At 61.9% G+C, this 107,554-nt stretch carries 116 protein-coding genes, 4 tRNA genes, 2 pseudogenes and 1 riboswitch; of the genes and pseudogenes, 67 read left to right on the top strand and 55 right to left on the bottom strand.

Annotation, left to right across the window (positions count from 1 at the left end; translation table 11 throughout):
* The first annotated feature begins 272 nt into the window (after window positions 1-272).
* From HMPREF9695_RS12935 to HMPREF9695_RS12920, 4 genes are all read left to right on the top strand, one after another.
* Window positions 273-1,385, top strand: a complete 1,113-nt coding sequence (locus tag HMPREF9695_RS12935) for a glycosyltransferase (protein WP_006021289.1) — start codon at window positions 273-275, stop codon at window positions 1,383-1,385.
* Window positions 1,382-2,884, top strand: a complete 1,503-nt coding sequence (locus HMPREF9695_RS12930; protein WP_006021288.1) for a glycosyltransferase family 39 protein — start codon at window positions 1,382-1,384, stop codon at window positions 2,882-2,884. The genes HMPREF9695_RS12935 and HMPREF9695_RS12930 overlap by 4 nt, the downstream gene beginning before the upstream one ends.
* Window positions 2,885-3,021: 137 nt before the next feature.
* Complete coding sequence (locus HMPREF9695_RS12925) at window positions 3,022-3,315, top strand: hypothetical protein (RefSeq protein WP_006021287.1); 294 nt, start codon at window positions 3,022-3,024, stop codon at window positions 3,313-3,315.
* A 225-nt stretch (window positions 3,316-3,540) separates the two neighbouring features.
* On the top strand, window positions 3,541-4,659 hold the full coding sequence (locus HMPREF9695_RS12920) for a DUF2778 domain-containing protein (RefSeq protein WP_006021286.1): 1,119 nt from the start codon (window positions 3,541-3,543) through the stop codon (window positions 4,657-4,659).
* Between the two features lie 18 nt (window positions 4,660-4,677).
* Here the strand turns inward: HMPREF9695_RS12920 and HMPREF9695_RS12915 are convergent, their stop codons facing one another.
* The 5 genes and pseudogenes from HMPREF9695_RS12915 to HMPREF9695_RS12890 form a co-directional block, all read right to left on the bottom strand.
* Entirely contained in the window at window positions 4,678-5,856 is a 1,179-nt protein-coding gene (locus HMPREF9695_RS12915; protein ID WP_006021285.1) for an acyltransferase family protein, read from the bottom strand.
* A 956-nt stretch (window positions 5,857-6,812) separates the two neighbouring features.
* Window positions 6,813-8,078 carry a hypothetical protein gene (locus tag HMPREF9695_RS12905; protein WP_157223966.1) on the bottom strand — a complete coding sequence of 422 codons (1,266 nt, stop codon included), beginning with the start codon at window positions 8,076-8,078 and terminating at the stop codon, window positions 6,813-6,815.
* Window positions 8,079-8,098: 20 nt separating this feature from the next.
* A protein-coding gene (locus HMPREF9695_RS25795; protein ID WP_085947356.1) for an IS3 family transposase occupies window positions 8,099-9,240 on the bottom strand; the annotation gives its coding sequence in 2 pieces (ribosomal slippage) (window positions 8,099-8,976 and window positions 8,976-9,240; 1,143 coding nt in all).
* Window positions 9,241-9,285: 45 nt separating this feature from the next.
* Entirely contained in the window at window positions 9,286-9,705 is a 420-nt protein-coding gene (locus HMPREF9695_RS25790) for a caspase family protein (protein ID WP_083875192.1), read from the bottom strand.
* A 238-nt stretch (window positions 9,706-9,943) separates the two neighbouring features.
* Window positions 9,944-10,223 (bottom strand): annotated as a pseudogene (locus HMPREF9695_RS12890) (SDR family oxidoreductase); the annotation flags it as partial.
* Window positions 10,224-10,422: 199 nt separating this feature from the next.
* On the opposite strand from HMPREF9695_RS12890, the gene HMPREF9695_RS12885 reads away from it, so the two are divergent.
* A complete protein-coding gene (locus tag HMPREF9695_RS12885; RefSeq protein WP_006021282.1) occupies window positions 10,423-12,513 on the top strand; it encodes a putative bifunctional diguanylate cyclase/phosphodiesterase in 2,091 nt (696 codons plus the stop codon).
* Window positions 12,514-12,623: 110 nt separating this feature from the next.
* Here HMPREF9695_RS12885 and HMPREF9695_RS12880 read toward each other — a convergent pair whose 3' ends face one another.
* On the bottom strand, window positions 12,624-13,376 hold the full coding sequence (locus HMPREF9695_RS12880) for an SDR family NAD(P)-dependent oxidoreductase (protein WP_006021281.1): 753 nt from the start codon (window positions 13,374-13,376) through the stop codon (window positions 12,624-12,626).
* A gap of 134 nt (window positions 13,377-13,510) precedes the next feature.
* On the opposite strand from HMPREF9695_RS12880, the gene HMPREF9695_RS12875 reads away from it, so the two are divergent.
* Window positions 13,511-13,825 (top strand): ArsR/SmtB family transcription factor, encoded by a 315-nt coding sequence (locus HMPREF9695_RS12875; RefSeq protein WP_006021280.1) that lies wholly within the window; start codon window positions 13,511-13,513, stop codon window positions 13,823-13,825.
* A gap of 35 nt (window positions 13,826-13,860) precedes the next feature.
* Here HMPREF9695_RS12875 and HMPREF9695_RS26385 read toward each other — a convergent pair whose 3' ends face one another.
* Window positions 13,861-14,730: an outer membrane protein gene (locus HMPREF9695_RS26385; RefSeq protein ID WP_006021279.1), complete on the bottom strand. Its 870-nt coding sequence runs from the start codon at window positions 14,728-14,730 to the stop codon at window positions 13,861-13,863.
* Window positions 14,731-15,039: 309 nt separating this feature from the next.
* Between HMPREF9695_RS26385 and HMPREF9695_RS25285 the strand changes: the two genes are divergently transcribed.
* The gene (locus tag HMPREF9695_RS25285) at window positions 15,040-16,008 is read left to right on the top strand and encodes an AraC family transcriptional regulator (protein WP_006021278.1); all 969 of its coding nucleotides are present in this window, start codon (window positions 15,040-15,042) and stop codon (window positions 16,006-16,008) included.
* Window positions 16,009-16,143: 135 nt separating this feature from the next.
* Here HMPREF9695_RS25285 and groL read toward each other — a convergent pair whose 3' ends face one another.
* The 3 genes from groL to HMPREF9695_RS12850 all read right to left on the bottom strand — a co-directional run bounded on the left by groL (window position 16,144) and on the right by HMPREF9695_RS12850 (window position 18,872).
* Window positions 16,144-17,784 carry a chaperonin GroEL gene (gene groL, locus HMPREF9695_RS12860; RefSeq protein WP_006021277.1) on the bottom strand — a complete coding sequence of 547 codons (1,641 nt, stop codon included), beginning with the start codon at window positions 17,782-17,784 and terminating at the stop codon, window positions 16,144-16,146.
* Window positions 17,785-17,840: 56 nt separating this feature from the next.
* On the bottom strand, window positions 17,841-18,155 hold the full coding sequence (locus HMPREF9695_RS12855; protein ID WP_006021276.1) for a co-chaperone GroES: 315 nt from the start codon (window positions 18,153-18,155) through the stop codon (window positions 17,841-17,843).
* Between the two features lie 171 nt (window positions 18,156-18,326).
* The gene (locus tag HMPREF9695_RS12850) at window positions 18,327-18,872 is read right to left on the bottom strand and encodes a DUF1353 domain-containing protein (protein ID WP_006021275.1); all 546 of its coding nucleotides are present in this window, start codon (window positions 18,870-18,872) and stop codon (window positions 18,327-18,329) included.
* A gap of 291 nt (window positions 18,873-19,163) precedes the next feature.
* Between HMPREF9695_RS12850 and HMPREF9695_RS12845 the strand changes: the two genes are divergently transcribed.
* The gene (locus HMPREF9695_RS12845; RefSeq protein WP_024919035.1) at window positions 19,164-19,463 is read left to right on the top strand and encodes an usg protein; all 300 of its coding nucleotides are present in this window, start codon (window positions 19,164-19,166) and stop codon (window positions 19,461-19,463) included.
* 165 nt (window positions 19,464-19,628) lie between these two features.
* On the opposite strand, the gene HMPREF9695_RS12840 is transcribed toward HMPREF9695_RS12845, so the two are convergent.
* The 5 genes from HMPREF9695_RS12840 to HMPREF9695_RS12820 all read right to left on the bottom strand — a co-directional run bounded on the left by HMPREF9695_RS12840 (window position 19,629) and on the right by HMPREF9695_RS12820 (window position 24,670).
* On the bottom strand, window positions 19,629-20,372 hold the full coding sequence (locus tag HMPREF9695_RS12840) for an SDR family oxidoreductase (RefSeq protein WP_006021273.1): 744 nt from the start codon (window positions 20,370-20,372) through the stop codon (window positions 19,629-19,631).
* Between the two features lie 59 nt (window positions 20,373-20,431).
* Window positions 20,432-21,178 (bottom strand): proteasome-type protease, encoded by a 747-nt coding sequence (locus tag HMPREF9695_RS12835; RefSeq protein WP_006021272.1) that lies wholly within the window; start codon window positions 21,176-21,178, stop codon window positions 20,432-20,434.
* 196 nt (window positions 21,179-21,374) lie between these two features.
* Window positions 21,375-22,199 carry a transglutaminase family protein gene (locus HMPREF9695_RS12830; RefSeq protein ID WP_006021271.1) on the bottom strand — a complete coding sequence of 275 codons (825 nt, stop codon included), beginning with the start codon at window positions 22,197-22,199 and terminating at the stop codon, window positions 21,375-21,377.
* 107 nt (window positions 22,200-22,306) lie between these two features.
* Window positions 22,307-23,251 carry an alpha-E domain-containing protein gene (locus HMPREF9695_RS12825; RefSeq protein WP_006021270.1) on the bottom strand — a complete coding sequence of 315 codons (945 nt, stop codon included), beginning with the start codon at window positions 23,249-23,251 and terminating at the stop codon, window positions 22,307-22,309.
* Window positions 23,252-23,254: 3 nt separating this feature from the next.
* The gene (locus HMPREF9695_RS12820; protein WP_006021269.1) at window positions 23,255-24,670 is read right to left on the bottom strand and encodes a circularly permuted type 2 ATP-grasp protein; all 1,416 of its coding nucleotides are present in this window, start codon (window positions 24,668-24,670) and stop codon (window positions 23,255-23,257) included.
* Window positions 24,671-24,927: 257 nt separating this feature from the next.
* Here HMPREF9695_RS12820 and HMPREF9695_RS12815 point away from each other — a divergent pair, with 257 nt between their 5' ends.
* The 4 genes from HMPREF9695_RS12815 to HMPREF9695_RS12800 all read left to right on the top strand — a co-directional run bounded on the left by HMPREF9695_RS12815 (window position 24,928) and on the right by HMPREF9695_RS12800 (window position 27,597).
* Window positions 24,928-25,665 carry a competence/damage-inducible protein A gene (locus tag HMPREF9695_RS12815; protein WP_006021268.1) on the top strand — a complete coding sequence of 246 codons (738 nt, stop codon included), beginning with the start codon at window positions 24,928-24,930 and terminating at the stop codon, window positions 25,663-25,665.
* Window positions 25,662-26,084, top strand: a complete 423-nt coding sequence (locus tag HMPREF9695_RS12810; RefSeq protein WP_006021267.1) for a PaaI family thioesterase — start codon at window positions 25,662-25,664, stop codon at window positions 26,082-26,084. The genes HMPREF9695_RS12815 and HMPREF9695_RS12810 overlap by 4 nt, the downstream gene beginning before the upstream one ends.
* A 156-nt stretch (window positions 26,085-26,240) precedes the next feature.
* A complete protein-coding gene (gene gpt, locus HMPREF9695_RS12805; protein WP_006021266.1) occupies window positions 26,241-26,747 on the top strand; it encodes a xanthine phosphoribosyltransferase in 507 nt (168 codons plus the stop codon).
* 148 nt (window positions 26,748-26,895) lie between these two features.
* The gene (locus tag HMPREF9695_RS12800; protein WP_006021265.1) at window positions 26,896-27,597 is read left to right on the top strand and encodes a DUF2270 domain-containing protein; all 702 of its coding nucleotides are present in this window, start codon (window positions 26,896-26,898) and stop codon (window positions 27,595-27,597) included.
* On the opposite strand, the gene HMPREF9695_RS12795 is transcribed toward HMPREF9695_RS12800, so the two are convergent.
* Both HMPREF9695_RS12795 and HMPREF9695_RS12790 read right to left on the bottom strand, forming a co-directional pair.
* On the bottom strand, window positions 27,598-28,500 hold the full coding sequence (locus HMPREF9695_RS12795) for a GNAT family N-acetyltransferase (RefSeq protein ID WP_006021264.1): 903 nt from the start codon (window positions 28,498-28,500) through the stop codon (window positions 27,598-27,600). It lies immediately after the preceding gene.
* A gap of 37 nt (window positions 28,501-28,537) precedes the next feature.
* A complete protein-coding gene (locus HMPREF9695_RS12790) occupies window positions 28,538-29,560 on the bottom strand; it encodes a methionine synthase (RefSeq protein WP_006021263.1) in 1,023 nt (340 codons plus the stop codon).
* A gap of 307 nt (window positions 29,561-29,867) precedes the next feature.
* Between HMPREF9695_RS12790 and HMPREF9695_RS12785 the strand changes: the two genes are divergently transcribed.
* The 3 genes from HMPREF9695_RS12785 (at window position 29,868) to HMPREF9695_RS12775 (ending at window position 32,536) form a co-directional block, all read left to right on the top strand.
* The gene (locus tag HMPREF9695_RS12785; RefSeq protein WP_006021262.1) at window positions 29,868-30,563 is read left to right on the top strand and encodes a glutathione binding-like protein; all 696 of its coding nucleotides are present in this window, start codon (window positions 29,868-29,870) and stop codon (window positions 30,561-30,563) included.
* Between the two features lie 173 nt (window positions 30,564-30,736).
* Window positions 30,737-31,354: a 2-hydroxychromene-2-carboxylate isomerase gene (locus HMPREF9695_RS12780; RefSeq protein ID WP_006021261.1), complete on the top strand. Its 618-nt coding sequence runs from the start codon at window positions 30,737-30,739 to the stop codon at window positions 31,352-31,354.
* Between the two features lie 207 nt (window positions 31,355-31,561).
* Complete coding sequence (locus HMPREF9695_RS12775; RefSeq protein ID WP_006021260.1) at window positions 31,562-32,536, top strand: NADPH:quinone oxidoreductase family protein; 975 nt, start codon at window positions 31,562-31,564, stop codon at window positions 32,534-32,536.
* 4 nt (window positions 32,537-32,540) lie between these two features.
* Here the strand turns inward: HMPREF9695_RS12775 and HMPREF9695_RS12770 are convergent, their stop codons facing one another.
* Complete coding sequence (locus tag HMPREF9695_RS12770) at window positions 32,541-33,437, bottom strand: crotonase/enoyl-CoA hydratase family protein (RefSeq protein WP_006021259.1); 897 nt, start codon at window positions 33,435-33,437, stop codon at window positions 32,541-32,543.
* 163 nt (window positions 33,438-33,600) lie between these two features.
* Here HMPREF9695_RS12770 and HMPREF9695_RS12765 point away from each other — a divergent pair, with 163 nt between their 5' ends.
* The gene (locus tag HMPREF9695_RS12765; RefSeq protein ID WP_006021258.1) at window positions 33,601-34,098 is read left to right on the top strand and encodes a cyclic nucleotide-binding domain-containing protein; all 498 of its coding nucleotides are present in this window, start codon (window positions 33,601-33,603) and stop codon (window positions 34,096-34,098) included.
* Here HMPREF9695_RS12765 and HMPREF9695_RS12760 read toward each other — a convergent pair.
* Window positions 34,025-34,864, bottom strand: coding sequence for a metallophosphoesterase family protein (locus HMPREF9695_RS12760; RefSeq protein WP_006021257.1), 840 nt, complete (start codon window positions 34,862-34,864; stop codon window positions 34,025-34,027). The genes HMPREF9695_RS12765 and HMPREF9695_RS12760 overlap by 74 nt on opposite strands.
* Window positions 34,865-35,202: 338 nt before the next feature.
* Here HMPREF9695_RS12760 and HMPREF9695_RS12755 point away from each other — a divergent pair.
* The 3 genes from HMPREF9695_RS12755 (at window position 35,203) to HMPREF9695_RS12745 (ending at window position 36,007) form a co-directional block, all read left to right on the top strand.
* A tRNA-Leu gene (locus HMPREF9695_RS12755) sits at window positions 35,203-35,289 on the top strand.
* A 47-nt stretch (window positions 35,290-35,336) separates the two neighbouring features.
* Window positions 35,337-35,744 carry a hypothetical protein gene (locus HMPREF9695_RS12750; protein ID WP_006021256.1) on the top strand — a complete coding sequence of 136 codons (408 nt, stop codon included), beginning with the start codon at window positions 35,337-35,339 and terminating at the stop codon, window positions 35,742-35,744.
* Window positions 35,745-35,797: 53 nt separating this feature from the next.
* The gene (locus HMPREF9695_RS12745; protein WP_006021255.1) at window positions 35,798-36,007 is read left to right on the top strand and encodes a hypothetical protein; all 210 of its coding nucleotides are present in this window, start codon (window positions 35,798-35,800) and stop codon (window positions 36,005-36,007) included.
* A gap of 26 nt (window positions 36,008-36,033) precedes the next feature.
* Here HMPREF9695_RS12745 and HMPREF9695_RS12740 read toward each other — a convergent pair whose 3' ends face one another.
* Window positions 36,034-37,629 (bottom strand): glycosyltransferase family 39 protein, encoded by a 1,596-nt coding sequence (locus HMPREF9695_RS12740; RefSeq protein ID WP_245258776.1) that lies wholly within the window; start codon window positions 37,627-37,629, stop codon window positions 36,034-36,036.
* A gap of 239 nt (window positions 37,630-37,868) precedes the next feature.
* Between HMPREF9695_RS12740 and HMPREF9695_RS12735 the strand changes: the two genes are divergently transcribed.
* The gene (locus HMPREF9695_RS12735) at window positions 37,869-38,270 is read left to right on the top strand and encodes a hypothetical protein (RefSeq protein WP_245258775.1); all 402 of its coding nucleotides are present in this window, start codon (window positions 37,869-37,871) and stop codon (window positions 38,268-38,270) included.
* A 22-nt stretch (window positions 38,271-38,292) separates the two neighbouring features.
* Here HMPREF9695_RS12735 and HMPREF9695_RS12730 read toward each other — a convergent pair whose 3' ends face one another.
* Both HMPREF9695_RS12730 and HMPREF9695_RS12725 read right to left on the bottom strand, forming a co-directional pair.
* On the bottom strand, window positions 38,293-39,486 hold the full coding sequence (locus HMPREF9695_RS12730) for an FAD-dependent monooxygenase (protein ID WP_006021252.1): 1,194 nt from the start codon (window positions 39,484-39,486) through the stop codon (window positions 38,293-38,295).
* A 7-nt stretch (window positions 39,487-39,493) separates the two neighbouring features.
* Complete coding sequence (locus HMPREF9695_RS12725) at window positions 39,494-39,739, bottom strand: zinc-finger domain-containing protein (protein ID WP_006021251.1); 246 nt, start codon at window positions 39,737-39,739, stop codon at window positions 39,494-39,496.
* Window positions 39,740-40,027: 288 nt separating this feature from the next.
* On the opposite strand from HMPREF9695_RS12725, the gene HMPREF9695_RS12720 reads away from it, so the two are divergent.
* The 4 genes from HMPREF9695_RS12720 (at window position 40,028) to HMPREF9695_RS12705 (ending at window position 43,383) form a co-directional block, all read left to right on the top strand.
* On the top strand, window positions 40,028-41,140 hold the full coding sequence (locus tag HMPREF9695_RS12720) for a hypothetical protein (RefSeq protein WP_006021250.1): 1,113 nt from the start codon (window positions 40,028-40,030) through the stop codon (window positions 41,138-41,140).
* A 198-nt stretch (window positions 41,141-41,338) separates the two neighbouring features.
* Window positions 41,339-42,091 carry an alpha/beta fold hydrolase gene (locus tag HMPREF9695_RS12715; RefSeq protein WP_006021249.1) on the top strand — a complete coding sequence of 251 codons (753 nt, stop codon included), beginning with the start codon at window positions 41,339-41,341 and terminating at the stop codon, window positions 42,089-42,091.
* A gap of 148 nt (window positions 42,092-42,239) precedes the next feature.
* Window positions 42,240-43,064, top strand: coding sequence for a serine O-acetyltransferase (gene cysE, locus HMPREF9695_RS12710; protein WP_006021248.1), 825 nt, complete (start codon window positions 42,240-42,242; stop codon window positions 43,062-43,064).
* 100 nt (window positions 43,065-43,164) lie between these two features.
* The gene (locus HMPREF9695_RS12705; protein WP_006021247.1) at window positions 43,165-43,383 is read left to right on the top strand and encodes a DUF3126 family protein; all 219 of its coding nucleotides are present in this window, start codon (window positions 43,165-43,167) and stop codon (window positions 43,381-43,383) included.
* Between the two features lie 7 nt (window positions 43,384-43,390).
* On the opposite strand, the gene HMPREF9695_RS12700 is transcribed toward HMPREF9695_RS12705, so the two are convergent.
* Entirely contained in the window at window positions 43,391-44,104 is a 714-nt protein-coding gene (locus tag HMPREF9695_RS12700) for a hypothetical protein (protein ID WP_041712317.1), read from the bottom strand.
* 283 nt (window positions 44,105-44,387) lie between these two features.
* Here HMPREF9695_RS12700 and HMPREF9695_RS12695 point away from each other — a divergent pair, with 283 nt between their 5' ends.
* The 3 genes from HMPREF9695_RS12695 to HMPREF9695_RS12685 all read left to right on the top strand — a co-directional run bounded on the left by HMPREF9695_RS12695 (window position 44,388) and on the right by HMPREF9695_RS12685 (window position 46,359).
* Window positions 44,388-44,717 carry a DUF6949 family protein gene (locus tag HMPREF9695_RS12695; protein WP_006021245.1) on the top strand — a complete coding sequence of 110 codons (330 nt, stop codon included), beginning with the start codon at window positions 44,388-44,390 and terminating at the stop codon, window positions 44,715-44,717.
* Window positions 44,718-44,820: 103 nt separating this feature from the next.
* Entirely contained in the window at window positions 44,821-45,351 is a 531-nt protein-coding gene (locus tag HMPREF9695_RS12690) for a gamma carbonic anhydrase family protein (protein WP_006021244.1), read from the top strand.
* Between the two features lie 195 nt (window positions 45,352-45,546).
* Window positions 45,547-46,359, top strand: coding sequence for a class I SAM-dependent methyltransferase (locus HMPREF9695_RS12685; protein ID WP_006021243.1), 813 nt, complete (start codon window positions 45,547-45,549; stop codon window positions 46,357-46,359).
* A gap of 625 nt (window positions 46,360-46,984) precedes the next feature.
* Here the strand turns inward: HMPREF9695_RS12685 and HMPREF9695_RS12675 are convergent.
* The 4 genes from HMPREF9695_RS12675 to HMPREF9695_RS12660 form a co-directional block, all read right to left on the bottom strand.
* Complete coding sequence (locus HMPREF9695_RS12675) at window positions 46,985-47,209, bottom strand: hypothetical protein (RefSeq protein WP_006021242.1); 225 nt, start codon at window positions 47,207-47,209, stop codon at window positions 46,985-46,987.
* Window positions 47,210-47,435: 226 nt separating this feature from the next.
* The gene (locus HMPREF9695_RS12670; protein WP_006021241.1) at window positions 47,436-48,056 is read right to left on the bottom strand and encodes a transglutaminase-like cysteine peptidase; all 621 of its coding nucleotides are present in this window, start codon (window positions 48,054-48,056) and stop codon (window positions 47,436-47,438) included.
* 331 nt (window positions 48,057-48,387) lie between these two features.
* Entirely contained in the window at window positions 48,388-49,002 is a 615-nt protein-coding gene (locus HMPREF9695_RS12665) for a PilZ domain-containing protein (protein WP_024919058.1), read from the bottom strand.
* Between the two features lie 88 nt (window positions 49,003-49,090).
* Window positions 49,091-49,657 carry a PAS domain-containing protein gene (locus HMPREF9695_RS12660; protein WP_006021238.1) on the bottom strand — a complete coding sequence of 189 codons (567 nt, stop codon included), beginning with the start codon at window positions 49,655-49,657 and terminating at the stop codon, window positions 49,091-49,093.
* Between the two features lie 532 nt (window positions 49,658-50,189).
* On the opposite strand from HMPREF9695_RS12660, the gene HMPREF9695_RS12655 reads away from it, so the two are divergent.
* Window positions 50,190-50,909, top strand: coding sequence for a rhomboid family intramembrane serine protease (locus HMPREF9695_RS12655; RefSeq protein ID WP_041712767.1), 720 nt, complete (start codon window positions 50,190-50,192; stop codon window positions 50,907-50,909).
* A gap of 204 nt (window positions 50,910-51,113) precedes the next feature.
* Window positions 51,114-51,542: a CBS domain-containing protein gene (locus HMPREF9695_RS12650; RefSeq protein WP_006021236.1), complete on the top strand. Its 429-nt coding sequence runs from the start codon at window positions 51,114-51,116 to the stop codon at window positions 51,540-51,542.
* 122 nt (window positions 51,543-51,664) lie between these two features.
* On the opposite strand, the gene HMPREF9695_RS12645 is transcribed toward HMPREF9695_RS12650, so the two are convergent.
* On the bottom strand, window positions 51,665-52,705 hold the full coding sequence (locus tag HMPREF9695_RS12645) for a patatin-like phospholipase family protein (protein ID WP_024919061.1): 1,041 nt from the start codon (window positions 52,703-52,705) through the stop codon (window positions 51,665-51,667).
* Window positions 52,706-52,944: 239 nt separating this feature from the next.
* Here HMPREF9695_RS12645 and HMPREF9695_RS12640 point away from each other — a divergent pair, with 239 nt between their 5' ends.
* Both HMPREF9695_RS12640 and HMPREF9695_RS12635 read left to right on the top strand, forming a co-directional pair.
* Window positions 52,945-54,030: a hypothetical protein gene (locus HMPREF9695_RS12640; protein WP_244434386.1), complete on the top strand. Its 1,086-nt coding sequence runs from the start codon at window positions 52,945-52,947 to the stop codon at window positions 54,028-54,030.
* Window positions 54,031-54,210: 180 nt separating this feature from the next.
* Window positions 54,211-56,682 (top strand): putative bifunctional diguanylate cyclase/phosphodiesterase, encoded by a 2,472-nt coding sequence (locus HMPREF9695_RS12635; RefSeq protein ID WP_006021233.1) that lies wholly within the window; start codon window positions 54,211-54,213, stop codon window positions 56,680-56,682.
* 97 nt (window positions 56,683-56,779) lie between these two features.
* Here the strand turns inward: HMPREF9695_RS12635 and HMPREF9695_RS12630 are convergent, their stop codons facing one another.
* A complete protein-coding gene (locus HMPREF9695_RS12630; RefSeq protein WP_006021232.1) occupies window positions 56,780-57,343 on the bottom strand; it encodes a nitroreductase family protein in 564 nt (187 codons plus the stop codon).
* A 120-nt stretch (window positions 57,344-57,463) separates the two neighbouring features.
* A complete protein-coding gene (gene thrS / locus HMPREF9695_RS12625; protein ID WP_006021231.1) occupies window positions 57,464-59,500 on the bottom strand; it encodes a threonine--tRNA ligase in 2,037 nt (678 codons plus the stop codon).
* Window positions 59,501-59,791: 291 nt separating this feature from the next.
* Here thrS and HMPREF9695_RS12620 point away from each other — a divergent pair, with 291 nt between their 5' ends.
* Entirely contained in the window at window positions 59,792-60,895 is a 1,104-nt protein-coding gene (locus HMPREF9695_RS12620) for an MFS transporter (RefSeq protein WP_006021230.1), read from the top strand.
* Here HMPREF9695_RS12620 and yidD read toward each other — a convergent pair.
* The gene (gene yidD, locus HMPREF9695_RS12615) at window positions 60,884-61,237 is read right to left on the bottom strand and encodes a membrane protein insertion efficiency factor YidD (RefSeq protein ID WP_006021229.1); all 354 of its coding nucleotides are present in this window, start codon (window positions 61,235-61,237) and stop codon (window positions 60,884-60,886) included. The genes HMPREF9695_RS12620 and yidD overlap by 12 nt on opposite strands.
* Between yidD and HMPREF9695_RS12610 the strand changes: the two genes are divergently transcribed.
* Together HMPREF9695_RS12610 and HMPREF9695_RS12605 are read left to right on the top strand one after the other, a co-directional pair.
* Window positions 61,229-61,465, top strand: coding sequence for a hypothetical protein (locus HMPREF9695_RS12610; RefSeq protein ID WP_041712304.1), 237 nt, complete (start codon window positions 61,229-61,231; stop codon window positions 61,463-61,465). The two genes, yidD and HMPREF9695_RS12610, sit on opposite strands and share 9 nt — an antisense overlap.
* A gap of 23 nt (window positions 61,466-61,488) precedes the next feature.
* Window positions 61,489-62,496, top strand: coding sequence for a COG3904 family protein (locus HMPREF9695_RS12605; protein WP_006021228.1), 1,008 nt, complete (start codon window positions 61,489-61,491; stop codon window positions 62,494-62,496).
* 5 nt (window positions 62,497-62,501) lie between these two features.
* Here HMPREF9695_RS12605 and HMPREF9695_RS12600 read toward each other — a convergent pair whose 3' ends face one another.
* The gene (locus tag HMPREF9695_RS12600; protein ID WP_041712301.1) at window positions 62,502-62,954 is read right to left on the bottom strand and encodes an iron-sulfur cluster assembly scaffold protein; all 453 of its coding nucleotides are present in this window, start codon (window positions 62,952-62,954) and stop codon (window positions 62,502-62,504) included.
* Window positions 62,955-63,221: 267 nt separating this feature from the next.
* On the opposite strand from HMPREF9695_RS12600, the gene folE reads away from it, so the two are divergent.
* Both folE and hisI read left to right on the top strand, forming a co-directional pair.
* Window positions 63,222-63,890: a GTP cyclohydrolase I FolE gene (gene folE / locus HMPREF9695_RS12595; protein ID WP_024919068.1), complete on the top strand. Its 669-nt coding sequence runs from the start codon at window positions 63,222-63,224 to the stop codon at window positions 63,888-63,890.
* 46 nt (window positions 63,891-63,936) lie between these two features.
* Window positions 63,937-64,365, top strand: coding sequence for a phosphoribosyl-AMP cyclohydrolase (gene hisI, locus HMPREF9695_RS12590; protein WP_006021225.1), 429 nt, complete (start codon window positions 63,937-63,939; stop codon window positions 64,363-64,365).
* A gap of 3 nt (window positions 64,366-64,368) precedes the next feature.
* Here the strand turns inward: hisI and HMPREF9695_RS27100 are convergent, their stop codons facing one another.
* Window positions 64,369-64,503: a hypothetical protein gene (locus HMPREF9695_RS27100; RefSeq protein WP_275450896.1), complete on the bottom strand. Its 135-nt coding sequence runs from the start codon at window positions 64,501-64,503 to the stop codon at window positions 64,369-64,371.
* A gap of 153 nt (window positions 64,504-64,656) precedes the next feature.
* Here HMPREF9695_RS27100 and HMPREF9695_RS12580 point away from each other — a divergent pair, with 153 nt between their 5' ends.
* Both HMPREF9695_RS12580 and HMPREF9695_RS12575 read left to right on the top strand, forming a co-directional pair.
* Window positions 64,657-65,643 (top strand): lysozyme family protein, encoded by a 987-nt coding sequence (locus tag HMPREF9695_RS12580; RefSeq protein WP_041712758.1) that lies wholly within the window; start codon window positions 64,657-64,659, stop codon window positions 65,641-65,643.
* Between the two features lie 101 nt (window positions 65,644-65,744).
* Window positions 65,745-66,470, top strand: a complete 726-nt coding sequence (locus HMPREF9695_RS12575; protein ID WP_006021223.1) for a sulfite exporter TauE/SafE family protein — start codon at window positions 65,745-65,747, stop codon at window positions 66,468-66,470.
* A gap of 40 nt (window positions 66,471-66,510) precedes the next feature.
* Here the strand turns inward: HMPREF9695_RS12575 and HMPREF9695_RS12570 are convergent, their stop codons facing one another.
* Window positions 66,511-66,936, bottom strand: a complete 426-nt coding sequence (locus HMPREF9695_RS12570) for a VOC family protein (protein ID WP_006021222.1) — start codon at window positions 66,934-66,936, stop codon at window positions 66,511-66,513.
* A gap of 68 nt (window positions 66,937-67,004) precedes the next feature.
* Between HMPREF9695_RS12570 and HMPREF9695_RS12565 the strand changes: the two genes are divergently transcribed.
* On the top strand, window positions 67,005-67,598 hold the full coding sequence (locus HMPREF9695_RS12565; protein WP_006021221.1) for a TetR/AcrR family transcriptional regulator: 594 nt from the start codon (window positions 67,005-67,007) through the stop codon (window positions 67,596-67,598).
* Window positions 67,599-67,741: 143 nt separating this feature from the next.
* A complete protein-coding gene (locus tag HMPREF9695_RS12560; RefSeq protein WP_006021220.1) occupies window positions 67,742-69,292 on the top strand; it encodes a DUF2336 domain-containing protein in 1,551 nt (516 codons plus the stop codon).
* 190 nt (window positions 69,293-69,482) lie between these two features.
* Here HMPREF9695_RS12560 and HMPREF9695_RS12555 read toward each other — a convergent pair whose 3' ends face one another.
* The 4 genes from HMPREF9695_RS12555 to HMPREF9695_RS12540 all read right to left on the bottom strand — a co-directional run bounded on the left by HMPREF9695_RS12555 (window position 69,483) and on the right by HMPREF9695_RS12540 (window position 72,241).
* On the bottom strand, window positions 69,483-70,061 hold the full coding sequence (locus HMPREF9695_RS12555) for an Hpt domain-containing protein (RefSeq protein ID WP_006021219.1): 579 nt from the start codon (window positions 70,059-70,061) through the stop codon (window positions 69,483-69,485).
* 8 nt (window positions 70,062-70,069) lie between these two features.
* Window positions 70,070-70,615: a response regulator gene (locus tag HMPREF9695_RS12550; RefSeq protein ID WP_006021218.1), complete on the bottom strand. Its 546-nt coding sequence runs from the start codon at window positions 70,613-70,615 to the stop codon at window positions 70,070-70,072.
* Between the two features lie 101 nt (window positions 70,616-70,716).
* On the bottom strand, window positions 70,717-71,496 hold the full coding sequence (locus HMPREF9695_RS12545; RefSeq protein WP_006021217.1) for an NAD kinase: 780 nt from the start codon (window positions 71,494-71,496) through the stop codon (window positions 70,717-70,719).
* A gap of 199 nt (window positions 71,497-71,695) precedes the next feature.
* Window positions 71,696-72,241, bottom strand: a complete 546-nt coding sequence (locus HMPREF9695_RS12540) for a tetratricopeptide repeat protein (RefSeq protein WP_006021216.1) — start codon at window positions 72,239-72,241, stop codon at window positions 71,696-71,698.
* 276 nt (window positions 72,242-72,517) lie between these two features.
* Between HMPREF9695_RS12540 and HMPREF9695_RS12535 the strand changes: the two genes are divergently transcribed.
* Complete coding sequence (locus HMPREF9695_RS12535) at window positions 72,518-72,781, top strand: His-rich protein BRANT (protein WP_006021215.1); 264 nt, start codon at window positions 72,518-72,520, stop codon at window positions 72,779-72,781.
* A 154-nt stretch (window positions 72,782-72,935) separates the two neighbouring features.
* On the opposite strand, the gene HMPREF9695_RS12530 is transcribed toward HMPREF9695_RS12535, so the two are convergent.
* Window positions 72,936-75,101: a TonB-dependent receptor gene (locus HMPREF9695_RS12530; protein WP_245258788.1), complete on the bottom strand. Its 2,166-nt coding sequence runs from the start codon at window positions 75,099-75,101 to the stop codon at window positions 72,936-72,938.
* A 168-nt stretch (window positions 75,102-75,269) separates the two neighbouring features.
* Window positions 75,270-75,503, bottom strand: a riboswitch (cobalamin riboswitch).
* 80 nt (window positions 75,504-75,583) lie between these two features.
* Here HMPREF9695_RS12530 and HMPREF9695_RS12525 point away from each other — a divergent pair.
* Both HMPREF9695_RS12525 and HMPREF9695_RS12520 read left to right on the top strand, forming a co-directional pair.
* Entirely contained in the window at window positions 75,584-76,015 is a 432-nt protein-coding gene (locus HMPREF9695_RS12525) for a hypothetical protein (RefSeq protein WP_157223981.1), read from the top strand.
* Between the two features lie 19 nt (window positions 76,016-76,034).
* Window positions 76,035-76,511: a TspO/MBR family protein gene (locus HMPREF9695_RS12520; protein WP_006021212.1), complete on the top strand. Its 477-nt coding sequence runs from the start codon at window positions 76,035-76,037 to the stop codon at window positions 76,509-76,511.
* Window positions 76,512-76,519: 8 nt separating this feature from the next.
* Here the strand turns inward: HMPREF9695_RS12520 and HMPREF9695_RS12515 are convergent, their stop codons facing one another.
* From HMPREF9695_RS12515 to HMPREF9695_RS12500, 5 genes are all read right to left on the bottom strand, one after another.
* Window positions 76,520-77,734, bottom strand: a complete 1,215-nt coding sequence (locus HMPREF9695_RS12515; RefSeq protein ID WP_006021211.1) for a serine hydrolase domain-containing protein — start codon at window positions 77,732-77,734, stop codon at window positions 76,520-76,522.
* Window positions 77,735-78,120: 386 nt separating this feature from the next.
* Window positions 78,121-78,663, bottom strand: coding sequence for a PRC-barrel domain-containing protein (locus HMPREF9695_RS12510; protein ID WP_006021210.1), 543 nt, complete (start codon window positions 78,661-78,663; stop codon window positions 78,121-78,123).
* An 85-nt stretch (window positions 78,664-78,748) separates the two neighbouring features.
* A complete protein-coding gene (locus HMPREF9695_RS12505; RefSeq protein WP_343299467.1) occupies window positions 78,749-79,045 on the bottom strand; it encodes a hypothetical protein in 297 nt (98 codons plus the stop codon).
* Between the two features lie 57 nt (window positions 79,046-79,102).
* Window positions 79,103-79,234 (bottom strand): hypothetical protein, encoded by a 132-nt coding sequence (locus HMPREF9695_RS27095; RefSeq protein WP_006021208.1) that lies wholly within the window; start codon window positions 79,232-79,234, stop codon window positions 79,103-79,105.
* An 85-nt stretch (window positions 79,235-79,319) separates the two neighbouring features.
* Entirely contained in the window at window positions 79,320-79,523 is a 204-nt protein-coding gene (locus HMPREF9695_RS12500) for a hypothetical protein (protein WP_006021207.1), read from the bottom strand.
* A 279-nt stretch (window positions 79,524-79,802) separates the two neighbouring features.
* On the opposite strand from HMPREF9695_RS12500, the gene HMPREF9695_RS12495 reads away from it, so the two are divergent.
* Window positions 79,803-79,877, top strand: a tRNA-Thr gene (locus HMPREF9695_RS12495).
* Between the two features lie 26 nt (window positions 79,878-79,903).
* Here the strand turns inward: HMPREF9695_RS12495 and HMPREF9695_RS26665 are convergent.
* The gene (locus HMPREF9695_RS26665) at window positions 79,904-80,053 is read right to left on the bottom strand and encodes a hypothetical protein (RefSeq protein ID WP_006021206.1); all 150 of its coding nucleotides are present in this window, start codon (window positions 80,051-80,053) and stop codon (window positions 79,904-79,906) included.
* Between the two features lie 300 nt (window positions 80,054-80,353).
* Between HMPREF9695_RS26665 and HMPREF9695_RS12490 the strand changes: the two genes are divergently transcribed.
* Together HMPREF9695_RS12490 and HMPREF9695_RS12485 are read left to right on the top strand one after the other, a co-directional pair.
* Window positions 80,354-80,845, top strand: coding sequence for a hypothetical protein (locus HMPREF9695_RS12490; protein WP_006021205.1), 492 nt, complete (start codon window positions 80,354-80,356; stop codon window positions 80,843-80,845).
* A 37-nt stretch (window positions 80,846-80,882) separates the two neighbouring features.
* The gene (locus tag HMPREF9695_RS12485; RefSeq protein ID WP_006021204.1) at window positions 80,883-81,455 is read left to right on the top strand and encodes a hypothetical protein; all 573 of its coding nucleotides are present in this window, start codon (window positions 80,883-80,885) and stop codon (window positions 81,453-81,455) included.
* A 60-nt stretch (window positions 81,456-81,515) separates the two neighbouring features.
* Here HMPREF9695_RS12485 and rlmB read toward each other — a convergent pair whose 3' ends face one another.
* Window positions 81,516-82,397: a 23S rRNA (guanosine(2251)-2'-O)-methyltransferase RlmB gene (rlmB, locus tag HMPREF9695_RS12480; RefSeq protein ID WP_006021203.1), complete on the bottom strand. Its 882-nt coding sequence runs from the start codon at window positions 82,395-82,397 to the stop codon at window positions 81,516-81,518.
* A gap of 217 nt (window positions 82,398-82,614) precedes the next feature.
* On the opposite strand from rlmB, the gene HMPREF9695_RS12475 reads away from it, so the two are divergent.
* Window positions 82,615-82,700, top strand: a tRNA-Tyr gene (locus HMPREF9695_RS12475).
* A 98-nt stretch (window positions 82,701-82,798) separates the two neighbouring features.
* The gene (locus HMPREF9695_RS12470) at window positions 82,799-83,125 is read left to right on the top strand and encodes a potassium channel family protein (protein WP_006021202.1); all 327 of its coding nucleotides are present in this window, start codon (window positions 82,799-82,801) and stop codon (window positions 83,123-83,125) included.
* A 70-nt stretch (window positions 83,126-83,195) separates the two neighbouring features.
* Here HMPREF9695_RS12470 and HMPREF9695_RS12465 read toward each other — a convergent pair whose 3' ends face one another.
* The gene (locus HMPREF9695_RS12465; RefSeq protein WP_006021201.1) at window positions 83,196-83,486 is read right to left on the bottom strand and encodes a DUF3551 domain-containing protein; all 291 of its coding nucleotides are present in this window, start codon (window positions 83,484-83,486) and stop codon (window positions 83,196-83,198) included.
* Window positions 83,487-83,613: 127 nt separating this feature from the next.
* Between HMPREF9695_RS12465 and HMPREF9695_RS12460 the strand changes: the two genes are divergently transcribed.
* A tRNA-Gly gene (locus HMPREF9695_RS12460) sits at window positions 83,614-83,687 on the top strand.
* A gap of 71 nt (window positions 83,688-83,758) precedes the next feature.
* Here HMPREF9695_RS12460 and HMPREF9695_RS12455 read toward each other — a convergent pair.
* Together HMPREF9695_RS12455 and HMPREF9695_RS12450 are read right to left on the bottom strand one after the other, a co-directional pair.
* Window positions 83,759-85,009 (bottom strand): site-specific integrase, encoded by a 1,251-nt coding sequence (locus HMPREF9695_RS12455; protein ID WP_006021200.1) that lies wholly within the window; start codon window positions 85,007-85,009, stop codon window positions 83,759-83,761.
* The gene (locus HMPREF9695_RS12450; RefSeq protein WP_041712293.1) at window positions 85,006-85,191 is read right to left on the bottom strand and encodes a hypothetical protein; all 186 of its coding nucleotides are present in this window, start codon (window positions 85,189-85,191) and stop codon (window positions 85,006-85,008) included. The genes HMPREF9695_RS12455 and HMPREF9695_RS12450 overlap by 4 nt, the downstream gene beginning before the upstream one ends.
* A gap of 478 nt (window positions 85,192-85,669) precedes the next feature.
* Between HMPREF9695_RS12450 and HMPREF9695_RS12445 the strand changes: the two genes are divergently transcribed.
* From HMPREF9695_RS12445 to HMPREF9695_RS12425, 5 genes are read left to right on the top strand one after another with little or no spacing between them, the layout of a single operon-like run.
* A complete protein-coding gene (locus HMPREF9695_RS12445) occupies window positions 85,670-86,245 on the top strand; it encodes a hypothetical protein (protein ID WP_006021199.1) in 576 nt (191 codons plus the stop codon).
* Window positions 86,232-86,933, top strand: a complete 702-nt coding sequence (locus HMPREF9695_RS12440; protein ID WP_006021198.1) for a hypothetical protein — start codon at window positions 86,232-86,234, stop codon at window positions 86,931-86,933. The genes HMPREF9695_RS12445 and HMPREF9695_RS12440 overlap by 14 nt, the downstream gene beginning before the upstream one ends.
* A 1-nt stretch (window position 86,934) precedes the next feature.
* A complete protein-coding gene (locus HMPREF9695_RS12435) occupies window positions 86,935-87,696 on the top strand; it encodes a protein phosphatase 2C domain-containing protein (protein ID WP_006021197.1) in 762 nt (253 codons plus the stop codon).
* A 48-nt stretch (window positions 87,697-87,744) separates the two neighbouring features.
* Window positions 87,745-88,284, top strand: a complete 540-nt coding sequence (locus tag HMPREF9695_RS12430) for a hypothetical protein (protein ID WP_006021196.1) — start codon at window positions 87,745-87,747, stop codon at window positions 88,282-88,284.
* A gap of 39 nt (window positions 88,285-88,323) precedes the next feature.
* Window positions 88,324-89,007 (top strand): abortive infection system antitoxin AbiGi family protein, encoded by a 684-nt coding sequence (locus HMPREF9695_RS12425; protein WP_006021195.1) that lies wholly within the window; start codon window positions 88,324-88,326, stop codon window positions 89,005-89,007.
* On the opposite strand, the gene HMPREF9695_RS12420 is transcribed toward HMPREF9695_RS12425, so the two are convergent.
* The 5 genes from HMPREF9695_RS12420 to HMPREF9695_RS26380 form a co-directional block, all read right to left on the bottom strand.
* Window positions 89,004-89,585 carry a hypothetical protein gene (locus tag HMPREF9695_RS12420; protein WP_006021194.1) on the bottom strand — a complete coding sequence of 194 codons (582 nt, stop codon included), beginning with the start codon at window positions 89,583-89,585 and terminating at the stop codon, window positions 89,004-89,006. The genes HMPREF9695_RS12425 and HMPREF9695_RS12420 overlap by 4 nt on opposite strands.
* 53 nt (window positions 89,586-89,638) lie before the next feature.
* Window positions 89,639-90,526, bottom strand: a complete 888-nt coding sequence (locus tag HMPREF9695_RS12415) for an anti-phage nucleotidyltransferase (protein ID WP_006021193.1) — start codon at window positions 90,524-90,526, stop codon at window positions 89,639-89,641.
* Between the two features lie 10 nt (window positions 90,527-90,536).
* The gene (locus tag HMPREF9695_RS12410; RefSeq protein ID WP_006021192.1) at window positions 90,537-91,472 is read right to left on the bottom strand and encodes an anti-phage phospholipase; all 936 of its coding nucleotides are present in this window, start codon (window positions 91,470-91,472) and stop codon (window positions 90,537-90,539) included.
* Between the two features lie 263 nt (window positions 91,473-91,735).
* Window positions 91,736-92,596, bottom strand: coding sequence for an ImmA/IrrE family metallo-endopeptidase (locus HMPREF9695_RS12405; RefSeq protein WP_006021191.1), 861 nt, complete (start codon window positions 92,594-92,596; stop codon window positions 91,736-91,738).
* A complete protein-coding gene (locus HMPREF9695_RS26380) occupies window positions 92,589-92,960 on the bottom strand; it encodes a helix-turn-helix domain-containing protein (protein WP_051055006.1) in 372 nt (123 codons plus the stop codon). The genes HMPREF9695_RS12405 and HMPREF9695_RS26380 overlap by 8 nt, the downstream gene beginning before the upstream one ends.
* Window positions 92,961-93,155: 195 nt before the next feature.
* Here HMPREF9695_RS26380 and HMPREF9695_RS25280 point away from each other — a divergent pair, with 195 nt between their 5' ends.
* From HMPREF9695_RS25280 to HMPREF9695_RS12355, 9 genes and pseudogenes are all read left to right on the top strand, one after another.
* Entirely contained in the window at window positions 93,156-93,608 is a 453-nt protein-coding gene (locus HMPREF9695_RS25280; protein ID WP_006021189.1) for a multiubiquitin domain-containing protein, read from the top strand.
* The gene (locus tag HMPREF9695_RS12390; RefSeq protein ID WP_167540058.1) at window positions 93,598-94,752 is read left to right on the top strand and encodes a ThiF family adenylyltransferase; all 1,155 of its coding nucleotides are present in this window, start codon (window positions 93,598-93,600) and stop codon (window positions 94,750-94,752) included. The genes HMPREF9695_RS25280 and HMPREF9695_RS12390 overlap by 11 nt, the downstream gene beginning before the upstream one ends.
* A gap of 14 nt (window positions 94,753-94,766) precedes the next feature.
* Complete coding sequence (locus tag HMPREF9695_RS25275) at window positions 94,767-95,174, top strand: ubiquitination-like system serine protease family protein (protein ID WP_006021187.1); 408 nt, start codon at window positions 94,767-94,769, stop codon at window positions 95,172-95,174.
* A 438-nt stretch (window positions 95,175-95,612) separates the two neighbouring features.
* Window positions 95,613-96,350, top strand: a pseudogene (locus HMPREF9695_RS12380) (ArdC family protein); the annotation flags it as partial.
* A 329-nt stretch (window positions 96,351-96,679) separates the two neighbouring features.
* Window positions 96,680-98,035 carry a tyrosine-type recombinase/integrase gene (locus HMPREF9695_RS12375; RefSeq protein ID WP_245258688.1) on the top strand — a complete coding sequence of 452 codons (1,356 nt, stop codon included), beginning with the start codon at window positions 96,680-96,682 and terminating at the stop codon, window positions 98,033-98,035.
* On the top strand, window positions 98,032-99,873 hold the full coding sequence (locus tag HMPREF9695_RS12370; protein ID WP_006018699.1) for a hypothetical protein: 1,842 nt from the start codon (window positions 98,032-98,034) through the stop codon (window positions 99,871-99,873). Before HMPREF9695_RS12375 ends, HMPREF9695_RS12370 begins: the two co-directional genes overlap by 4 nt.
* Complete coding sequence (locus HMPREF9695_RS12365; RefSeq protein ID WP_006018700.1) at window positions 99,873-102,035, top strand: hypothetical protein; 2,163 nt, start codon at window positions 99,873-99,875, stop codon at window positions 102,033-102,035. Before HMPREF9695_RS12370 ends, HMPREF9695_RS12365 begins: the two co-directional genes overlap by 1 nt.
* Window positions 102,032-102,472 (top strand): hypothetical protein, encoded by a 441-nt coding sequence (locus HMPREF9695_RS12360; protein ID WP_006018701.1) that lies wholly within the window; start codon window positions 102,032-102,034, stop codon window positions 102,470-102,472. The genes HMPREF9695_RS12365 and HMPREF9695_RS12360 overlap by 4 nt, the downstream gene beginning before the upstream one ends.
* 223 nt (window positions 102,473-102,695) lie before the next feature.
* Window positions 102,696-103,628: an ArdC family protein gene (locus HMPREF9695_RS12355; RefSeq protein WP_006018702.1), complete on the top strand. Its 933-nt coding sequence runs from the start codon at window positions 102,696-102,698 to the stop codon at window positions 103,626-103,628.
* A gap of 43 nt (window positions 103,629-103,671) precedes the next feature.
* Here HMPREF9695_RS12355 and HMPREF9695_RS12350 read toward each other — a convergent pair whose 3' ends face one another.
* Window positions 103,672-104,100, bottom strand: coding sequence for a MerR family transcriptional regulator (locus HMPREF9695_RS12350; protein WP_006018703.1), 429 nt, complete (start codon window positions 104,098-104,100; stop codon window positions 103,672-103,674).
* Between the two features lie 85 nt (window positions 104,101-104,185).
* Between HMPREF9695_RS12350 and HMPREF9695_RS12345 the strand changes: the two genes are divergently transcribed.
* From HMPREF9695_RS12345 to merBA, 4 genes are read left to right on the top strand one after another with little or no spacing between them, the layout of a single operon-like run.
* The gene (locus HMPREF9695_RS12345; RefSeq protein WP_006018704.1) at window positions 104,186-104,611 is read left to right on the top strand and encodes a mercuric transporter MerT family protein; all 426 of its coding nucleotides are present in this window, start codon (window positions 104,186-104,188) and stop codon (window positions 104,609-104,611) included.
* 21 nt (window positions 104,612-104,632) lie between these two features.
* The gene (locus HMPREF9695_RS12340) at window positions 104,633-104,926 is read left to right on the top strand and encodes a heavy-metal-associated domain-containing protein (protein ID WP_006018705.1); all 294 of its coding nucleotides are present in this window, start codon (window positions 104,633-104,635) and stop codon (window positions 104,924-104,926) included.
* A gap of 1 nt (window position 104,927) precedes the next feature.
* Window positions 104,928-105,176, top strand: a complete 249-nt coding sequence (locus HMPREF9695_RS12335) for a hypothetical protein (protein WP_006018706.1) — start codon at window positions 104,928-104,930, stop codon at window positions 105,174-105,176.
* Complete coding sequence (gene merBA / locus HMPREF9695_RS12330) at window positions 105,173-107,437, top strand: bifunctional organomercurial lyase/mercury(II) reductase MerBA (RefSeq protein ID WP_006018707.1); 2,265 nt, start codon at window positions 105,173-105,175, stop codon at window positions 107,435-107,437. Before HMPREF9695_RS12335 ends, merBA begins: the two co-directional genes overlap by 4 nt.
* The last annotated feature ends 117 nt before the right edge of the window (window positions 107,438-107,554 follow it).

Here is a 107,554-nt window from a genome sequence, read left to right as displayed (position 1 = left end):
CGGAACGCCGGTTGCGTACCTATCTCGTTTCTATCGGCAATGTTGCAGCTTCCGCTCCATTGCCGGGACGACCACGAGAAGAACCGTGAGAAGTTGAGCGCGCCGGATGTACGCGCAGACTTGATTCTCTCACTGGTTTCCCTCCGTGGTCGTTGGCATTTCTGGACCCCTGAATGCCCGCGGCCACCCGATTTCCAGCCATTATCGCACCGAAATCGCGTCCCGGCAGGGCGTCTTGGCATCGTCCGGTCCCCCGGATATACGCTGGCTCCATGACTGAGGCCATCTCACCCGGGGCAGCACCTGCACGTCAATTGTGTGTCGTGGTGCCGACTTTCAAAGAGCGCGACAACGTTCCCAAGCTTTTTGCAAAGCTGGACGCCGCGCTGTCCGGCATCGCGTGGGAGGTCATATTCGTCGACGACAACTCGCCGGACGGGACCTGGGAGGTTGCGCGTCAACTGGCCCAGACCGACTCCCGGGTTCGGTGCATTCGCCGGATCGGCCGTCGCGGGCTGTCCGGCGCCTGTATCGAAGGCATCCTGGCCTCAAGCGCGCCCTATGTCGCGGTGATGGACGCCGACCTTCAGCATGACGAAACCCAATTGCCCAAGATGCTCGGGCTGCTGCAATCGGGGCAAGCCGAACTCGTGGTCGGCAGCCGTTATGTCAGCGGCGGCGACACCGGCAGTTTCGGGAGTGCGCGCCTTGGCGGCAGCGTGCTTGCGACCAACATCGCAAAGAAGCTGCTGCATGTCGAAATCGCCGACCCGATGAGCGGGTTTTTCATGATCCGCCGCGAACGGTTCGAGCAGCTTGCGCCGTCCCTGTCGGTGCAGGGCTTCAAGATCCTGCTGGATATCGTGGCGACTGCCGGCGGAAAGCTCCGCGTGGTCGAGGTGCCGTTTTCGTTCGGCGCGCGCCAGCACGGCGAGAGCAAACTGGATTCACTGGTCGTGCTGGACTTCCTCGGTCTCGTGCTGGCCAAGCTGACCGGCGATCTGGTGTCGCTGCGCTTCCTGCTGTTCGCGCTGGTCGGTGCAATCGGTCTCTTCGTTCACTTCGCCACGCTGTACACGTCGCTTGCGCTCAACGTCCCGTTCGCCGAAGCGCAAGGCGTAGCTGCGTTTGTCGCGATGACCGGAAACTTTCTGCTCAACAACCAGCTCACCTATCGCGACCAGCGCCTGAAGGGCGGTGCTCTCATTCGCGGTCTCCTGCTGTTCTATCTCGTTTGCAGCGTCGGGCTTCTCGCCAATGTCGGCGTTGCGGCGACCGTGTTCGATCAGGAGCCGATCTGGTGGCTCGCCGGTGCAGCCGGTGCCCTGATGGGCGTGGTCTGGAACTACGGCGTGTCCAGCCTCTTCGTCTGGCGCGCAAAATGATCTCCGAGACGAAACTGGCGCGCGGTGCGGCTTTCACCGTAGCCGCGCTGGTGCTGCTTCGTCTGGTCGCGGCGGCGTACACGCCGCTGACCTTTGACGAGGCCTACTACTGGACGTGGTCGAAGCATCTGGCCGGCGGGTACTACGATCATCCGTCGATGGTCGCGGTGGTGATCCGGCTCGGCACGATGATCGCGGGCGACACGGAATTCGGTGTTCGCTTGGTATCGATCCTGCTCGCGCTGCCGATGAGCTGGGCGGTCTATCGCGCCGCGCGGATTCTGTTCGATGATGCGCGGATCGCCGCGACGGCGACGATCCTGCTCAACGCTACCCTGATGGCGTCGGTAGGCACCACCATCGTGACGCCGGATGCGCCGTTGATGGTGGCAGCGGCCTTTGTCCTGTACTTTCTCGCCAAAATTCTGGAGACCGGCCGCGGTATCTGGTGGCTTGGCGTCGGCGCAGCGGCAGGCTTCGGACTGCTCTCGAAATACACCGCGCTGTTTTTCGGCGCGCAGATCCTGCTGTGGCTGGTGCTGATGAAGGAGCAGCGGCGGTGGCTGGCATCGCCGTGGCTTTACGCCGGCGGCATCGTCGCCGTTGCGATCTTCTCACCGGTGATTCTGTGGAATGCCGATCATCAATGGGTGTCGTTCATCAAGCAGCTTGGCCGCGCGCGCGTCGCGGATATGACGCTCAAGTATCTCGGCGAAATGATTCCGACGCAGTTCGCATTCGCAACGCCGTCCGTATTCATTCTTGGTATGCTCGGCCTCTACGCTCTGGCTCGGGGCAGGGCGGCGAACGCTGCGAGCGCCACGCTGATCAACATCAGCGTCTGGATGATCTTTCTCTACTTCGTCTGGCACTCGCTGCACGCCCGTGTGGAGGCCAATTGGCTCGGACCGATCTATCCGGCATTCGCGATTGCAGCCGCATTCGCCGTGTGGGGCACGACATGGAATGCGCGCGAGCAGCGTACGGTGAACTGGTCGCGCCGTCTCGCGCTGCCGATCGGCGTAATTTTGTTCGTGGTTTTGATCGTCCAGACCAACACCGGGCTACTCACCGGCTTCCGCCGCGATGCCACCGTGCGCAGCGTCGGGGTCGGCTGGCCTGAACTGGCCAAGGAGATCGAAGCGCTCCGCATCAAACAAAATGCAAGCTGTGTGCTGGCGGCGGACTACGGCACCACGTCATGGATGATGTTCTACCTGCCGAAGGGGACATGTGTCGCGCAGTTTCAGCAGCGCTATCGCTGGACTTTCATGCAGGAGCCGGACGCGAATCTGCTGACGGGCAAAGCGCTGCTGATTGGTCCGGTGGATTCCAGTCCGTATTACCGTGCGAGGTATGCCCGCTCCGAGAAACTGGCCGAACTCACCCGCAAGCGCAGCGGCGTCGGCTTCGAGACCTACCAGGTCGACCTGCTCGACGGCGTGAAAGGCGAGACGCTCGACCGCTCGCCCGCGCCCGAGCTTGGCGGGCCTCAATAAAATCCGCGTTCCGTTGCTTCCCAAACGTTGCCGCCGCGCGCTCATTATTTGCGCGCGATGCGGAGAAATGATGCGGGAACGGCTTTGACGGCCGATGCGTTGGCTCACTACCATCGAACTATCCAGGGAGGCGGTCCATGGGGAAGGTTGCCGGTTTGGTTGCGTTGGCCGTCGTTGTCTGCGTGCAGCCGTGCTTCGCGCAGGGAACCGAACAGGAGCGCGAGGCCTGCACGCCGGATGCCATGCGCCTGTGCGGACAGTTCATCCCCGACGGCGGCCGTGTCGAGACTTGTCTGCGGAACGCGGGCCCGCGGCTCAGCCCGGCCTGTTATGCGGTGTTCAATCCGCCGCGCGCGGCGAACCAGCCGCGGTCCGCGCAACAGCCGTCCCGGAAAGCGCCTCCGCCGCCGCCCGATGACGACGAGGATTGATGGAACCCGGCTGGTCTGAGGGTCTGCCTTACATCTGCCCTCACTTAATCCGCATTTAACTAAATGCCGCCTTAATGCCGCTCCGCACCTTTGCGAGATGTCGCGTGGGGAACTCCAAGCTCCGCAAGGCAACTGACGCTGGCTCGCTTTCGCATGCGCTGTTCGCGCGTGAACTGCCGAATGCAGCCAGCGGAACAAGGTGGGATTGTTCTGGATGCAAGGCGTATGAGTACCAGTTCTGTCGCGCGTACCGGCTTCACAGCCCATCACCACGGACGTTCCAAGAGAACCTCCAGCCCTTTGAATATTGCAGGCGGCGCAGCGATTGCGTTCGTGACTCTTGCCTGTGGCTGGACGCTCTACAGCAATGTGTTCGGCAGCAATCCATTCGGCACCGGCTATGAACTGGCGTCGCGTGACGCGCGTGTCGTGTTCGTCCCCGCAGGCCCCGGCCTCGACCAGCAGGCCTTCACAGATCGTTTCGCTGCGCTCACCGACGTTGCCGCCGACGAGGCGCCCGCACTCACCGTCGAGCAGAAGAACTACGCCGCGCTGATGGACGTGACCCATTCGCTCGGCGCGCCGCCGGTGACGTTCAAGCCGACCGTCGTTGCTGCGCCCGACACGCCGAAGCCCGGCCCGTCGCGGGCTGAGATCGCCAAGGCGCCCGATGTCGCGCTGCCGCCGACGACACCTGCGCGCGTCGCCAGCATTCCGCTTCCGGCTTCGCGCCCGGGCGACTTCAAGTTCGCGCAGCAGCCTCGCGTCAAGCCCGGCCACTCCGAGATGGTGGAGCGGGCGAAGAACGCCGCGCTCGCGGCGATGGCCTCCAAGACGCCGAGCCTGTTCGACAAACTGTTCGGCAAGACACCCGCGCCGGGTCCCGTGCTGGCCTATGCCGGCTCCGATGGCGGCGTGATGAACGATGGCACCTCGGCAACCCCGGCGGGTTCGAGCGAAGACGACAAGCTCACCGCGATCTACGACATCACCGCGCGCACCGTGTACATGCCCGACGGCTCGAAGCTGGAGGCGCATTCCGGCCTCGGATCGAAGCTGGACGATCCGCGCTACGTCAATGTCCGCATGCACGGCGCGACGCCGCCGCACATCTACACCCTCAAGCCGCGCGAATCGCTGTTTCACGGCGTGGCGGCGCTGCGGCTGACGCCGGTGGGCGGCGAGGGCGCGATCCACGGCCGCACCGGACTGCTTGCGCACACCTACATGCTCGGGCCGAACGGCGATTCCAACGGCTGCGTGTCGTTCAAGGACTACAACGCATTCCTGAAAGCCTATCAGCGCGGCGAAGTGCGCCGCCTGGTCGTCGTCGCGAGCATGTAACCGCGCGCAAAACCTGCATCATTGCGACAGCGCGGGCTTCGCCGCTGCGCTGTCCGGCGCACGGGACGCGGCGGCGGGCGCGGTGCCCATGCCGAGCAGCCAGCGCATCGGCCGCCACGGCCGGATCAGCCAGTGATACATCGCCAGCGAAACCGCGACAGTCGCGAGCAGGATCACCGTAACCTTGCTCCAGACCGGCAGCGGCAGGTTCATCACCTCGACGCCGATCAGCAGCAGCACCGCATGGTGGATGATGTAGACCGGCAGCGTGGCCGCGGCGAGGTATGTCAGAGCCGGCGTGGCGACGGCAGGCTTGAAGCGAATGGCGAAGCCGAGCGCGGCGCAGACGCAGAACCACGCCGTCAGTCCGACAAACACCCGTCCCGGCGTGGAGACGCCAAAATACGCCACGCCGGCGAAGGCCAGCACCATCAGGACGGCGAAGCGCGGCGCCTGCGCGCGCAACTGCACGTCGATCCCCGGCCATGCCGCGATCATGGCGCCGAACGTCATGTACATCGCGAAGTAAAAGAAGTTGGTCCAGTCGCCGATCAGGTTCGGCAGGAAGGGCCAGTAGCCGTTAAACGCCGCGAGGTAGAGGCCGAGCGGCAGCGCGGGCAGAAACAGCACCGCGGCATTCAGCTTCGACGGGTCCGGCGCGCGGCGCGCCAGCAGCACCAGCAGCGGCAGAAGCATCAGCGAGATGATGAGAAGGTAGCCGAGGAACCAGAGGTGCGACCATGTCAGCAGGTTCAGGATGCCGAGATTGCGCGGGAAGAAATCGAAAAAGCCGAGCGGGACGCTGGGGTCGACATCGAGCATCTGCTGCAAGGTGCGGGCCTTGCGCAGGCCGTGAAAGCCGAAATCGCGGCCCTGCATCATCTCGATATATTTGATGATGGTGCCGGAGGTCACGACCCCGAAGAGCAGCGGAACGAACAGCCGCACCACGCGGGTCCTGGCGAATTCCAGCGGCCCGCGCGCGCGCAGCGAGGCCACCGCGGTATAGCCCGCGATGGTGAAGAACGTCGCCATCGCCGAGATGCGGATGAACTCGGTCGCGAGGGTGGCGAACTGCGACGGCTCCGCGCTCTTGATGTGATAGTTGGGGTCCGCCGAGAAAATGATGAGCGCGTGCGCGAGGATGACAGCCGCACACAATGCGATACGCAACACCTCAAGGTCAGTCCGGCGCATGGTGCTCAACGTTTCCGAAAATCCGCGAAATACAGGGTTTGTGAAAAGCCGCGCATCTTATCCGGCGGGCTCACGGGAGGGCAAGGCGCGGGGGCTTCATTCCCGCGTGAGGGGTGATCTGTCTCTCTCTCTCTCTCTCTCTCTCTCCGGTCGTCCCCGCGAAGGCGGGGACCCATACTTCCTGAACCATCGTCGTTCTCGCGAGTGCGGACCAACGCTTTCCTTTGTCACCAGAAAACCCGGTGGTTATGGGTCCCCGCCTTCGCGGGGACGACACTGAAGGCGTCATGCGCATCGTGCTTCATCTCCCTGTTTAGATGTGCGCCATCGCCCCTGTTGTTGTGACGGCGTCGCGCGCGGGGCTTGCCCCGTTCGCGCAAAAGACAACCCGCGCCACCAGCGGCCACGCGCCATCGCCCCTGTTGTTATGACGGCGCGGGGGCGCCCGAAGTTCTTTCATCGCTTCGCCCTTCAATGAGGGCGCGCGGAACGCCGGATGCGCGAGCGCATCCGCAGCCCCGTGTGCAAAAGTGAAAAGCACACGAGCATAGTCACCACGAACACGCCGAAATCATCCGGCGTTCCGCACGCAATGGTTGGAACGGCCTGTTTCGCGCTCTCCCCGGTGGACGGGCTCTTTCGCCACCGTTCTGGAAACTACGATCTTCCGCCTTCTTCGCGAACGAAGCGACGGCTCGATGTCTCCGTTCGACGCCAGCATCGCGGCGCCAGGACCACACGACTTCAACCGTCCGCGAGCTGCGCTGTCGTCATCCGGCGCACTTTTCATGTGCCGGATCTGACGCCGCACGCGGCCACCGCATCCCGCCCCGCGTATCGTGACGATCGCGAAACGCCCCTCATGACGGGGCGGGATGAATAGGAATATAAGCCTATGATGGGGAATGTCAAGTTATGATGCAAGGAGGCCGAAAATTTCCGATCTGCTTTGTCGGTCACCACCAGTTTATCTTCTTCAAGAGTGCCCCATAGGCATCCGCGACATCGGAGAACCGTTTTTCAGATTGAGAAAAGAAACCCGCTTTAAGCAAATCCCAATTTGGCCCTTTCTTTTTGGCGTTGCTGACGAATCGGCCATAAGGTGCGTTTGCACGACCGCTTGACTCCTTCCACGCAAAACGTCCCGGTGGTCCCCAGACGTGCTGCGATGGGTCTTTATCTCTGAGGTCAGCATAAGAGAGAGCAACCAGAATCTCAAAATCATCAAATAGCTGGTCGTAGCTTCGTCCCAAAAATAACTGGTCCTCGAGAATAGGTTGAAGTCGCTTATAAAGATGCTCGCTGCGGGGCACATACATTCGTTCATGGCCGGGCAAACGTTTGAATTGCTCCACGACCTCAGTCATGTAGCTGACTGCAGCTAGCACCGCAGGCGGGTTGGTTTGGTCCAAGATTGGCTGCTCAGAGTAAACAGGAGCGAAGAGCGAGGTTTTGAGAGCGGCGGATCTATTTGCTGAAAGCGCAGAGATTCCCCCGGCGTACATCAAAAACAAGATTGGGTACCAAAAGAGTCTAATCCAAGCGACTATGCCAGATTGAGGGTGCTCAATTTCCGAAATACGTGAGTAGATGTTTTGGAGGATATGGAGCTGATCCGTTTCGGCCCAGCGAGCAAGCAAAATGACCACAATAGCAAGATCATCTATCGCATCCTCGTAAAGTTGAATTCTTGCCGAGAACTCCTCGTTTGTCAGTGGGGCGTTGGCTGGAAATTTGTCTTGCGAAAGTGCAGCGCTAGTCTTTCGTAGGACTTCATTTATGAAGTCATTGAGTTTGATCTTCTGCGTCGGATCGGTGAGAAGTCGTTTAAGGGTTTCGGCCACAGTTTCGGCTGCGGGCGCCACCGGTGCGGGAATCGACGGAGCTTTGATAAAAATATCCAAATCGGGCTGTAGTTTTGTAGAGTCTTTGATTTCGAGATTTTCTAATTCCGAAATATCAAAAATGAAATCGCCGTCCCCATCCAAGAAGCCAAAGTGTGGTGTTTGGTGGGATTGGGGGTCTGCTCCCACTCTATCATAAACATAGGCCATTAGAGCGTAACCTGTAAGTATTCCCTTGCCCGCAGCAGCTCCATTCATTCCATCGAGAAGATGTGATGTGAAAATTGAATGTCCAGGACGGGTGCCCCCGCCATCAGATACGACTTCATCGGCTTTGCCAGCAGTGAGTACTTGCCGAGAATATTGACCGGCCCCCACTGAGTGGTCCGATCGGAATGTTAGTTTAGGGATTGCATTTTGACTACCTCCTTTGGTGCTGGCCAGACGATGGCTTCGGGTGCCGGTGGTCGATATCCAAGCGATGAGTGTGGACGCACCGTGTTGTAGTGACGTCGCCAGTTTTCGATCACGATCTGGGCCTCCTTCAATGTGTAGAAGATTTCGCCGTTGAGCAGTTCATCGCGCAGCTTGCCGTTGAAGCTCTCGCAATAGCCATTCTCCCACGGACTGCCCGGCTCGATGTAAGCAGTCCTGGCTCCGACGGTGGCGATCCAATCCCGCAGCGCCTCGGCGACGAACTCAGGGCCATTGTCCGAACGTATGTGCGCAGGGATGCCCCGCGAGACGAACAGCTCGCAGAGCGCTTCGATGACGTCAGTTGCTTTGAGCTTCCGCGCGACACGGATGGCCAGGCTCTCACGGCTGAACTCGTCGATGATGCACAACATCCGGAACGCCTTGCCGTCGTGGGTGCGGTCGGCGACGAAGTCATAGGACCAGACATGGTTGGGTCGCTCCGGCCGCAGACGGATGCATGAGCCGTCGTTGAACCAGAGACGCCCGCGTTTAGGTTGTTTTAGGGGGACCTTCAGCCCCTCGCATCGCCAGATCCGCTCAACACGCTTCTTGTTCACCATCCAGCCGGCTCTGCGAAGCAACGCCGTAATTCGGCGATATCCGTAGCGGCCATATTGGCGGGCAAGCTCGATGATGTCGGCAGTCAAAGCCGCCTCGTCATCGGGTGTCGTTGGAGTCTTGCGCTGCGTCGATCGGTGTTGACCCAAAGCCCGGCACGCCCGTCTCTCGGAGATGCCAAGCTCGGCTGTTACATGATCGACGCAAGCACGGCGTCGGGAGGGGCTTAGAAGTTTCCCTTTGCGGCCTCCGCCAGGATCAGCTTGTCCAGCGTCAGATCCGACACCGCTCGCCGGAGACGATTGTTCTCAGTCTCCAGCTCTTTGAGTCGCTTCACCTGATCGCCCTTCAGGCCACCGTACTCGTTTCGCCATCGATAGTACGTTACTTCCGTCACGCCTATCGCTCGGACTGCGTCTGCTACCTGCCGGCCCTGTGCCATCAGCACATCAACCTGCCGCAGCTTCGCAACGATCTCTTCAGCCGTATGCCTCTTCCTTGCCATTGATCTTATCCTCCATCCGAAAATCATACTTCAGGGAGGACCACTTCAAAGGGGGCAGATCAGTATTAGGTCCGCATTTCTTGTTAGTTCATCCCACCGAATGAGGGTTGCTAAATCATCCGCTTTGCCATCGACGGGCACCAAAAATCCCGTTTCTCCACGCCGCCCAGAAACGGTGTGCCCGTGCCCTGCAAAAAAGACTAACACTCTATCGTCGGCTTCAGTGACCGATTCGCCAGCTAGACGTAAGAATGCTCGCAGGATATTTGCACGCGTAGCATCTTCGTTAAGAAGTACCTCCACGTTCGGCTTTGGGAAAGCAAATAGGTCAACGAGGCTTTTAGCTATTGCGGTGGCGTCATTGCACGCATGGAGTAGGGGAGAAACATACTGATATTTGTCGATACCAATGATTATCGCACGGCTTTCCCTATACTTGGGAAGATACGTTTCTATGTTTGGCACGAATAATTCCTATTTCAGGGACTGAGTATTGACGCGGCGAAGGTTCTCTTAAAAGGTGAAAGTACACAACAAAAACCCCGGCATCGCTGCCGGGGTTTTGCATTTGGTAATTGCTGAGAGAGATTCCGGGTCTGCGGAGCGGCATGAAAAATGCCGCACCGCGCCCGGAATGACGGCTTCTCTCAGAAGTCCGATGTCGCCCAAGCCGTAACGCAGGGTCGTTGGGACTGTCAGCCGCTTACCTGAACCCGCCCGTCACGTGCAGCGTTTCGCCGGTGATGCAGGAAGCTCCTTCGGAGGCGAGGAAGGCGACGACCGAGGCGATCTCCTCGACCTTGCCGACGCGGCCTATCGGGGCGGCGGTTTCGATCCAGGTGCGCAGCTCGCCTTCATGGATGCCTGCGGACTTGACGCCTTGACGATCATGCCCGGATTGACCGCGCTGACGCGGATCTTGCGCGCGCCAGTTCCTTCGACAGCACCTCAATGATCGCATCGGCCGACGCCCTGGCCGCGCTGGTGGCCTCGTACCAGCGGCGAAACGCTCTCATCAACGCGGCAAAACATCGTGAATAATTCCTGTCTCGGGGGCTGTTAAGCCGGCCCGCGCCCCAGCGTCTTCACCGACTGGAAAGGCTGTTTGCACGTTCTGCGCATGGAAACGCGTCCGAAACGGGGGATTAATACGTATGCGATCTGGTAGTCCCGGAGTTCGCAATGTCCAATTATTCAAATCTGTTGTTCGTTTATCATCACGGGTTGATTTTCATTGCCGCCGCGGTGTGCCTGTTCGGCACCTGGGTTGGAATGCGCCATTTCGCCCGTGCCCGCGCCACAGAGGGAGCCACCCGCTATGGCTGGCTGTTCATGGCCTCGCTTGGTACCGGCGCTGCCCTCTGGGCATCCATCTTCATCTCTATCCTGTCTCAGGCGCCGCTGTTGCCCAGCGGCTTCGATCTCGCGCCCGTCGCGGGCGCTCTTCTGATTGCGATCGTCTCATGCGCTCTCGGGTTTGAAATCGGCAGCCGCAAGCGGCCGTCGCTCGCTCCCGAACTCGGCGGCATGGTGGTTGGCGCAGGCATTCTGGCCATGCACTACGTCGGCCTCAAGGGATGGCACGTCGCCGGTACCGTCACCTGGAACTGGTTCGGCATCGCGATCAGCATCATTTTCGGGCTTGGGCTCGGAGCCTTGTCCGTCAACCGGGCGAACCGGCCCGTGACCCGTTACTGCCGCCACGGCGCGGCTGTCGTGATGACGTTTCTCGTATGCGTCATGCATTACACGCTGCTGGCGTCTCATCACTTCATTGCCGACAGCGCTGTCCCCCTGCCGCCGAATCTTGTCTCGGCGCATACCCTCGCGATCGGTGTCGTCGGCGCGGTGCTGCTCGTCATCGGCAGCGGTTTTTCGTCGTACATCATCGATCTGCGCTCGCGCACCGAGGCAGCGGAGCGGATCTATCAACTGTCGTTCAACGACACGATGACCGGCCTGCCAAACCGTGTCGCCTTTAACGAGCGTCTGGCTTTCGATGTCTCGGACGCCCACGAGAAAGCTCACAAGCTCGCCGCGTTCTCGATCGATATCGACGGGTTCAAGGACGTCAACGATGTGTTCGGGCACAGCGTCGGAGATCTCGTGCTGATCGAGGTCGCTGAACGCATACGCCGGATTCTGCAGCCCGGAGAATTTCTGGCGCGGCAAGGCGGCGATGAGTTTCTCGCCCTGCAAATGTCCGGAAATCAGCCGGTCACGGCGCAGCAATTCGCAGAGCGTATCAGCGCGGCCCTGCGCGAACCGTTCAATGCAAAGGGTACGCCGGTCAAGCTGACGGCTTCGATCGGCTACGCTATATTCCCGACCGATACGCCGGAACGCGATCAATTGCTGAGCAACGCCAAGCTCGCCATGCATCGCTGCAAAATCACCCAGCGGGGAACGATAGGCCGTTACGATCAGCGGATGGATGAACCGGCGCGCGACCGCCGGGCTCTGGCGCGCGACCTTCACTCCGCCATCGAGGGCAACGAGCTTCACCTCTGCTATCAGTTGCAGACGTCCCTGGCGGACGGATCGATCCGGGGGGCGGAGGCCCTGATGCGCTGGACTCATCCAACCCGCGGCGTCGTCTCGCCGGGAGAATTCATCCCGCTCGCCGAGGAATCCGAACTGATCATTCCGATGGGCATCTGGGCCTTGAGAACCGCCTGTCGCGATGCCGCCGAAGGCAAGGTTCCGGGCGTTGTGGCCGTCAATCTGTCACCGGTTCAGCTCAAACAGCCCGATCTGGTGGAAACCATTCACACGATCCTGCTGGAAACAGGTCTTTCTCCATCGCGGCTTGAAGTCGAGATCACCGAATCGTCGCTGATGAAGGATCAGACCAGCGCGATGCACGTTCTTCGCAGACTGAAGGGCATGGGCGTGGCAGTCGCGATGGACGATTTTGGCACCGGTTATTCGTCGCTGGCGACGCTGCACGCGTTTCCGTTCGACAAGATCAAGCTCGACCAGTCGTTCGTCCGTAAAATTCCCGAAAACATGTCTGCCGTCGCCATTGTGCGGACCGTGCTGGCGCTGGGCAAGAGTCTCGGAATTCCCGTCCTTGCCGAGGGCATCGAGACGGAGGAGCAGCTGCGTTTTCTCGCGCGCGAGGGCTGCGATGAAGGGCAGGGCTATCTGATGGCGCGGCCGGTTGAAGCGGGAAAACTTGCGGATGCCATCGCTGCAATCGAGCGGCGCACGGCGCAGCACGTTGACTTTGACGATGCCCTGAGCCGGTCCGGCAGTATCGCCGCAGCATAATCAACCCCGGCATCGCTGCCGGGGTTTTGCATGTCGTATTTATTTGTTCGAGATTCCAGGTCTGCGGAGCGGCAATGAAGAATGCCGCACCGCGTCCGGTTGGCTGCCGCTTACTTGAATCCGCCTGTCACGTTGATGGCTTCGCCGGTGATATAGGACGCATCGTCCGAGGCGAGGAAGGCGACGGCGCCCGCGACTTCCTCCACCTTGCCGACGCGGCCGAGCGTGGTGATGGATTCGATCTGGGTGCGCAGTTCGCCCCGGTCGAAGCCAGCGGTCTTCACGCCTTCGGTGATGATCATGCCCGGATTGACCGCGTTGACGCGGATCTTCTTCGCGGCCAGCTCCTTCGACAGCACCGACGTGATCGCATCCACCGACGCCTTGGTCGCCGTGTAGACCGCCGAGCCCGGCGGGGTGATGGTCGTGACGCCGGAGGAGATGTTGATAATGCTGCCGCCGTTGGCGCTGAAGTGCTGCGCGGCTTCCTGCGAGACGAGGAGGAGGCCGAGCACGTTCAGGTCGAAGTGCCGGTGGAAATGCTCCGGCGTGATCGCCTCCAGCGGGGCGAACTCGTAGACGCCGGCATTGTTCACCAGAACGTCGATCGGCCCCAGCGCCTTCACCGTCTCAGCGACCACGGATTTCGCGGCCTTCGGATCGGCCAGATTGCCGCCGACCGCCACGGCCTTGCCGCCCTTGGCCTTGATCTTGGCCACCACATCGTCCGCGCCCTGCTTGCTCGACGCGTAGTTGACGGCGACGCTGGCGCCTTCCGCGGCGAGACGCAGCGCGATTTCCGCGCCGATTCCCTTCGATGCGCCGGTGACCAGCGCAACCTTGCCTTCGAGTTTCTTGGTCATGATCGTGTTCCTTGATCTCTCGTTCCGAGCCGCCAGCGATCCGGTACGGACCGGCGGCCCGGAGGTTCCATGTTTCAGTAGTTCGGAAATATTGAACTATTGAACCGGTTCAAGGGGCGGCCTATATTATTTTTATGGTTCAGTTCGTTCATCCCGCGAGGCAGGACATCACGCTGGCTGGCGTGCTCGCCGCGCTGGCCGATCCGGCGCGGCTGATGATCGTCAAGAGCCTGATCGGCCAGAAGGATTGCATGTCGTGTACGGCGGCGGCGCCGTGCCCGGACATGGCGAAGTCGACGCTGTCGAATCATTTCCGCGTGCTGCGCGAGGCGGGCCTGATCCACACCACCAAGCAGGGCGTCGAGCATCGCAACGCCGTGCGCGTGGCCGACATCAACGCGCGCTTTCCGGGGCTGCTGAAGACCATCCTCAAGCACGCGGACGAATAGGCTGCTGCGATGCCTCGCAGCCGCGCGGTCGCGTCCTAGTAGCGGAAATTCAAGCCGGCCCGCACGATGTCGTAGGCATTGCTGAAGGTCACATTGGCAAAGCCGTTGCCGGTCGCGGGGCTCTGGACGTTCAGCCGGATCGTCTGGTCGCCGAGGTCGATGTGGAGATATTCGGCCTTCAGCGTGATGTTGGGCAGGATCGCATATTCAAGGCCGCCGCCTGCGGTCCACCCGGCGGAGGTTTGTGAGGCTGCACCGGAAAGACAGGTCGAGAAGCCGTTGCAGATGATCGTTGTCGCGGCGCCGACGTTCCAGCCGGTGGCGTGAATGATCGAGATGGCGGCCTGCCCCTTGGTTTCGCCATAGGCGAGGCCCGCCGTGGCGAAGGCGAGCAGCCGGTCGGTGATGAGATAGCCGAGGCGCGCGCGTACGGTGCCGAACCACTTGAGCTGATGCGAGGAGGTCGCGCCGAGATCCACGCCGCCGCCACTGTCGGGTGCTGCAAAAAGCGCGCTGCTCTTCAGGTTCGCGTATTGAAGATCGGCTTCGAAGCCGGTGATCCAACTCGGCGCGACCTGCCAGTTGTAACCAAACTGCCCCCCGCCGGCGAATCCGGACATGCGATACGCCTGGCGGTAGGCGGGATGATTGGTGCTCGGCCCCTGTAGGGACTGGTCGACGAGCCCGTCCGTGAAGATCGTGCCGGCGCCCGGAATCGTTCCGAAGGAATCGCCACTGAACGCGGCATCCTTGTCCTGCCAGCCATAGCCAGCATTGAGACCGGCATACCATCCGGTCCAGCTATAAATTTTGGCCGATGGCGCCTTGAGGGGAAGGTCGGCAGCCAAAGCTGGCGATAACGCCGCGATGGAAAGAATGGCGCCGGTCGCAATCAACGTCTTCATCCTGAAATGCCTTCTCAGTCGGTACTCGTCTGCTGTGTGATGTGAGGGATTCCGCTTCGCCTGTCTTGCACGCGGCGGAACAGCAATTGCACTCGGCGGCAGGCCTGCGGAAATCGTTCGCCATGTTGCGCCGTTACAACGATGCAGAGGGCCATATCGCCGTGATTGACCTCGACGGCGCTGGGCTTGATTTATGCGGCAGGAGTGCCCGTTTTCGTGCCACCTGTTGGGTCGCCAGCCGCTGCCGTTCACGGTGGCGTGTGGTAGGGTGGTAGGAAAGGGAACCCATTTGCAATACAGCAGGCGAACATGCCGAAGGTCGATTACTCGTCGGATCAGCTTCCCGCGCATTTGAGTGACAAGGCGCGCTTCATGTTGTGGCGCGATATCTGGCTGGAGCAGCTCGGCGCGGCCGAGATCAAGCACGCTGACGACAAGCCGTTCGCGACGTCGTCCAGGAATGTCATGCTCGGCAATCTCGGCGTCAGCCGGTTCAGCACGACCACGAACCACTACGTTCGCACCCGCAAGCATGTCGCCAATGACCGGGACGACATCTACATCGGATTTTATCGCAGCCCCAAGCCGCAAATCTGGAGTGCGGGCAATCGCGATCTCGCCATGAAGAACGGCAGCGTGATGGCCTATAATATCGCGCAACCATGTTCGAGCTTCACCGATGGCGTCACCTCATGGGTGATGGCCTCGATCCCGCGCGCGCAGATTCTCAAGGTCGTGCCGCATGCCGACGATCGCCCGGTAACCGCGCTCGACAGAAGCGATCCGATTGTGCGGCACCTCGAGCACACCATCGATTTTCTGCTCAATGCCGATGAAGTGCATGAATCGCCGCCTTTGATGCAGCATGCCGAAACCATGCTGGCCGATCTGATCGCGCTGGCGCTGGGCGCGCGCGGCGACGAAGCCCAGGTCGCGCAGACGCGCGGCCTGCGTGCCGCCCGCCTGCGTGAACTTTTGTCGATCATCGAGGCGCGTTTTGCCGATCCCTCGCTCTCACCCGCCGCAATTGCGGAGAGTCTCGGGCTGTCCGACCGCTACGTGCGGGACCTGTTGTTTGAAAGCGGCGAGACGTTCTCCGAACGGGTGCTGGAATTGCGCCTGCAGAAGGCGCGCGCCATGCTCTCCGACCTGCGTTTCGACAGGCTGAAGGTGTCGGATATTGCGCTGGCCAGCGGCTTCAACGAAGTGACTTATTTCAACCGCCGCTTCCGCGCGCGCTTCGGCTGCTCGCCGACGCAATATCGCGGCGGGTTGTGAGGCGGGGGCGCGGGGTATTCTCGCGCAATGAGAATGCCGCGCCGCCCTCGGAATGACAACGCGGAGCGAACAGAAAAGAAAAGGCCCGGATTGCTCCGGGCCTCTTGCATTTCGTAACTGCGAAAGACGCGTGGATCAGAAGTCCATGCCGCCCATGCCACCGCCCGGCATTGCCGGTGCGCCGGCGCCACCCTTCTTCGGCACTTCAGCGATCATCGCTTCGGTGGTGATCAGCAGCGCCGCAACCGAAGCTGCGTTCTGGATCGCCGCACGCACGACCTTGGTCGGGTCGATGATGCCCTTGGTGACGAGGTTGCCGTATTCGCCGGTCTGCGAGTCGAAGCCGTAGGAATACTGCTCTTTCTCGAGCACCTTGCCGACGATGACCGAGCCGTCTTCGCCTGCGTTGATGGCGATCTGGCGGGCCGGAGCGGAGAGCGCCTTGCGGACGATCTCGACGCCGGTCTTCTGGTCGTCGTTCGCGGTCTTGATGCGCTTGAGCTGCTCGGAGGCACGGAGCAGGGCGACGCCGCCGCCCGGCACGATGCCTTCTTCAACAGCCGCACGGGTCGCATGCATCGCGTCATCAACGCGATCCTTGCGCTCCTTCACTTCGACTTCGGTCGCGCCGCCGACGCGGATCACCGCGACGCCGCCTGCGAGCTTGGCCAGACGCTCCTGCAGCTTCTCACGGTCGTAGTCCGAAGTGGTCTCTTCGATCTGCGCCTTGATCTGCTGAACGCGGGCTTCGATGTCGGCCTTCTTGCCGGCGCCGTTGACGATGGTGGTGTTTTCCTTGTCGATCATCACCTTCTTGGCGCGGCCCAGCATGTTCAGGGTCACGTTTTCAAGCTTGATGCCGAGGTCTTCCGAGATCGCCTGGCCGCCGGTCAGGATCGCGATATCCTGCAGCATGGCCTTGCGGCGGTCGCCGAAGCCCGGAGCCTTCACAGCGGCAACCTTGAGGCCGCCGCGGAGACGGTTGACGACGAGGGTGGCGAGAGCTTCGCCTTCGACGTCTTCAGCAACGATGACGAGCGGCTTGCCGGTCTGCACGACGGCTTCCAGCAGCGGAAGCAGTTCGTTCAGCGAGGAGAGTTTCTTCTCGTTGATGAGGATGTAGGCGTCGTCGAATTCAACGCGCATCTTGTCGGCGTTGGTGACGAAGTAGGGCGAGATGTAGCCGCGGTCGAACTGCATGCCCTCGACGACGTCGAGTTCGGTGTCGAGCGACTTGGCTTCCTCAACGGTGATGACGCCTTCGTTGCCGACCTTCGCCATGGCCTTTGCGAGGAAGTCGCCGATTTCCTTGTCGCCGTTGGCCGAGATGGTGCCGACCTGGGCGATCTCGTCGTTCGACGTGACCTTCTTGGAGTTCTTGACGAGGTCTGCAACGACCGCTTCGACCGCGAGGTCGATGCCGCGCTTCAGATCCATCGGGTTCATGCCGGCGGCAACCGCCTTGGCGCCTTCCTTCACGATGGCCTGGGCCAGAACGGTCGCGGTGGTGGTGCCGTCGCCGGCAGCGTCTGCCGACTTCGAGGCCACTTCACGGACCATCTGCGCGCCCATGTTCTCGAACTTGTCTTCAAGCTCGATGTCCTTGGCGACGGTGACGCCGTCCTTGGTAATACGCGGAGCGCCGAACGACTTGTCGAGGACGACGTTGCGGCCCTTCGGACCGAGCGTCACCTTCACGGCGTTGGCGAGGATGTCGACGCCCTTGAGCATCTTGTCACGGGCTTCGACGCCGAATTTGACTTCCTTGGCGGACATGTTGGGTTTCCTTGAGTGTCAGGACAAGTTGGAATTCTGGGTGGGAGAGGGCGCTCTTAAGCGGCCTTCTTCTTGGCGCTGCCATCGGTGATGACGCCCATGATGTCGCTTTCCTTCATGATCAGCACTTCCTGGCCGTCGATCTTGACCTCGGTGCCGGACCACTTGCCGAAAAGGACGATGTCGCCGACGTTCAGGTCGATCGGGATCAACTTGCCGGCCTCGTCGCGGCCGCCCGGACCGACCGACAGGATCTCGCCCTGGGAAGGCTTTTCCTTCGCGCTGTCCGGAATGATGATACCGCCTTTGGTCTTCTCTTCGGCGTCGATGCGCTTGACCACGACGCGGTCGTGAAGCGGACGGAATTTCATGCAGTCCTCCTAATAGCTTGATAAGGCTAAGTTTTTTCAAATGTTAGCAGTCATGGTAGGCGAGTGCTACCGCAACTGACACGGACATAGGCCGATGGCGGGTGCCGGGCAAGGGTCTTTAGCAGAAAAATTGGCACTCTGATTTGACGGCTGCCAATTTTTGCTCAAGCGTTAACGCGGAGCCGGCCCCTCGTTTCCGGGCGATTGGGGCGGAGGCGGAGGTGTCCCGGTCTGCCGCCTGCGCTTGCTCACAATGTCCAGTTCCGGCCGGGGCGCGACCTCGGCGGGGATCGGCTTGTCGTTTTTCCAGGCCATGGCGCGGGCGGCCTGCAACGACAGGAAACCAAAGGTGCGCACCGCCGCCCACATGATCCATCGGGTGAAGAAACCGACGCCGGAGACTTGCATCGCCTCATAAAAGATCGCGTCGGCGCGCTGCCTGGTCGGCGCCTCCGGGTGCCGCTCGGTGCCGGGGCGTAGCTCGTTGTAAAGGTAGTCGTGGACCACAGCGGCCCGGCTGTAGCGGCCCCACGTCGGCAGGAATGACTGGAAGAGACGCGGGATCGATGCGCCGTCGGTCTCGAACAGCTTGTGAACCTCGATCACGTGGCCGGAGTTCTCGTCGCCGACCTCATAGACCAGCGGCTGTTCAAGCCGCCACGTTCGGCAATCGACGTCGAGCTGCGTGATGGTGAGTTCGCCGGTGAAACGGCTCATGGCCCCGCTCCATATTGACGGGATGCGAGAGTCGCACGGGCGCGGCGAACTGTCAGCAGCAACCTTGTCAGCAGTCGCGGTAAGGTGCTGCTAATGCATTGAAAGATAACACTTTATTTAACATTTGAGCTTGTGATGAAGCTTCGTATTGGGTCAGATTCTCAGACAGCGCGTTTGTTCGCGACGTGGAATCCGGTTCGCGACTTGCGCGCTCAACAGAGAGTGGGTGCGAGCGCGTTCGACAAAACCGGTTGCCACTGTTTGCCGATCGCCTCCACCAAGGAGGTACTGATGGTCCCGAATGCTACCGTTTCTCAGGGCAACGTATCTGAGGACTTCAAACGGCAACTCGCCGGTTACGGCCTGACGACGGCCGAAATTCTCTACCGGCGCCCCGATCACCACTGGCTGCTGCAATCCTACGTCTGGCAGAACTACGACCTGTTCCCGAAATTTCCGGCGCTGAAGGATTTTCTCGCCTTCTGGCAGGAGAAGCTGGAGGGACCGCTGGTCTCGGTCACCGTCGCGCATTCCAAGCTGATCAAGCCGGCTGAGATCAAGGCGATCGACGGCATGTTCCGGCTGCACTGAGCGGGTCGCGTCTCAATTCCTCGCCGTCATGGCCGGGCTTGTCCCGGCCATCCACGTCTTTCTGGATCTCCGGAAAAGATAAAGAGACGAGGATCACCGGGACAAGCCCGGTGATGGCGACAGAGTATGTTGAGACTGCGCCGCGCGATTAAGAACCGTCTGGGTTCACCCGCGTCCGACGAACGGCATCTTGGTCGCCATGATGTTGAGGAATAGCGCGTTGGCGTCGAGCGAGCGCGTGGCCATGAACACGATGGCGTCGGCGACGTTCTGAACATCCATGCGCGGCTCGACCATGGTGTCGCCGCGCGGCTGCAACACACCGCCGGCCATGCGCTCGGTCATCTCGGTGGCGGCATTGCCGATGTCGATCTGGCCGCAGGCGATGTCATAGGCGCGGCCGTCCAGCGCGGTGGCGCGGGTCAGGCCGCTGATGGCGTGCTTGGTCGCGGTGTAGGGCGACGAGAACGGACGCGGCGCATAGGCCGAGATCGAGCCGTTGTTGATGATGCGTCCGCCGCGCGGCGTCTGGTCCTTCATGATGCGGAAGGCGTGCTGGGTGCAGAGGAACGGCGCGGTAAGGTTGGTCGCCACTGTGGTCTGCCACTGCTGCAGGCTGAGATCTTCAAGCGGCACCGGCGGCGTGCCGACGCCCGCGTTGTTGAACAGCACGTCGAGGCGGCCGAACGCGTCCATGGTCTTCGCGAACAGCGCCGCGATCGAGGCCGGATCGGTCATGTCGCTCGGCACGACGAGGCTCTTGCCCAGATCCTTGCCGGCCTTCGCGGTGTCTTCCAGCGCATCCTTGCGCCGTCCGGCCAGCACCACCGAGAAGCCGGCCTTCATCAGCGCCAGCGACGAGGCGCGTCCGATTCCAGAACCCGCACCGGTGACGATTGCGACTTTCATTGGTTTCTCCCTTTTTACGCCGCTGCTGCGGCTTGTTCTGATTTTTAGTATGGCGGGCGTCAGGTCTTCTGACCGTAAGGCGGACGCGGAATGCTCTGATGCGCGGCGCGCAGCGCCGCCGACCAGCGCGAGCGCAGATCGTGGAAATACGGTTCGCCCGCCTCGATGCGATAGTTCACCTCGGCATCGAGCACGTCGGGACGCACCAGCAGAATGTCGATCGGCATGCCGACGCCGAGATTGGACCGCATCGTCGAATCCATCGACACGAGACCAACTTTGAGCGCGTCGTACAGATCGACGTCATAGGAGATCGCGCGGTCGAGCACCGGCTTGCCGTACTTGTGCTCGCCGATCTGCAGGTAGGGTGTGTCGGTGGTGCACTCGATGAAGTTGCCGGCAGTGTAGATCATGAACAGACGCATCCGCGCGCCCTTGATCTGTCCGCCGAACAGGAACGACACGTCGAACGAGATGTCCTCCGCGCGCAGCGCGTTGCCCTCGAGTTTATGCACCTCGCGGATCGCCCGGCCGATCCGCTGCGCCGCCTGAAACATCGTCGGCGCATTCATCAGCGTCTCGACTTCGCCGGTGATCGGGTCCTCGAACCCCTCGTTCAGTGTCGAAATCACCGACTGGCTGATGGCGAGATTGCCCGCGGTGGCGATCGCCATGATGCGCTCGCCGGGGCTGCTGAAGATGTGCAGCTTGCGGAAGGTGGAGATGTTGTCGAGACCCGCATTGGTGCGAGTGTCGGCCATCATCACAAGGCCGTCACGAACCAGAATTCCGCAGCAATAGGTCATCAGTTCAAATCTCCAGACCGCGCATTTCTACGCGGCGGGGAGGGATGGGGCAACCGGGGAGCTTTCGTGCCCCGGACGCGGTGCGGCGTGCAATGCCGCTCCGCAGAGCCGGGGCCGTACAAAACCGTGCGCGTAACGGTCCCGGCTCAGCGATGCACCGCTTTCGCGCTGCATCGCGTCCGGGACAAGAATGTCGTCAGCTCTGGCTCTGCCGCCCGGCCTGATCGACCCGCACAGCGACTTCGAGGGTTTCCGTGCCGCCCCCGTAGCGGGTGCCGCGCGTCGGGGCTGCGCTCAGATAGTCGAGCCCGACCGCGACCCGGACATGGGCGTCGGTGGTGCAGATCGCGTTCGCGGCGTCGAAGCCGACCCATCCGAGTCTTTCGACATGGGCCTCCGCCCAGGCATGTCCGGCGTCCTGCGCGATCATGCCGTCCGAGCGCAGCAGATGCCCCGAGATATAGCGGGCGGGGACACCGGCGCTGCGCGCGCAGGCAATGAAGATGTGTGCGTAATCCTGACAGACGCCGCGCTTGAGTGCGAAAGCTTCCGGCGCAGACGTGCCGGCGTGGGTCGGATCGGTATCGAATGTCATGTGATCGTTGATCTGAAGCATCAGCGCATGGAGAAAGCCCAGCGTGTCTCCGGCTGCTTCGGTGTAGAGGTCGCTGGCGAACTTCGCCATGGCGGCGTTGACTTCGGTCAGCGGCGTCGCGCGCAGGAACAGGCTCGGCGGAAAACGCTCGTCGGTGCCGCGCAGCACGCCGCCGGTATCATGCGTCTCGACCAGGCCCTCGACATGGATGGTCAGGTCCGAGAGCGCGCCATGGGTCAGAACATGCGTGACGTTGCCGAACGCATCCTGATGCACGTCGAGGCGTGTATCGGTGGAGACGTCGATCTGCCAGTCGGCGACATATTGTCCGTCATGGCTGCCGGGCGTCATGCGCAGAATCTGGATCACGCCGGTCGCCGGCGGCTCATAGCGATATGTCGTCGAGTGGGAAATCTTCAGGCGCATGGCAAAGCCGCAGTTTCGTGAGAAGGGCGTCAGTAGCACAACGCTGTCATTGCATTGTCGCAAATACGCATCGCAATGACGGGATGCAGCCCTGCATTCCGGGCAACTCAGATCAGATACTGTTTCGAAATGGTATCGCCCAGACGCGCGTTGTCTGCAATGAACTCCTGGATGAATTCATGCAACCCGCGCTGGAACAGGTCATCCATGTGCGCGTGTTCCAGCCGGTTGCGGACGCCGCGCGCGTGGCGCTGTGCGGCGCCCTGGCGCCCATAGGCGACGCCGATCTGGTCGAGATTGCGCACCAGATTGCCGTAGCAGCTCGCCAGCGAGCGCGGCAGCGATTCATTCAGGATCAGCAGGTCGGCGATCAGCCACGGTTTCAGCGTCTCGCGATACACCCAGTGATAGGCGGTGAGCGCCGAGACCGACCGCAGGATCGAGGTCCACTGATAGTAGTCGAGCGGGCCGCCGACATGTTCTTCTTCGGGCAGCAGCACGTGATACTTCACGTCGAGGATGCGCGCGGTGTTGTCTGCGCGTTCCAGATGCAGCCCGAGCCGCGAGAACCAGTAGGCGTCGTTGCGCAGCATGGTGCGGTAGGCGGAGCCGTCGAAGCGCAGCGATGTCTCCTGCACGAAGCGAAGAAACTTGGTCAGGTCCTCGCGCGTCTTTGCGCCCTTGGGCCAGCAGGCATGCAGTTCGATCCACGCGCTGTTGATGGTGTCCCACATCTCGCTGGTGAGCGCGGTGCGCACCGAGCGCGAATTCAGCCGCGCGTTCTCGATGCAGTTGCGGATCGAGGACGGATTGTCGGGCGAGAACGACAGGAAATCGACAACGGTGCGCTCGTTGGCCTCGTCGTGAAACCTGTAAAAGATGTCATCGATGCCCGCCGTGAGCAGCGCGGATTCCCATTCGTTGCTCTTGCCGACATAGGCGTCGGGCAGCGCGGTGGCGCGCAGCGTCGCCTCGATGGTACGGGCGAGATATTCCGCCCGTTCGACGTAGCGGGCCAGCCAGTACAGACTTTCTGCGGTGCGCGACAGCATGTGTTACTCGAGAATCCAGGTGTCTTTGGTGCCGCCGCCCTGGCTGGAATTGACCACGAGCGAACCTTCCTTCAGCGCCACGCGGGTCAGACCGCCGGGCACAACGGTCACGTGATCCTTGCCGGTCAGCACGAACGGCCGCAGATCGACGTGACGCGGCGCGAGGCCGGACTCGGTGCAGGTCGGACAGGTGGAGAGCGCCAGCGTCGGCTGGGCGATGAAGCCTTCCGGCTCCTTCATCAGTTTGGCGCGGAAGGCCTCGATCTGCTCCCTGGTGGCGGCGGGGCCGATCAGCATGCCGTAGCCTCCGGAGCCGTGGACCTCCTTGACTACGAGGTCCTTCAGGTTGTCGAGCACGTATTTCAGATCCTTCGGCTCGCGGCAGCGATAGGTCGGGACATTCTTCAGGATCGGCTCTTCGCCGAGATAGAATTTCACGATATCCGGCATGTAGCTGTAGACCGCCTTGTCGTCGGCGATGCCGGTGCCGACGGCATTGGCCAGCGTGACGTTGCCGGCGACGTAAGCCGACATCAGGCCGGGAACGCCGAGCACCGAGTCGGGGCGGAAGGTGAGGGGATCGAGGAAATCGTCATCGACACGGCGATAGATCACGTCGACGCGTTTCAATCCCTCGGTCGTGCGCATGAACACCTCATCGTTCTTGACGATGAGATCGCGGCCCTCGACCAGTTCGACGCCGAGCTTGTCCGCCAGGAACGAATGCTCGTAATAGGCCGAGTTGTAGATGCCCGGCGTCAGCAGGGCGACGGTGGGCTCGGCCTTCGAGGTGAGCGGCGCGACCGAACGCAGGGCGGCCAGCAGTTCGTCGGGATAGTTCTCCACCGGCGCCACGCGATGCCGCGCGAACAGGTCCGGAAACAGCCGCATCATGATTTCGCGGTTTTCCAGCATGTAGGACACGCCGGACGGCGTCCGCGCATTGTCTTCCAGCACGTAGAAGTTCTCGGAATCGACGCGCACGATGTCGATGCCGGCGATATGGACATAGACGTCGTGGGGGACATCCTGCCCGTTCATTTCCGGCCGAAACACCGGGTTCTGGAAGATCAGGTCGTCGGGGATGATCTTGGCGCGGAGAATGTCGCGGTTGTGATAGATGTCGCCGAGGAACATGTTGAGCGCCTTCACGCGCTGCTTCAGTCCCTTTTCCATTGTCGTCCATTCCTTGCCGGACAGGATCCGGGGAATGACGTCGAACGGGATCAGCCGCTCGGTGGATTCGGCCTCGCCGTAGACCGCGAAGGTGATGCCGATACGCCGGAATAAGAGTTCTGCTTCCTGGCGCCGGTATTCTAGCGCGTCCGGAGGGGTCTCCTTCAGCCAGAGGCTGAGCTCGTGGTAGGCGGAGCGAAGGTCTCCACCGGTCCCATTCATTTCATCGAAGGCAACTGACATAAACCAGAACGCTTCTCTCTGCGGCGGGATACCAGATCCGCTGCTCAAACTGATGGTAGCAAGGCTTGGGCCAGCGCGATATGCATTGCCTGCGGGCAATTGGCGTGACCTTGCGTCGATCTGCCTGAAAAACGGGCGGGCGGTTGCCCAGGGATGCGGCAAAAGCTCGTGACTTCAATGCGTTGCGTACGCCAAGGTTCCGGGCGTACCGGTAGGATGGCCGGCACACCGGTTCGGGGACAGGTAGGAGAGTTAAGATGAGTGAGATCGTCACCGCCGGCATTCTTGTGATCGGCGATGAAATCCTGTCCGGGCGCACCAAGGACAAGAACATCGGCTTCATCGCCGAATACCTGACCAACATCGGCATCGACCTGAAGGAAGTGCGGGTGGTCGCCGACGACGAGGACGCGATCATCTACGCGCTCGACTCGCTGCGCCAGCGCTACACCTATGTCTTCACCACCGGCGGCATCGGCCCGACCCACGACGACATCACCGCCGACAGCGTTGCCAAGGCGTTCGGGGTCAAGATCGACCATCACCCCGAGGTTGTCGCACGCTTCAAGGAGCGCTTCGGCGCGGACCTGAACGAGGCGCGGCTGCGGATGGCGCGCATCCCGGACGGGGCGGAGCTGATTTCGAGCGCGACCATCCTCGCGCCAGGCTTCAAAATCGGAAATGTCATTGTGATGGCCGGCGTGCCCTCGATCATGCAGGCGATGATGGACATCGTCTCGCCGAAGCTGAAATCCGGCGTGCGGATGCTGTCGGAGTCGGTGCGCGCCAATGCGCGGGAAGGCGACATCGGCACGCCGCTGCGCGCCATCCAGGAAGCGCATCCCGATACCAGCATCGGCAGCTATCCGTTCCTCGACGAGAACGGCAAGCCGAACACCAATGTCGTTGTGCGCTCGCGCGATGAGGCCAAGCTGCGCGCGGCGATGACGGACGTCGAAGCCATGCTGGCAAACCTCAAGGTCGCCAAAATATGAGCGAGCGATTTTTCGAGGCCATCGCCGCGGGGAAGCTTCCGCCGCCGGAATGCGCCAAGACGCTGGGCCTTGAAATCATCGCTTACGATCTGGATGCGCATACCGTGGAACTGGGGTTCGACGGCAAGCCGGAGTTCGCCAATCCCATCGGCATCGTGCAGGGCGGTTTCCTGTCCGCGATGCTGGACGATTGCATGGGGCTCGCGTCCGCAACCATGATGAACGTCGGAGAGTTCGCGCCGACGCTCGCGCTCAATGTCCAGTTTCATCGTCCGGCGAAGATCGGCAAGCTCAAGGGCTTTGGACGTGTGACGATGCGCGGCAAGGAGATATTCCATCTTGCCGGCGAGCTGTTTCAGGATGACAAGCTGGTGGCGACCGCCAATGCGACGTCGCTGTTTCGTAAGATCGCGTTGTGATGGCGGGAGCCGTCAGGTCCGAGAGCGCACTCCCTCTCCCCGGCGGGGAGAGGGTTGGGGTGAGGGGGCTCGATTTGTCGAGAGAGCGTACGCCCTCACCCGGATTGCTTCGCAATCCGACCTCTCCCCACGGGAGAGGTGAAGGGGAGATCGACGATGAGTGACGAGGGCGCGCGCAAACCGTTCCCGGTGTCGTGGGACCAGTTTCACCGCGATGCGCGGGCGCTGGCATGGCGGCTGAGCGGGGCGGGGCCGTTTGAAGCCATGATCGCAGTCACGCGCGGCGGCCTTGTGCCAGCGGCGGTGATCGCGCGCGAGCTCGGCATCCGCGTCATCGATACGCTGTGCGTGTCGAGCTACAGCCACACCTCGCAGGTGAGTGAGCCGACCGTCCTTAAGGGCATTTCCGACGCGGTGTCGCGGCTCGGCGGCGGCACCGGCAAGGGGTTGCTGGTGGTCGAAGACCTCGTGGACACCGGCAAGACCGCGCGCATCGTGCGCGATCTGGTGCCGCAGGCGCACATCGCCGCGGTCTATGCCAAGCCCATGGGCAAGCCGCTGGTCGATACGTTCATCACGGAAGTCTCGCAGGACACCTGGATCTTCTTTCCGTGGGACACGGGACTGTCGTATCTGCCGCCGATCAAGGACGGGGCGGCGTAGACTCGTTTGACTTCTCCCCGCAGGCGGGGAGAGGGAGAAGGCGGGATCGCGCGGCGTAGTGCGCTGCAACGACCGAACACGCTGGAACCTCACCCGCCGACCTCATAATCTGCGATCATCGATGATCTGGATGTGGAGGATCGGGACCATGACCGGCAGCATGATCGAAAACAAACGCGCGTTCGACTCCTCCGATATCACCGCGCTGTCACATCTGTATCGCGGCGAACTTTACCGCAGCACGGTCTGGCGCACGAGGCTCGATGCCACCACTAATTGGGCGGTCCTGACCACCGGCATTGCGCTGTCCCTGACGTTCAGCAGCGAGCATGCGTCGCCTCTGCCGCTGGTGCTGGTGGGGCTTCTGGTCGCCACGTTCCTGTTCATCGAAGCGCGGCGTTACCGCTTCTTCGATTTCTGGCGCATGCGGGCGCATGTGCTTGAGGTGCAGTTCTTCGGGCCCATTCTCAGGGGCGAGGGCGTCCAGACCGCGAATGGCTGGAACGAGATTCTCTATCAGGATTACAAGGCGCCCAACCTGCACATCAGTTACCTCGAGGCGGTCGGCCGGAGGCTTCGCAACAACTACTGCTGGATTTTCGCGATCCAGGTCACCGCCTATCTCGGAAAGCTTCTGATCCATCCGGAGCCTGTCGCCTCGCTGCACGAACTGTTCGCGCGGGCAACCGTCGGGCCGATCCCCGGCCAGCTTGTGCTGTTTGCCGGGCTGATCTTCCATGCGACCTGGATCACCATCGCGCTGGTTACATATCGCAGCCGGCGGGGCGCGGGGCGCGCGCGGCCGCCAACTCCTGAAAAGGATCAGTTGCTGGATCTGGCGCGCGGATAGTCACATGAAGCCTGGATTGCGCGGCATATACCGAGCCCAGTCGCCGACATTTCGCGTTGCCATCAGGACCATGGGCAATGTGATGCGCATCCGGCTGTCGGTGGCGATCTGAAGACATGCGTCGGCGGTGCCGGGGATAAACGCCGAAACCTGCGGCGAGCCGCCCTCAAGCGCGAGGTTCACCGCGGCTCTGAAGGCGGGGCCGAGGCTTTCAGGCTTGGTCACCGCGAGAGGGCCGACATGACCGCTCGCGCTGACGTAGGCGTAGCCGAGGCACCTGTCCCCGTCGTGAAGGGTCACGCCGCGCGTCGCGCTGTCGCTCATCAGAAACCGGTGGTGCTTTTCGCGTGAGACGCCGAGCGCAGCGATATCGATCTCCGCGAGCGCCCGCATCCGGGCGTCGGTCTGCTCCAGCGGAACGCAGACCGGCTGATCGCCCTGCAGCCGGCCCATCAGACGATCCCGGGCAACCGACATCATGTAGATCGGAAATCCCGGGAGCAGGCCATGCCGGATATAGAGACCTTGCGACACCGTGTTGAAGCTGAACGTGATCAGCGCCCTGCGCGTCGCACCGGCGGCCTGCGCGTGCGCGAAGGTGCGTCTGATCAGTTCATCGCCGATGCCGGCGCCCTGACGGTCAGGCGAGACAAACAACTGGGCGAGAAACCACAGATCGCCGCAAACCCAGCTCCAGGCAAAGCCGACGATGTTATTGTTGTCTTCGGCGACCCACAGGCCGGCCGAATCGTCCCGCAGCGAGAACATCTGAAAGTGCGGCGGGTGGGTGCTGGCAATCGCGCCGAATCCGTGCCGCCCGGTCAGATCGTTGATGCTGCCGACCACCAGCGCATCGGCCCGCTCGAGATCTTGCGTCTGGGCGGGCCGGTACACGATTGTCATGAGACCACCTCCGCTGTCGGTGCCAGGTCTGTAAAAGTTACCCCAGTTTCTGCCGCGCGAGCTTCGCGCCCGCACCGAGCGCGCGCAGCTTGGCTTCCGCGATGTCGCGCCGCATCGGCGCCATGCCGCAGTTCGTGGTCGCGACGATGTTTTCCTTCGGCACGAACTTCATCACAGCCTCGATGGTCTTCACCACATCGTCCGGCGTCTCGACAATGTCGCTGGCGACGTCGATCACGCCGGCCTGCACGATTTTGCCTTTGAGCAGCGCGAGCAGTTCCAGCGGCACATGCGAGTTACGGCACTCGATGGCGACCTGCTGGATCGGGCTCTTGTCGATGGCCGGGAAGATCTGTTCGTATTGCCGCCATTCGGCGCCGAGCGATTCCTTCCAGTCGGTGTTGGCCTTGATGCCGTAGCCGTAGCAGATGTGGACGGCGGTCTTGCAGGTGAGGCCGGCGGCGGCGCGCGTCAGCGCTTCGATGCCCCAGTCGTTCACTTCATCCATGAAGACATTGAACGCGGGTTCGTCGAACTGGATCATGTCGACGCCGTCGGCCTGCAAGGCCTTGGCTTCCTGATTGAGCAGTTCTGCGAAGGCGAACGCCATCTTCACGCGGTCGCCGTAATAATTGTCGGCCAGCGTGTCGATGATGGTCATCGGACCGGGCAGAGTGAATTTCAGCTTGCGCGTGGTATGCCCCCGCGCGGCGCGGGCCTCGAGATCGTGGACGCGGCCTTTCAGTTTCAGCGGCGCGACCACCTGCGGCACCATCGCCTTATAACGGTCCTTGCGGATTCCCATTTCGACCTTGTGGGCGAAATCGATGCCCTCGACGCGTTCGAGAAAGCCGTGGACGAAATGCTGCCGCGCCTGCTCGCCGTCGGTGACCAGATCGATGCCGGCGTCTTCCTGGATTTTCACCCAGAGCAGCGTCGCATCGCGCTTGGCGCTGGCCAGTTCCGCGCCCTTGAGCTTCCACGGCGCCCACAGCGTATTGGGCTCGGCCAGCCAGTCGGGCTTCGGCAATGAACCGGCGATGGTCGTTTGAAACAGCATAGGACGCTTCCATTCTTATTGTTTGCTTGGCTGGGTGCCTATCTGCCATGTCCGGGGCCTGGCATACAAGCTATTCGCGTGCTCCACCTCTCCCCGTTCTTACGGGGAGAGGTCGGATCGTGAAACGATCCGGGTGAGGGGCGAGCGTGCAGCGCGAAAGATTTGCCCCTCACCCCAACCCTCTCCCCGCAAAGCGGGGAGAGGGAGCGCATCGCGGCCATGCGTGAGTTCTAAGGTAGCGTGTCTCTCAAGCGAGAGTTAGGATCGTGCCTCGCTCTTCCGGCTGTTCCTCACTCGCGGACATCTCATGATCGATCTCTATTATGCGCCGACACCCAACGGGTGGAAAATCTCGATCATGCTGGAGGAACTCGGGCTGCCTTATACGGTGTTTCCGGTGAACATCCGCACCGGCGAGCAGTTCAAGCCGGAATTCCTCGCGATCAGCCCGAACAACCGCATTCCCGCGATCATCGACCGCGCACCCGCCGACGGGCGTGAGCCGATCCCGATGTTCGAGACCGGCGCGATCCTGATCTATCTGGCCGAGAAGACCGGGCGCTTCCTGCCGCAGGATGTGCGCGGGCGCTTCAAGGTGATCCAGTGGGTGATGTGGCAGATGGGCGGGCTTGGCCCGATGCTCGGCCAGCATGGGCACTTCGCGCTCTATGCGCCGGAGAAGATTCCCTATGCCATCGAGCGCTACCGCGACGAGGCCGCGCGACTGTATGCCGTGCTCGACCGGCAGCTTGGCCGGACCGGCGCCTATGTCGCGGGCGAGGAGTATTCCATCGCCGACATCGCCTGCTTTCCCTGGACCATGACCCACAAGGCGCAGGGGTTCACGTTTGACGACTTTCCGAACCTCAAGCGCTGGTATGCGACCGTGCGCGCGCGGCCGGAGGTGCAGAAGGGGCTGTCCGTCGGCAAGTTCGACAAGACGCCCTTCACCGAGGAGCAGCGCAAGAACATGTTCGGCAAGACCGCGCAGCAGGCGCAGTGATTTTCAACCTCTCCCCGTTTTACGGGGAGAGGTCGCGAGCAACGCGAGCGGGTGAGGGGCCGGCATCGTATTGTGAAGTTGCCCCTCACCCCAACCCTCTCCCCGCAAGCGGGGAGAGGGAGCGATAACGAGAATCGTGCGACGTCAGGCGCACAACATAAGGAAACGCCATCATGATCGAGTTCTTCTTCGACTGTTCCAGCCCGTGGACCTATCTCGCGTTCACCAACATCCAGCCGATGGCGAAGGAGCTTGGCGCGCCGATCACATGGCGGCCGATTCTGGTCGGCGGAATCTTCAACACCGTCAACAAGGCGATGTATGAGACGCGCGCCAATCCGGTGCCCGCGAAACAGGCTTACACCGCCAAGGACATGCAGGACTGGGCCCGGCTCGCCGGCATCAAGATCACCATGCCGCCGACGATATTTCCGGTGAACGCGGTCAAGTCGATGCGCGGGTGCGTCTGGGTCCAGCAGACCGCGCCGGACAAGCTCGTTCCTTATGCGACGGCGGTGTTCGAAGCCTATTGGGGCGACGATCAGGACATCTCGAAGGACGAGGTGCTGACGAAAATCTGCGAACGTGTCGGCATCGATCCGCAAAAATTTTTCGCAGGGATCGGCGAGCAGTCCGTCAAGGATCAGCTCAAGGCCAATACCGACGAAGCCATCGCGCGCGGCGCATTCGGTTCGCCGACGATCTATCTCGACAAGACCGACATGTACTTCGGCAACGACCGGCTGCCGCTGATCCACGCCAAGCTGCTCGAGATGAAGGCGACGGCGTAATTGCTGTTGTCCTGGCGGATGGTACGGATCAGGACGCGGGCGTGATGCGTTCCCTCTCCCCGTCGGGGAGAGGGGTGGGGTGAGGGGGCTGGATGCCTGAAATGAAATTCGAACCCCCTCACCCGGATTGCTGCGCAATCCGACCTCTCCCCCACGGGGAGAGGTGAAGCACACATCGCATCGTTATTGCAGATAAGGATCAATTGAATGCCGCGCGCCGTTGTCTGCCGCGAACTCGGGCCGCCTGAATCCCTGAAGCTGGAAGATGTCCCACGTGCCGCGCTGGCACCGGGTCAGGTGCGCATCGCGATCCATGCGGCGGGACTGAATTTTCCCGACATCCTGATGGCGGCGGGGGAGTATCAGCTCAAGCCGCCGCTGCCGTTCACGCCGGGGATGGAAGCGGCCGGCGAGGTGATCGAGATCGCGGGTGCAGATGGCATCAATGTAGGCGACAAGGTGATCGTGAAGGCGCGGTTCGGCTGCTATGCCGACGAGATCGTTGTGACGCCCGATCAGCTCGTGCCGCTGCCTGCGGCGTTCGACTACGCGCAGGGCGCGGCCTTCTTCGCCGCGCACGGCACGGCCTGGCATGGGCTGCATGATCGCGCGCAGATCAAGCCGGGCGAGGTGCTGCTTGTGCATGGCGCGGGCGGCGGCGTCGGCCTCGCCGCTGTTGAGCTTGGCAAGGTGTTCGGCGCGACTGTGATCGCGTGCGCCTCAAGCGAGGAGAAGCTGGGGGTCGCGAAGCAGCGCGGCGCGGATCATGGCGTGCTCTACGGCCGCGAGCCGTTCAAGGATGCGGTGAAGCGCATCACCGATGGACGCGGCGTCGACGTGGTGTTCGATCCGGTGGGCGGCGAGATTTTCGAGGACAGCCTGCGGTGCATCGCGTGGGGTGCGCGCCTCCTGGTGATCGGCTTCACCGGCGGCGTCGGCGTGGCGAAGACCAATCTCTTGCTCATTAAAGGCGCCAGCGTGCTCGGCGTGCGGGCGGGGGAGGCGGTGCGCAAGAACCCGGCGCTCGGCGTTGCGCGCCAGCAGGATCTCACGCGTCTTGCGAACGAGCGCGGCATCAGCCCCAACATTTCGCATCGCCTGCCGCTCGAAGATTACGCGGCGGCGATGCGACTGCTGATGGACCGCCGCGCCATCGGACGCGTGGTGCTGACGATGCGGTAGGCCTCTACTTGTATTCCCGCTCGGTCCACCACGGGAAATACGACGGCATGTCCTTCGACACAGTCTGCACGAATTTCGCGGGCCGCTTTTCCAGGAATGACATCACGCCTTCGCGCACGTCGGCAGACTGGCCGCGCGAATAGATGCCGCGGCTGTCGACCTTGTGGGCCTCCATCGGATCGTCCGCGCCCAGCATGCGCCACATCTGCTGGCGGATCAGCGCGATCGACACCGGCGCGGCGTTCTCCACGATCTCGCGCGCGATGGCGCGGGCCGTGGTGATTAACTCATCCGCGGGCACGACCTTGCTGACGAGGCGGCCGGCGAGGGCTTCATCGGCTGGAAACACGCGGCCGGAATAACACCATTCCAGCGCCTGCGAGATGCCGACAATGCGCGGCAGGAACCAGCTCGATGCCGCTTCCGGCACGATGCCACGCCGGGCGAACACGAAGCCGAACCGCGCATCGACCGAGGCGATGCGAATGTCCATCGGAAGCTGCATGGTGACGCCGATGCCGACCGCCGCGCCGTTGATCGCGCCGATCACGGGCTTCAGGCACTTGAAGATGCGCAGCGTCACACGCCCGCCGCCGTCGCGCACCGCATCGTCGCTCCATTCGACTTCGCCGTTCGGGCGCAGCGGCGCAGTCTTGCGATCGGACCGCGCGGCCCGGTCGAATGTCGCACCGCCTTCCGAAAGATCAGCGCCCGCGCAGAACGCGCGTCCCGCGCCGGTCACGATGATGGCGCGGACGTTGTCGTCGGCGTCGGCGGCATCGAACGCTGCGATCAGTTCGTCCATCATGACATGCGTGAACGCATTCATCTTGTCCGGACGGTTCAGCGTGATGGTCAGGATATGGTCCTGAACCTCGTATTTGATCTGCTGATAAGCCATCGACGCTTTCTCTCCCGCTGGTTTCTTTTTGTTAATGCCGTTTGAAAGGCCATCCTAGCGCGTCTCCTCAAGTGCTGGCAATTTGCGCAGACGGGACGCCACTATGCGATGGACGTTTTAAACGGCGGGGCTTAGCCTTGCTGCGATCGGGATGGAGACCGGAATGCGCGCGGTTCTTGAACATTGCGTTGGAGGGCAGGAAACGTCGCTTCCTGCCGATGCGCTGCTGATCCGGGAAGGAGAGACCACCGGGCGGCTCTATGTTCTGCTGAGCGGCCGGCTCAATGTTCTGAAGGGCGAAACGGTGGTCGCCACCGTCACCCAGCCTGGCGCCATCCTCGGCGAAATGTCGGTGCTGCTGGGCCAGCCGCATACCGCGACGGTGCGCGCCACGGTGGCCTCGAAAGTTTATCAGTTCGATGACGCCGCTGCGTTCCTGCGGGCACAACCTGCGGTCGCGCTTCTTGTCGCGCAGCTTCTTGCGCACAGGCTCAATGCGGCGACAACGTATCTCGCCGACATCAAGCGGCAGTATGCCGACCACGACAATCATCTGTCGATGGTCGGCGATGTGCTTGAAAGTCTGGTCAACCTGTCTCCGGATGCGTCGTCGCCGGGATCGGACCGCCAGCCTGAGCCGCTGCCTGACTCCCGGCTATAAGCCATTCCGGAAATGCTTCGACGGTGTCCGCGGGCCGCCGCAGCGGCTTGCCGAGGTCGATCGACTGTTCGCCTGCCGCCGAAAACCAGTAGGCCCTGTTGCTGTCCAGATCGAGCACGATGTGCGCGGGCGTCGGTCCGAATTGTTGCCCCATATTGAAGACCCATGTATCGCCGATCCGGTCGAACCAGGAGCCGTCCTTGACGAACGGTGACTGGTGCACATGGCCCGACAGCACGATGTCCGGCCTGTAGCTCTCGATCCACTGCACAAGCTCCGCATCGCCGAAGGTGCGCGCGCCGCCCCAGCTTGTCGGCGAGTTCGCGGCCGGCGCGTGATGAATCCAGATCCAGCGGCCGCGATGCGCGGCGGCGGCTTCCTCGAGCTGCATGCCGATCTGCTCCTTGACGCGCGGGCCATCCCACCACGGGCAGACCGTGAAGAAGGTATCGCCGATGGTCAGGCTCTCGCCGTCATGGGCAATGCCGAGATTGCCGAGATCGCCGATCCAGCGCGAGATTCGCTCGCCGGCCTCGTCGCGTTCGTCGAGATCGTGATTGCCCGAGCAGAGAATCACGCGCGTCTTGCTGGCGAGACGTTCGAGATATTTCCGCACGACGACGATCTGGGCGCGGAAATCGACAATCGATCCGATGTCGAGCGCATCGCCTGCGATGATCACCACATCGAACCGCGGCGCGATGCTGAGCACCCAGTCGAACTGCGGCAGGGCGTAATGCAGGTCGGCAACCACGAGGCAGCGCATGACGAATCACACCCCTAAATTCCAGTTCGCGAAAGCTCCTGAAGGCGCTGTTCGCGACGATCCGTCCGGCCCGGCATTTGTACCGTCAAACGCGAGCCGTGCAAATCGGCGGTGTGAAATTCGGTAGGTCTTTTCGCCGCACGACATGCGATTGAGGCCTGCCATGCCTATGTTTTTTGCATTCGCGCGCGCCGGAGCGGCGTTGCGGAGAGCGTTTCAGAGCGCTCGATCATCGATTCCGGGTGCCCGGATTCCGGCGATATTGTCCCCGGCACGCGCGTTTTGCGTCACAAACCGGGCTTTCAGCCGCACCCCGCGCGATGTTACAACCCGCGCGCGCGGACGTGGCGGAATTGGTAGACGCAAGGGACTTAAAATCCCTCGATGGCAACGTCGTGCGGGTTCGATTCCCGCCGTCCGCACCAGCACATAAGATTACCGCTCCGTCGAAGCGATATTGCAGGATACGAACGTGTTTTTCAGAACTGCCGTACGCGCATTGCTTGCCTCTGTAATATTTGCCCCGACTCTTTTTATCCCAATGATCGCCCGCGGTCAGGGAAGTGAATGGCCGGCGGCGCTGGTCTGTCAGGCGAGCGTGCAATCCTATTTCAACCTGCCGCAACCACCGCGCCAGATCGATGAAAGTTTCGGCTGGCTGATTTTCAGAAGTTCGCTGGGCGGCGTTTATGACTGCAAGGTGTGGGGCAGCTCCGTTTCGCTGAAATGGAAAAGTCACAACGGCACCATGAGCAACAGCAGGACTGAGGTCGACGCGAATGGTCCGGTGCTGACGGTTCGGCCGGGCGGAACGGGACAGTGGCGATTTCGCCGCATTGCTGACGGATATGGTTTGTTAAACGAGGGCAGGCACCGTTAAATGTGCCGGGGGGAATCTATCTGACCTCCTGACCGCCGATCGAAGGACTGACAATGGTGGACAAGCAAGCCCTGCGCGAAGAGACCGAACGGCTGGTGCGCGAGGCGATGGAACGCAAGGCTCTCGTGGTCAAGCAGGGCAACACGCGCTTCGAGGCCACCTGCGGCAAGTGCGGCAAGGCCAACCGCGTCACCGCGGAGAAGGGCACCAAGCGCGCGGCGTTCACCTGCAAGGAATGTGGCCACAAGCAGGAAACGCTCTGACGCCGCTACGCTGTGCAGCCCTTCTGCTAGAAGGGCGCGCGCCGGCTGGAGCTGAAATCCTCTACGGGCCGCTCTTCGTGCAGCGGTGACGGCGGTGGCGCAGGGCGCCCGGCCTGCGGCGGCACCATCAATGCGATCACTTGCGCTTCCACGCCGGGAACGCCCCACAGCCTGCTTTGAATGGTGAACGCGATGCGCCGGCCGCTTGGCGCGGTATCATGGACCTGCTGAAGCCAGGACAGGCACGCGCCCTCGTCCGAGAAGCACATCGCGGCCCAGCCGTTCTGAAGCGCGCGTTTCGGGATCGGCCATTGATCCTGAAGACGGAACGGCCGGCTGTAGGCCGGATGCATCGGGCTGTAGAAAGCCATCGCGAAAGCGAGCGGGTCGCTTCCGCTGATCCGCTTCAGCGGCATGTCATAGGTGTCTTCCCATCGCTTCGTCAGTTCATTGGCCGCCAGACTTAGAAAATTCCGGCGCATTTCGAACGGATGCGTGTTGCGATAGGAGGCGTAGAACGGCGCGGCGGCGATTGCGCCGAAGCACAGCGCGATGACGGCCACTGTCAGGTTGACGGTGTCGAAACGATCGATGCTGAAGCGCGTGCAGCACACTGCGATGATCGCGGCGAAGAACAACCCTTGGAGATTCCAAAGCGGCGGCAGATCGGTGACAAGGATGATCGCGACAATGGCCGGCAGGATGATTGTTGCCGCGAAAATGATGGCGAGCAGCACGAGCCCGGAATCGAGCTGGCGCAGATTGGCGGCGAAATTTCGCAGGTCGGCCCGGATCATGAGCAAGAGAGCGACTGCCGGAATGGCGAGATAGCCGACAATTCCGGCGAAGAACATCGCGACTTCCCAGAGCATGCCGGAGAACGTCCAGCCGGAATGTTCGCTTATCGCGTACTGGAACGGCATCGCGCCTGTGGTCGCGAGCCAATGCAGGTGTGGTGCGAGCGCGATCAGTCCCGCAATGGTGGATACCCAAGGCGCCTTTGAGGTGAGATAGGCCCGCCGCTGCGGGTGCGCGATCGCTGCGACGATAAAGCCGGCGATCAGGAAGACGGAGTAATACTTGCCGAGCATCGCAACGGCGCACAGCACGCCGGTCGCCACCGACCAGAGCAGCGCCCGCGTCTCGAACGAGCGCAGGAAGCAGTACGTCGCGAGCGGCCAGACCGCCAGCAGCACGGTGTTGGCGTTAAACCGCTGCGCATGAAACTGATAGGCCGGCAGCAGCATCAGCAGAAGAATGACGATGGCCCGTTTGTCGCCGCGCACATATCGCCGTGCGATCAGGTCGACCGCCCAGAGCGCGACGGCGGCGTTGACCATCGCGAGCAGTTGAAGCGACCAGTCGGTTGTCGGGAAAATCAGGGTCCATGCATGGGTGAACCAGCCCATCAGCGGCGGATGTTTTCCGCTGCCCCAAGACAGTGTGCGGCCGACCGACCAGGCTTCGAGAACGTCCGGATGCAGGTCGCCCGCGATATAGGCGATGCTGAAATACAGCATCCAGACCGCAACAAACGCCGCGAGCAGGGCGGGGATGGCCCATTCCTTCTCGATCCCGTCCAGCCATACGTGGAAAGGCCTGCGCCACGGGGCAACAGCCACCGGCGTCGCCGACAGAGGGGATGAGGGAATCTGCACGTGTTGACCAATGAATGAATTATCAAGCCATAGCTGATAGTTATGAATAACTAATGCTACAAGCGCCTTGATTCATACGCGTCTGGAATTCATCAAGATGGCCGCACTTTACCGGTGCGGCGGCCGCCAACGCCCACCACAAATTCAACATGAAGACCCGCAACACGACCCCGATGAGACAACAGACGCGGATGACTGAAGCCATGAGCAACATATGGGCGCGACGGCAGCCGGGCGGCGTTTCACGCATGGCCGTCCTTGGCGCGGTTGCGATGGGCCTCGGCGCTTGCGCGAGCCCGGGCGAGGGAGGCTTCGGGTCGAGTGTGTTTCTCGATCCGGCCAAGTACGAACTCTACAATTGCCAGCAGCTCGTCTCCACCCGCAGGGACGTGAACAATCGCGTGGTCGAACTGGAAGGGCTGATGGCGAAAGCGGAGACCGGAGCAGGCGGAGCGCTGGTTTCGGGACTTGCGTATCAGACGGATTATCGCGCCCAGCGCGCCCAGCGCGACGATCTCGATGCGAGAATAGCACGCGACAATTGCAGCGCCGAGGTTGCCAAGCCCGCAGCAGCTCCGGCTGCGCCGCCCAAACGCAAGCGCTGATCTTTGCCGCTTCGCCGGCGCATCACGACATGCGCCAGTCGTAGATCCAGTCCTGCTGAGACAGCAGCCGCGATCCGCCCAGCACCCTGATGACCTGATCGCGCGCGAAGCCGACCGGCCCGCCGAGATGATACCTCTGGCCGTTCTTGCGCGCCGTGCGCTGCGCCCGCGTCACGCGCGGCGCGCGCAGGCGGGCGTATTGGGCGAACGCCGCCGTTGGATTGGTCGGCGAGCTTTCAAGGCATTTCGCGATCACCGCGGCATCCTCGATCGCCATGCCGGCGCCCTGCGCGGCGAACGGCAGCATCGCGTGCGAGGCGTCGCCCAGCAATGCAATCGGTCCCTTGTTCCAGGCGCCGCCGTCCCGCATGGCGAACAGCGCCCATTTGCGCCAGCCGTCGACCGCGCCGATCATCATGCGCGCGGCGATCGGCCATCGCGGCGCTGAGAACTGATTGGCGATCTCGACCACATCGCCGGGCTCGCTCCAGCCCGGCCTGTTCCACTTGCCCGAGATGATCGCGACGACGTTGATGCGCTTGCCGCCCGACATCGGATAGGCGACCAGATGCGCGTTCGTACCCATCCAGAGCTGCACGCGCTGCGTGTTGAAGCCGCGCGGCAACTGCGTCGCGTCCACCGTGCCGCGCCATGCGATGCTGCCGGTGAACTGCGGCTGAGCTTCGGGGAAAATCTGATGCCGCACGCTGGACCAGACGCCGTCGGCGCCGATCAGCGCCAGTGCCTGCTCCTGCTGCCGCGCCGTGCCCCGCCGCTGAACGACGGTGACGCCTTTCGGATAGACGGCGACGTCCTCGAACTGTGCGCCGAGCCGCAGGTCGATATCGGGATGGCTCGTGACCCTCGCCACCAGCGCGGCCTGAAGGTCGGCCCGGCGGACGATCCAGTACGGCGCGCCGTAGCGGAATGTGGCGGCTTCGCCGAGCGGAATCCGGCCGATCTCCTTGCCGGTGCGGGCGGTCATGATGCTGATCGAGTCGGGTGCGATCACATGCGGCGCGAGCGCGGGCTCAAGACCGAGATCGATCAGGATGCGGCTGGCATTCGGAGAAAGCTGGAGGCCCGCGCCGGCTTCCTGAAGCTTTTCTGCACGCTCAAGAATGATGACGCGGAAGCCGCGCGCGGCCAGCGCCAGCGCAGCCGTCAGTCCCCCAATACCCGCACCAGCGACAACGATGGTGCGCGAATCGGCCACAGGCTTTTTAGGCGACCTTGTCTTTCAGCACGCATTCGGGCGGGCGGGCTTCGCCGGCCTTCAGATCGGTGGCGTAGCGGTACAGCGTCGAGCAGTACGGGCAGATGATTTCGTTGTCGTCGCCGAGATCGAGGAAGACGTGGGGATGATCGAACGGGGGATTCGCACCCACGCACATGAACTCCCGAGAGCCGATTTCGATGATGGCCACGCCCGCATCGTTATGAAAGTGAGGGACGACGTGATCCGCCATAACAATCCTACCCCAATCCTAGTCTGGTGCGTCTTTGCCCATACCCCAGCACGCACAGCGACGACGCAGTCGCTGCCTTGCAGCATACCGAGCGATACAGCTTATTCCTAGATTGCGGCATCGGATTCGTCCAATTCGCCGCAGAAGTCAGCATGTGAATTCGACACAATCCTGCCGCCTTGGGAAAGCCCTTCTTTCGTTGGGGAGGTTGTGTCCGAAAAACGGCACACCATGTCATCGGCCAGTCATGGTCTCGAACCGGCGGGACATTCAGGGGTTATTGTCCGTATGAAGGGTTTCTGGCGCATCGGTTTGACCCTCGCGGGCGCGGCTGCTTCTGCGGCGGCATTTGCCGCGCTGTGGCCCCATGCGCGCGAGGCCTCCGCCCTGCTGCTGGCTCAGGACGACCCGGCCCAGTTGTCGGACATCCAGGTCAATTCCGCCTTGCGAACGAATGCCGCGGCCATCGGGCAGGGCGCCGCGCAGGCGCTCGCGGACAACGACGCCGATCTGGCCAAAAGCTTCACCGATCTGGCGCAGGACAGGGGCGTCGCGCTGCCGTCCGGATTGGCGGCGAGGGTCGATGCCGCGGTCACTGACGAGAATTCCACCGCCAGTACGGCGCGGCGCTTTGCCACCGGCTTCGTGACCGGCGAGGCGGACGATGTGGCGAGCCTCTCCGGCACGGTCGCCGGCGACCTGTTCGTGTTCGGCGACATCCGCGATGTGGTGCGCGAGGGCAAGCGGCTTGCGACGGGCGAGAACGCCGATCAGTTGGTGCTCGGGCTGGCGAGCGTCGGCCTGTTGGTAACGGCGGCGACATACGTTTCGGCCGGTGGCGCGACGCCGGTGCGTGCCGGGCTGTCGATGGTGAAGGACGCGCGCAAGGTGGGCCGGCTCGGCGCGGGCCTCACCGAATGGGCGGGGCGCTCTGCGCGCGGCGTGGTCGATGCGCCGATGCTGCAACAGGCGGTCGCGACCGCATCGATCGCGCGTCCCGGCCAGACCATCAGCGCGGTGAAGGCCGCGTTCAAGGCGGAGAAGGCGGGCGCTCTGGTTCGTCTCGCCAAGGATGTCGGCCGCGTCAGCGAGAAGGCGGGCACCAAAGGCGCGCTCGACGTGCTGCGCATCGCCGACGGGCCGAAGGATGTCGCGCGCGCTGCAAAGCTCGCGGAATCCAAAGGCAGCCAGACCCGCGCCCTTGTGAAAATTCTCGGCCGCGGCGCGCTGCTGCTGACCGCCGGCGCATTCAATCTGGCGTGGTGGGTGTTTGCCGCATTGCTGGCGCTGTTCGGATTTATCACCTCGATCAAGGCGACGACCGAAAGGCTGACGCTGTCATGGATTCAACGCTCCAAACTCAAACGCGCGCGGCGCGAGCTTGCTGAGGCTCAGTTGTAACGCCTCGTCATTGCGAGCGAAGCGAAGCAATCCACTCCAATCTACTCTTATAAAACAAGGCTGGATTGCTTCGTCGCAAGTGCTCCTCGCAATGACGAAGCAGTAGACTGGCCTTGTTGGCTGCATCCGGGTAAACTTCACGCCTCGCATCGCGGGCCGCTCCGGCCACATCACTTCCCACGAACATTGGACGACAAGATGCCGAGTTTTAAAAACGGCTCCGTTGAGCTTTCGTACCTCGATGAAGGAGAGGGCGATCCGATCGTCCTCGTGCACGGCTTTGCGTCGAGCAAGAATGTGAACTGGGCCTATCCCGGATGGACGTCGACACTGACCAAGGCGGGACGCCGTGTCATCGCGCTCGATCTGCGCGGGCATGGTGAGTCCACCAAGCTGTACGACTCCGAGGACTATCACATCGGCACCATGGCCGGTGACGTGCGCGCGCTGATGGATCATCTGAACATCGAACGCGCCGATATGATGGGTTACTCGATGGGAGGACGCATCACCGCCTATCTCGGCCAGCGCAGTCCGGAGCGCCTGCGCAACATTATCCTCGGCGGCATCGGCATGGGTTTGATCGAAGGGGGCGGGCCGGGTGAGAACGTCGCCTCGGCGCTGGAAGCGGCATCGCTCGACGACGTCACCGATCCGGTCGGCCGGACGTTTCGTGCGTTTGCAGATCAGACCCGCTCGGATCGGAGGGCGCTTGCGGCGTGCCTGCGCGGTAGCCGGCGGCTGATGACACGCGACGAAGCGGCCGCGATTGCCGTTCCGACGCTGATCGCAGTGGGCACGACCGACGACATCGCAGGCTCGGCGTCCCGGCTTGCGGAAGTCATTCCGGGGTCGCAAGTGCTTGATATTCCAAATCGCGATCACATGCGCGCGGTGGGCGATCGCGTCTATAAGGACGGCGTTCTGGAGTTCCTGGCTAAACGGCCATGACATGCATCTGTGACGGGGAGATGTAGGTAATTATTCTACGGAGGCGGGAGATAATTATTCCAACGTCAACCTTGGCAACTGTTGCGGCCTTTCAACTTCCCATTATGTGGTAATATCTCCTCAACGCTCATCAGCCGGACCCTTGATCATGGCCAAGCCTCAACTTGATACAAAGTCGGCCCTTTCGACCGTCGATCCGGTCTGGACCCGCATCCGTGCCGAGGCTGAAGAGATTGTGCAGCGCGAGCCGGAACTCGCGACGTTCATCTATTCAACCGTGTTGCATCACGACCGGCTCGAGGATGCGGTGGTGCATCGTATCGCCGAGCGTCTCGATCATTCGGCGCTGTCCGGCGACCTGATCCGTCAGGCCTACAATGATGCACTCGAGGCCGAGCCTGATCTCGGCAACGCATTCCGTGCAGATCTCGTTGCAGTGTTCGATCGCGATCCGGCGACATCGCGCTTCATCGATCCGCTGCTCTACTTCAAGGGCTTCCATGCCCTTCAGGCGCATCGTCTCGCGCACTGGCTCTACAACAACAGCCGCAAGGATTTCGCCTATTACATCCAGAGCCGCGCGTCGGCGGAATTCCAGACCGACATCAATCCGGCTGCGAAGATCGGCCGCGGCATCTTCCTCGATCACGCCACCGGTCTGGTGGTCGGCGAGACCGCGGTGATCGAAGACAACGTGTCGATCCTGCATGGTGTCACTCTCGGCGGCACCGGCAAGGAGAACGAGGATCGTCATCCGAAAATCCGCCACGGCGTGATGATCGGCGCGGGCGCCAAGATCCTCGGCAACATCGAGATCGGACATTGCGCGCGCATCGCAGCGGGTTCGGTGGTGGTGAAGCCGGTTCCGAACAACGTCACCGTTGCGGGCGTGCCGGCGAAGATCGTCGGCGAGGCCGGATGCGCCGAGCCGTCGCGCACCATGAACCAGATGCTCAACGCCTTCGGCAACTGATCCAAGCTGGTTGCGATTTATCGCGGCGCAGGCCTAGCGGTCTGCGCCGGATCGTTTTAAAGCTATCGCCAACAATCATTGTTCAGTTGGAGAAACGCCCGTGGACGTTACGGAAGTCAGAAAGCTCGACGCCTATCTCAAGCGGCTGTTCGGCAATCAGAAAATTCGCGTCGTGCCGCGCCCGAAGAAGGACGACTCGGCCGAGGTCTATATCGGCGAGGAGTTCATCGGCGTGCTGTTCGTCGATGACGAGGACGATGACCGGTCCTATCAGTTCCAGATGGCGATCCTCGAAACCGATATCGAGGAAGAGGTCTGATCACGCGCTAGCCGTGCGGCTTGCGCATCCTGATGATGATCTGATCCATCGCGCCCGCAACGTCGCGCCATTTCGACAGCCAGCCGCGCGGAAAGCGGAACGTCAAATCCGCTCCTTCGATACGGCGCTCGGCAAGACACATGCCGGGCGTTTTCGCATCGCGGGTGCAGCGCGCGATGATCTGAGGCGATGAGGCGTAAACCAGATCCTCGTTCGCGTAAGGCGTGTTGTCGCGGAACGGCCGGATACTCAGCCCGTCCTGAATGCTTCCGGCATTCTGATCGAGATAGCGCGGGTAGATCGTCCGCGTCCGCTCGTCCGGCGAGAGCGCATCGTGATGCGCCGCGATCGACAGGAAGATGCGGTCGATCTCGGGCAGATTGTCCTCGACAGTTTCCGCGCTCACAGGCTGCCGCGCCTCGGGCGCTTCAAGCGACGGATAGGCGAAGTTGAGATCGACGCGTTCCTGCGGGCCGGTCCGCTTCTGCACCTTCACGCGGATCGCCTGGGTCGGCACGTTGAACAGCGTGTTGCCGATGCTGATCGGCAGGCGCGACGGATCGCCGGCCTTCTCGACACCCCAGGTCGGCCACAGAAGATAAGCCACCACTCCGACCGCGCAGCCGCCGATCACACCCATGATCAGGAATGGCACAAAGTGTCCGCGCTGGGCGCGCCGCGCGGGAGCCGGTCGGGGCGTTGCCGAAGAATACAGAGCCATGAGCAGAAGACAGACGTTCCAGGAGGTGGCTCGCCATGCGAGCGCCGAATCGCGGCGATTATGCCATGCGCCGGGTGATTTCCTCCCGGGTTCCGTGCGGGCGGACCCTGTCCGAGCCATGCGTCCGGGGCCGAACGCCACCGCGCTGTTAACCTTTCTTTAAGGATAAAGTAGCGAGCACGGCGGCATTTTGCGAAGCCTAGGGACGAGCCAGCCGGCACTGCGGATCGCATGACACCGGTGTGTGCATCGAATTGTTCTCGTGCGTTGTGAGTCCCGACGGATGTCGCCTGAAGCCCTCAATTCCTTCTTCGCCATTTTCATTGGATTTGCGCTTGCGGGGGCGCTGACCAGCGGCTTTCAGGCTTTCATGGAAAAGCCCCCCGGTTTCGGATTGCTGATGCAGGAGGCGAGCGCGAAGGCTTTCGCCGCCGTGCCGTTTCTGGTGTTCGCGGCACCCTTCATCATCATGCGCAATACCGTGCGCGGCCGCACGATCGAAGGCCGACGGGTTCAGTTCGTCGCGATGGCCACCGTCATCGCCGGGTTCTGGAGCATGATGTCCGGCACGTTCGTCCTGATGCTGCTGGAAACCGCCGGCATCATCGCCTGATTTCCAGCACTTCCCACACTCGCCAGACCCTGTTCATTCATGGCATGGTCGCTCCGGATTTTCCGCGCTCGATCTGAAGCGCGTTACTGGAGACGACAAGAGAATGGCGATCTACGAGCTTGACGGGCGCGCGCCCGAACTTCCTGCCGACGGACAATACTTCATCGCCGAGACCGCGACGGTGATCGGCAACGTGCGCCTGAAGACCAACGCCAGCGTCTGGTTCGGCTCGGTGCTGCGCGGTGACAACGAACTGATCGAGATCGGCGAAGGCTCCAATGTGCAGGACAACTGTACTTTTCACACCGATCCCGGATTCCCGCTGACCATCGGCAGGAACTGCACCATCGGCCACAACGTCATCCTGCACGGCTGCACCATCGAGGATGGCGCGCTGATCGGCATGGGCGCGATCATCATGAACGGTGCGCGGATCGGCAAGGGCTGCATCGTGGGCGCGGGGTCTGTGATTACCGAAGGCAAGACATTCGAGGATCGTGCGCTCGTGATCGGCGCACCGGCACGTGCGATCAAGACACTGACGCCTGAGCAGGTCACCGCCATGACCTACGGCGCGCCGCACTACGTGCACAACGGCAAGCGCTTCAAGGCCGGGCTGAAGAAGATCGGGTGAGGATGCGCGGCTGCAGGAGCTGATGCCTATAACTTCAGCACCGTGAGCTGCGCGATCTCCGACGGCGCTGAACCATTGCGGGACCGGATCGAAGAATATCGGTGAGCAGAGGCGCTGTTTGCGCTATAAGCACCGGCATTATTTTACGGCGATTGATTTTTGCAGTTGTTCTTCAACCGTTGCAGCGGGGATGCAATGCATTCAGCTTTCAAGGAATTTGAGCACGACGCCTGGCAGACCGTTGTCGATGACTATGACGCCTCGTTCAGCCGTCTCACCCAACAGTCGATACCTGCGATCCTCGACATTTTGCAGGTGAAGCCCGGTACGACCCTGCTGGATGTCGCGTGCGGGCCGGGCTATCTCGCCGCCGCCGCGCAGCGGCTGGGCGCCAAGGCGAGCGGTATCGATTTCTCGGCGCCGATGGTGGAGCGGGCGCGCGCATTTCATCCGGATATTGCTTTTACGGAGGGCGATGCTGAGAGTCTGGAGTCCTATGCCGACAACAGCTTCGATGCCGTCGCGATGCTCTTCGGCATTTTGCATCTGGACCGGCCAGAACATGCGCTGAAGGCCATGCACCGGGTATTGAAACCGGGCGGCAGGCTGGCGTTCACGGCGTGGGGGGCACAGCCAACAGTGCCCGGATTTGCCATTCCCATACAGGCGATCCAGTTGCTGGGCGACCCCGATGTCCAGCTTCCTCCCGGTCCGCCGTTCTTTTACTACAGCGACCCGGCCAACTGCCACGATGCGCTGACCCGGTGCGGCTATCGCGACATCGGCACCAAGATCGTCGATCAAACGTGGGTCTTCAATTCCCCGGACGAATTCTTTCAGGCGCTTCTCAAGGGGACTGCGCGCACGGGCGGCATGCTCAAGCTGCAATCGCCCGGACGGCTGGCGTCGATCAAGGCCGACATCTGCTCGTCTGCGAGCGCTTATCTCAACAACGGGAAGGTCGTTTTGCCGATGCCCGCTCATCTGGTCTGGGCGATCAAGCCCTGAACGCTACGAGTTGCGGCCGGGACTCGCGGCTTGTGCGGCTTTTGGTTTCTGCGCGGCTCGCGCGGTATCATCGCGCATCAGGCCTTTTGCATCCGCCACAAGCTTTGCGGCCGTGCGCCTGCTCGCGCATTTGAGGACGCTTTGCTCCTCTGACTGAACGATAAAATCTCGTCCGTCCCTGATGATCGCGTATCGCACCATGTGGCCGATCCCCGTGTTCACCGTCGCTTGTAGAGAAAAAAGCGCGCGCCGTCGGCAAACATGTGGCGTTATACCCGGCGCCGTGGCCGATGGTTTCCGGATGATTAAGCGAAACGAACAGCGCGCTTATTCTCGCAATGTTCGGAGCGGTCCACGCCGTCCGGCTCGTTCTGGAACTCCACCCCGGAGGATTGGACTAAAAGCTGAGCACGACGCGCTGCCTTTCGCGCGCGGAGCGATTATATTGAAGTTGTTGTCAACAACCGAAAGGAGGTGGTCCAGTGTCTATAACCAAGCGCTGTCACCTCGCTGAGGCCGCCCGCTAAGCCATCATGGCTTCGGACAGGGCGGTCTTTCCGCCTGGTTCAGCGAGATTAGGGAAGGGCGCGTCCGGAAACCCGGCGCGCCCTTCTTGCTGTGCGCCTTAGCCCACAAGCAAAAGGATCGCGCCGACCGCGCGCATCGCGAGACCGGGCCATGTCTCTTTCAGGCGGAATCCGGCAGCGGGCTCGGATGGCTCCAGGGTGGGTTCTGGCGTCGCCGCAGGCGTTCGTCTGACAGAACTGAGCCGCGCCCGAAACATCGGCTGCGCCGCCAGGAATATCAGGCCGCCGAACATCAACAGTGCGCCAAACAGAAGGCTCAGCATCCTCGCCTCCGAGGCTTGCCACTGGGAGTCAAACCCGCGCCGGCGACTTGGTTCCGGTGAGGCGGCGTCGCGGGTGGTCTGGAAAAAGTTGCGGCCAGCCTTGGGGGAGGCTGGCCGCGCACGATCCGGTCTGGGACGGGGAGGGGTGGGGATACGACCGGAGCGTGGATTCCTATGACTTCAAGTATTCATTTTTGAGCATGACGTTTCGATCATGCTCCAAATCTCAGCGTGAACTTGCGGTGGCGACGGCTGGACGCGAGTCTCCGAGCGACACCCAGGCCTGCGCATCGGTCTGCGACTGACGCTTGACGAAGCGGTAGCCAGTCTCGGTCCACGACACGACGTCCTCGTTCTGGTTGTCGAGGATGAACTCGCCCTTGTCGGACTTGACGGTCAGCACCGCGTGGCCTTCGCCCTTCTTGTCGCGCACCACCGTGATCAGCAGCGCTTCGCGCGGCCATCCGGCGTCGATCAGCATCTTGCGCTTGAGCAGGACATAGTCCTCGCAGTCGCCATATCCGTCGGTGGGATACGACCACTTCTCGATGACGCCCCAGTGATCCATGTCGGTCATCGGCTTGATGGTCTCGTTGACCCAGCGATTGACCCTCAGCAGATCCTTCCACGCCGCCTGCGTCATCACGATGTCGCGGGCCTGCGTCGCACCGCCCCGGCAATCACCGGGATTCTCGGCGCAGAATTCGACCCAGCCGATCGGCGCACGTGTGGTGTCGCCCAGGCTGGCATAAAGTACGCGTTCGCCTGCGGCATGCGCCGCAACCGTCATCCCCAACAGGCTGGCGGCAACCGCCAGGCCGACTCCCCGTCCACGAATTGAAAACATTGTGGCCCCCGTTTTTCTTGTTGGGACCACTTTTCACACAAAGGATTTTCGCCACGGCTAAGTCGTCGAAGTACAATTGAGACGAATACAAGTAAAAGCTGCGGATAAATCGATCTATACTTGAATAAAATGAGCCTAAAATTTGAAATACTTGGATTTGATTCAAATTTTATCTATCCACGATCAGGCAATTGATATTGCTGATGATTTTGATGTGGCGCGGGCGCGGCCCGATCTCCCGGCAAGCGCCCAAAATGCTTCAGGGCGATACCCGGATGTGGGGTATCGCCCTGAGAAGGCTCAAAATCAGAGATTTGGTAACCGCAGCGCTTTACTGGGCGCTTACGTTGTCTTCGACAGTCTCGGGAAGCTGCGGGTGAACGAACTCGATCGCGAAGCCTTCCTCGAGGTGGCGGACGACCCGGGCATGCACGCGGCCGAGGGTGACCGGCTCGCCGACCAGCGGCTTGATCTCGGCGGCAAGGGCCGCACCGGACAGTGAAAGGTCCATGATCCGGCAGGCGATGGCGCGGCCGTCGCCGAATTTGAGCACGGACATCGGATTGCGCGGCACGATGCGGTCGTGGCGGCGGTCTTCCGGCAGATTGAGGATCTGGCGGTTGGCAAGCCAGGTGAGCTGGGCGGCGAGCTTGTCGCGTTTGCGGGGCGTCGCGCCGACCGTCATCGCAAAGCCGTTGTCGAGCAGGCGGGTGATCTTGCCTTCGACGCGGCCGATATGATCGAGATAGGCCACCACGCGCTCACCGACATTGCCGATGCCGGGCGCCAGCATGGCGAGGCCGCCGGGAGACATATTGATGACCTGGCATGGAAATTCGCGCCGGTCCGCCAGCATGTAGCGGCCAAGCAAATGTACTTTCACGCGCTGAAAGCGTCGCCGCTCCTGAGCGGACGGACGGATCGATTGTCTTTGCACCAACGCCATCATCACACCGGTCGACCGGTTTTTCGGTATGATGAACCTTACGGCGCTCACGGTTAACGATGTGTTAGCCCTAACGAAGTGCGCTGTCTTAGCGAATGCCTTCGTACACGGTGAGGCCGCGGATTAGCGACCACGTCCGGAGCGCACGCGGTCCGCGCCGGTCTTGCTTCAAATGACGCCAGGAGGTGAGGCTGAAGTCTTTCAGACTGCCATAGGCCTGCAACTCCCCGACGGGACTGAGCGGCGCAAGCAGCCCGGTCATGCTGATCGGCGCGTGCGAGCGGGCGCTGAACGGCAGCAGCAGCAGTTCGAGATGGATGCGCGTTCCATCCGGCGCCAGCGAGGTCGCGCCGGCGATGGTCGCCTGGGTTTCGTGGGCCACAATTCCGAGAATGTCCTGCATCTCTCCGCGGTCGGCCTCACGGAACAGGCTGAGGACGCTTCGCCCCTTCAGATCGGCGCCGAACAGGGCGCACATCCGGGTTCCAGCCACCCGGAACGGGTAGCCGGCGGAGGCATCGCAGGACAGTACGAAAATGTCGCCAAGCAGATGCCGGACATGGCCGGGTTCCAGATCGCCCCGCTCGGGAGCGGCCGCGCTGGCGCGCTTCCTGTCCCAGTAGGCGTAGAATTCCTGGCTTGCTGGATGCTTCATGACCCGATTCCGCCCCGCTGACGACGATGGCGGGACAGATTTGTCCCGCTTTCAGGCGCCGCGAGGCCCCTTCTTGTTGTGCGGGACTTGAGGTGCAGCGTCCATGCCGGAGCGGGGATTTGGCTTTCTCCCAGCCGGATTTGCGTTGTTAAGATTAATTTAACTATGAGCTTCGTGGAAACGCGCAGGGCGGTTAGTGTCCAGCCACTCCAAGTTGCCGGTCTTCTCCAGGGATCGGCGGTTGTGAACTCAAGGTTGAATACAGGCGGCGGAAAACGATCTGGTCATTGTACGGGGAGGGGTGGGGATACCCGGAGCGTGAAGCGCTCTTACCCGGACAGTCCGTACAGGAAGACCGGCGAGACCAGGGGAGGGCCTTAAAGCCCTCCCTTTTTCTTTTCCGGACCGGCCCTTGTGCTTGCACCGCACCGCCAAAGCCGCCTATCTCAGAAGCTGGCCCCGCTTCGGACATTGTGTGCCCTTGAACTCTCCTGAATCGCCCCGCGAACCGATCCTGACCATTCCGTTCGGGATGACGGCTATCCTCGTCATCATGGCTGCGATCCATGGCGTGCGCGCCCTGCTGCCGCTCGCCACCGATCAGGAGGTGATCTGGACTTTCGGCTTCGTGCCCGCGCGCTACGACGCATCGGTGCTGGCCGGGCAGTTTCCCGGCGGTGTCGGCGCCGAGATCTGGACATTCCTGACCTACGCCTTCCTGCATGCGGACATCACCCACATCGCATTCAACATGTTGTGGATGCTCCCGTTCGGCAGCGCGGTCGCGCGCCGCTTCGGCACGGTGCGGTTCTTTGCATTCTTCGCCGTGACCGCGATTGCCGGCGCGTTCGCGCATCTGGTGACGCATCAGCATGAGGTTGCGCCGATGATCGGTGCATCCGCCGCCGTGTCCGGCATGATGGCCGCAGCCATCCGCTTCGCCTTCCAGCACGGAAGCTTCCTGTCGTTCCGGCGCGGCGATGCGGAAGCTGCGGCGCGCGTACCCGCACTTTCGCTGGTGCGGTCGTTGCAGAACTCGAGTGTGCTTGGATTCCTCGCCGTCTGGTTCGGCCTCAATATCATCACGGGCCTCGGCGCGATCGCCATCGGCGCGTCGGCACAGAGCATCGCGTGGCAGGCGCATATCGGCGGCTTCATCGCCGGTCTGGTGTTGTTTTCATTGTTCGACCCGGTGCCGCGCGCGATTGTGCAGGACAACAATGCTGGCGTTTTGCCGCCTGCGTCAGACTGACCCGTGCCTGTTGCTTCTGGCTGACCTGCGCAATACCTGCAGTCTTGCGAGCAGGTGGTATTTGCTCCATCATCGCCATCGACGACGCTGGAGGCGCGAGAAACAAATCAGACGATACGTTGTTTGACTCGACAGCAGAATTGAAAGCCGCGCCGCGCACGACGTCAACGCGCAATCCCGCGGCCGGAGTTTCGGGAGGCTATAATGACGGTTCGGGCAATTCTGGGTACCAAAGGCCACCAGGTGATCAGCGTGTCGCCGGAAACCAAGCTTTCGGCGGCGATCAAGATTCTCTCCGAGCGCCGCATCGGCGCCGTCCTGGTGATGAGCGGCCAGAAAATCGACGGCATCCTCTCAGAGCGCGACGTGGTGCGCGTGCTTGGCGAGCGCGGCGCAGGCGTTCTCGAAGAGCCGGTTCGCAGCGTGATGACGCCGAAGGTCATCACCTGCCGGGAAACCGACACTGTCGGCGCGATCATGGAAGTCATGACGTCCGGAAAATTCCGGCATCTGCCCGTGGTCGAGAACGACAGGATCGTCGGTCTGATTTCGATCGGCGACGTCGTGAAGTGGCGTGTCGCGGAATTCGAGCGCGAGCAGGAAGCGCTGCACGACTACATCAAGACGGCGTAGGTCATACGCGTTATCAGTCTGGCTGATGGAAGCACCTCGTCATTGCGAGGAGCGAAGCGACGAAGCAATCCATCTGATGTGATGACTGGATTGCTTCGCTTCGCTCGCAATGACGACAATCGTCAGGGCTGCGTTGGTTGAGCCGTGCCCGGCGTCTGGTTCGCCGTCGGGGTGAGCAGGTTGATCGCTTCCTGAATCGATTCGATGTTGCGCTCAGCCGCGCGCACGCCGTGGTTGATGATTTCCTCGGCGCGGTGGAAATCGAACCATCCAACCTTGCCGACGCGCGGCGAGATCAGAACATCCGGCGGGTCGCCCGCGAGGCGCGAGCGCGTGATGCGATCCTGCATGATGTTGAAGGCCTCCACCATCACCGTCGAAATCCCCGGACGTCCGGCGCTGCCGAAGAATTCGCGCTTCACGGTTTTTTCGGCCGAGAAGAATTTTCCGAAGCCGCGCTTCTCCGGCGCTGCCGGCTCGGTTGGCGGCTCGGGCTCGGCATCGACCCTGCCATGCGCGGAGATGATGGTTCCGTGTCCGAACACGTCGGTCGAGACATTGCAGGCGATGACGATTTCCGCGCCGAGCGCGCGGGCCGCCGACACTGGCACCGGATTGACCAGCGCGCCATCCACCAGCCAGCGATCGCCGATCAGAACCGGCTCGAAAATGCCGGGCAGGGCGTAGGACGCGCGCACCGCGTCGACCAGCTTTCCGTTGGTGATCCAGATTTCGTGGCCCGTATTCACCTCGGTGGAAACCGCAGCGAACTTCAGCGGCAGTTCGTCGATGTAGGTGGCGCCGAACGATGCTTCGAGCTGGGCCGCGAGCTTGCTGCCGCCGATCAGACCGGAGCCGTTGAGCCGGATGTCGAGATAGCTGAAGATATTGCGCGGCATCAGGCCCCGGGCCCAGGTCTCCAGCGTGTCGAGGTGTCCTGCGGCATAGGAGCCGCCGACAACGGCGCCGATGGACGTTCCGACCACGATGTCCGGGACAATTCCGTGAGCGAGAAGCGTTCGCAGAATGCCGATATGAGCGAACCCGCGTGCTGCGCCGCCGCCGAGCGCGAGCCCGATCGTCGGCTTTCTGATGACTGGCGCTCCCAGCTCCATCTTGTTCCTTGCGCCGTTCTGTCGAAATCCAATCAAACTCTCAAGCAACGCATGTCTCCTGGGGGCTGATAACAGCGAATCGGTCGCCTTTGACCGGATTCGGCCATCAGAACGCGAAATGGGTGTGATTGTGTCGGGGACACGCGTCTCGCGTAATCAGGAAATGTGACTGTAGCGCGGCCTGTCCTCGCGCAGAAGGCGTTATTCTCCTCAAGGGAGCCCCGGAAGGGTAGTCAAGCACGTTGTCAGGCTTGAATTTGCCTCGTTTTCGGTGAAAAACCTCCGCCATGACAGCCCCCGGACACCGCCGCAGGATAGCCGTGCGCGCCGCGCGCACCGGCTCGCCTGATGCTTTGCGTCGTTACGCACTGGCATCGGTGTGCGGGCTGGCGTGGCTGGTGGTGCTCGTCGCTCCGCAGCCCGCGGCTGCTCAGTTCATTGGCGATGCGCCGCCCCCAATTCCTCCGGCCAATGTTCCCATCGCGCCCACGCCGTCGGGGCCGGCGATCAGTCTTGCGCCGCCGTCCGGCCCAGCCGCGACGCCGGGATTGCCGGCAACCCTCACTCAGCCGCCGGTCACCACGGCCGCTCCGCCGCAGCCCGCGGCGACGCCCTCGCAAGGCGTGCTCGCATTGAATGCGCGGTTCGGAAAAGACCTGCCCGCCGTCAGCAGCGGTGTGATCTGGCGCGTCTATTCCGACAAGCCGGACGCCAGCGGCGCTTTTCAGCTTGTCCGCGAAGATCGCAGCCCGACGCCGAACATCGTGCTCGCGCCCGGCGGATATGTCGTTCACGCCTCGCTCGGTCTGGTGAGCGCGGTCCGTCCGGTCACGCTGCGCAACGATACGGTGCGTGAACAGTTCGATCTGCCCGCCGGCGGCCTGCGCATCGAGGGCCGCGTCGGCACCACCAAGATCCCGCAGGGTCAGATCACGTTCTCGATCTACAAGGGCAGCCAGTTCGAAGTCGGCGAGCGTGCACCGCTCGCGCAGAACGTCGCCGCGGGCGATGTGTTGCTGGTACCGGAGGGCACCTACTACATCATCTCGAACTACGGCGACGCGAACTCTGTGGTGCGTTCGGACATTCGCGTGCAGGCGGGCAAGTTGACCGATGTCACCGTGACCCATCGCGCGGCGGTCATCACGCTGAAGCTCGTGAGCGACAGGGGCGGCGAAGCGCTCGCCAACACCGCGTGGTCGGTCATCACGCCCGCCGGTGACGTCATCAAGGAATACAACGGCGCCTTTCCAAAGGTGATCCTTTCGGAAGGCGAATATCGCGTGATCGCGAAGAACGAAGGCAAGGTGTTCGAGCGCCCGTTCAACGTGAGCAACGGCGTCGACGGTGAAGTCGAAGTCGTTGCCCGGTAATGACGCTGTTGCAAAACCGTCATAGTCTCTAAGGCGCACTAACCATCAGACGACTTAGAACTTTCACAAATCACACATCCGCTGCATCGGCCCGCATTGTTTACGCAGCATTAATTGCGCCCGCATTGGATACCGGCCGCTGACACGACAGAAAGCCGTGTCGATGGGGTGGGGTGCGTTGTGGTTGCCATCGCGAAATCGAAGAAGACTTCAGATCCGGAATTGTTCAGCGACGTTTCGGTCCTGCGCCGCAAGTGGCAGGCAGCTCTCAAGCCCGGAAAAGATCTGCCGTTCTTCGAAGACGTGATGCTCGGCAGCCTTGGGCGCCTGGCCGATCATGTCATGCTCATCAAGGATGAGACCGCGCAGTTCAAGGTTTCCCGCGCCGGACGCTACGTCGAGCAGTGGCTTGAAACCGAAGTTTGGGATACGGCGCTCGATGCGTTTCCGCCGGACTGCGCGATGGTCCTGAGCGAGGCGGTGGCGAATGCACGGCGCAGCCGCAAGCCCCATCTGGCGGCGGCTCATTGCGTCCGCGACGGCCTCGTCCAGATTTACGATATCCTCGCGCTTCCGGTCGCCTCGCGCTGGGGCGGCACCATGACCAGCATCTACGTCAATCAGCGCGGCGCTCAGTACAGTCTGCTCGACGCAGTCTTCTCCGCCGCTGACGACGGTATCCTGTCGCTGGCGACAATCCGCGATGCGGATGGCCAGCCCGCGGATTTCCAGATCGTCCATCTCAATCAGGGGACGGCGCGCCTGCTCAAGCTGCCGCCGGACGAATTGCGCTGGCACCGGCTGAGCGCCGGAACGCACGCTTTATGTTCGCCGCAGGTTTTCCAGCGGCTCTGCGCTGCCGTCAAAGGCGGGGTGAGTGAACAGTTTGAAGTGAGCGATCACGACAGCACGCTGAAGATCAGCGCAGCGCCCGTCGGCGATCTGCTGTCGCTCTCGCTGACCGATGTCACCGACCTCAAGCGCCGCGAACAGTCGTTCCGTCTGCTGTTCGACAGCAATCCGATGCCGATGTGGGTGTTCGACGTCGAAACCCGGAGATTCCGCAACGTGAACGACGCGGCCATCAGCCATTATGGCTATGACCGCGACCGGTTTCTCTCGATGGAATTGCAGGACCTCTGGCCCAAGGACGAATGGGAGGAGCATTCCCGCGCACTGGTCGGCGTCGGTGAGGTTTACAACTCGGGCCGCAACTGGCGGCATCTGAAAGCCGACGGCAGCGAGATCGAGGTGCTGACATTCGGGCGCCGCGTGTCGTTCGAGGGGCGTGACAGCTTTCTGGTCTCGGCGGTCGATATTACCGAGCGGCGGAAGGCGGAAGCCCGCATCGCCTATATGGCGCACCACGACGGACTGACGAATCTCGCCAACCGCGTGATGTTCCAGGAGCGCCTGCGGCACGATCTGGAGCGCAGCCGTCAGGTCAACAAATGCGTGGCTGTGCTCTGCATCGATCTCGATTTGTTCAAGAACGTCAACGATTCCTTCGGTCATCACACCGGCGACAAGCTGCTGACGCTGGTGGCCGAACGTCTTGCGGCGGATGCGCGCCAGGACAATCTGGTAGCCAGACTCGGCGGCGATGAGTTCGCGATGATCCTCGGGGGCGACCTGTCGCCGAACGAGGTCAGCGCGCGTGCGATCCAGATCATCGAGACCCTGAGCGAGCCTTATCAGATCGACGGCCTTGAAGCTGTGATCGGCGCCAGCATCGGAATCGCGATCTCTCCGGGCGACGGCGACACCGGTGAAGAGCTGCTGCGCAACGCCGACATGGCGCTGTACCGCGCGAAGTCGGAAGGCGGCGGCGTGCATCATTTCTTCGAGAAGGAAATGGACCGTCGCGCGCAAACGCGCCGCGACATGGAGATCGACCTGCGCCGCGCGCTGGCGACCGGCGAATTCCAGCTTCACTATCAGCCGCTGGTCGATCTGGCGCAGGACCGCATCGTCGCATTCGAGGCGCTGCTGCGCTGGCATCATCCGGTGAAGGGGATGGTTTCGCCCGCCGACTTTATCCCCGTCGCCGAGGACATCGGCCTGATCGTTCCGCTCGGCGAGTGGGTGCTGCGCGAGGCCTGCATGCAGGCGGCGGCGTGGCCATCCGATATCAAGGTCGCCGTCAACCTGTCACCGGCGCAATTCCGCAGCCGCAGCCTCACGCAGACCGTGTTCAGCGCGCTTGCGCAGTCGGGCCTGTCGCCGCTGCGGCTGGAACTCGAAATCACCGAGTCGATCTTCCTGGCGGACAGCGAGGCCAATCTCGCGACGCTGCACCAGTTGCGCGATTTCGGCGTCCGCATCTCGATGGACGATTTCGGCACCGGCTATTCCAGCCTGAGTTACCTGCGCAGCTTTCCGTTCGACAAGATCAAGATCGATCGCTCGTTCGTGCGCGACCTTGCGGAGCGGCCGGACTGCGCCGCCATCGTCAGGGCGATTTCGAGCCTCGGCCGCAGCCTCAACATTTCAACGACCGCCGAAGGCGTCGAGACGATGGATCAGCTCGACAGATTGCGCGATGAAGGTTGCACGGAAGTGCAGGGTTTCCTGTTCAGCGCCGCGCGTCCGGCGTCGGAGATCGCCGCACTGCTTGGGAAGTTCGGAGACCACGCGACAAAGGCGGCGTGAGAAAATTAACCCGCTCATTCCCGCGAACGCGGGAATCCAGCACTCGACAAGTCTGGGTCCCCGCTTTCGCGGGGACGAGCGGAACCGGAATCTTGTTCTAGAACCGTGTCACGATATCGCTGAGCGCGGGGCGGGGCCGGTCGTCGGTGGGCCGCTCGGACTTGCCGATGTGAATGAAGCCCGCGATCTTCTCGTCCTCGTTCAGGCCGAGTGCATTGAGCACATCGCGGTCGAACGCCATCCAGCCGGTCAGCCAGTTCGCGACATAGCCGAGGGCGTGCGCGGCATGGACGATGTTCATGGCGCTGGCGCCGGCCGACAGTTCCTGCTCCCACGGCGGCACCTTGGGATGCTTCGACGTCTTGCTCACCACGCCGATGACGAGCGGAGCATGGGTGAAACGCTTCTTCTCGGTCTCGACCTGATCCGGCGTCGCGGTGACATTCTTGGCGCGGAACACTTTCGCGAAAATCTCGCCGGCCTTGGCGCGCGCATCGCCTTCGAACACGATGAAGCGCCATGGCACGATCTTGCCGTGATCAGGCACCCGCGCGCCGATGGTGAGAATGGTTTCAAGCTCGGCGGGCGAGGGGCCTGGCCCGGTCATCTCAAGGGGCTTGAGCGAGCGGCGCGTCTTCAGAAGGTCGAGTGCATCGGGCATGTCGTATCCAGATTGAGCACGCAAGGGGGCGTGCGTGCCGCTGATATCGGAAATTCAAACCGCGATAACAAGGCATGCAGTTTATGAGGCCTCTAAAGAAGAGAGGCCTCATAAATCCTGTCAGGCATTTGCGCGCTTCAGGTCCGGCGGCATTGCTTCATACGCCAGCGCCTTGAGCGCCTCGTCGAGCGGAAGCACCGTCTGGCCTTCGCTGCCGAGGCGGCGGATCGAGACCATGCGGCCTTCGGCTTCCTTCTTGCCGACAACGAGCAGCGCGGGGACCTTCGCCAGCGAATGTTCGCGCACCTTGTAGTTGATCTTCTCGTTGCGAAGATCGATCTCGGTGCGCAGACCCGCCTTGCGGCAAGCGGCAAGAACCTCGCGCGCATAGTCGTCGCCATCGGAGGTGATGGTGGTGACGACCGCCTGCACCGGCGCGAGCCAGAGCGGGAAGTGACCGGCGAAGTGCTCGATCAGGATGCCGGTGAAGCGCTCCAGCGATCCGCAGATCGCGCGATGGACCATCACCGGCGTCACCTTGTTGGAATGATCGTCGATGTAGAATGCGCCGAACCGGCCCGGCAGGTTGAAGTCGACCTGCGTGGTGCCGCACTGCCATTCGCGGCCGATGGCGTCGCGCAGCACGTATTCGAACTTCGGCCCGTAGAACGCGCCTTCGCCCGGATTGATCGAGGTCTTGATCCGGTTGTGGCCTTGCGCGGCGATCTGTTCGAGAACTTTTGCCATCACCGTTTCGGCGTGATCCCACGCCTCGTCGGTGCCGACGCGCTTTTCCGGGCGGGTCGAGAGTTTCACCGTGAGTTCACCGACGAAGCCGAAGTCCTCGTAGGTCGACAGGATCAGGTCGTTGATCTTGAGGCACTCTTCCGCGAGCTGATCTTCGGTGCAGAACACGTGAGCGTCGTCCTGCGTGAAGCCACGCACGCGCATCAGGCCGTGCATCGCGCCCGACGGCTCGTAACGATGCACGATGCCGAACTCGGCAAGGCGGATCGGCAGTTCGCGATAGCTCTTGAGGCCATGCTTGAAGATCAGCACGTGGCCGGGGCAGTTCATCGGCTTGATCGCGAACCAGCGCTTGTCTTCCGCCTCGTCGCCGGCCGACTGCGCCGCGAACATGTTCTCGCGATACCACTCCCAGTGGCCCGAGGTTTCCCACAGCGACTTGTCGAGCATCTGCGGCGCGTTCACTTCCTGATAGTCGCCCGCGAGCCGCCGGCGCATATAGGCGATGATCGCCTGAAACAGCGTCCAGCCCTTGGCGTGCCAGAACACCACGCCGGGGCCTTCTTCCTGGAAATGGAACAGGTCCATCTCGCGGCCGAGGCGTCGGTGGTCGCGCTTCTCGGCTTCCTCAAGCTGCTTAAGGTAAGCGTCGAGCTCTTCCTGCTTGGCGAACGCGGTGCCGTAGATGCGCGTCAGCATCGGATTGTTGCTGTCGCCGCGCCAGTACGCGCCCGCGACCTTCATCAGCTTGAAGGCGTTGCCGACCTTGCCGGTCGACGTCATGTGCGGGCCGCGGCAGAGATCGAACCATTCGCCCTGCTTGTAGATCTTCAGCGACTGGTCTTCCGGAATGGCGTCGACCAGTTCGATCTTGAAGGTCTCGCCCTTGTCGGCGAACACTTTCTTGGCGCGATCGCGCGACCACTCTTCCTTGGTGAAGGGCGCATCCTTGGCGATGATCTCGCGCATCTTCTTTTCGATCGCGGCGAAATCTTCCGGCGTGAAAGGCTCGTTGCGGAAGAAGTCGTAATAGAAGCCGTTGTCGATCACAGGACCGATGGTGACCTGGGTGCCGGGCCACAGCGTCTGTACGGCTTCAGCCAGCACGTGCGCGGCGTCGTGCCGGATCAGCTCAAGCGCACGCGGATCATCGCGGTTGATGAATTCGATCTTTGCGTCACGCACGATCGGGTCGGCGAGGTCGGACACGACGCCGTCCAGCGCCATCGCGACGGTGCGCTTGGCCAGCGAGGGCGAGATGCCCTTGGCGATGTCGAGGCCGGTGGTGCCTTTGGGGAATTCGCGCTGCGCGCCGTCCGGGAAGGTGACCTTCACTTTGTCGGTCTCGACGGGCTTCAGGTTGGCGAGGCTGTACTTCAATCCGGGCGCGGAAGGGTCTTTATCGGTCATATCATTCTCCTTTGGCTCACTCCTGCGAACGGGCGCAGGTAAGCGGTGAGAGAGGGATATAGCAGGCAGCCGTCCGTGTGCAACAGCGGTTGTTAAATGTCGCGGCGCTCGCAATGGGGCTTCTGGTCGTGTCGCGAGCCGCGGTCGCGGCGCCCGCGCCAGCTGTTCCGCTTCCTGCAGCAAATCGCTGATCGAAGGTGCTCGTCCCGTACGGCATGGCTTTCATGCAGTTGCATTAAACCGTTCGTGTGCTAACAACACGGCGTGAAACGCTTTGCACCCACAGCATTGATGCTCGGCAATTTCGTCACCGGCGTGAGTATTCTCGCGCCGGCGGGGATGCTGCCGGAGCTGTCGCAGGAATTCGGCGTCTCGATTCATGAAGTGGGATTGCTCATCACCTTCGGCGCGCTGGTGCTGTGCATCGGCTCGCCTGTGTCGGCGTGGCTGACCAGCGCCTTCGACCGACGGATATTGCTGTCCGTGACGGTGGCGATCATCGCCGCGGCGCAGTTCGCATCCATGGTTGCGCCGAACTACGCAACGCTCATGGCGGTGCGGCTGGTGATGCTGGCGGTCGCCGCACTGTTCACGCCGCAGGCCGCGGGCACGGCCGCGATGATGGTGCCGCCGGAGCGGCGCGGCAGCACGATGTCGTACGTGTTTCTCGGCTGGTCGCTGGCGCTCGCGGTGGGGCTGCCGCTGATCGCCTATGTCGCAAGCCATATCGGATGGCGCGTTGCCTATACCGGCATCGGCATTATCGCGTTGCTCAATCTGGCGATGCTGGTCTGGCGGATTCCGGCCGGGCTTGTCGGCGCGCCGGTCGATCTCAAGACGTGGAGCGATATTGCGCGAAATCGGCTGATCGTGCTGTTGCTCCTCATCACGGTGCTACAGACGTCCGGGCAGTTCGTGGTGTTCACCTATCTCGGGCCGCTGTTCGCGAAGCTCGGCGGCAACGCTCAACTGGCGATCATCGCGTTCAGCATCTACGGCGTCATGGGTTTCATCGGCAACGTGATCGCCAGCCGCGTTGTCGATCGCTGGGGGCCTTATCGCACATCGCTGACCACGATCGCGCTGCTGCTATTCGGAATTACAATGTGGGCGCTCGGCGCGGGCATCGTGCCGCTGATGCTGGCGTCGATGATTCCGTGGGGCACGGCGTTCTCATCGGCCAATTCGATGCAGCAGGTCCGGCTCGCCGCGGCGGCGCCGCTGTTCGCCAGCGCCACGGTGTCGCTGAACACCTCGGGGCTTTATATCGGTCAGGCCATCGGCTCGGGGATCGGCGGCTTCCTGTTCGCGCACGAAATGTATTATGCGATCGGCTATGTCGGCGTCGGCTTTCTCGTGCTGGCGCTGATCACGGTGTTTATCTCACGGCGGTGAACTGATTTCCGTGCCGTCGTTGACGCCGCGCCATCGCGCATAGCGCCACGGCAGATACCAGCGCGCATCGGCCTGCAACGTGCCGGGCACGTTGTCGATCCCCGAAGTGCCCCATGGCTGACAGCGCAGCAGCCGCGCCAGCGTCATCCAGCCGCCCGCCCACAAGCCGAACCGCGCAATGGCTTCGTCGCCATAGACCGAACAGGTCGGAAGATGACGGCAGTTGAAGCCGACCAGCGGCGAAAGGGTGTGACGATAAATCCAGATCATGCCGCGGCCAGCGTTGCGCGGCAGATTTTGAACCCCGCCGGCGCAATCGGGACATCGGGCCGAATGTTTCATCTCAATGTCTCGACGGATGTCTTCACAGCGTTGGACGATGTTGTGCCGTTCGTGGCGGATTTATCGGCGATTGCCGGAAACGTCGCCACGCAAATGATGAGTTCCCGCGCAGGGAACCGCAACACATTGTCTTTCGCGCCACAGTTCCACAATTATCGCACGTTTTTGACTGCGCCGCAGCAAAAGTGGAATAGACGCGAATCCTTTGCGCAGATACGTTTTTCATAACGCCCGTGTGACAGGATTCGTCCTTGCGGGATGGGGCCGATGCCGTTGTCGATTGGGGCGGGGAAGGAACCACGTTGTTCGTCGTGAGGTCGCTACCATGGGGCGGCTGGGCGCGGCTTTGCGCCACTGCCGTTTGTCTCGCGCTGCCTGGCTCCGCCACGCTCGGCGGTACGGTTGGTGCTTCCGCCACTCTCGAAGAACGCAAGCTTCCGATGAATTTCAAATGGCACGCGGCGCAGCCCGCCTGCGCGCAGGATTGCGCCGGCTGGATCGGCGCGGTCGGCGTCATCACATCCGACACGCCTGCGAAGTTCGAGGAGTTCTCGGACGGACGCGATCTCAAGGGGACCACGGTGGTTCTCGATTCCAGCGGCGGGTCGGTGCTCGATGCCATTTTGCTCGGACGGCGCTGGCGCAGCCTCGGTCTGCGCACCACCGTTGGCATCGTGATCGAAAAGGAAATCGCGGGCGCTGTCGCGCGCGACATCGTGCCGGATGCCTACTGCGAGTCGATGTGCGTGTTCCTGCTGCTGTCGGGCAAAACCCGCCACGTGCCCGAAGGCGCGCATGTGCGCGTGCATCAGATCTGGATGGGCGATCGCGCGGACGATGCGCGGGCTGCAAGTTATTCGGCGGACGATCTGATGATCGTCGAGCGCGATATCGGCCGTCTCGCGAAATACACCTTCGATATGGGCGGCACCGGTGACCTGCTGTCGCTGGCGCTCAGTGTCCCGCCGTGGGAGGCGTTGCATCGCCTGTCGGCGGATGAGTTGCGCCTGACCAATCTCGTGACGACGGATGCCGTTGCCGACGTCAGGACGCCGTCCGACGATGTCGTGGGAAGCGTGAGCCCGAAGGCGCAGGACCGCGTGGTCAGCGCGCCCGTGGTTGTGAGCGCACCTGCTGTGGTCCCGGTGATCTCAGATATCTCCGACAAGAGCATGCGGCCGGTGCCTGCGGGGACCAAGACGGCCGAAGCGCATGCGCCGACCGGTGGCGTGGCGCCTGCGGCCACGGACCGGAAGTAATCCCGTCAGGTTTGTGCCGGGGCGAGGGCGGCTTTGGCTTCGATCTGGCCGACGGCATCTACCACTGCATCGAACGTCAGCAGGGTCGAGGCGTGGCGCGCCTTGTAGTCGCGCACCGGCTCCAGCATGGCGACATCCGCCCATTTGCCTTGCGGCGGCGCGCCGTTTTCCTTGAGCATCCTGCGCACGGTTTCGCGCAGCTCTCGCAGTTCGGCGGCGTTGGAGCCGATCACGTGGCGGGCCATGATCGAAGAAGAGGCCTGGCCCAGCGCGCAGGCCTTCACGTCGTGGGCGAAATCGCTCACCACGCCGTCCTGCATCTTCACGTCGACCTTGACGGTCGAGCCGCACAGCTTGGAATGAGCGGTGGCGGAGGCATCGGGGTCGGCAAGCCGGCCCAGACGCGGAATATTGCCCGCCAATTCGATGATTTTCTTGTTGTAGATGTCGTTCAGCATGGCGGTCGAATTTCGCTCTTGCATGAGACCCCTGCCGCCCCCCGCTCTTGGCGGTCGCGGCCCTGAGCCTATATAATGCCCATGATGCAGGAATAAACCGCCTGCATTTCAGCAATGCACGGAAATATAGACGGTTTTTCCTGTGATTTGCTGCAATCATGCAGGCTAGGCGTCCGGCGGCTGGGTATCGCTGCCGCGGCTGACCGGTGACACTCCGGCCCCTCCGTCGAGGTTATAATGGACCAGGGCCGGTCGAACGGAGACGAAATGGACGCGATTATCAAGCCGATCCGCACCGGCAAGCCGGCGGAAAAATCCGAAATTCCTGCTTCCGACTACATGGCGTCTGCCATCGACCCCGGTCTGGTTCGTCCATCCCGCAGCGAGGCCGAGGCGGCTGCAAAGACGCTTCTGGCCTACATCGGCGAGAACACCAGCCGCGAGGGCCTGCTCGACACGCCGCGCCGGATGATCGAAGCCTATGACGAACTGTTTCAGGGGTATGCCCAGTGCCCCGCGGAAATCCTCGACCGCACGTTCGGCGAGACGGCGGGTTACGACGATTTCGTGCTGATGCGCGACATCAATTTCCATTCGCACTGCGAGCACCATGTGATGCCGTTCTATGGCAAGGCGCACATCGCCTATGCCCCGGTGGATCGCGTGGTGGGCCTGTCGAAACTGGCGCGTCTCGTTGATGCTTTCGCGCATCGTCTTCAGACCCAGGAGCATCTCACCGCGCAGGTCGCCGGTGCGATCAACGCCATCCTGAAGCCTCGCGGCGTCGCGGTGGTGATGGAAGCGGAGCACACCTGCATGTCGGTGCGCGGTATCGCCAAGGCTGGGGCGAAGACGCTGACGTCGCGCTTCACCGGCGTGTTTCAGGACAATCCTGAAGAACAGGCCCGTTTTCTCAACATGGTCCGTGGCGTATAAGCCTTCGAACGAAGGCGTCCGCGCCTTCCTTTGAAAAGGTAACGCCGTGACTTCATCACACACACACTCGCATGACGTCGAGGAAGGGCTGAGGTTTCAGCCAAAATTCGACGCGTCCGGTCTCGTGACCTGCGTGGCAACCGACGCCGGCAATGGCGACGTGCTGATGGTCGCGCACATGAACGACGAGGCGCTGCGCAAGACGGTCGCGACCGGTGAGGCCTGGTATTACAGCCGTTCGCGCAAGAAGCTCTGGAAGAAGGGCGAAAGCTCCGGCCATGTGCAGCGTGTCGTCGAGATGCGGATGGACTGCGATCAGGACGCGGTGTGGATCAAGGTCGAGCAGGCGGGGGCCGCGTGCCATACCGGCCGGCGCTCATGCTTCTACCGCGCCGTCACCGGTGAGGGTGGCGAGGCGAAGCTGACATTCGTCGACGCCGACAAGGTGTTCGATCCCGCCAAGGTCTATCGCTAGACCTTAGTCTTTCCTGAGCCGGCGCTTGGCCCGTTGATCCTCGATGCTCCAGAACAGAGCGGTCGATGCCACCAGCAGGCTAGCGATCAGCCCCAGGAAAGCCCATGTCGCGTCGGCTATGCTGAGTGCGTTGATCATGCTCAGGACAATGCAAGGGATGGACCTTCGGTCATGCCCAAGCCGCATGGCTGCTGCATGCCGGGCGAAGGACGGCGCGCGCTTCGCAAATTAACGTCCCTTTAACCATAAATGCGGCAGGTTGTGGTTGGTTCCTGGGGAGCGGGCACCATCATGGCTGTCGATACTTCAAGCATAACGACCGGGCTTGATTCCGCGCGCGCGAAAATCGCGGGCACGATCAAGAATGCCGCCAGCGCGACCGGCGCCAGCTTCGAGTATCTGATCTCGGCGGCGAAGATCGAATCCAACCTCAACCCCAGCGCGCAGGCTTCGACCTCGTCGGCGCGGGGGCTTTATCAGTTCATTGAGCAGACGTGGCTCGGCACGGTGAAAGAGGCGGGGTCTGCCTTCGGCTTCGGCAAATATGCCGACGCAATCTCCAAATCCCCCTCGGGCCGCTATTCGGTCAGCGATTCATCCACGCGCGACGAGATTCTCAAGCTGCGCGACGATCCTGCCGCCAACGCCGCCATGGCGGGTGTGCTGACCCAGTCCAACAGCTTCAAGCTCACTGGCATGATCGGCCGCCGCCCGACCGACGGCGAGCTTTACATGGCGCATTTCATGGGGGTGAGCGGCGCATCCCGGCTGATTTCAAGCGCCGAGGACAATCCTCGCGCTTCCGGCCCGGCGATGTTTCCGAGCGCCGCCGCCGCCAACCGCTCGATCTTCTACAACCGCGACGGCAGCGCGCGCAGCGTCTCGCAGGTCTATTCGGTGCTGACGTCGCGCTACGATGCGGCGGCGAATTCCCAGACGGCGCGCACGGCGATGGCCGCGGCCGGCGTCACGCCGGGGCAGTCGCGGATGGCGGCGGCGCCCGTCGATAACGCGGCGTACCTTTCGAGTTTCCCGCAGGCTCGGCCCCCCGCCGATGCGCCCACCCAGGTCGCGGCGCTGCAAACGCCCGCTCAGCCGGTTTTCCGTTCGCTGTATCAGACCGGCGATCGCCCCGAGCCGGTGTCCAATACGGTGCGCGAACTGTGGGGCAACAACACGTCGATCACGAACCCGCTGCCGGCGGGCGCGGGCACCCGGACGGAGGCCCCGCAGGGGCTTGGGCTGTTCAGCGATTCGACCGGCGTTTTCAGCGGCTAGGCCTCACGCTTCATCCTTTGCCTGAAAGGGCGAGCGCGGATCGCGGTAGGCGACTCGCGCGGCCTTGAAATACCCTCGCAGCCTCACGCGAGTTGGCGCCCTTGATTTATGTCTTCATCCTTATCGTCGGCCTGATTGCCGGTATTCTCGGCGGCATTGTCGGGACCGGCACGTCGATCATGCTGCTGCCGGTGCTGGCCTATTCGTTCGGGCCGAAGCAGGCGGTGCCGATCATGGCCATCGCGGCGATCATGGCGAACATGGCGCGCATCCTCGCATGGTGGCGCGACATCGACTGGCGCGCGGTCGTGGTTTACTCCGTCCCCGGCATACCGGCCGCCGCCCTTGGCGCGGGAACGCTGCTCGCGCTGCCCTCAGGTTTCGTCGACATCGCAATCGGCGCGTTTTTCATTCTGATGATTCCGTTCCGCCGCTGGATGCATGCGCGCCAGTTCACGCTGCCGCTGTGGTCGCTCGGGGTCATCGGAGCGGCGATGGGCTATCTCACCGGCATTGTCGCCTCGACCGGCCCGATGACTGTGCCGATCTTCGTCTCCTACGGACTGATCAGAGGGCCGCTGCTGGGAACCGAAGCGGCCGTCTCGCTCGCCGTCTACATCAGCAAGGCGATCACGTTTCAGCGGCTCGATGCTCTGCCGCCCGACGTCATCTTCAAGGGACTGATTGCCGGCTCATCGCTCTTCGTGGGCGCGTTCATCGCCAAGCGTGTGGTCATGCACATTAACGCGGCGAACTTCCACTACTTGATGGAAGCCCTGATGCTGGTTGCGGGCCTGTCGATGTTCTGGAGTGCGTTTCAGGGTTGAGAGTCTGATTCAACTCTCAAACGCAGGCCGTTGATGTGACTCACGTTGGCAGTGAATCCTTTGCAAAAAGTTCTGCGAACTCCGCGCTCGGTGGAATCGGCTTGATCACATCGATCAGGACACCGTTCGGGTCGGACGTGATGAAGTGACGCTGCCCGAACGCCTCGTCGCGGAGAGGGGTCAGGATCGGCAGGCCCGCTGCCTTTGCCCGGCCATACATCTCGTCGGGGTCTTCGACCTCGAAGTTCAGCAGCAGACCCGACACCCGGCCGCGGCCGGTCTCCGGGATTGTCTCGTGGGCGCCGTCGAGGACCGCGAGGTTGACGCTCGGGTCGGCTTTTGAGCGCAGGTGGACGTACCAGTCGCTGCCGAAGGCCTCCTCGAAGCCGAAGTGGGCCTTATAGAAATCGGCCGTGGCGGCCACGTCACCGGTCATGATGACGGGATAGTAGCTGGTGATTTTCATGGTGGTCCTCCCTTGCGAAATCACATACAATCTGTATGTTTTTGATGAATAACGTACAGGCTGTATGTATGCAAGTTACCAAACCGGACGAATTGCCGCGGTCCAACCGTGACCGTACCGCAAGGACCCAGGGTGCCCTGATGCAGGCGGCGAGGGCTCTGTTCGTCGATAAGGGATATGCAGAGACCTCGACGCCGGAAATCGTCGCAGCCGCAGGCATTACGCGCGGCGCGCTCTACCATCACTTCGAAGACAAGCGGGCGCTGTTCCGGGCGATTGTCACCGGGGAGGCGCTCGCGGTGGCGGCGGCCATCGAGCAAAGGGCGCTCGCGGGTTTGTCTCCGATCGATGCGCTGGTCGAAGGAAGTTCGGCTTATCTCGATGCGATGCGCGTGCCGGGCCGGACGCGGCTGCTCCTGATCGAGGGGCCGTCGGTTCTTGGACAGGCCGAGATGAAAAAGCTGGATGAAGAGAATGCAACGCGCACGCTGCGCAGCGGGCTCGAAGCAGCGATCGATACGCGAGGCCTGCCGCTTGCGGCGCTGGCCGATCTGTTGTCGGCGGCGTTCGATCGCGCCGCGCTGGCGATCGACGCCGGCGAAGATGCGGCGGATTATCGGAACGCGATTGTCATGCTGATCCGGCGCGTGGTGGCGCGCTGAATCCTGCCGCGTCCGCGAGGTTAACGAAACCTCAACAAACACAGCCGTTTATGGTGAACGTTTTCTTAAGTGTCATGGTTTACGGTTCGTAACAGTGGCGTCGCGTCGCGGTGCCTTGGCATGTTGCGTAAGCCGGAACACCCATGATCGTTCGGCAGTTTATTAGTTGGGTTCGCACGGCTCCCGCAGGGGAGCGCGCAGAGGCGACGCGGTGTCTGGCCCGCGCCTGGCTCATTTCCGATTTGTCGGAAGACGATCGCGCCGCCGCGGAAGGCGCGCTGCTGATGCTTCTCGATGATGCCTCGCCGCTGGTGCGGCAGGCGATGGCGGAAGTTTTCGCGCACTCGCTGGATGCGCCGGCCGCAATCGTGGCGGCGCTTGCTGTCGATCAGGCATCGGTAGCGGTCCCGATCCTCGAACACTCTCCGTTGCTGCTCGACTCCGATCTGGTCGACATGGTCGCGACCGGAAATGCCGAGACCCAAAGCGCCATCGCGCGCCGTTTCGATCTGCCGCCGTCGGTTTGCGCGGCACTTGCCGAAGTCGGCTGCGCCTCGTCGGTGCTGGAACTGATCGAAAATCGCGCCGCCCAGTTGGCTGATTTCTCGCTGGCGCGTGTGGCGGAGCGGTTTGGCCATCTCGCCGCGATCCGTGAATCGCTGCTGACGATGGATGAATTGCCTGCCGCGATCCGGCTCACGCTGGCGCAGAAATTGTCCGACACGCTGACGCAGTTCGTCACCGCGCGCGACTGGCTGAACCCCGATCGCGCCCGGCGCGTGGCAGGGGAGGCGATGGAGCGCTCCACGGTCAACATCGCGGCGCAGACGCGCGGCGAGGATATGACCGCGCTGATTGGTCATCTGCGATCCATCGGCCAGCTCAATGCAGGGCTGATCCTGCGCGCGCTTCTCTCAGGCAACATCGAACTGTTCGAGGAATCGCTTGTCGAACTGTCCGGCCTGCCGCGCAACCGCGTGGCTGCGATCGTCCATGATAGCGGCGGCGTCAGCCTGAACGCGCTGCTCGCCAAGGCTGGCCTGCCGGAATCGACCTATCGCGCCTTCCGCGCGGCACTCGACGCGTCGCATGAAATCGGCTTCGTCGGCACGGTCGCGGGCGCGACGCGGCTTCGCCGCCGCATGGTCGAGCGCGTGCTCACCCAGTGCGAAACCGCCGAAACAGTCTCCGAACCTCTGCTGATCCTGCTGCGGCGCTTTGCGATGGAATCGGCGCGGGAAGAAGCGCGCCTGTTCTGCGACGAACTCGCGGCCGATGATTTCATCGGCACGCTCAATGCGCATGTTGCCGAAGAGGCGGTCGGCTACGACGCCTATCAGACTGACGACGACATGGATGCGTATGCCGCCGACGATGCTTACGAGACGTCAGAGGACTACGAGATCTACGGCGCTGAAGATACTTACGATGCCACTGCGGTCGACCCGCAGTATCGCGACAGTGTCGAGACCACGCGCTATATCGATGACTACGCCAAGGATGAATATACGGTGCAAGACGTCTATGCGGTCGCGAATTCCGATCCGCTGCATTATGACGACATGCGAACCGCAGATGACGCTCGACATAACGACGCGTCAGTCCATGCCTTTGTTGATAGTGCCATGGATCGGTACGACGGGTACGATCGCGATGAGCGCGATTATGACTATGACCGGCGCATTGCGGCGTAGTATTTTGAAGATCGCCGAAATCTGGCTTGAGCCGTCATCCTTCGAGGCTCGCCGCAAGCCCGGCTCGCACCTCAGTATGACGCGCTATCGTGCAAGATGAATCCCGGCCTTCGCCGGCACGCCGCAAGGAGTGCTGACGCATCGCGTCGTCCCGACACCATGAGCGATGGAAACATTGATCGAGGGTTATTCAGCCTTCCGGAACGATGCTCGGCGACAGGATCGCTTCGAGATGTTCGGGCCGGTCGCGGTTGACGTGGATCAGATATTCGTCCGCCACGCCGCGCAGCTTCTTGCTCAGTTCATCCGCCATGCCGACGGCGTTGATCTTCGACTGTTCGCGATAGATCGCCTGGATCGCGTTGACATGGTGCTGGATCAATTCGCCCGGCACCTGAGCGAGATCCGGTGCATGTTCGATAATCCGGCACAGGCTTTCCGCCGCCGCAGCGGCGGTGGGGAAGCCGAACGTCGCAGCGCCGCCCTTGATGTCGTGCGCTGCGCGGAACAGTTCCTCGCGGTTCTCGCCGTTCAGTCCTTCGCTTGCGATTGCGGCATAAGCCGCGCTCAGCCGGTCGCACTCCACCTGCATCCAGTGGTTGAACTCGCCGGACAGGCTGGCGAGCGCCTGTTCGGCCCGTGCAACCGGATCGTCGAGATCCTTCTCTTCGGAATACCGCACCATCTTGCGCAGCGGATTGGGCTGCGAGATGACCTGATGGTCCGCGAAGGTATCGACCTTGATCTCGACTGGCGGCTTGCGGGCCATGGGTGCTCCTAGTTTCCGGAACGGGCTTTGTCGAGCAGCGAGGGTTGCTGCACGACTTCGGCTTTGCCGCCGGTGCGCCGCTCGACGCCGATATAGGCCGCGTTGGGATTGCGGCGGCGGTCCGGTCCGAAATAGTTCTTGGTCTTGATGAAGGGGCGGGGATTGGCCACGACATTCAGAATGCGCTGGTAAAGGCCCTTGGCGGAGATCGGCTTCGCCAGGAATTCCGTGACGCCGGCGTCGCGCGCGACCATGACGCGGCGCTTCTCCGAATGTCCGGTCAGCATGATGATCGGCGCGTAAGGATTGCCCACGCCGTCGGGCTGACGGATCATCTGCGCGAGCTCGAGCCCGTCGAAAATCGGCATCGACCAGTCGGTGATGACGATGTCGGGGACATAGTGGGAGTACATCTCGAGCGCGGTTGCACCGTCTTCCGCTTCATAGACTTCGCGCGCGCCGAACGAATGGAGCAGCGTGCGCAGAATGCGACGCATATGCGCATTGTCGTCGCACACGAGAAACCGCAGTTTGTTGAAATCGATAATGAACATGCGCCGCCCGGGGTGGCGCACCCGGACCAGGGTACACCTCGCATTAACTATATGCGACTGCCGTTAACGAAGGGTTATCCAAGACGGCCGGGGCGGCAGGGTCAGAACCCGAACTGCTCGCTGAGGATGCGTTCTTCCAGGCTGTGGCCGGGATCGAACAGCATGCGGATCGAGATGGTCTTGTCCGCGATGATTTCGACCCGCTGCACGTCGCGGGCCTCGTCATGATCGGCGACGGCGGCGACCGGCCTCTTGTCGGATTCAAGCACCTCGAACACGACGAACGCCGTGTTGGGCAGCAGTGCGCCGCGCCAGCGGCGGGGGCGAAACGGGCTGATCGGTGTCAGGGCGAGGAGAGCCGCGTTGATCGGCAGGATCGGGCCCTGCGCCGACAGATTGTAGGCGGTCGAACCGGCGGGTGTGGCCACCATGATCCCGTCGGAAATCAGCTCGGCCATGCGCTCGTGCTCATCGACCATGATGCGCAGGCGCGCCGCCTGATGGGTCTGCCGGAACAGCGAGACTTCATTGATGGCGTGATGGATGTGCACCTTGCCGTGAACGTCGGTGGCGCGCATCAGCAGCGGATTGATCACGGTGAGCTTCGCGGCTTCCAGCCGCTCGACCAGCGAGTGCTGGCTGAACTCGTTCATCAGGAAACCGACGGTGCCGCGATGCATGCCGTAGATCGGAATGCCGGAGCGCATATGCCGGTGCAGCGTTTGCAGCATCAGGCCGTCGCCGCCCAGCGCCACGACCACGTCGGCCTTGTCTGACGGCTGGTTGCCATAGGCCGCGGTGAGCTGGGCGAGGGCCTGCTGGGCCTCATCGCTCGGGCCCGCCACGAAGGCAATCCGCTCATATTTTCTCGGCTTCGTCATATCCGGATCAGCCCCTGAGCGCGCATCCACGAAGTCGTGACGCGCGCGGGCTTCGTCTATACGAGGTTTTCCGGTGTTGTCGAGGCGGGATCGCCTGCGCAAAACAGTCCCGCGCGGCCAAAATCCGGCTTGACCCGCGCGGGTTAACCAAGAGGACGGCGCGTGCCCGTGGCCAGGCGCGCGCCGTTGATCGGTTCGGTCAGTACGACGTCCGGCCGGTGGTCAGCGCGGAGGCCAGCGACTGATACTCGGCGCTGTCGCGGCCTGCGAGCGCTTCGATCCTCGCGAGGTGGTGCTTCGCCTGTTCGCGGTTGCCCTGTTCGACCTGCCACAGGCCGTAGTACTGCCAGGTGCGGACGTGGTTCGGATCCGCCTTCAGTGCGCGCTCATACCAGACACTGGCAAGCTCGTAGTTGCCGAGCTTGCGATACGAGTATCCGATCAGATTGGCGACATCGGCGCGGTCGTCCTGACCGAGCGCCTTGAGCTGGTCAATCGCCGCGGCGTACTGGCTTCGCTCGTAGATCGTCGCATAGGCGGCGCGATAACCCTGGAGAAACGCAGGGCTGTCGATCGAGGACTTCCTGTCGTCTTTCTTCTTGTCCTTGGGCTTCGATTTGGTGTCGGAGGCCGGAGGCGAGGGCGTGTCCGAAGGGGCTGCCTGCACGAGGGTGATCGAAGGTGCCGTAACGAACGCCGAAAGAAGAAATGCCAGAGATATCTGCCTGATGGTCGAGTTGCTCATGCGTAGCCTCCGTTGATCTGCAAACACGATCCTAATCCTGTTTGTACCTCTTAAACACCCGCCGGGTTCAAACATTCCTGCGTCAGCCCGTCATAATTCCGGCGATTTCCGGTTCACCCGCCGGCCGGGCGCATGTCCAAACTGTCATCCAGATGAACGAAAGCCATTGGTGCGCTTCAGACTGAGTTCAGCGGGGGAGTCCTAGCTTTGTTGCGACGATCGGTTACCCGGCCATCCGACCGGCCACCCCTGATCGCATAACGCCAGGAGAGACCCATGCTGAAGATCATTTCTGCCGCCCTTGTTGCGGGTTCGATGATTGCCGCCCCTGCAATGGCCGCCACCGTCATGAAGACCGAGACGGCGCCCGCCGCGAAGTCCGAAACTCTGAAGCCGTCGGTCGCGAATGCGAACGCGAAAGTGAAGGAGAAGAAGATCAAGCATCACAAGGCGCACAAGAAGACCAGCGCTGTGGTGAGCAAGAAGCACATTTCGTCCGCGGCGCCTGTCAAGCACATCGCCGTGCAGAAGAAGGGCTGATCTCTTCTTCCTTGATATTTCCGTGACCGCTATTGCATAGCCCCCGCATCGAAGCGGCTCATGGAAAGAAGAACGGCCTGCGGTCATCGGTCATGCGATGACTGCAGGCCGGGCTGTTAGTTAAAGACACGTCTCTAAGAGGCTACTTGCTGCGTCAGAAGGTCATACCCGCTTTAACCATGTAGACGCGGCCGGGTAATGGATACGCACTATAATTGCCGAGCGTAAACTGGCTCGCTACAGCGTAGTCATAGTAAAGTGTGTCGAACAGATTGTTGACTGCGACCGACCAGAAGAAACGATCATACTGTCCACTCAATTTCAGATCGAGCGTTGCATTGGCAGGAATTGTGGGCTGGTTGTTGCGCTGGTCGTTGTCCATGCGCCGAACTCCCCAGAAGCGAACGTTCGCATCGAGGACTGCGTACTTCTGCCAAATATCCCAGCTAAAACCTGCCGTTCCGCTGATGGGGGACACCAGTGGGACGTTATTCCCGGCGAACGGGCCATCCTCAAAAACAGCGCGCGTGTAGGCAAGGCTTCCGCGCAGCCGCAACGTATCGGTGACCGCGAGCGACACGCTGGTTTCGGTACCATAGCGATGCGTAGGGTCGAGGTTGAGATTGTATCCGAGGAACGGATTGAAATGGATCTCGTTCCTCAAGTGCATGTCGTAGACACTGGTCTGCATCTGGAAACGCCCGGCGCGTATGCGGAAGCCTCCTTCCACGTCATACGACGTCTGTGTTTTCAAGGAGAAGTTGCTCGGGATTGCAATGAAATTCGCATCGAACTGCGGACCGGCTCCAACACGTTCGTCGACGTTTGGGGTTCTAAAAGCGCGCGCTGCCCTGCCGAAGACCGCAAAACTGTCGGTGAAGCGGTGCTCCAAGCCTACGTGCAATGCGTATTGAGTTTCGTTGCTGTTTAGCGGGAGGTCCTGCGCTCCCGTCGAGAATAGCGGGGCGGGAGCAGTCGGGTCGTAGCGGTCGCGTGCGCTAACCTGTGTGTTCTGAACACGCGCACCGTAAGAGAAATCGGTTGTCGGAAGGAGCCCCAAAGTTTGCTGCCAGTATCCGCCGAGGGTGCGCTGTGTGAGATTGTAGACGTGTATCGGAGCCAAACCTTTGAACATCGGCCGATCCGAGTCGTACTTTGCATCGTAGTAATCGATACCGGTCAGAATGTTCGAACGAAGGCCAAGAATATCATTCTTGATGTTGAGGCGAGGCGTGATCGACCACGTCGTTAGAACGCTATCGACATAACTCTCGGAAAACGGACTAAAGAAAGCTGATTGCTGATTTTTGTTGCGCACACCGCCATCGATGATCAGTTCGGCGCCGTTCCAGAGTGTCTTGGTGAAGCCTGCAGTCGCATTGGCTCCTTGCTTGTTTCCGAAATCGAACGGCGTGGCCGCGCCGCGCCGGTCGGTAGCGAGTTCGTTGACGAAAGCATTGACAGTCCGGCCTCCCGGGAGGCCCAAGTGCTGGTCATCGCCCGACAAATTAAAGAACGCGCTGAAATCTGTCGTTGTGTAACGGATTTCACCTACCGCATTCCGCTGATCGGTTGCGTTGTTGACGCGATAGCCATCGGACTTGAAAACGTTTGCAAATGCCGACGACGACCAAGGGCCGTTATTGGTCGTAAAGGACGTGCTGCCCTGGCGGGCACCGTAAGAACCCGCGCCGCCTTCAACGCGCATTTCGATAGGTTTACCGGCGCCGGCGCCGGTTTTGGTGACAATATTGACGACGCCACCAATAGCGTTGTCGCCATACAATACTGCGCCGCTATTGCCGCGAGTGACTTCGATGCGCTCGATCGAGTAAAGCGGAATTGTCGAGAGGTCGACACCAGCGAGGTCAACGTCGTTGATGCGCCGTCCGTTGATCAAGATAAGTGTATTGGCCGTCGCAAACGCACCGAAACCGCGCAAATCGACGGTCGTCCCGGCGCCATTGACGCCTCCGAACAATGTCTGCAGTTGCACGCCCGGCACAGTGGCCAAAACATCTTGGATAGTTTGGCCGGGCGCCCGCGCAATATCTTCCTTGGTGATGACTGTCGTCGAAGCGCCGACGATGCCGATGGAGTTGGTGGGAGCGCCGGTGTTGCTCCCCGCATTGCCGCCGGTGCCATAGAGACGCGTCGCATCGACGTTGATCGCCGGCAGCGCACCGCCGTTATCCTGCGCGAGGGCAGGGCTGACGAGTGCGGTGCCCGCAAGGCATGCCGCTGCGAATGAGAGTCCGAGCGTCGCCGCCGGAAAGAGAGATTTGGAATACTGAGTCACGTTGAAGCCCCGCCGATGCATGTGATCGCGGAGGCGCGGTGAGAACGCGCAGACACGACGGCCGGCGGCAGGTTTCTGCCTCCACACGTTCCGTCCTGACTGAGGAAACAGGCCATCGGCCGAACCTCCGCAACAGTTACGTCACGTCACCGCTGCGGAACGCCGCCCCTTCGCACGCCCCGTGCGACGGAAGGATGACCGGTACAGGCAGGTCTCCTGGCTCGCGGATCGTCGCCGTTGTCCGCCTTCCCAAGCCCGGCTGAAAAGCCTTCGCTCAGTGGCATATTGGACAACGGCTCACCGCTGACAGTTGCGGGGGCAGCTTCGGAATGGCCATGCAGACGTCACTTTTACGAGCCTGCACGGCGGCACCGAATTCCCTATTCGCCAGCTTGCGCTGGCACCTGTGCCGTGGTTGCAATCAACCGGCGAGGGGTTGCCTTGTCAATGACACAATGTCCAAGAAACCCAATGCGATGCCTCAGGTCGTGGACTTCATCGGAATGCGTTGCAAATTGGTGACATATACGCGGAGCGTTGCGCTGGCGCTGGTTGCGCTCGGTCTTGCGGGCTGTACGTGGACCGGCGGCAGCGACGGCCTGTCCTACACCGCCGATCGCGGCATCGAGAACCAGCCGTATCCTGCGAACTACCGTCCCGAACTGCTTGCGCTGCTGCGGACCTACCTGAACGATCCAATGGGCATACGCGACGCCGGGATTTCAGAACCGGCGCAAAAGGAAGTCGGGGGCCGACGGCGCTATGTCGTGTGTGTGCGCTTGAATGCGCGCATTGCGGGGCGTTACGCCGGTGTGAAGGAGCGTGCGGGCGTGTACGTTGACGGGCGGCTCGATCGCATCATCGAGGATACCGAGGATCTTTGTAAGGGTGTCACCTACGCCGCGTTTCCCGAACTGGAAAGGCTGACGCGCTGAGCATCTACGGAGGGATGTCATGACGTCGAAATCAGCCGGGCGGTTGGCCCTCTGCCTGCTGCTGTGTCTCGGCGTCGGGATTCTCGAATCATATGTGACGCGGCCCGAAATCCCGGTGTGGTATGCGGCGCTGGCAAAGCCGTGGTGGACACCGCCACCGGTGGTTTTTCCAATCGCGTGGACCATTCTCTACATTCTGATGGCTGTTAGCCTGTGGCGCCTGTGGGATCGCGCGGCGCCGTCGGCTCCGCGGGCCTCGGCGATTACCTGGTTTCTGATTCAGCTTGCGCTGAACGCGGCGTGGTCGCCGGTCTTCTTCGGATGGCACGGCACCCGCACGGCGCTCGTTATCATCATCGGACTGTTGATCGCCATCGTGATGACAATGATCGCGGCTTCACGCGCCGACAAGTCCGCGGCCTGGCTGCTCGCGCCGTATCTGGCTTGGGTCGCATACGCGACCACGCTGAATGCCGGCGTGGTCGCGATGAACTAACCGACGTCCTATGAAAAGTGCTGGACGATGGCCGCGAAGCCGCGCCGCCAGGCGCGGTAGTTGTCGACATCGAGCGGGATCGGCTCGGCGGCGACGCGAACGATCACCAGTTCGCTGATGGGATCGATGTAGATCCACTGGCCGTGGATGCCGATGCAGCACAGCGTGCGCCGCTTGCGGTCGATCTGATAGAACTTGCTGCGATAGGCCGCATCGGGAAACATCTCGGCGAATTCGCCGCGCGCCCAGGCTTCCGGATCACCATTGTCGTTGATGTCGTCGATCCACCAGCCGGGAATGACCTGCCTGCCGTGCGCGACACCGCGCTGCCGGATCATTTCGCCAAAACGGGCGAGGTCGCGCGGCGCGGCGCAAATGCCGCCGGCGGCGCGCATCGCGCCTTCCGGATCGAGCGTGATATAGGCGTCGGTTTCCGCGCCGAGCGGCGTCCAGAGATATTCGCCAAGCAGATCGGACAGGGCGCGGCCCGCCGCACGCTCATAGACCCAGCCGAGCAGGTCTGTGTTGGTCGAGACATAGTGGAATGCGTGGCCGTGGGTTTTGCCGTCGGGCTTCTGGGTCGCGAGGTATTCGCGCAGCGCCATGGTGCTCTGGCCGGGTTGAATGACATCCCATCCCACAGCGCGGCGATAGCGCGCGACATCGCCGTCCGGATCGACGTAATCCTCGGTAAAGGAGATGCCGACCGTCATGTCGAGCAGATGCCGCACCGAGCAGCCGCCGTACACCGAAGACGAGACCTCGGGCACGTAATCGGTTACGGGCCGGTTGGGGTTGAGAAATCCCTTGTCCGCGAGAATTCCGCCAAGCGCACCGCAGATCGACTTGCTCACCGAGAACACGATATGCGGCGTCGTGGCATCCATGCCGCCCGCGTACCACTCGGCCGCGATCCTGCCGCGGCGAAGAACCAGAAACCCCTTGGTGTTCGTAGTACGCAGCGCATCGCGCAGCGTGGTCCGGCCGCCCTTGTTCCCCTCGAAGGCGACGTCGCCGATTTCGACCAGCGAGCTTTCCAGCGGAACGGGGTTTTTCGACGCCGCGATGTTCGCGGTCGGCAGCAGGCGGCGGACGTTGTGAAAGCTCCAGTCGCTGGAAGGCTGGGTGCGCCAGTTGGCGAGGGTTACGAGATTGTCCCGCGCCGGCGGGAATTCAGTCATCAGTTTTTTTGCGGGACTCTTTGCGGTCAATTTGGCTGTCATGTTTTTCTTTTTCTCTGGCTGAAAGAAACGCGGGATATTGTGCGTTTAAATCGGCGCATGACAACACTGCGCCGCACAACCATCTGCCAGAAGCCGGGAGAATCGGACTCGGAAAGGGAAAACTGACAAGGGGGCCCAGCAAAAACAATGCGCGAGACTCGCAGCCGCCGGGGCGGTCAAATCCCGGTATGACGCGGATGATTCTCAGACTGGCTCCTGAGGAGCCGATTGCGGTCGATACGTTGCTCGCCGTCACCTTGGCGGTTGCGGCTGCGCTCAACGCATGGTGCCTCAGCGCCTATCTTTAGATAGGCACGCGAGCGGCCGAACCGGCTGAGCCGATTCGGCCGCGCTGATGTGCAGGCTATCTTGGCCTGTCTATGCCTTTATTTCGCGTTTTCCGAGTACTTGAACGCCGGCATGGCCTTGAGCTGCTCCTTGGTGCCGCTCATCACCGCATGGTCCGGGTACCATTCATTCTTGGTCGCGGTCGCAGCCATGCCGCCGCCAGCCGCGCCCGTGGTTGTCGACGGCCGGGTTGTTGTCGACGTTCCTGCCGAGCCCGGCATCTTGTCGGCCGACGCCGAGCGGACCGGCTCATCGACCCATTTCAGCTTGTCGAACGTCATGGCGATGTCGTGCTGACCGACGCCGAGGAAACCGCCGACGCCGATGATCACGGCGTTGACCTTGCCGCTCTTGTCGAGAAGGATTTCACTGATGTCGCCGAGCTTCTCGTTGGCGTCGTTATAAACCGCGAGGCCGACAAGCTTGGAAGCCCGCCAGTTGCCTTGCAGATTCATCTGCTCGCTGGATACAGAAGCCGCGGGAGCAGGGGAAGGCGAGGCCGGAGTTGTGGTCTGCGCGAACGCCGCTCCACCAGCCAACGCGGTTCCGAGCAGAGCTGCAGCCACATATTTCTTGATCATCGGATTCTCCTTTCAATAAATCGATTGAAACGGAAGAACCCAAACCGCTTGCTTATGTTCCGGGAACTATCTCTGTTCGCCCGCGTCAATTTAGCAAGTTTGCCGGCACCTTCTCGAAGCGCAGCGGAACCTCGCCGGTTTCGATCGCTGCGTGGAGATCGTTGAGCTGGGCTTCGAGGAATTCGTTCGCCGCGAGCAACGCCATCAAGGCGCCGCGCGTGTCACCGCCGCATTGGGCGATGACGTCGTCGAGGGCATTTTCATAACGGTCATCATCATGTGAAGGCATGATCGTCCTCGTCTGGTTGCCTGAATCGCTGTCTACCTGCGTAGGCAACGGTGACGAGACCGTGACCGTTCCAAGGCGCGCCGAGTTGTCCACGCAATTCACAGGCGTTTTGACGCAGGACAGGGGGAATATTTGGCGTTCGCGCGATTGCTATTTCGCGGCCTGATCCACCGACCAGACGTCGAAAATCCCCAGGTTGTAGAGGAAAGCGAGAGCGGCAATCACGCCGATCGCGGCAATCAGATATTTGTGGTGCGTCCGAAACCCGCCGTTGCCGTCCATGCGAAATCCTCCGGGCGCCCGATGTCCAACCACATTTACTGGTGGCCCAAATCGGACGACAGCGCAAATTGAATGGCTGTGAATTTCAGCCGGCCTCGGTTCGTCCGCCGCTCTTGCCCAGCAATTTGCGCGACGCCCAGATGATCAGACTGGCGATGCCAAAAAACAGCGCGCCGGTCAGCTTCAGGACCGCGGACAAAAAGTCGAGAACATCGAAGAGCTCCAAATAGTCGAGCAGCTTGATGATCAGGATCAGCACCAGCAGCGTGCCCAGCAACCACTCGGTCATTGCAACGGTTCTCCGCGCCGGCGCCGTGACATCGGCGACAAGTCCCTGCGTTGGTCGCTGCGGTAAAGCGGAGGTTCACGGCATTGCGATGCGCGGTTCCCGGAACCCCGGGGGACGCCAGGCGGTGGCTAGGTGAAGGTGGAAGCGGAAAAAGCCGCGGACCAATGTCCTGTCCGGAAAGCCGTCGCTTCGAGCGGCGGCTTTTCCGTTGGCGTGCGACCCGGCAACATCGCCGTCGGTCTTGTCCTCAGGCGGCCGCGCTGATAGCTGTTCCCCGACGCCGGTTTAGCTCAGCGGTAGAGCAGCGGTTTTGTAAACCGAAGGTCGGGAGTTCAATCCTCTCAACCGGCACCATTCACCGCCGCCGTCGGCCGATTGCTTCAGCCCTCGTTCGTGCGCGGAATCATCCACGTGGAAAACGTCTGCCAGACGCCGTCGCCGAGATGGCGCTGATAGGCGATGAAATCGCCGTCGTTGCCACGCACGAATTCATAACGATGGTGGTTGAATTCTCTGGTTTGCACGGTCATCGAAGTTCTCCTCTGTTCGTTCTGACGGAGGAGCTAAGTGGCATATCCGGCCGATCAATAGAATGATGATTATCATATAATCACGTTGTCGAGAGGCGTTGTTTCACCTGTGGAACCGGGCGAGCGAGCCCGCCCGGCGCCCGCCGTTAACCTTCCACTTTCCAAAATCTTATTGAAATCGCTCGCAATTGAGCGACCGCAAATGCTTACGCGTTAGGCTTACCTGACGATTGGGCGGGGCCTTTAACTCCTGGCTTGCCTCGCTGGATTAGGGTGCGGCTGCAACGAAGGTCTCATTCCATGCATGCGATACTGGCTCTGGCGATCTTGATCGGAACGGCGGCAGCGGCTGCGGCCGATACCGGTCCGTTGATCGTGATTCCCGGCCGTGCGGGCGTTCCCGTCATGATCAATGGCCGCGATGCGTCCTATGCCGTCGTCGAAGGCGAATGGGGCCTCGCCAAACATTTCAAGAATGCGGACCGCGTTTATGGCGGCTGGGATCGCTACATCGGCCCCGAAGTCGGCCACTATTATCCGAGCGCCGGACGCACGCCGGGCTACGGCCGTCTCGAAATTCAGCCGCCTGCCAATCGCGCGCTGCCGCAGCCTGCGGAGAGCTATCATCGCTCGTGGTCCGCGCAATCCGCGCCGCCGGCGCCGCAGCAGCACTACGACGTTCCGCTATATCCACCGTCGATCATCGAAGCGCCGCGCGATCAGAGCGGTCGGCCGAACGGCTTCCGGCCCAGCTACAGGCCGAATGGTTTCCGGCCCGATCTGAAACAATAACGAGACCAAAACAAAAGCGTTTAAACAGGAGAGAGTAATGCGTCAGACGATTGCAGGATTGATTGCGGGAGCAGCCTTTGCTGCGACCATGGCGACGGCGGCACCCGCGCAGGCATGTGCTGTGACCGATCCGTGCGGCAGCTACGGCTATTATGCTTACAACTATGGATGCGGTTACGGCACAGGCTACGGTTACGGCGGTTGCGGTGTGCGCGAGCGTCTGACCGATGCGGACGCTTATCAGACGTATGCAAGCCCGCAGTATTACTGGGTGAATCAGGGCCCGACCTATACCGGCCCCGGCAACTTTGCTCCGGTGCCGACCTATCAGGAACGCGCGGTGATCGGTTCGCGCTACTATGGCCGGCCTTATCGCTATGGTTATGATGGCGGTCCGTACGGCAACGCCACCAGCCATTACTATGACGGCGCACCGGGCGTGCAGGGACCTGCGGTCTACAGCTATCGCTACGCCCGCCGCCATTATCACCGCGGCTATCATCGGATGCACTACCGTCCGTATCGTACCGCGCCGAAGTACTATTACACGCACCGTCACCACGGCCACGCCATGGCGCACGGATCGCGTCCGCTTCGCTACAAATACTGATCTGATTGATCGGATATAAAGCGAAACGCCCGTCTGCATCACGCAGGCGGGCGTTTTGATTCAGCCCATCAGGCCAAGACGGCTTGTCCCGATATAAAGCGCGAGCGCGGCTGCATTCGAGACATTAAGGCTCTTCATCGCGCCGGGCATGTCCATGCGTGCGACCACGCTGCACGTCTCGCGCGTGAGCTGACGCAGGCCTTTGCCTTCCGCGCCCAGCACCAGAGCGAGCGGCGCATGCAGGGGCACCTTGCTGAGATCGCCCTGGCCCTCGCTGTCGAGTCCGACCGTCAGGAAGCCTGCCTCGTTCATCTCGCCGAGCGCGCGATGCAGGTTCGCGACTTCGATGATGGGCACAAGCTCGAGTGCGCCGGATGCGGATTTGGCCAGCACACCGGTCGCCTCCGGACTGTGCCGTCCGGTGGTGATGATTGCCTTGACGCCGAACGCTGCGGCCGAGCGCAGGATCGCGCCGACATTGTGCGGATCGGTAATCTGGTCGAGCACCAGCACGATGCCGTCCTGAGGCAGTTCGTCGAGATGCAGGCCGGGCAGGGGATCGGCCTCGGCGAGCAGGCCCTGATGCACAGCATCCGGCCCGAGCCGGCGGTCGATGTCGCCCGGATGCACCAGCTCCGGCGGAACGCGGGTGTCGATTTTTTCGTCGGCAAGGCGGCGGGCGACGTTTTCGGTGACGAACAGCTTGCGGATTCGCCGTTCGGGATTGGCCAGCGCCATGGTGACCGAGTGCCAGCCATAGAGAACGACAGGGCCTTCGCCTTTCGCGTGTCCCCTGGCTTCGCGGTCGCGCCACTGAGGACGTCCTTGAGGCTTTCCCTGGTGCTTCCCGGAACGCTCCCCGTGCCGTTCCCGGTCACGGTCGCCACCGCGTCCGCCTGGTTTGGGGCCTTTGAAACGTGATTTGCGGTCTCGATCGCTCATGCGGCCTTGTCCCACGGGGCTGAAATAATGGCAATTTCCGGCTTCGGACGGCGGGAAGGGAAATGTGACAATCGTCCCGGCATTGGTTGACTTTACCCCGGTGCTTCGCCCATAAACGCGCCGACCGGGCGCCCGTCTACGGGCACGCTTTTTACCGTCATCCATGGCCGTTCAACCACCCCGTTCGGGTGGGCGAGGGTGTCCGATGACGTCGAGCGGGGGAGTGTCCCGAGTGGCAAAGGGAGCTGACTGTAAATCAGCCGCCGTATGGCTTCGAAGGTTCGAGTCCTTCTTCCCCCACCATATTGAAATCGCCCGGAAGTTGCTTCCGGGCGATTTTTTATTGGGCGTGCCTGTGTCAGGCTGGGAAGCGGGGAACTGTCAGTGGGGGATCAAATCTGATGAAGTCGCTCGGCGTGGGCCTCGTCCGCCTGTCTCTCGGCTTCTGGCACGGCCTGCGCGATCCCGAATTTCAGGCCATCATCTTCCTGCTGACCATGTCGGTGCTGGGCGGTTCGATTTTCTACCATTGGGTCGAGGGCTGGTCGTGGCTCGATTCGGCCTATTTCAGTGTCGTAGCCCTGACCACGGTGGGTGACGCCACGCTTGGGCCGACCACTGGCGTCTCCAAGATTTTCACAATGGGATTTTCGCTGGTCGGGATTGGACTGGTGCTGGCATTTCTGTCGCGGTTATCGTCGTATCGCGATCTCGAGCGCCGTGACTGACGCAACAAAGCCGCCCTCGCTGGATCGGGGCGGCTTTCTCAATGACGGCGAACGTGGCCGCTGGCAATGCTCAGTCGTCATAGCGCCGCTCGCGGCGCACCTTGCGCGGCTTCACCACACGAGCGCCGGGTTCGGCATATCGGCCTTGCTCGGCAAAGGCGAAGACCGGATTAACCTGGCAATAGGCGCGCCGTCCCGAGGCGCTGGCCATGCACTGGGCGTAAGTATCGTAGTAACAGGTGCCGGGACCGGCCTGCCAACCCTCGACCAGGCAAAAGCGATAATCCCGAGCCTCGGCAGAGTCGGCGCCAAAGACGGCAGCGCCTGCCAGGGCTAGGGCGGCTACAAGTGCCTTGCGCATGAAATGTCTCCCGGTTGGAATTGGTTCTCATGAGAACCCGCTTCCCCGGAATATGGTTCCTTGGGCCCGGGCTTCAAATCAATCGTGGTTGAGGCGGCGGAATGACCATGCTAGGTCTCGCCGCACTGCGGGTGTAGCTCAATGGTAGAGCAGCAGCCTTCCAAGCTGAATACGAGGGTTCGATTCCCTTCACCCGCTCCAGCCTTTTCAATGGGTTAGCTCAGATCCCAAAGTTCATTCTGACAAACTGAAATTTCCATTCTGACAAATGTTCACTTTACGGCCGCTTGCTTCGCCACTTTCGCGCGGCGTTTGATGCGCTTCATTTGCGCGTCCTGCTTGGCTTCGTCGTCGTCGTGCAGATAGTTCGCCATCGCTGCCGTCGACGACCATTGCCCCTTCTGCATCAACTGCGTTTCCGTCAGCCCGGACGTGCTCGCTTCCGTCGTGCCGCCATGGCGGCCGAACGAGGTGAAGGTCAGTTCAGGACGAAGACTCGCGGCAAGGATGACCTTCTTCGAAATGCGCTGAACCTGGGTGAGCATCTCCCCCTTGCCAAACCACGGCTGGCTGCTGCCGTCCCGGCGCAGCATGAGGCCCCCTGTAGGACGCAACTCCTTAATGGCATCCAACTCGGTCATCAACTGGGGATAGAGCGGCTTGCCTTTGGCATTGAACAGTGGCTCCCACGAGCCCGTACTCGTCTTGTAGTTGATGACATAGACGTGGTTTGGCCGGCTCGGAGGCCGGTAATGTTCGGCCACGAAACGGATGAAGATGTGCGCCTCGCGCTGAAGCAGCTCCCACCCAATCAAAACGCCAGTGGCGAGCGAGGAATAGCCCATTTCGATCGCTTTGGCCCGGAACGCCGCCAACTCGGCGAACGTCGCATGCGGCGTTTCCCGAGAGTTCGACTGCAGACCCATCTTCTCGAATGGATTCTTCGGAGGAAATATGCCCGGATTGGCGCGTGATACCGTATTCCATGCCGAACGCGCGGTCTTCATCGCGTGATTGACGGTGGTGCGGCGTTCGATCTTTTCGCCCTTCACCTCTTTGAAAAGAAGCTTTTCAAAGAGGTCATCGGCGAAAGCAGTATCGATGCTGGAGACGCGCCGCGTTCCGAGACGCCTGCCGTCCTGCAGGAGGTATTCACAAATCATCTTGATGCCGGTCTCGTGCACACGGCATTGACCTGGACTCAGCGGCTGCAGTCGCTTGGCAGTTTTCTGCGACCATGTCCGGCGATACTCGTGAAACATCCAATCCAACGTTCCGACGACCACGCCGACAACAGAGGTCGCGTCCTCGCCACCCGTGCGCCAGCTATCAAATGCCGGCAGTAGAATCCTTTCCACCCGCTGTACCGCTCTTTCGTAGTCGGCACCAAGTGGTTCATTGTGCAGGGGACAGCCTCGTGTGCGAGCCCATGTTGGAACGTTGAAGAAATAACTCCAGCCGCTTCCGATCCGCTTACGAAGCGTGTAGCGGGGCAACGGAAGGGCGGAACGTCCACGTTTCACAGCAGCCTCCTTGACACCGCTGGGTCATCCTCCGGATCTACCGAAGGACGGCGATCCTCTTTGACCGCAATAGATATGCGTCCGTCAGGCCAGATTTCGACGTTTGCGACGATGCCGCCGCCATCGATGACGCCTTTCACGGCACGCTTAACATCGGCCTCGGTGAATTTAGCTTTCGACATTATTGTAACGCATTAGATGAAGTTCATAAGACTCCGACCTCAGTTCCTTGCCCGACGCTGGCTGCCTTTCTGCTGATCCCGCCAATCGCAATTCGCAGAGCAGAAGCGGGTGCGTTCATCGAGCTGCCCCTATGTCAATGAGGTGCCGCGCCATCAAAACCGCTGAGCCTGTATTTTGGAAGAGCTCTTCCTTCCGCATGCTGCCATCGGCGGTGATCGGACACACATACGTGGGGTCTGGCGCAAGTCAGAAATCGTTGCGTCAGCGGCAGGGCGCTTCGATAAAGGCAGCAGCCCGCAAAAACGCACCTATAGGTTCGACACCGTCTCCTGGTCTGGATTCCTCTGATAAGTAATTGAAATTACGTTGAATTATGTGTTTTTTCTTTCTGATCTGAGAAAGATTGTTTGACAGCTGGGTCGCCCTTGTGGCTGACTGTCCTCAGTCCGAGGACAAGGGACAGGGACGAAATACCGGATGAAAAGCCAGGATGTCGTCATATTGCTCAAGCTCGTGAGCCTCGAACATGAGGAGCGCAAGGGGGGCGGGCATCCAAGGTTGGATGTGCACCGCGAGGATCCCTTTTCCGTTCGCGGCTTAGAGGCTTCCCTTGGAATCAGCAAGACGGAAGTCAATGCCTCGATCAACCGAAGCATCTCTTCAGGCCTTGCGGTCAAAGATCGCAATTCCGGTCGGCCAAAGCCCAACCGCCGCAACCTCTGCGATTTTATTGTCCACGGACTGAAGTTTGTTTTTCCGGCAAGGCCCGGCGCCATGACGCGAGGCGTTCCTACCGCCTTTGCAGCTCCCTCGTTGAAGAGTCTTTTGATCAGCGCAGGCGAATATATCTACGTCTGGCCGTTCGCAAAAGGCAAGGCCCAGGGACAGTCGCTAGAGCCTCTGTTCAAGAGCGTTCCCGAAGCTGTCCAGAAAGACGAGCGTCTGTATGAATATCTGGCCCTTGTTGATGCCATTCGGATTGGAAATCAGCGAGAAACCGGGCTGGCCGTCGAGCGCATTTCAGAAAGGCTTTTGAAAAATGAGCAGCGTTAAGGGCCAACTCCTTGTTATGTTGGAAACCGTCGCCAAGGCGCTGGGCGACGACCTGCGCGGGCGGCTGGTCTTTGTCGGCGGATGCACGACAGCTCTGTTCATTACCGATGAGATTACGCTCGAAGGTGTGCGGGCAACCGACGATGTGGATCTGATCGTTGATCTTGTCGGGCGTGCGCAATGGGCGCAACTGCAAGAGCAGTTGCGGCAAAAGGGATTTGCGGAATCTCCAGAGGACGATGTGATTTGCCGAATGCGGCTTGGCGACCTCAAGGTCGATTTCATGCCTGACGATGAAAGCATTCTCGGCTTTAGCAATCGCTGGTATGCCAAAGGCATTGAAACGGCGGTCAATCATCCTCTGACCGATACGATAACCATCAAACGCCTCACGCCAGAATTGTTTCTGGCGACAAAGTTGGAGGCGTATCTCGGTCGCGGCAACAATGATCTGTTAGGAAGCCGCGATATGGAGGACATTCTTCTCGTCGTCGATGGCCGCGAGGAACTCGTCGCTGAAATTCAAGCAGCGGACGAAGATGTTCGCCGCTACATTGCAGAGCAGTTCAGAGCTCTGCTGGAGCATGATGATTTTGATCACTTTCTGGCGGGCAATATCAAAGGGCCGGAAGGGCGCGTCGATATTGTGCGTGAACGCTTTGTCGCCATAAGCGAGAGCGACAGCTAAAATGGAAATGGAGCTCGATTGGCGCAGTCAGCAGGGAACAAAGACCGGCGGCAATCGGGATTACGGGGGCGCCGGAATACGCCCGGATGGGGTGCTGTGCCTCCTTCTGGATGGTTCAACGTCAGGACCAAAGAGCGGCGAGCTTGCCGGCCAGATCGCCCGTGATGTCATAGATTGGTACGTCGCCACGGCTGAAGACGTAACGGCAGAAACCCTCACAGCACAACTGCGCCAAATTCATGGAAGCCTATCGAAGCGGTTTCCCCGGGATACGGCCAGCTATGTGATCGTGTGTCTCGCAGGAACTGGACCGGCACTCGTTCTACATGCCGGCGATTGCTTGCTGGGACGGCAGGTAGGAAAAAGCCCTCTCCAATGGCTCATCAGGCCACATACGTTGGCCAATGTGATTGACGACATTCCAGTCGCGGAGATTGCAGAAAGTTACGTCAGGCATCGACTCACGCGGAGTTTCCGGGCCAGGGAGTTCATGCTTCCTGACGTCACTGAAATCAACGTAGAGCAGGGCAGCTCACTTGTCGCTGCTACCGACGGGTTTTGGGCAGAACTTAATTCTGAAGAACAAGCCATGCTTATGCGGGGGCAGATTTCCCCGATGATAGGCGAAGCTGACGACCGCAGCGTTCTTACGATTCGGCTGCTTGATAACGAGCAGCGCGTCAAACTCCACCTCAACGAGGATAGGTTGGAAAATTTCTACATAGGCGGGCCTTCGGCTCAATCTGAACCTCGGACTAAATGAAAAACATGCGTCTCTCAACACCGGTAATGAGCTTTTGGGGAGGATTTCGTGAGCGCCGATTTGGACGCCGCCTGTACGAAGGTAGGCCGCTATCTCTACGAGTTCGCGCTTTTGGAACGTGAAATCAACGCGAGCATCGTGCAGATACTCGACCTCAAGAGCGACGCAGCGGACGTGGTGTCGCACAGCTTGGACTTCTTCAAAAAGGTCAACTTGCTGAAGATCGTCGCCAACGAAACGGCGCCGAAGGAAGACGTCGACGGGCTACAGGACCTTTTCAACGACATAGCCAAGCTCAATGAAGGCCGCATCCTCATGGCTCACGGCGCGTTTGAACCTGCACCGAATGACGCCGTGCAATTTCGGGTAACCAGCGCGCGCGGCGGCGCGGTCAAGGTTCGCGATCCGCTCTGGGACAAGAAGCAGTTCGAAGACGCTTACGCGAAGCTTCAGAGGACGCGGGAGAGTGTGAAGAGGGTGCGACCGAGCCTGACCGTCACTATAAGCCTGGAAGGGAAGAGCGAACTGCTTTCTGCCTATACCTACGGCTCATTGATGTCTGCCGGCGTCGGCGGCAGCTACTACTGACTCCCTACCACACGCGCATAAGAATAATTGGAGCAGCGCATGGCGTCCCCGTTCTTCGGAGAGAACAAATCAAACTGGACGGATATGTCCGACTACGTCGTCCACTTCGCGAAGGACTACGAGCAAAAGAGTGCCTACGAAAACATGCTAAGCATTTTGGGCAGCCGCGTCATCAAGGCCAGAAATCCGTTCGGTTTGGTGCGGGAAAAGGCGCCGGACCCGGCATCGCAGCGTGCCGCCTGCTTCAGCGAGATTCCACTGCACCGCCTAAGACGTTTGGCCGAAGCCCGGTCCGAATATGGCATCGTATTCAGGAAGGATTTCGTCGTTCACAGAGGCGCCAATCCGATCATGTACGCGTACAAGGACCACGACATGACGGCCGCGCTGAAGCAAATAGTGAAGAGCGCAAAAAAGGACCCGGATCATCCGATTTGGAGAATTACCCCCTTCGTCGACGCCCCGGGGAAGTACGGCAACAGCACCTATTTCTTCGAGTGGGAACGGGAATGGCGTAAGGCCGGCCACTTCAAGTTCTCCGAAGACGACGTTGCGTTCCTCATCATCCCCGAGAAACGGCACGAGGCTACACGCGGATTCTTCGACAATGCGAAGGTCGAGAACCTCGGCCCCTGCTACGATTGCCCGTTTATAGATCCGTTCTGGAACCGCAAGAAGATTAAGCCCCTACTGCCCAACTATACCGATGCAAACGAGGCTTAGCCCGCAGTGGGCGAAATAGGCCGGCTCAAGTCGCGGAGCACCTGCGCCGCCCACTTCAGCAGACCCTCCAGCACCGGCACCAACCCGCGCAATTGCTCCGCATCAAGGACGCCGTAGAGCATAGCATCGATGCCGTCGGGCAGCTCACCGTAGACCCTGCGGTAATCAATCGCGCTCTTCGTCATGAAGACATAAGCATCGTCTTCAGGGAAGCGTCGGACGATGAAGTGAGCAACGAGGTTTCGCATGCGCCGGTATTTCTCTATCTCCTCCAGAGCGAACTTATTCGGGCCGGTCCAGATGGGGGATGACTGTATCGCTTCGGCGACCTGAGCCATCGTGAGCTTCTGCGTCTTTCCGGCCCAGGGCTCCTTGAACATGCCTTGCTTATCCATCGTCTCCGCCATGTAGCGCAGGATGAAATCGCAGGCGCTGTAGATATGGGTGATCTTTCCGAATAACGCATAGTCTTCATCCGTCGGTTTGGCCCAGCCCAGCATTTGCTCGGGGCCGGTCTCCTCGACGATCTTGCGGAGAGCCAGCGTGCGCGGTGTTTCGGTTGAATCAGGTAACGCCATCGGACCTCACTGGAAAGCAGCATGGTACACTGAGGGGCGAGCCGGGCAGCCGGTCAACTCTCCCAGTACTTTTTCAGCGCGGCTGTGAAAGTGTTGAAGTTGGCCGTCGGCCAGCAAACCGGAGAATTGTCCCGAACGAGCCAGTGCAGGCCGCTCGCCGTCGTCAGCTTCGTCTTATCCGTCGTCACGATCCAGTTGAAGCATGCCACCCAGGCTTCGGCGTAGGTCCCCGCGAACTTGTCCTTCGGCACGTTCCAAAGCATGCCTTCTATGAAGTAGGACGGCGCGATTCCTTCGGCGAGAAACCCGTTCTCGATCATGCGGTTCCGCATGTTCTTGAAGATGCGGACCATGTGCTTGAAATTACCGGTCTCCTGGTGCTTGGCCGTACAGTTGTCCGAATGCTGCTTCGGAAAGTTCTCGATGCGCTGATTTCCGATGTAGAACGCTATGCCTTCTGCGAATTCCTCGTGCCCGATTCCATTGAAATCCCGGTAGCGGCGAAACTCTTGGCAGATGATGATGTCCGCGTTGCGCCGATTGCCGTTGCCGCGGACTTTGACCGCCTTCTTGCCGTAACTGTCGACGTCGTCTTTATAAAGGCCGTTGATCCATTTGAGTGCGTCCGTCTTGAAGTGGTGATAGCCGTACGCGGCGTCGGCACCGTACGCCTTCGTGAAGGCCTGCTGCTTCTCTGCGGGCATCTCCGAAAGGTCGTGGTAGAACGCGCCGGTGTGCTTCAGCACAATATCGACATCGCTATCGGCCCACACGTTCGTGTCGTTCCCGTAGGACCCCTGCAGGCGGATTTCGACATTCTTCACTGGATACGGCGCGTGTCCGTCCAGTAGCTTCTCCCGAATGGAATTGTATGTGGTGGTAAACTGGGCCGTCTTGCCTTGCTGCGACCACGTATCCAACTGACTTTCTGCAATCGCCACCACGTCCTCCCTAGAGCAAGAATTTCTTCAAATCGGATTCGGCATCGCGCGCGGAATCCCGGCCGCGGAGCCACAATGTATTGAGCTTATCGAGATCCACTTCGAGCATATCGGTTGCGAGCTCGGGCTGCGTATACTTGTTGTGAATGCGGACGGTCTGGACCTCTCGGAAAAGCACTTTCCGCAATTGATCCATCGACTGCGTGCTTATCTCCATCGTCTTCTGGAGAAAGACCATCGTCGGCAACTTGCTTGCCCACTTCCGCACGCTCCACGTCGGCAACTTCGGGGGCGGATATTCTCCGACCCCAATGCTAACGACGCGGACGTCGGTACGGGGGAAGCCAAGCGACTCGGTCGCATCGACTATCGCAAAGAGTGCCGGATTATTCGCCACGAAACCGCCGTCTCGCACTTCAATGCGCTCGCCGTGACCGGTGAGGACAAACTTCTTCTCGAAGAATGGATAGGCTGAACACGAGCCGATGACCGCGTCAGCGATCGTGCAGCCGAAGCCGGCTTCAAAGCTCGCCTTGCCCGAGAACGCTTGCCGACGATTCGTCTTGAAGATTATCGGTCGTTCTTCCAGCCAGCGCGTACCGACGATGCCGATGTCTGTCTTGAACGCATCGAACTTCAGTTCGCCGAAGACATCGGCCGCAAGTTCCTCGAGCGCTGCCGTCTTCGAACTAGGGAGCCAGGCGGCCATAACCTTCACGACGTGGTCGCGATACAGCGTCCGAATCTCCTCGACGGATTTCCCGAGACCGAGCAGCGCAGCGATAATGGCGCCGGTACTCGTGCCATAGATCAGGTCGAACTTCTCGAAGAGCGGGCAGCCGACAAGGGCCTCGATCTCTTTGAGGGCGCCGAGCGTGTAAAATCCCTTTGCGCCCCCACCATCGAGGCTCAGGACACGACAGTGTTCTTGCGCCGGTTCACTCACCGCGCTCTCTCCGACTCCAGACGATTGACAACCATAGCACGTCGTTTCTTGTGGTTCTGAGGCCGTGCCTTTGATGAGCGCGACCATGGCAATCGATCTCAGCCAAAGAAACCGTCAAGCGCGCAAAGCGGGTGTCTGGCCGACACAGCGAATTCACAGTTTGACCCTTCTCGGACCTATGCGACGTTTGCTTTGAGGACAGCCAGCCGCTGACCCCGCGGGCGCACGGGTGTGCCAGATTGTCGTTGCTGCCTTCTCTGGCTCTATCGACGCTTCTTGCCGCTCGGCCAAGGCAGGGTACCGTCGAGTTCGCGCAGACCGTAGGACCGCTCTTCCCACTGCTTTCGCTCCGGACGTGGCGGGGGAACTTCGTCATCCTCAAACCACAGCAATGTCAGCGTCTGATCCCATCGATCAAGATGGAGCACGTCTTCGTAGAGCGCGCCCTCACGCTCCCAATCCTCAAACCACTCCTCCGGAGCTGCTTCTTCAGGTCCCGTCGGGTTTTCACCTGCGCGCGCGCGGGCGCTGTAGGAGCTCGTTGGTATTGCCGAGCCTGATTTAATCCAGGCTCGCGCGTCGCGAAGGGCGGCAGATCGGGCGCTGTAGCGGACTTTGCCGCCTTCAGCGAGCACAAAGGCGCAAGGTACGCGGGAGAAGGTGGCGAAGCGGGATCCTGTCGAGATCAATGAGGCATCAAACTCGTCTGCCAGCGCGTTGACGGCCGCGAGACCCATATCCGCCATATCCACGCGCGGTTTGAAGAGCTTGTACGGCAGCAGAAGTTCGGCTGCGAAGGTATCGCAAAAGATTTCGCCTTGCGGTCGTTGCGTGTAACGCCAGCTCGGTTGGGCATGATCTGCCGGGATTCCCAAAACCGCATGAGCCACCTCGTGGCAGATGCTGAATCGCTGCCGCCTGCTGTTGTGAGCGCAGTTCACACAGATTCTGTATTTGCCCGATGGCAGCCTGACGGACCAGGCGTCTTCATTTTCGCCAAGGGTCTCTTGCTTGATCGACCCGCCAATCTCGGCCGCATACCTCTCGACCAGCACCGGAAGTGCCGAAGGCCCGCAGCTTGTGATAAACTCCCGAGCCTTCATGGCTACGGACAGATCATCCATCGTCATCCTCCTGCAGAATCCGACGGATGCGGGCAAGGGACGTCGCGTAGTCAGGTCGGGTGCCCCGGTTCACCACCGTGGTGAGCATGTGAAATTCCGCGAACGTGACATCTGCGTTCTCGCGGACGAAATTCAGCATATCGACGTCGACATTAGGATGGTTAGCGAGAAACCGGAATATTTCGGCATCGCGCTCTGTTGGCGACAGGGCAACGCTCAGCTTGTTCACCACCTCGTCCGATGGCGACTCCTTCGCACCCGTCTCAAGCCGGTGAATGTACGCGTGATCGACTTCGCTGCGCTGCGCCAGATCTCTCAAGGTCAGCTTGCTGCCCTCCCTTAGGCCCCTCAACCAAACACCCATCGCTGATTCCGGCATCCGCCATCCTTGACAAAGTTTATGTAATGCCCCATTGTTGTCTGGACAGACAACAGGCCCCAATCTGGCGTTACCAGTGCGGGGCTTTTTCAGGCCCTTTCTGTTGTCTGGCTGGACACCAAGATGCCACCGGCCAGGGTCAAACGCAAGCGCCGCGAGACGCGGAGAAGGAAAACTGAAATGTCTGTCATTGTCGAAGCGCACTTGGTGCGCATCCACATCAACCGGGTGGCGTGCCAGTCGCCCAACCCGACGACGGGAGAGGCGCTCTACGCCGTTGCCGACATCGCCAAGCATGAGAAGCTCTACCGCGAGGTTGAGGGCGACGAGGAAGACGAGCAGATCCCGCGCGATGAGACCCCGATCCATCTGACGCAGGATGAGCACTTCTATAGCCAGAAGGTGTTCGACATCCTCGTCAATGGCGATGACCACGAGATCGATACGAAAGAGATCACTTACGCCCGGGTCGTGGACCTCTATCTCGGCAGCGGTGGCAAGCCGTCGAACGAATATCTCGTCAAATACTCACTTGGCCCTGTCGAAAATCCGAGCGGAACCTTGGCGCCCGGTCAGAAAGTAAAGGTGAAAGATGGCATGCGCTTTCGGGTTGCCGGAACTGGTGAGTCATAACGCCTTCCTCAAGGACTTCGAGGAAACGGGGTACCTGATCGACTTTGTCGGCGGGTACCTCGTCTTCTACGGTCTGCCGTATCTCGATAAAGACGGCCAGCTCCAGCACGGAGACTGGGCAAGCCCGGTTGATCTGAACGGGGCCGTCATCGATCCGCCCCCAAACCATCAGGCGTGGTGGCGCGGCAGCAGGCCCTGTGATCAGCAGGGGCGCGAGCTTAGGTTAGGCGGCGGAGCGCATAACGTCACGGTCACACCTGACCTCGTCACCGACTTCTCGTTCTCCTACAAACTGCACGACGAAAACGGCGCGATGCGGGCGTACCGGTCGTTTGAAGAAAAAGTGCAGACCTATCTTGATACAATCACGGCGCCGGCGATGACCGCCTACCCACAGGCGACGCCCTTGCGCGGCATTGCGGTCAAGGCAGCCGCCCAGAACTCTCCGCTCCGGTTTCCGGATACGATGTCGTCGCGCTATCACATCAATGATCTCTCAGCCCTCCTGCGCGGCAAGAAAGTCGCGATCATCGGCCTTGGTGGGACGGGCTCCTATATTCTCGATTTCCTCGCACGAACGCATCTGGAGAAGATCGCGCTGTTCGACGACGACAAGGTGCATGTGCACACGATCTTCAGGCTGCCGGGCTTCATTGCGCAGGCCATCGGCAAGCTCAAGGTCGAGGTGCTGGCGCGGCATTACGACCAATGGCACGCAGGGATCGAGCCGGTCGCGGAGCGCGTCACGTCAGAGAACGTCGCGCGCCTGAAGGAGTTCGATTTCGTCTTCGTTTCCGTCGATGACGGCCCTGCGCGTCTTCTGCTCGTGGATTGGCTGAGCGCCAACGGCCTTCCGTTCGTCGATTGCGGCATGGGCCTCAATCGCTCAACGGTCGGCCTCAGCGGATTTGTGCGTATCACCGGCGTCGATCGCAAGGCGTTTGACGAAAATGTCAGCACGGTGCGTCTGCCGGTCGAAAACGCCAAAGACGACGAATACCGCAAACATGCCCAGATCACTGAATTGAACGCGCTGAACGCGACGATGGCCGTGATCCGGTTCAAACAGCATTTCGGCTTGTTCGACCGGGAAGACGCCGCGACATCGTATATTTTTGACTCGGCGACGTTCGAGATCGATTGAGAAAGGCGGGCAGGGTGAGATACATCTATCAGGCTGTCGAGCGCATACCCAAGCCGCTCAGCAACGGCGTCGTCTATCACAGCGAAGAATTTGAGGTCGGCGCGCTGCTCTGCGCCTGCGGCTGCGGTCATCGCGTCAGCCTCTTGGTGCCGGACAGTCATCAGATTACGTCGGAAGGCGGCATGGCCACGGTTCGCCCGTCCATCGCTGTGTGCGACGCGCCCTGCAAGTCGCACTATTACATCAGCGCCGGCCGGGTCGAGTGGCTACCGGCTTTCTCGGACGCTATGGCAGTGTCGGTTATGCGCGGCCAAATCGCCCGGCATGCCGTTCGTGATGCGAAGGCGCAGTCTTGGGGCAGCCGAGTCCGGGCCGCGGTCGCGAGAGTATACCACAAATTTAGATCGATCCTGCGGATCTGAATTCCGTGTAGTTGACGTGCTTCCCCGATTTCAGCGGGTCACAAATTAGGCTCGGCTTTGCTTATTTAAGGGGAGCACGTCAGTGCGGTTAGTAACGTCCGCTATCCTCGCGGCGGCCAATGTCCGCAACTGGACCGTGGCAGGACGCGGCTCCTATTTTCGGCATGTCCGGTCACCGACGAGAATCGGACGTTCGTGTCATAGCGGCTCCTCCCTTTGGGAGGCCACGCTCTAGTCGCCGAGCGTGGCTCGGCGACCGGAGCCGCCCGCCACGGCGTCTCCGCCCATTCGGGTGACGATCGTTGCCGCAAACGCGGCCGCGATCTCCTGCGTCACGTGTGAATCCGGCGCGATGGAGAGCGAGAGTGCGGACCAGATTCGCCGCGACGGGTTGAGAGTCGGGAGAGAGGCTTCCGGCGCCCGTCGCGGAGAATCGCGATGTCCAGACAGATCTCGCAGGCGCGCGCCGGCCAGGACCGGGCGAGCCTTTACACCGACATCACCGACAAGATCATCGCCGAGCTTGAAGCCGGGCGTGTGCCATGGGTGCAGCCATGGGGCACCGCGGCTGCGAAGGCGGCGCTGGCGATGCCGCGTAACGCCACGACGCAGCGCCGGTACTCCGGCATCAACGTGCTGATCCTGTGGGGCGCCGTTATCGAACGGGGCTTTGCCGGCCAAAGCTGGTTGACCTTCCGCCAGGCGCTCGGCCTCGGCGGCCATGTCAGAAAGGGCGAGCGCGGCACCACTGTGGTCTATGCTGATCGTTTCACGCCGGAGGACGAACGCCGGCGCGCAGCGGAGACCGGGGAGGAGCCGGGCGCGATTCCTTTCCTCAAACGCTTCACTGTCTTTAACACCGATCAATGCGACGGCTTGCCCGAGGAGATCGCCGCGTCGGCTGTCCCGCCACCGCCGGACGAGATCGAGCCGCAGGCCGAGACCCTGATCGCCACGACCGGGGCGGATTTCCGCGTCGGCGGTGCGCGCGCTTATTATCATGTCACGGGTGACTTCGTGCAGGTGCCGCCGCCGGGCGCGTATTTCGAGCCGATCAATTGGCACCGCACCGCCTTCCATGAACTCGGCCATTGGACCGGCGCGGCCGGTCGGCTCAAGCGCGATCAATCCGGATCGTTCGGCTCGAAATCCTACGCGCGCGAAGAGCTGGTCGCGTTATCCTGACTCTGTGATCCTGTCTCAGAATCAGCCATGGAGATGCATCACCGGTGGTTCCGGTGAGGCTCTTCAGACGTCCGGGTCAAGCGTTCCCGCAGCGTAGCGAGGACAACGCTTGACGCGGCGGCGACACCACAAGCTGTTGATGGGGTGCAGGCGAAGTCCTGCACCCCTGCCACGCGGCGAGCGGGAGAGCGCGAGGGGAACCCCTCGCATTCTAAACAATGAAGTTGCGCCGAAGGCGCTCCGCTTAGGTATCTTGCGTGCAGTTGTATTTTACAGACGTTGATGTTGTTTCGCGCCCGCTTTCGATTGGTGACCTTGCAGTGAACGTGGTGGCCGGCGCGCTCGGCACCGCCGAGCGCGCCGGATTGATCGAGGGCATGCCCTTCATCTTGATGGATGACGGGAGCTACGATCTTCATCTCAATCGATTCTTCCGCGTATGTCCGGGCATGGGTGCGCGGTCGCCGAACACATGGCGCTCCTACGCCCACGACATTCTCGTCTGGGCGCGTTTTCTCAGCGAGCGGCGGGACCGCAAGACGGTCTGGCAGGCCGACCGTCACGACGTGCTGGCCTTTCACCGGGCGCGGCGCCTGTCGGACGCCGCGTTCCGAGTCTCGGCGGCGAGCTGGAACCGCGGCATTGCGGCACTCGATAAGCTTTATCGGTGGGCCGTCGAAGAAGGGATCATCACGACCTCGCCCTTCAGCTATGGCGTCACCCTTCGCAGGGCAGCTGGCACGCGCGCCGTGCTGGCCGTTACGACGAACCGGGCGCGCGAGCGCGCGGCACGGCAGCACGATATGCGTTACGTTGATCTCGGCCGCTATCTGTTATTCCGCGACGTGGGGCTGAGAGGACGCTCGCCCGACGGCACGGACGATCCGACGTGGCGTGGCCGCAATGGCGAACGGAACGCGCTCTTCGCAGAGCTGTTGGTCACGACTGGACTGCGGCTGACCGAAGGCGGTAGCCTGCTTCTGGCTGATCTTCCTCGTGCGACAGAAGCCGGATTGCGCTCGGTCGTATTCGATCTGCCAGGCGCGGTCGCCAAGGGCGGACGGCCGCGCCGTGTTCGCATTCCCCGTCGGGTATTGGCGCTGATCAATGACTACATCGATCTCGAGCGAACCATATCGTCCGCCCGATGGGAGCCATCGGTCACCAATCCACTCTGGTTGGCGCCGGAGGGCGGGAGGATCGTCGACGCGGCGGGCAAGCGGGTCCGGCTCGATCGGCTGACGCCGAGCGAGCGACGGCGTGTGCTGATCGGCGTGCCCGGCAAGGCGCAACACGCCTTGCTCTGGTTGACGGAAGGTGGCCGGCCGGTCCCATCAGCCACTTGGGAAGCGGCTTTTCGCCGGGCCTGCGTCCGCTGTCGCCGTTTCGGGATCGACCTCGACGTATCGCCCCATACATTGCGGCACTCCTTCGCCGTCAACATGCTTTCAATGCTGATCCGCGAGCAGATTGGCGCGGTGTTCGATCCGCAGGATCGGCACGGCGCGGCCTATCGCCGGATTCTCGGCGATCCCTTGCAGAAGCTGCAGCATCTGCTGGGGCACGCGAGTGTGACCAGCACCTACATCTATCTCGACAGCTTGGCTGAAGCGCAGGAACTGGTCGAGGCGGCCGCGGATCGCTGGGCCCAAGATACGGCCGGTGATGCGCAATGACCGCCGCCATGACTACATCGGCGCGGCGGCCTGGCCGTCGTGCCCTCTTTCCCGAGACGCTGCCCGATCCCGAGGAGGAAGCTGCAGCGGCGATCGCATCGCTCCGCTTCCCTGTCACCCTCGCGGACCGCACCGTGACGATCGACCTGACGATGCTGGGCGGTCGCAGAGCATTGGCGCGGACGCTTGCGGGGGCGCTTTGGCGCGCCTGCCAGGTTGGCGGTCCGGCAGGCTCGATCTCGACCGCCGCTGCCTACGCCAATGCGCTCAAGATGTTCTGGCGCTACCTCGACGCCGGCACTCATCACGTGATGCGTCTGTCGGACGTCAACGCCGCGTGCATCGACGGTTTCGACGCTTGGATGGAAGAGAGTGGCCTGCATCCCAATCATCGGTTGCACCGGATGAGCAAGGTGCTCAATCTGCTCCGGCTGGCGGATGCGGCAGAACCGCGGCAATTGCCACCTGATGCGTCGCGCCGGCTCATGTACACGAGTAATCGGCCGGGCGTGCGCGCCCAACCGCGCGATGCCTATGGCGATGATGTTGCGTCGGCACTGCGAAGTGCAGCACGCGCCGACCTCAGCGCGATCATGCATCGCTTTGCTGCGGCCGAGCGCCTTCCGGCGCACGACGATGCCGATCGGAGCAGCGTTCTGGCAGCAGCACACGAAGCGGCCATGGCAGCGATCGATGTCGAAGGCGTCATCGGGCACCGGCATCCGCTCTTCAAACGGCTCTATACGCTTCGCCGGGAAAGCGGTTTGGCGAACGATCGCCTGATCCACGATCTCCATGGCCGTCGGCACCTCCTCGCCGCCGACTTGGTGCCGCTCATCGTTCTCATTTCGCTCGAGTCTGGTCTCGAGGTCGAAGCCATCAAGGGATTGCGGTCAGACTGCCTGAAGAACCCATCCGGCGGCTATGTCGAGATCGAGTATTGCAAGCGGCGGGCGCGCGGCGCCGAGTGGAAGCGACTGCGCGTCCGCGCTGGCGGATCGTCGACGCCCGGCGGCCTGGTTCGGAAGGTGCTGCACTGGACGGAAGCCGCCAGACACCGGCTCGGCGTGCACTCGCTGTGGGCTCATTTCGCCTGGGGCCGGCTGACCCCACGCGTCCTAAGCATGAAGGAAGTTATCGCCTCATGGGTCGGACGGCATGGCATCCTCGACGAGCAGGGCCGGCCGCTCCGCCTCAACCTGACCCGCCTGCGCAAGACCCATAAGGCGGCATGGTATCGCCGAACCGGCGGCCAGCTCGACCGCTTCGCGGTCGGGCACAGCATCGCGGTCGCGGCCAATCACTACGCCGACATTCCCGCGCTTCGCCATCTCCACGAAGCGACCATTGCCGACGCCATGACCGATGCGCTCGACGCCGCTCGGCAGCCGCACGTCTTGTCATCAGGGCAGGAGGCCGCCCTTCGAGCTGATCCTGACGAGGCCGGTGATCTGGCGGTCACGGGCGCCGCCGCCGTCAATGCCCTGTTAAGCGGCGAGCAGGACGTCTGGCTCGCCAGTTGCGGCGGCTTCTACAAGAGCCCGTTCGGGGCCGACGGCGAAGCCTGTCCGTCGCCATTCTGGGGATGCCTGGAATGCAGCAATGCGGTGATTACCGCCCGCAAGCTGCCCGCGCTCCTGTCGTTCCTTACCTTCATCCGCGCGCAAAGGCAGACGCTCACCGAACATGACTGGACGACGAAGTTCGGACGCGTTCACAGACGGATCGCCGATCAGATCCTGCCCCGCTTCAGTGATGCCGAGATCGAGCAGGCGCGTCAGGTCGCGGCTTCAGACCCGGCGCTGATTTACCTGCCGCCTGAAGCGGGAGCGCCGTGATGCCGACGCCGATCACGCTGCCGGCGCGGCGGTCGCTGCCATCCGCCATCTATGGTGACGACGAGCCTGTCCTCGCCGGCGTCACGGTCAGGGAGGATGTCGACCGCGCGCAGCTTCCCCGTTTCGGTGACGATCACTGGGATTTGGGCGCCACCATCTTCCGCGTGAACGCCCGCTACAGCAATTATCGGCTGAACTTCGCCCGCATCGCCGATCCTGTGACGCAGCGGCTTGCGAAGGAGTATGTGATCGCCCGTTTGCGCATCCATGTGCCGGGATACCGCGCGCCTTGTGGTGCGACCTCGGCGATCCGCTTGCTGCGCTACATCCAGCATTTCGCGGCGTTTCTCAGCACAAGGATCGGTGCCGTCGATCTGAGCCGGATCGATCAGGCGCTGCTCGATGCCTATCTGGTGCACGCCCGCGACGGCGGGCGGCGAACGCCCAACGAGACGGTGAAGTATGTCGAAGTGCCGATCGATCTGCATCATTTGTCGCCATGGTTGACGGGCGGCGGCATCGGCATTCTTCCGTGGCGCGGGCGCGCGGCGCACCATGTTGCAGGACGTCCGCCTGCGCCCGCCGAGAATGCCACGCCGCGCATTCCCGAGCCGATCATCGGCGCCATGCTTCGCTGGTCGCTCAAGTACATCGAGGTCTATGCGCCGGATATCCTGGCGGCGCGCGCAGAACTCGATGCCCTGGAAGCCCGCTGCGCTCGATTGATGGCGCGCGATGCCCGGACAAGTCGAGCCGTTGCCAAGACCTACCGCGCCCGTGTCGCGAAGTGGGTCGACGCGCGCCGGGCCGCAGGCCGAGGCGTGCCGATCTGGGAGCGGGCGCCCAACGCCGCCCGCCGGATCGATCCGCTGACCGGCCGCGAGATTCCTCCCTACAACCTCCATCTGATGCGGCTGCATGTCGGAGCTCCCGAGAGCGGGCGCGTCAGCCAATCCGAACCGACCGCGCGGCTGATCGATGCCGCGGCGGCTGAACTGGGAACCGAGATCGGCGGTCTCAATACGCCAATCTCGATCGATACCGACACGGGTTTGCCATGGCGCGAGCGCTTCGACGGCTTAAGCCTCGCCCGCGAGGAGCGGATGCTGCAAGCCGCCTGCTATGTGGTCTGCGCCTATCTCACCGGCATGCGCGACAGCGAGGTGCAAGCCATGCAGCCGGGCTGCGTGTCGGCGGTTCGTAGCGCCGATGGCCTGGTCGAACTCTACCGGGTGCGCAGCACCGTCTACAAGCGTCAAGGCGCACGCGGCATGATGGCCGACTGGATCACGATCGAGCCGGTCGCTCGCGCCGTCGCGGTCATGGAGGCCCTCTCCGCACCTAATCGCCGCGAGAAGGGATTGTCATCCTTATGGGTGACGCTGAAGGATTGGCCCTGGAGCAACGATCATCTCGGCATGGGTGCGACGATCACGCTCAATCTGTTTCGCGACGGGCTGGATGCGCGCTCCGCCGACACGCCGGCGATCCCACGGATCGGAGACGAGCCCTGGAAGTTCACCACCCGGCAATTACGCCGCACGGTCGCATGGTACATCGCCAATCGGCCGTTCGGCACCGTTGCGGGAAAGATCCAGTACAAGCACGCCTCGGTCGCCATGTTCGAAGGCTATGCGGGCTCGGCGCACACGGACTTCCGTCTGGCCGTGGAGCGCGAACGCGCGCTTGGCCAACTCGACGACATCGTTGCTCATTACGAAGCGTTTCTTCGTCATGAGGGTCCGGCGGGACCAGGCGCGACACGATTGCGGCGGGAGTTCGCGCGTGTGCAGGACGAACTCGGCGAGCTTCCCGGCCGGATCATGGATCGCAAACGGTTGCGCACCATGTTGGCTCATCTCGGTCGAACCTTGCACGTCGGCTTTCTCAACGACTGCCTCTTCGATGCCGCGACCGCGCTGTGCCTCAACGCCGCACCGCATTCCGAGCGGGCGGCACCGGCCTTGTCCCGATGCAGCCCCGATCGCTGCCCGAACGCCTGTTTGACCGCCCGACACCGCGAGCCGTGGCAAGCCTCGATCGCGGACGGCGAAGCCCTGCTCGCCGACCGGCGCCTGTCGCCGCTGCAGCGCGCGGCCATCACACGCGACAACGAACGCAAGCGTCGGCTGATCGCACATCTGATGGACGGTGATGCATGACCAGCCTGGGTCCGAAGAGCGAGGCGGCATTGAGGGCGGGAATGGCACGACTGCTCGACGGTCGGCCCGAGCGCACCGACGGCGCGCTCACCGTCTCCAATCTGGCGCGCGAGGCCGGCGTCAGCCGGGCAACGGCGAACCGTGCGATCGATCTTCTTGCTGAGTTTCGCGCCGCCGAAGTACGCCACCGGCGATCATCTCCCCAGGCACTGAAGGAGCGTGTCCGCTTCCTCGAAGCCGAGCTCCGGGCCGTGCGTGGCGCCGAGATGACCGAGTTGCGTGCGCTCACCCGCACACTCGCACAGCACATCCAGGTGCTGACGTTGCAGGTTGCCGAGCGTGACGAGGTGATTGTCGGCTTGCAGAATGAACTGGCGCGATCGAATGAGGCCAAGGTCGTTCCGCTGCGGCGCTCGCCGCGAGATGGCGCTGGCTGAGAGCCACGCAATATCCCCGTAACCGGCCGGTCCTGCGGCCATCGGTCGTGGCCGACGTCTCCTGTGCTCGCCCGTCGAGGCAGGGGCTCGGTTGTGGCAGACGTTGCCAGCCCGTCAACCCTGTTCCGCACCGGTAACCGAGAACAGGGTGTGACGGCCCGGCTCGCCGCGTCTGCCCCTGCCGCTTCGCCCTCGACGGAGAGGGCGAGCACAGGAGGCACCCATGACCACCAATCGCAACAGCCAGGCCCGCACCGTCAACGATATCTACGAGCGCGTGACCAACCAGATCATCGCCGCCATCGAGGCCGGCGCCGGAGATTACCGGATGCCCTGGCATCACGACGGATCGGCCATCACCAGGCCCGTCAACGTCACTTCACGCAAGGCCTATCGCGGCGTCAACGTCATCACCCTCTGGGCTGCGGCGCATGCGGCCGGCTATCCCGCCGGCATCTGGGGCACCTATCGCCAATGGCACGAACTCGGCGCTCAGGTTCGCAAGGGCGAGCGCGGCCACCTCGTCGTGTTCTGGAAGACGGCAGATCGCAGCAGCGACACAGATCGTCAGGATGGCGACGACAATCATCACGAGCCCGCACGGCGCCTGTTTGCTCGCGGCTACACTGCCTTCAATGCCGCTCAGGTCGACGGCTACACACCGCCCGAGCTGCCGGTGCTTCCCGAGGTCGAGCGGATCGAGCACGCCGAGCGCTTCTGCGCCGCCCTTGGCATCGATATTCGCCACGGCGGATCACAAGCTTGCTACATCCCGTCCAAGGATCACGTGCAGATGCCCGAGTTCGCTTGCTTCCGGGACGCGATTGCCTACTACGCCGTGTTGCTCCACGAATGCGGCCACGCTTCCGGCGCCAAGAATCGCCTCGACCGCGATCTCTCCGGACGGTTCGGCTCGGCCGCCTACGCCATGGAAGAATGCACGGTCGAGCTTCTCAGCGCCATGATCTGCGCCGACCTCAACCTCAGTGTTGAGCCACGACCCGACCACGCCCGCTACATCGCCTCCTGGCTCGAAGTGCTGCGCTCCGACAAGCGCGCCATCTTCACCGCGGCGAGCAAGGCACAAGAGATCACCGACTGGATGCACGCCCGGCAAGCCAATGCTCATGGGCACGACGTCAGGGGCGCTGCATAGGCGCCCCCTCAACGGGCCGTTTCAAAGGGTCCACCGGGTGCGATCAGTTGACCGCACCCTCCCGGAACAGCGTCTCGATCAGCGCGCATTCCGGCAACGTGCCGTCAGCACATTGCGCGACAACCTTCTTGAGCACCCGCTCCATGCGCTTCAGATCGGCGATCTTCGCCTGCACGTCCTCAAGGTGTGCGGCGGCGACGGCGCGCGCCTCGGCACAGGGCTGGTCGCGCTCGTCGACGAGACGCAGTAGCTCACGGATTTCATCAAGGGAGAAGCCGAGCTCGCGCGCCCGCAACACGAAGCGAAGGCGCCGCTCATGCGACGTGTCGTAGCTGCGGTAGCCGCTCGTTGTACGCGGCGGTTCGGGCAGAAGGCCGACCTTCTCGTAATAACGCACCGTCTCCAGATTGCAGCCCGTTCGCTGGGCGAGTTCAGCCCGCTGCAGTCCCTTCACCACGGCGTGATCGCGCATCGCAAAATCCTTCTTGACCCTGTAGCGACTACAGACCGCATGGTACGGCACGCTTAGGATTTCGACAAGGAAAGAGAGAGTGGACATGGTCGCATCGCGATCCAGAACGGCAAGCATGGCGCCTCTTGTGGCGGATCCCTCCGCGTCCGAGCGCGGCGAGGTCGGACGGCAGCGTCTGATCGCCGTTGGCGGCATTTTCGGCGCGCTCGCCGCCTCGTCCTGCTGCATCGTGCCGCTGATCCTGTTCAGTGTCGGCATCGGCGGCGCCTGGATTGGCAATCTGACGGCGCTTGCACCCTACAAACCGATCTTCGTCGCCGGAACGGCAGGCCTACTCGGATACGGCTTCTACCTTGTTTACTGGAAGCCCAGACGGGCCTGTGCTGATGGCGCTGCCTGCTCACGCCCCATTCCCAGCCGCCTTGTTCAACTCGCGCTCTGGATGGCGACCGCGCTTGTGATCGCCGCCTTCGTCTTCGACTACGTTGCCCCACTGCTGCTTCGCACCTGACACCAAGAGGAGACCCGACCCATGAAGAACAGTTTGGGCGCTTTCGCCCTGATCGCCTCAGTGATGACGGCGTCGACCGCATTCGCCGGCGAACGCACGATCACCTTCGCTGTCGACAACATGACCTGCGCCTCGTGTCCCTACATCGTGAAGAGTTCGATGGAGGGGGTCCTCGGCGTCGCAAAGGTCGCCGTTTCGTTCCGAGCCAAAACCGCGACCGTGACCTTCGACGACGCCAAGACAAACCCGGCCACCATCGCGGCCGCCAGCATGAACGCGGGCTATCCAGCCCGTCCGGTGCAGCAGGGCAGTTGAGGTGAATGACCGCGCCCTCATCGGTGCAGGCACGGCTGGCGCCGTCCTCGCTGTGATCTGCTGCGCGGCGCCGCTCCTCGCCGGAGTCCTGCCACTGGCCGGCCTCGGCGCGTGGCTGGCAGGTGCAGGTCTGGTGATGCTTCCCCTGGTGATCACGTGCTTCGGTCTCGTCGCGTGGGCTATCCATCATCGCCGTGCAAGACCCGCCTGCAGCGAGACCAAGATTCACAACGAAGGCGTGAAGCCATGAACGACTGTTGCGCATCCTCCTCGTCTCGCGACAAGCTTGCAGCTTCCGCATCCGCGACGCTCCCGAGCTACGTCGTGCGGCCGGGCGTGACGTTTCCGGATTGGTCTGTGGTCAAATCACCAGCGGTCAAGGACGCCCTGCTGGCCATGGTCGGGTCCGACCATGTGTTCGATCGCTGGAGCGGCTACGATCCCGCCACCGACCGCGTTCGCATCGCGCTGCTCCAGCTCTACGCGGAACATGGCCGAGCTCCGGCCGCAGACGCGCTTGCGGAGCGCGCAGGGTTGAGCGAGACGTCCGTCCGGGCTCTGCTCGAAGAGCTCCGCCGTCGCGACCTGGTCGTGCTCGACGGCGAGCGGATCGTCGGCGCCTATCCCTTCACCGATAGTGACACCGGCCACCGGGTCACACTCGACGGACGTGTTCTCAACGCAATGTGCGCGGTCGACGCACTCGGCATTGGCGCCATGACTGATCGCGATGTCACGATTGCATCGCGCTGCCGCCATTGTGGTGCGCAAATTCGGGTCACCACACGGGATCAAGGTCGGATGCTGGCTCGCGTTGAGCCGAATACGTCGGTCATGTGGCAAAGCGTCCGCTATGAAGGCGCGTGCGCTGCGAACTCGCTTTGCGCGACGACCGCCTTCTTCTGTTCGGACGACCATCTCTCCGCCTGGCGCCGTGAACAGGCGGCGGACGAGGCCGGATTTCGGCTGTCGATCGAGGAAGGGATGGAGGCTGGCCGCGCTCTGTTCGGCCCGAGCCTCGCCGGCCTCGATACCCCGGCACAATCGTCGGTCGGCTCGACATCGAAGAACCCTGCAGCGGCGGACCGTCGCTTTCGCACGAACGATCGCAATGGTGGCGCCTACGATCTCGTCGTCATCGGCGCCGGCTCGGCCGGCTTCTCGGCCTCCATCACAGCGGCCGATCAGGGCGCGCAGGTGGCGCTCATCGGCAGCGGCACCATCGGCGGCACCTGCGTCAATATCGGCTGCGTGCCGTCGAAGACTCTGATCCGGGCCGCCGAGACGCTTCACAACGCGCGTGTAGCAGCACGTTTTGCCGGCATCACGGCGGAGGCCGAACTGACCGACTGGCGCAGCACCGTTCGTCAGAAGGATGCACTCGTTTCCGAACTGCGCCACGCCAAGTACACGAATCTGCTGCCCGCCTATAACGGCATTGCTTATCGCGAAGGCGCGGCGCGCCTCATAGAAGGTGGTGTCGAGGTGGACGGCGCGCGCATTCCCGCCGGCAAGATCATCATCGCGACCGGCGCGCGGCCGGCTGTGCCCGCCATCCCCGGCATCGAGACCGTACCCTATCTGACCAGCACGACCGCGCTCGACCTTGAGGAGCTACCACGATCGTTGCTCGTCATCGGCGGCGGCTATATCGGGGCCGAGCTTGCCCAGATGTTCTCCCGCGCGGGCGTCAAGGTGACGCTCGTATGCCGGTCCCATTTGCTCCCCGAGGCCGAGCCCGAGATCGGCGCGGCGCTGACAGGATATTTGCAGGACGAAGGGATCACCATAGTCTCCGGCGTTGCCTACCGTGCGATCCGCAAGACCGAGCACTGCATTGCGCTCGATGTTTCGCGCGACGACCAGAACACGACGATCGACGCCGATCAGGTGCTGATTACCACCGGGCGCGCGCCCAACATTGAAGGTCTTGGGCTTGCCGAGCGCGGCATCACCGTCTCGCTGAAGGGCGGCATCGTTGTGGATGACCGCATGCGCACCACCGGGGCCGGCATCTATGCCGCCGGCGACGTCACCGGCCGCGACCAGTTCGTCTACATGGCCGCCTATGGCGCCAAGCTCGCCGCCAAGAACGCCCTCAATGGCGACAGCCTGCGCTACGACAACAGCGCCATGCCTGCCATCGTGTTCACCGACCCGCAGGTGGCGAGCGTCGGGCTGACCGAGGCCGCGGCGCGCACGGCCGGGCATGCCGTCCGTGTTTCCACGATCGGTCTCAACCAGGTACCGCGCGCGCTCGCCGCTCGCGACACCCGGGGACTCATCAAGCTCGTGGCTGACGCCGGCAGCGGCCGGCTGCTCGGCGCGCACATTCTCGCGCCGGAAGGGGCCGACAGCATCCAGACCGCAGCACTTGCGATCCGGCAGAGCCTTACCGTCGAGGACCTCGCGGATACGATCTTTCCGTATCTCACCACTGTCGAGGGCTTGAAGCTCGCAGCGTTGTCATTCGGAAAGGACGTCGCGAAGTTATCCTGTTGCGCTGGGTGAGCTAGGGCCCCTAAGCGATCCGCGAATCTGTCTCACGCGCCGACATCCAGCGGCAGTCCGCATTTTCAGGCAAACGCCGCCGCAAATCCGACTGAGACAGCTTGACTGTTCAGATAA

Source organism: Afipia broomeae ATCC 49717, assembly GCF_000314675.2.
Taxonomy (GTDB): Bacteria; Pseudomonadota; Alphaproteobacteria; order Rhizobiales; family Xanthobacteraceae; genus Afipia; species Afipia broomeae.
This window is presented reverse-complemented; position numbering and strand designations above follow the sequence as displayed.

What these genes read in the sequence shown, in the direction of transcription:
- folE (WP_024919068.1), top strand. Translation starts at nt 63,222, where the DNA reads ATGGACGCGATTATCAAGCCGATCCGCACCGGCAAGCCGGCGGAAAAA.
- HMPREF9695_RS12510 (WP_006021210.1), bottom strand. Translation starts at nt 78,663, where the DNA reads ATGATCAAGAAATATGTGGCTGCAGCTCTGCTCGGAACCGCGTTGGCT.
- HMPREF9695_RS12845 (WP_024919035.1), top strand. Translation starts at nt 19,164, where the DNA reads ATGGTCCCGAATGCTACCGTTTCTCAGGGCAACGTATCTGAGGACTTC.
- HMPREF9695_RS12580 (WP_041712758.1), top strand. Translation starts at nt 64,657, where the DNA reads ATGGCTGTCGATACTTCAAGCATAACGACCGGGCTTGATTCCGCGCGC.
- HMPREF9695_RS12535 (WP_006021215.1), top strand. Translation starts at nt 72,518, where the DNA reads ATGCTGAAGATCATTTCTGCCGCCCTTGTTGCGGGTTCGATGATTGCC.
- HMPREF9695_RS12365 (WP_006018700.1), top strand. Translation starts at nt 99,873, where the DNA reads ATGCCGACGCCGATCACGCTGCCGGCGCGGCGGTCGCTGCCATCCGCC.
- HMPREF9695_RS12930 (WP_006021288.1), top strand. Translation starts at nt 1,382, where the DNA reads ATGATCTCCGAGACGAAACTGGCGCGCGGTGCGGCTTTCACCGTAGCC.
- HMPREF9695_RS12525 (WP_157223981.1), top strand. Translation starts at nt 75,584, where the DNA reads ATGCGTTGCAAATTGGTGACATATACGCGGAGCGTTGCGCTGGCGCTG.
- HMPREF9695_RS12880 (WP_006021281.1), bottom strand. Translation starts at nt 13,376, where the DNA reads ATGACCAAGAAACTCGAAGGCAAGGTTGCGCTGGTCACCGGCGCATCG.
- HMPREF9695_RS12825 (WP_006021270.1), bottom strand. Translation starts at nt 23,251, where the DNA reads ATGCTGTCGCGCACCGCAGAAAGTCTGTACTGGCTGGCCCGCTACGTC.
- HMPREF9695_RS12405 (WP_006021191.1), bottom strand. Translation starts at nt 92,596, where the DNA reads ATGGATGATCTGTCCGTAGCCATGAAGGCTCGGGAGTTTATCACAAGC.
- HMPREF9695_RS12935 (WP_006021289.1), top strand. Translation starts at nt 273, where the DNA reads ATGACTGAGGCCATCTCACCCGGGGCAGCACCTGCACGTCAATTGTGT.
- HMPREF9695_RS12785 (WP_006021262.1), top strand. Translation starts at nt 29,868, where the DNA reads ATGATCGATCTCTATTATGCGCCGACACCCAACGGGTGGAAAATCTCG.
- HMPREF9695_RS12620 (WP_006021230.1), top strand. Translation starts at nt 59,792, where the DNA reads ATGCTCGGCAATTTCGTCACCGGCGTGAGTATTCTCGCGCCGGCGGGG.
- HMPREF9695_RS12715 (WP_006021249.1), top strand. Translation starts at nt 41,339, where the DNA reads ATGCCGAGTTTTAAAAACGGCTCCGTTGAGCTTTCGTACCTCGATGAA.
- merBA (WP_006018707.1), top strand. Translation starts at nt 105,173, where the DNA reads ATGAACGACTGTTGCGCATCCTCCTCGTCTCGCGACAAGCTTGCAGCT.
- HMPREF9695_RS26380 (WP_051055006.1), bottom strand. Translation starts at nt 92,960, where the DNA reads ATGGGTGTTTGGTTGAGGGGCCTAAGGGAGGGCAGCAAGCTGACCTTG.
- HMPREF9695_RS12565 (WP_006021221.1), top strand. Translation starts at nt 67,005, where the DNA reads ATGCAAGTTACCAAACCGGACGAATTGCCGCGGTCCAACCGTGACCGT.
- HMPREF9695_RS12920 (WP_006021286.1), top strand. Translation starts at nt 3,541, where the DNA reads ATGAGTACCAGTTCTGTCGCGCGTACCGGCTTCACAGCCCATCACCAC.
- HMPREF9695_RS12560 (WP_006021220.1), top strand. Translation starts at nt 67,742, where the DNA reads ATGATCGTTCGGCAGTTTATTAGTTGGGTTCGCACGGCTCCCGCAGGG.
- HMPREF9695_RS12800 (WP_006021265.1), top strand. Translation starts at nt 26,896, where the DNA reads ATGACCGGCAGCATGATCGAAAACAAACGCGCGTTCGACTCCTCCGAT.
- HMPREF9695_RS12490 (WP_006021205.1), top strand. Translation starts at nt 80,354, where the DNA reads ATGCATGCGATACTGGCTCTGGCGATCTTGATCGGAACGGCGGCAGCG.
- HMPREF9695_RS12815 (WP_006021268.1), top strand. Translation starts at nt 24,928, where the DNA reads ATGAGTGAGATCGTCACCGCCGGCATTCTTGTGATCGGCGATGAAATC.
- HMPREF9695_RS12340 (WP_006018705.1), top strand. Translation starts at nt 104,633, where the DNA reads ATGAAGAACAGTTTGGGCGCTTTCGCCCTGATCGCCTCAGTGATGACG.
- HMPREF9695_RS12500 (WP_006021207.1), bottom strand. Translation starts at nt 79,523, where the DNA reads ATGACCGAGTGGTTGCTGGGCACGCTGCTGGTGCTGATCCTGATCATC.
- HMPREF9695_RS12520 (WP_006021212.1), top strand. Translation starts at nt 76,035, where the DNA reads ATGACGTCGAAATCAGCCGGGCGGTTGGCCCTCTGCCTGCTGCTGTGT.
- HMPREF9695_RS12420 (WP_006021194.1), bottom strand. Translation starts at nt 89,585, where the DNA reads ATGGCGTTACCTGATTCAACCGAAACACCGCGCACGCTGGCTCTCCGC.
- HMPREF9695_RS12770 (WP_006021259.1), bottom strand. Translation starts at nt 33,437, where the DNA reads ATGGCTTATCAGCAGATCAAATACGAGGTTCAGGACCATATCCTGACC.
- HMPREF9695_RS12370 (WP_006018699.1), top strand. Translation starts at nt 98,032, where the DNA reads ATGACCGCCGCCATGACTACATCGGCGCGGCGGCCTGGCCGTCGTGCC.
- HMPREF9695_RS12875 (WP_006021280.1), top strand. Translation starts at nt 13,511, where the DNA reads ATGGTTCAGTTCGTTCATCCCGCGAGGCAGGACATCACGCTGGCTGGC.
- HMPREF9695_RS12780 (WP_006021261.1), top strand. Translation starts at nt 30,737, where the DNA reads ATGATCGAGTTCTTCTTCGACTGTTCCAGCCCGTGGACCTATCTCGCG.
- HMPREF9695_RS12640 (WP_244434386.1), top strand. Translation starts at nt 52,945, where the DNA reads ATGACAGCCCCCGGACACCGCCGCAGGATAGCCGTGCGCGCCGCGCGC.
- HMPREF9695_RS12760 (WP_006021257.1), bottom strand. Translation starts at nt 34,864, where the DNA reads ATGCGCTGCCTCGTGGTTGCCGACCTGCATTACGCCCTGCCGCAGTTC.
- HMPREF9695_RS12350 (WP_006018703.1), bottom strand. Translation starts at nt 104,100, where the DNA reads ATGCGCGATCACGCCGTGGTGAAGGGACTGCAGCGGGCTGAACTCGCC.
- HMPREF9695_RS12435 (WP_006021197.1), top strand. Translation starts at nt 86,935, where the DNA reads ATGGAAATGGAGCTCGATTGGCGCAGTCAGCAGGGAACAAAGACCGGC.
- HMPREF9695_RS12790 (WP_006021263.1), bottom strand. Translation starts at nt 29,560, where the DNA reads ATGCTGTTTCAAACGACCATCGCCGGTTCATTGCCGAAGCCCGACTGG.
- HMPREF9695_RS12440 (WP_006021198.1), top strand. Translation starts at nt 86,232, where the DNA reads ATGAGCAGCGTTAAGGGCCAACTCCTTGTTATGTTGGAAACCGTCGCC.
- HMPREF9695_RS12555 (WP_006021219.1), bottom strand. Translation starts at nt 70,061, where the DNA reads ATGGCCCGCAAGCCGCCAGTCGAGATCAAGGTCGATACCTTCGCGGAC.
- HMPREF9695_RS12810 (WP_006021267.1), top strand. Translation starts at nt 25,662, where the DNA reads ATGAGCGAGCGATTTTTCGAGGCCATCGCCGCGGGGAAGCTTCCGCCG.
- HMPREF9695_RS12545 (WP_006021217.1), bottom strand. Translation starts at nt 71,496, where the DNA reads ATGACGAAGCCGAGAAAATATGAGCGGATTGCCTTCGTGGCGGGCCCG.
- HMPREF9695_RS12915 (WP_006021285.1), bottom strand. Translation starts at nt 5,856, where the DNA reads ATGCGCCGGACTGACCTTGAGGTGTTGCGTATCGCATTGTGTGCGGCT.
- HMPREF9695_RS12450 (WP_041712293.1), bottom strand. Translation starts at nt 85,191, where the DNA reads ATGTCGAAAGCTAAATTCACCGAGGCCGATGTTAAGCGTGCCGTGAAA.
- HMPREF9695_RS12840 (WP_006021273.1), bottom strand. Translation starts at nt 20,372, where the DNA reads ATGAAAGTCGCAATCGTCACCGGTGCGGGTTCTGGAATCGGACGCGCC.
- HMPREF9695_RS12885 (WP_006021282.1), top strand. Translation starts at nt 10,423, where the DNA reads ATGTCCAATTATTCAAATCTGTTGTTCGTTTATCATCACGGGTTGATT.
- HMPREF9695_RS12675 (WP_006021242.1), bottom strand. Translation starts at nt 47,209, where the DNA reads ATGCTGAGCCTTCTGTTTGGCGCACTGTTGATGTTCGGCGGCCTGATA.
- thrS (WP_006021231.1), bottom strand. Translation starts at nt 59,500, where the DNA reads ATGACCGATAAAGACCCTTCCGCGCCCGGATTGAAGTACAGCCTCGCC.
- HMPREF9695_RS12700 (WP_041712317.1), bottom strand. Translation starts at nt 44,104, where the DNA reads ATGGCTCTGTATTCTTCGGCAACGCCCCGACCGGCTCCCGCGCGGCGC.
- HMPREF9695_RS12470 (WP_006021202.1), top strand. Translation starts at nt 82,799, where the DNA reads ATGAAGTCGCTCGGCGTGGGCCTCGTCCGCCTGTCTCTCGGCTTCTGG.
- HMPREF9695_RS12745 (WP_006021255.1), top strand. Translation starts at nt 35,798, where the DNA reads ATGGTGGACAAGCAAGCCCTGCGCGAAGAGACCGAACGGCTGGTGCGC.
- HMPREF9695_RS12765 (WP_006021258.1), top strand. Translation starts at nt 33,601, where the DNA reads ATGCGCGCGGTTCTTGAACATTGCGTTGGAGGGCAGGAAACGTCGCTT.
- HMPREF9695_RS12465 (WP_006021201.1), bottom strand. Translation starts at nt 83,486, where the DNA reads ATGCGCAAGGCACTTGTAGCCGCCCTAGCCCTGGCAGGCGCTGCCGTC.
- HMPREF9695_RS12540 (WP_006021216.1), bottom strand. Translation starts at nt 72,241, where the DNA reads ATGAGCAACTCGACCATCAGGCAGATATCTCTGGCATTTCTTCTTTCG.
- HMPREF9695_RS12515 (WP_006021211.1), bottom strand. Translation starts at nt 77,734, where the DNA reads ATGACAGCCAAATTGACCGCAAAGAGTCCCGCAAAAAAACTGATGACT.
- cysE (WP_006021248.1), top strand. Translation starts at nt 42,240, where the DNA reads ATGGCCAAGCCTCAACTTGATACAAAGTCGGCCCTTTCGACCGTCGAT.
- HMPREF9695_RS12570 (WP_006021222.1), bottom strand. Translation starts at nt 66,936, where the DNA reads ATGAAAATCACCAGCTACTATCCCGTCATCATGACCGGTGACGTGGCC.
- HMPREF9695_RS12820 (WP_006021269.1), bottom strand. Translation starts at nt 24,670, where the DNA reads ATGTCAGTTGCCTTCGATGAAATGAATGGGACCGGTGGAGACCTTCGC.
- yidD (WP_006021229.1), bottom strand. Translation starts at nt 61,237, where the DNA reads ATGAAACATTCGGCCCGATGTCCCGATTGCGCCGGCGGGGTTCAAAAT.
- HMPREF9695_RS12775 (WP_006021260.1), top strand. Translation starts at nt 31,562, where the DNA reads ATGCCGCGCGCCGTTGTCTGCCGCGAACTCGGGCCGCCTGAATCCCTG.
- HMPREF9695_RS25280 (WP_006021189.1), top strand. Translation starts at nt 93,156, where the DNA reads ATGTCTGTCATTGTCGAAGCGCACTTGGTGCGCATCCACATCAACCGG.
- HMPREF9695_RS12830 (WP_006021271.1), bottom strand. Translation starts at nt 22,199, where the DNA reads ATGCGCCTGAAGATTTCCCACTCGACGACATATCGCTATGAGCCGCCG.
- HMPREF9695_RS12855 (WP_006021276.1), bottom strand. Translation starts at nt 18,155, where the DNA reads ATGAAATTCCGTCCGCTTCACGACCGCGTCGTGGTCAAGCGCATCGAC.
- HMPREF9695_RS12650 (WP_006021236.1), top strand. Translation starts at nt 51,114, where the DNA reads ATGACGGTTCGGGCAATTCTGGGTACCAAAGGCCACCAGGTGATCAGC.
- HMPREF9695_RS12600 (WP_041712301.1), bottom strand. Translation starts at nt 62,954, where the DNA reads ATGCTGAACGACATCTACAACAAGAAAATCATCGAATTGGCGGGCAAT.
- HMPREF9695_RS12695 (WP_006021245.1), top strand. Translation starts at nt 44,388, where the DNA reads ATGTCGCCTGAAGCCCTCAATTCCTTCTTCGCCATTTTCATTGGATTT.
- HMPREF9695_RS12660 (WP_006021238.1), bottom strand. Translation starts at nt 49,657, where the DNA reads ATGAAGCATCCAGCAAGCCAGGAATTCTACGCCTACTGGGACAGGAAG.
- HMPREF9695_RS12345 (WP_006018704.1), top strand. Translation starts at nt 104,186, where the DNA reads ATGGTCGCATCGCGATCCAGAACGGCAAGCATGGCGCCTCTTGTGGCG.
- HMPREF9695_RS12735 (WP_245258775.1), top strand. Translation starts at nt 37,869, where the DNA reads ATGAGCAACATATGGGCGCGACGGCAGCCGGGCGGCGTTTCACGCATG.
- HMPREF9695_RS12630 (WP_006021232.1), bottom strand. Translation starts at nt 57,343, where the DNA reads ATGCCCGATGCACTCGACCTTCTGAAGACGCGCCGCTCGCTCAAGCCC.
- groL (WP_006021277.1), bottom strand. Translation starts at nt 17,784, where the DNA reads ATGTCCGCCAAGGAAGTCAAATTCGGCGTCGAAGCCCGTGACAAGATG.
- HMPREF9695_RS12655 (WP_041712767.1), top strand. Translation starts at nt 50,190, where the DNA reads ATGACGGCTATCCTCGTCATCATGGCTGCGATCCATGGCGTGCGCGCC.
- HMPREF9695_RS26665 (WP_006021206.1), bottom strand. Translation starts at nt 80,053, where the DNA reads ATGACCGTGCAAACCAGAGAATTCAACCACCATCGTTATGAATTCGTG.
- HMPREF9695_RS12925 (WP_006021287.1), top strand. Translation starts at nt 3,022, where the DNA reads ATGGGGAAGGTTGCCGGTTTGGTTGCGTTGGCCGTCGTTGTCTGCGTG.
- HMPREF9695_RS26385 (WP_006021279.1), bottom strand. Translation starts at nt 14,730, where the DNA reads ATGAAGACGTTGATTGCGACCGGCGCCATTCTTTCCATCGCGGCGTTA.
- HMPREF9695_RS12835 (WP_006021272.1), bottom strand. Translation starts at nt 21,178, where the DNA reads ATGACCTATTGCTGCGGAATTCTGGTTCGTGACGGCCTTGTGATGATG.
- HMPREF9695_RS12665 (WP_024919058.1), bottom strand. Translation starts at nt 49,002, where the DNA reads ATGGCGTTGGTGCAAAGACAATCGATCCGTCCGTCCGCTCAGGAGCGG.
- rlmB (WP_006021203.1), bottom strand. Translation starts at nt 82,397, where the DNA reads ATGAGCGATCGAGACCGCAAATCACGTTTCAAAGGCCCCAAACCAGGC.
- HMPREF9695_RS12445 (WP_006021199.1), top strand. Translation starts at nt 85,670, where the DNA reads ATGAAAAGCCAGGATGTCGTCATATTGCTCAAGCTCGTGAGCCTCGAA.
- HMPREF9695_RS27100 (WP_275450896.1), bottom strand. Translation starts at nt 64,503, where the DNA reads ATGATCAACGCACTCAGCATAGCCGACGCGACATGGGCTTTCCTGGGG.
- HMPREF9695_RS27095 (WP_006021208.1), bottom strand. Translation starts at nt 79,234, where the DNA reads ATGGACGGCAACGGCGGGTTTCGGACGCACCACAAATATCTGATTGCC.
- HMPREF9695_RS12725 (WP_006021251.1), bottom strand. Translation starts at nt 39,739, where the DNA reads ATGGCGGATCACGTCGTCCCTCACTTTCATAACGATGCGGGCGTGGCC.
- HMPREF9695_RS12670 (WP_006021241.1), bottom strand. Translation starts at nt 48,056, where the DNA reads ATGTTTTCAATTCGTGGACGGGGAGTCGGCCTGGCGGTTGCCGCCAGC.
- HMPREF9695_RS12425 (WP_006021195.1), top strand. Translation starts at nt 88,324, where the DNA reads ATGGCGTCCCCGTTCTTCGGAGAGAACAAATCAAACTGGACGGATATG.
- HMPREF9695_RS12685 (WP_006021243.1), top strand. Translation starts at nt 45,547, where the DNA reads ATGCATTCAGCTTTCAAGGAATTTGAGCACGACGCCTGGCAGACCGTT.
- HMPREF9695_RS12530 (WP_245258788.1), bottom strand. Translation starts at nt 75,101, where the DNA reads ATGCATCGGCGGGGCTTCAACGTGACTCAGTATTCCAAATCTCTCTTT.
- HMPREF9695_RS25285 (WP_006021278.1), top strand. Translation starts at nt 15,040, where the DNA reads ATGCCGAAGGTCGATTACTCGTCGGATCAGCTTCCCGCGCATTTGAGT.
- HMPREF9695_RS12355 (WP_006018702.1), top strand. Translation starts at nt 102,696, where the DNA reads ATGACCACCAATCGCAACAGCCAGGCCCGCACCGTCAACGATATCTAC.
- HMPREF9695_RS12360 (WP_006018701.1), top strand. Translation starts at nt 102,032, where the DNA reads ATGACCAGCCTGGGTCCGAAGAGCGAGGCGGCATTGAGGGCGGGAATG.
- HMPREF9695_RS12850 (WP_006021275.1), bottom strand. Translation starts at nt 18,872, where the DNA reads ATGAGCCGTTTCACCGGCGAACTCACCATCACGCAGCTCGACGTCGAT.
- HMPREF9695_RS12485 (WP_006021204.1), top strand. Translation starts at nt 80,883, where the DNA reads ATGCGTCAGACGATTGCAGGATTGATTGCGGGAGCAGCCTTTGCTGCG.
- HMPREF9695_RS12720 (WP_006021250.1), top strand. Translation starts at nt 40,028, where the DNA reads ATGAAGGGTTTCTGGCGCATCGGTTTGACCCTCGCGGGCGCGGCTGCT.
- HMPREF9695_RS12610 (WP_041712304.1), top strand. Translation starts at nt 61,229, where the DNA reads ATGTTTCATCTCAATGTCTCGACGGATGTCTTCACAGCGTTGGACGAT.
- gpt (WP_006021266.1), top strand. Translation starts at nt 26,241, where the DNA reads ATGAGTGACGAGGGCGCGCGCAAACCGTTCCCGGTGTCGTGGGACCAG.
- HMPREF9695_RS12550 (WP_006021218.1), bottom strand. Translation starts at nt 70,615, where the DNA reads ATGTTCATTATCGATTTCAACAAACTGCGGTTTCTCGTGTGCGACGAC.
- HMPREF9695_RS12795 (WP_006021264.1), bottom strand. Translation starts at nt 28,500, where the DNA reads ATGACAATCGTGTACCGGCCCGCCCAGACGCAAGATCTCGAGCGGGCC.
- HMPREF9695_RS12690 (WP_006021244.1), top strand. Translation starts at nt 44,821, where the DNA reads ATGGCGATCTACGAGCTTGACGGGCGCGCGCCCGAACTTCCTGCCGAC.